Consider the following 114626-nt stretch of genomic DNA (forward strand, 5'->3'; position numbering starts at 1 on the left):
TGGGCGCATCCGTCAGATTCGTTGACATTGCGACGGGCGCGCGGCAGCCCCCAAAGAGCCCGCGCCAACGTCCTTCGAAATCCTCGCGGCATCGGGCCGAACCCCGCTTGACACGGCGCTTTCGGCTTCGTTAAATGAGCGGGCTCCGGAGCCAGACCAGACCGGGGCGCTTTGTCCGAACAAGTTTTCAACCAGTGATGTTCCTTCCCGGCGCATGGCGGCACATTGCGCCACCACGATTGCCCAAACACATTCTCGGGGGCTGGAATGAATAAAACGGAATTGATCGACCACATCGCGCAACAGGCCGACATCTCGAAAGCGGCTGCGGGGCGCGCACTCGATGCCGTGATCGGCGGCGTCAAAGGCACGTTGAAGAAGGGCGGCTCGGTCACGCTGATCGGCTTCGGCACCTTCGCGGTCGGCAAGCGTACCGCGCGTACGGGACGCAATCCGCGCACCGGCGCCGCGATCAAGATCAAGGCGGCAAAGGTTCCTAAATTCAGGCCTGGCAAAGCGCTCAAAGATGCGCTAAACTAATGGGCTCGCTACTTTTTGAGTAGCGTAGTAAAAGCGGCACAAAAACGCAGCCGAAACAGGCTGCGGAGATTGGAAGCTGGGTGCTTAGCTCAGTTGGTAGAGCGGCGCCCTTACAAGGCGTAGGTCGGGAGTTCGAGCCTCTCAGCACCCACCACAGCTTCAGATCCCGCACACGCGAAAGCGATGTAGCGCAGTGCGCGCAGTACACCAGCACGGAGCGGTAGTTCAGTTGGTTAGAATACCGGCCTGTCACGCCGGGGGTCGCGGGTTCGAGCCCCGTCCGCTCCGCCAGATATATCGGCAAGAATCAGCAAGAAGGCGAACTCCGGTTCGCCTTTTTTGTTGGCCGCTGTTGTAATATCGGGCGTTCTATTTTTGGGCGCCTTCCAACGCTTGGTCACGCATGCTCGACTTTTTCCGCAATCACAAACGACTGATGATGATGATGCTGATGCTGGTGATTCTGCCAGGTCTCGGCTTCGTCGGCATTCAAGGCTTCCGCGGCTTCTTTGACGAAAGCGCGAACGTTGCGAGCGTCAACGGTCACAAGATCACTCGCGCCGACTTCGACAATGCCTCGCGTCAGCAGATGGACCAGGCGCGGCAGATCATGGGTGCGCGCTTCGACGCGAGCACCTTCGATACGCCGCAGCATCGCAAGGACATCCTCGACGGGCTCATCCAGCAGCGCGTGCTCGTGGACGAAGTCCAGCGCCTGCATCTGACCGCGTCGGACGAGGCGGTGCGCCGCACGCTGCTGTCCGATCCGATCATCTCGTCGCTGAAGAACCCCGACGGCTCGATCGATCTCGACAAATACAAGCAACTGCTCGCGATGCAGGGCATGACGCCCGAGCAATACGACGAGCGCGTGCGCTATAGCCTCGCCATGCAGCAGTTGCCGGCGGCGCTCGTGAACAGCGCGTTCACGCCGAAGGCGCTCGCGCAGCAGCTCACGGAGCTTTCCGAGCAGCAGCGCGAGGTGCAGGGGCTGGCGTTCCACGCGAGCGACTACGCGCCGAAGATCAACCCCACCGATGCGCAGCTGCAGTCGTACTACGACGCCCACAAGAACGACTTCGCCACGCCGGCCACGGCGCAGATCCAGTATCTGGTGCTTTCGGCCGCAACGGTCGCGGCTTCGGTCAACCCGAGCGACGCCGATCTCAAGAAGTACTACGACGACAACATCGCGCACTACAAGACGCAGGAAGAAGTGCGGGCGAGCCATATTCTGATCACGGTCGCGAAGGACGCGAGCGCGGCCGATCGCGCCGCCGCAAAGCAGAAGGCCGATCAGATTCTCGCCGAGGTCAAGGCGCATCCCGACCAGTTCGCGCAGATCGCCCAGAAGGAATCGCAGGATCCGGGTTCGGCCTCGAAGGGCGGCGATCTCGGCTACTTCGGTCCGGGCATGATCGCGGGCGGCCAGGCTTTCGACGACGCTGTCTTCAAGCTCAAGAAGGACGAGATTAGCGACGTGATCCAGTCGGACTTCGGCTATCACATCGTCAAGGTGACGGACATCAAGCCGTCGGTGACGAAGTCGTTCGACGAAGTCAAAGGCCAGATCACCAACGACGTGAAGACGCAGCAGGCCGCGAAGCTGCTCGCCGACGCCACGGACGGCTTCACGTCGATGGTCTACGAGCAGTCGAAGAGCCTCCAGCCGGCCGCCGACAAGTACAAGCTCACGCTGCAGACGGCCACGGTCACGCCGAAGCCTAATCCCGCGCTGCCGCCGGACAGCCCGCTGAACAACCAGAAGTTCCTCGACGCGGTATTCGCGAGCGACTCGGTCAACCAGCACAACAACACCCAGGCGATCGACGTCGGCAACAGCACGCTGATTTCCGCGCACGTGACGAGCTTCCAGCCCGCCGCCGTGCCCGCGTTCGCCGCTGTCAAGGACGCTGTGCGCCAGAAGGTGGTCTCGCAGCAGGCCGGCGAGGCGGCGCGCAAGGACGGCGAGGCGAAGCTCGCGGCGCTGCAGAAGTCGAAGGCCACCGACGGCTTCTCGTCGGCGCTGAAGGTCACGCGCAACGACGCACAAGGGCTGCCGCCCAACGCGCTTTCGGCGGTGTTCAAGGCCGACCCGCAGAAGCTGCCCGCGTACGTGGGCGTCGATCTCGGCGATCAGGGCTATGCGATCTATCGCGTGAACAGCGTCACCAACGGCCCGCCCGCCGACGGTCCGCGTCTCACCGCCGCGCAGCAGCAACTCGCGGGCGTGAGCGGCCAGTCGGAGACGCAGGCTTATCTCGATGCGCTGCGCGATCGTTCCAAGGTCAAGCTGTACGGCTCGCTGAACGCGTCGAGCCAGTCCGACGGCGGCGACGGGCAGTAAGCGTCGCAGCCGGTTTCAGGCCTGGCGCCTGAGCACAACAAAAGCCCCGCAAATGCGGGGCTTTTGTTTGGGCGCGCGCAGCGCGACAGAGGTGTTGCGCGCGCGTTCTCGATCAGAGGCAGGCGCTGATATCGCTCGTGGCGTTGCTGTCCGCACCACCGCCTGCGCGGAAACCCACCCACGTCTTCGCGTTGGCGTTCCAGGCCGGGCGCACCGTTGCGGCCGCACCGTTCGGCGGCTGCTGGCCGGGCACGTAGACATCCACGGCCTGGTCGTTGGCGAGCACGCTTTGCTGGACGACTTGCTGCTGCGAGCTATCGGCCCACTTCTTGGCGATGCATTGCGCCACGGCTGCGGGCGGTTGCTGGCTCGTGCCGACCGATTGCGTGCCGCTTGGCATCGGCTGATTGGCGCAGGCTGCAAGGGTGACCGTAATGGCAATCAGAGGTAAATATTTCACGTTTTCTCCCTCAGTCAGGGTCAGTCGAGGATCAGACGAAAGCCACTCGTCCGGAGCAAGGATGTGACCAGGCAAGCGACGCGCAACACGCGCGTCGGCGTCGCACGCCTTATCCGACGGCGCAAGGGCCCGCTCTGCAAAGGTGCGGGCGCTGTGCCGTCAGTGCTGGGCGCTGCCGCCGAGCAACGGCTTGAGCGTCGGCCACACGTTGTCGAGGAGCAAAGATTGTGCCTGCTGGGTGGGGTGCAACTGGTCGGACTGAAAGAGATCGGGTTTGTCGGCGAGACCGGCGAGCAGGAACGGCACGAGCGGTACATGGAGCTCCTGCGAGAGATGGCCGTAGAGGCCGTGGAATTTGCGGGTGTAGTCGGGGCCGTAATTGGGCGGCACGTACATGCCCACCAGCACCGGTCGCGCATTGCCCTTGCGGATCTGGGCGATGATCGCGCGCAGATTGCTTTCCGTCGTCGCGAGCGGGACGCCGCGCAGCGCGTCGTTCGCGCCGAGCTCGACGATCACGATCGAAGGCTTCATGCGCTGCATCACGAGCGGCAGGCGGGCGAGTCCGCCGCTCGTCGTGTCGCCGCTGATGCTCGCATTCGCAACGCTATAATCGATCCGCTCGCTCGTGAGCCGCTGGCGCAGCAGGGCGACCCAGCCCGTGTCGCGCGGCAGGCCGTATTCGGCCGAGAGGCTGTCGCCGAGCACGGCAATGACGGGTTTCGCGGTGACCGGTTGACCCGCAGGCGCCGTAGCCGCGAGCGCGTCGTGCGAGCCGCCGGGCAGCGCGGCGGTAGCGGCCAGGCCGAGCGCCGCCGTGGCCGAGAGAGCGGCAACGGCGGCGATGGTGTTGAGGGCCCTGTGGACCGTGTGGGCCGTTGCGGCCGGCGCGCCGCGCCGCGCCCAGGCGGCGAATCTTTGCTTCATCATGTGCGAATGAATAGCGATCCTGTCATCGAAGTGCGTGGACTGTGCAAGCGGGTCACCGACGCAACCGGCGAGTTGACGATACTCGACGGCATCGACCTGACCGTGCACGCGGGCAGCAGCGTGGCGATCGTGGGCGCCTCGGGTTCCGGCAAGTCGACGCTGCTGGGCCTTCTGGCCGGGTTGGACAGCGCGAGCGCGGGCTCGGTTCGCCTGCTTGGCCATGAGCTTACCGGCATGGCCGAGGATCAGCGCGCCGCACTGCGCAATGGTTCGGTGGGCTTCGTGTTCCAGTCGTTCCAGTTGATGCCGCATCTGAATGCGCTGGAGAACGTCGCGCTGCCGCTCGAGCTGCAAGGCGGCCTCACCACGCGCGAGGCTTTTGCGCGCGCGCGCGCGCTGCTGGAGCGCGTCGGGCTCGGGCAACGCACGTCCCATTATCCGAAGCTGCTTTCGGGCGGCGAGCAGCAGCGTGTGGCGCTGGCCCGCGCGTTCGTCACCCAGCCCGCCGTGCTGTTCGCCGACGAGCCCACCGGCAGTCTCGACGCCGCCACGGGCCATGCCGTCATCGACCTGATGTTCGAACTCAATCGTGCCAACGACGGTGCCAACGACGGTACGCACGGCGCGACGCTCGTGCTCGTCACCCATGACGTCGATCTCGCGCGCCGCTGCGATGCCGTGGTGACGATCGAGGCGGGCCGCCGCGTGCCGAATGCGCTTCATGTCGAAAGCCCCGAGGACGTGCGCGATACCCCCGAGCGAGGCCGTATCGAAGCGGGTCGTTAGCCCGGAGCCGCGCGCTCCACAAACAAACAAGGCGTGCACGGCTCGCACCGCGCACGCCTTTTTCATGCCATCACCACATCAACGCTTGAGCGCGGCGCGCGCCCGCGCGATCAGCGCGCTCGTCGACGAATCGTGCGGCTTCACGTCGGCGCTCGCGGCCGTGAGGTCGGCCTCGACCACCTTGCCGAGAATCTTGCCGAGCTCCACGCCCCATTGATCGAACGGGTTGATGTCCCAGACCGAGGCCTGCACCAGCACCTTGTGCTCGTAGAGCGCGATCAGCGCGCCCAGGGACCGCGCCGTGAGCGCATCGACGAGCAGCGTCGTGGTCGGGCGGTTGCCGGGAAACATGATGTGCGGCACGAGCTCGGGCTTGTCCGGACCGGCAATCTTCTTCGCCTCTTCCTCGGTGCGGCCGAGCATCATCGCCTCGCTCTGCGCGAAGCAGTTCGCGAGCAGCTTCGGGTGATGATCGGCGAGCGGATGCTCGGGCGTGAGCACGGCGATGAAGTCGATCGGCACGATCGTCGTGCCCTGGTGCAGCATCTGGAAGAACGCATGCTGGCCGTTCGTGCCCGGCTCGCCCCACGTGATCGCCGAAGTCGCGTAGTCGACGAACTTGCCGTCCAGACGCGCCTGCTTGCCGTTGCTCTCCATCTCCAGTTGCTGGAGGTAGGAGGGCAGGTAGTGCAATGCTTCGGAGTATGGCGCAACCAGGTAGCTCTGCGAGCCAAAGAAGTTGCGATACCAGATGCCGATCATGCCGAGCAGCACCGGCAGGTTCTTTTCGAGCGGCGCCGTGCGGAAGTGCTCGTCCATGTCGTGGGCGCCCGCGAGCAGTTCGTCGAACTGCTGCGGCCCGATGGCGATCATGATCGAGAGGCCCACCGCCGACCACAGCGAATAGCGGCCGCCCACCCAGTCCCACATCTCGAAGACGTTCTCTTTGGCGATGCCGAATTTCACGACTTCGGCGGGGTTCGCCGAGACGCCCACGAAGTGCTTCGCGAGCGCGTTTTCCGGGCAGCCGTGCTTGACGAACCAGTCGCGCATCGAGCGCGCGTTCGTCATCGTTTCGAGCGTCGTGAAGGTCTTCGAGACGATGATCGCGAGCGTTTCCTCGGGGTCGATGTTTTCGATCACGCGCCAGAGGTCGGCGCCGTCGACGTTCGAGACGAAGTGCGAAGTGATCTCGGGCGTTTCGAGGTGCTGGAGGGCGTGCACGACCATCTTCGGCCCGAGGTCCGAGCCGCCGATGCCGATGTTCACCACGTGGCGGATGCGCTTGCCGGTGTAGCCGGTCCAGGCGCCACTGCGCACGGCGTCGGCGAACTTCGCCATCCTGGCTTTTTCGGCGACGATCTGTGCGTGGAACGGCGCGTTCGGCTCGGTCGCGCGCAGTGCCGTATGCAGCGCGGCGCGGCCTTCGGTCGGGTTGACGACTTCGCCCGCGAACATCGCGTCGCGGCGCTTTTCGACGCCGGCTTCGCGCGCGAGCTGCACGAGCAGCTTCAGCGTGGTGTCGTTGATGCGGTTCTTCGAGAAGTCGGCGCCAAGGCCGCCGCCCGTGTACGTGTAGCGTTCGGCGCGGGTCGGCGCGGGATCGTTGGCGGGTGCGAACCAGTCGCGCATCTTTTCGTTGCGGATCTGTTCGTAGTGCGTCTGTAGCGCGGACCAGGCAGGAAGCGGATTCGTCATGTTCGTCTAGCGAGGGAAAACGAATGGAGGGCGGCGAACGGCGCAGGCCGGTGGGCCGACGCGCGCGTCACGCGCTGCGGGGATGCGCGCACCGCCGGTGGGCGACGCGCGAAAGTTCAGTATAGCGGGGCCGCGCGCTGCCGGGCAGCATCGCGCGAATCGCCGGGCAGACTAGCAAGCGGCGTGCCGTGGGCGTACCGTGCAGCCGCCGGCGAAGCTTGCATCAATCTTTCGGTGCGTAGAAGAGCCGGTTCATCAGGCGTCGAACCACGGGCGCGAGCTCGCCCGCCGTGAGGCCCGCGGGGCCGTTGCCTTCGCCGACGAGCGTATCGGCGGCGAGACCGTGCAGGTAGACGCCGGCCAGCGCGGCTTCCCAGGGCGGCAGGCGCTGTGCGAGCAGGGCGCCGATCAAGCCGCCGAGCACGTCGCCGGTGCCGCCGGTGGCGAGGGCCGCGTTGCCGGTCGGGTTGACGGCGACACGGCCGTCGGGCGTGGCGATGATCGTGCCGCTGCCCTTGAGCACGGCAACCGCCGCGTAGCGTGTCGCGAGCGCGCGCGCCGCAGCGAGCCGGTCGCGCTGCACGGCCGCCGTATCGGTGCCGAGCAGCCGCGCGGCTTCGAGCGGATGCGGGGTGAGCACGCACGGCGTGCCGTGGGTGCCGAAGTGCTCGGCCACGCGCGCGGCGAGCACGTCGTCGCGGGCGACGAGGTTGAGCGCGTCCGCGTCGAGCAGCACGGCGACGTCGAGTTGCAGGATGCGGTCGACGAGCTGCCGCGCCGATGCGCTGCCGCCCATGCCGCAACCGGCCGCGACGGCGCTCATCGTGTCGAGCGCGAGCTTGCCCGCGGTATGCAGCATCAACTCGGGGTGCGGGGCGTCGTAGGGTGGCGCGTCGTTGCCGAGGAAGCCCACGTGGACCTTGCCGGCGCCCGCGAGCAGCGCGGCGCGCGCGGCGAGGATCGGCGCGCCGCACATGCCGGTGTCGCCGCCCACCACGGCGAGCGTGCCGAAGCTGCCCTTGTTGGTCGCGAAGTCGCGCGCGGGGAGCGCCGCGGCGAACAGCGCCGGCGCGTTGAGCCGCGCGGGCTGTGCGGATTGCGTGGGGCCGGGCGCTTCGATCAACGCGCTCACGTTCGCATTCAAGGCCGCTTCCATGCCTGCACTCAAGCCAATCGGCGCGACGCTCACGGCGCCCGCGTAATCGCGGCCCGCGCCCGTATAAAGCCCCGGCTTCGCGGCGATGAAGGTGACGGTATGGGTCGCGCGCACGGCGGGCCCATCGCCGACGACGTTGCCGGTGTCGCTGTCGAGGCCGCTGGGCACGTCGAGCGCGAGCACGCGGCCGTGGCTGCGCGCGTGTGCCGTGAGCCGCTGCGCAAGCGCGCCGAATACGCCATCGAGCGCGCGGGCGAGGCCGATGCCGAACAGGCCATCGACGAGCCAGCCGTAGGCGTCGAACGACTCGGGCGGCCTGGTGGCGATCGGCACGCCTGCCGCGCGCGCCTCGGCGAGCGCCCAGCGAGCGTCGTCGGGCTTCACTTCCAGCGGCATGCAGACTTCGACGGCGATGCCCGCGCGCTTGAGCTCGGTGGCGCTCACGAGCGCATCGCCGCCGTTGTTGCCGGGGCCCGCGGCGAACCAGACGGGCTTCGCGCTGGCCGGCGACGGCGCGTGCGCGATCTGCTCGCGCAGGAAGTGGGCCGCGGCGGCACCCGCGCGCGCCATCAGCGCGTGCGCGGGCAGCGCGGCTTGGGCGGACACTTCGGCTTCGCGTAGTTGCGCGACGCTCAAGAGCGGGACGGCTCGGTCGTGCGGATTGACGAGCGTGGGGAGGGTAGGCGTGGCGTCTGTCATGGTAGCGAGGGCGGCCGCAGGGGCTGCGGCGCATGCGGGAGTTCGACAGTGCAACGATACCCGAGCGCCGCGCGCCTGGCGTGGCCGGGCGCGCCATTGCTATGGCTGTCGTTGTCCTTTTCGCTGCCGACGGCGTGACGCCCGCGGCCCCGTAAGTGAAACGGAACTCAGCGGAAGGCGCGGGCGCGCCTCAATCGCGTCCAGGCCAGAGCGCCTCGATGGTCTCGGCGGGCAGATCGGGCGCGCTGCCCGAGATCTGCGCGGCAATGAGGCGCGCCGAGCCCAACGCGAGCGCCCAGCCGGTCGGGCCGTGCCCCGCGCTGACATAAAGGCGCGGGTGCCCGGCATTACCGACCGCGGGCATGCCGTCGGCGGAGAGCAGCTTCATGCCTTCCCACGCGAGCGCCGCCGAAATGCGCGCGGCGCCCGGCGCCCAATCGCGCGACGCCTCGCCGAGCAGAGCGAGCGCTTCTTCGGTGAGCGACTCGGGCAGCGCCTCGTCGAGCTCCTTCGCACGCTGGAGCACCGCGCCGCCCGAGATGCGCAGCCGGTGGTTCGTGCGGGTGATCGCGATGCGCCGCGCGGCGTCGATCAGCGTCGTATGCGGCACGCATTCCTCGTGCGCGACGGGGGCGTTCAGCGTATGCATCCGCACCGGATAGAACGGCAGCTTGATGCCGAGCGGCGCGAGCAGCCTGGGCGTTTGCGCACCGGCCGCGACGACCACGGCATCGGCGGAAATCACCTCGACTTCGCGCTTGCGCGCGGCCTCGTCGGGGCGCGGCGCGAGCTCCACGGCCGCGCGCGTGTTCTCTAGACGGATCGCGTTCACGCTGCGCCCGGTCTGGAACTGCACGCCGCCGAGCGTATCGAGCACCTGCTTGAGCTGCTTGACGAAGAGCGGGCAATTGGCCACGCGTGCATGGTCGAAGCGCACGGCGCCGGCGAACGGCGGATCGGCGGGAATCGTGTGCTCCGCTGCCACGCACTCGTGCGGCGTAAGGACGTGGTGCGGCGTTTCGAACTGACGCAGCAGTTCGAGCGCCGGTTGCGTGAGCGACCATTCGTCGCTGCCGCGCACGAGGTAGAGCAGGCCTTCGCGCTGTTCGTATTCGAGCTGGAAGCGGCCTTCGGCGTCGTCGAGCGCGCTTTGCGCCGACTCGATCAGCGGTCGCAGCAGCGTATAGCGCGCCGCGAACGCTTCGGAGCCGTGCAGCGTCGCGAGACGCTTTACGAAGGCGCGTGCATGGCCGGTGAAGCCGGTCTTGCAGATCACCCCGCCCGACGACTGCCGGCCGTTGCGCAGAAAAGTGGGGCCGAACCAGACGTCGAGCGGCGTGGGCAGCACGACGCCGCTATGGCCGTAGCTCGCGCCTTGCGCAACGGTTGCGTGGCGCTCGACCACGCAGACGCGATGGCCCGCCGCGCGCAACTGGTAGGCGGTGGCGACGCCGGCGATTCCGCCGCCAATGACGATGACATCCATGATGATTCGATCTGCAGGCAGGCGGCGCGCCGAGGAGCGAGGGCGCCCTGCCGAAGAGGGTGAGGCATGCGGCGCGCGCTGTCGCGCCGAGCGGGTGAAACGCGCAATCATAGCAGCCAAACCGGCCCGCTCGCCATGTGCGTTGCCAGCGAAACTGCGCGTCCGCGAGGCGGGTACGAGGCGCCCGGAACCCGTTTCGGCGCGTGCACGCTGCTGGCCAGCGGCTCGCTCGTTCGTCCGTTCTGTGTCGCGAAAATATCCGCGACGCTACGCGGATCGTCGCCGCGCCATGCGCCCGAGTCGCAAAAAGACGCACGGCCGTGCCGCGCGAGGCACGTTGCACGCGCCTCGAAGGGCGGCCGGACGGGGTCTTCCGGGTTATAATCGCGGTCTCCTTTCATCGCCCGACGTCGGCCCGACGTCACCGCCTCTCGTGCGGCGTATCGCCACCTGGCGAGATGCCCGTGCGAGGCGAAGGCGCGACGCAACTTCGACGCAACGCCCCAGTCCATGGCCCACTTCTCGTGTTTCCCCGGTGCTTCGGCCCTTTCCGACTTCCGCCAGACCCGTCTGCTCGAAACGCTTCAGCGTATCGATGCCAATATCGTCGGCGTGCACGGTCAGTTCCTGCACTTCGTCAACTCGGCCACGCCGCTTTCCGCTGACGACAGCGCGAAGATCGATGCGCTGATGCACTACGGCGCGCCGTTCGCGGCCCCGCAGGAGCGCGGTAGTGCGCAGACGTTCCTCGTGGTGCCGCGCTTCGGCACGGTGTCGCCGTGGGCGAGCAAGGCCACCGACATCGCGCATCACTGCGGCCTCGAACAGGTGCGCCGCATCGAGCGTGGCGTCGAGTACACGGTGGTCCTCAAGAGCGGCCTGCTAGGCGGCAAGAAGACGCTGTCGGACGAGGCGCACGCGGCCGTGGCCGCCGCGCTGCACGACCGCATGACCGAGAGCGTGGCGGCTTCGCGCGACCAGGCGCTGCATCTGTTCGACGAATTGCCGGCGCGCCCGATGCAGACCGTCGACGTGCTCGGCCACGGCCGCAAGGCGCTGGAGACGGCCAACGGCGAACTGGGCCTCGCGCTCGCCGACGATGAAATCGACTACCTCGTCGAGAATTTCACGAAGCTCGAACGCAATCCGACCGACGTCGAGCTGATGATGTTCGCGCAGGCCAACAGCGAGCACTGCCGCCACAAGATCTTCAACGCGAGCTGGACGATCGACGGCCGCGACCAGGACCTGTCGCTTTTCGCGATGATCCGCAACACCGAGAAGGTGAGCCCGCAAGGCACCATCGTCGCGTATTCGGACAACTCGTCGATCATGGAAGGCGCGGTGGCGGAGCGCTGGTTCCCGCGCAAGACCAACGAAGACGGCAAGCCCGGCGAGCAGTACGGGCGCCACACCGAACTCACGCACACGCTGATGAAGGTGGAGACGCACAACCACCCGACCGCGATCTCGCCGTTCGCCGGCGCGGCGACGGGCTCGGGCGGCGAAATCCGCGACGAAGGCGCGACGGGCCGCGGCGCGCGTCCGAAGGCCGGTCTCACGGGCTTCACGGTCTCGAACCTCGACTTGCCCGATGCGCGCGAAACGTGGGAAAACGCCCGCGACGCGGTCACGCCGCTCGCGCACCGCAATCCCGCCGATGCGACCGAAGCCTACGGCCGTCCGGACCGCATCGCCTCGCCGCTGCAGATCATGATCGACGGCCCGCTCGGCGGCGCCGCGTTCAACAACGAATTCGGCCGTCCGAACCTCGGCGGCTACTTCCGCACCTACGAGCAGAACGTCGCGGGCACCGTGCGCGGCTATCACAAGCCGATCATGATCGCGGGCGGCATCGGCAACATCAGCGCGACGCTCACGCACAAGCTCGACCTGCCCGCGGGCACGCTGCTGATCCAGATCGGCGGTCCCGGCATGCGCATCGGCATGGGCGGCGGCGCGGCCAGCTCGATGGCCACGGGCACCAACACGGCCGAGCTCGACTTCGACTCGGTGCAGCGCGGCAACCCTGAAATCGAGCGCCGTGCGCAGGAAGTCATCAACGGTTGCTGGCAGTTGGGCGAAGCCAACCCGATCCTCTCGATTCACGACGTGGGCGCAGGCGGCCTCTCGAACGCGTTCCCCGAACTCGTCGATGGCGCCGACAAGGGCGCGCGCTTCGAGTTGCGCCAGGTCCAGCTCGAAGAATCGGGCCTCTCGCCGCGCGAGATCTGGTCGAACGAATCGCAGGAGCGTTACGTCCTCGCGATTCCGCCCGCCGATCTGCCGATGTTCGAAGCGATCTGCAAGCGCGAGCGCTGCCCGTTCGCCGTGGTGGGCGTCGCGACCGAAGAACGCGAGCTGAAGCTCGTCGACACCGACGAAGCGGCGCTCGCCGCGAACGGCGGCCATCAGCCCGTCGACATGCCGATGGACATCCTGCTCGGCAAGCCGCCGCGCATGCACCGCAACGTCGAGCACGCGAGCGTGCCGCTCACGCCGGTCGAAGTCACGGGCATCTCGCTCGACGAAGTCGCGAAGAGCGTGCTGCGCAATCCGACCGTGGGCAGCAAGTCCTTCCTCATCACCATCGGCGATCGCTCGGTGGGCGGCACGAGCGTGCGCGACCAGATGGTCGGCCCGTGGCAGGTGCCCGTCGCCGACTGCGCGATCACGGCGCTCGACTACGCGGGCTACAAGGGCGAAGCGATGACGATGGCCGAGCGCACGCCGCTCGCCGTGATCGACGCGCCCGCCTCGGGCCGCATGGCCGTGGGCGAGGCCATCACCAACATCGCGAGCGCGCCCATCGTGTCGCTCGACAAGCTCAAGCTCTCGGCGAACTGGATGGCCGCGTGCGGCGCGCCGGGCGAGGACGCCGCGCTCTACGACACCGTGAAGGCGATCGGCATGGAGCTGTGCCCGGCGCTCGGCATCGGCATTCCGGTGGGCAAGGATTCGCTCTCGATGCGCACGAAGTGGAACGAAGCGGGCGTCGCGAAGGAAGTGGTCGCGCCGGTCTCGCTGATCATTTCCGCGTTCGCGCCGGTCGAGGACGTGCGCCGCCACCTCACGCCGCAACTGCGCCGCGTGGATGAAGCGGGCGAGTCGGTGCTGATCGCCATTGATCTGGGCCGCGGCAAGAACCGCATGGGCGGCTCGATCTTCGCGCAGGTCACGCAGCAGGTCGGCGACGCGGTGCCCGACGTGGACAGCGCCGAAGACCTCAGGCAGTTCTTTACGGCGATCCAGCAACTGAACGCGAACGAGCAACTGCTCGCGTATCACGACCGCTCGGACGGCGGCCTCTGGGCGACGGTCTGCGAAATGGCGTTCGCGGGCCATACGGGCGTCTCGCTGAACGTCGACATGCTCACGCTCGACAGCGACCACGAGTCCGATTACGGCGACGCGAAGGACTGGGCGAAGCAAACGAGCGGCCGCCGCGAAGACCGCACGCTGCGCGCGCTGTTCTCCGAAGAACTGGGCGCCGTGATCCAGGTGCCCGCGCAGCAGCGCGACGCCGTATTCGCCGTGCTGCGTCAGCATGGTCTCTCGGCGTGCTCGCACGTCGTGGGGTCGCTGAACAACCGCGACTCGATCGAAATCTATCGCGACGCCAAGCGCATCTACGAAGCGCCGCGCGCGGAACTCCATCGCGTGTGGAGCGAAGTGAGCTGGCGCATCGCGCGCCTGCGCGACAACCCCGCCTGCGCCGACGCCGAATACGATGCGCTGCTCGACGCCGCCGATCCGGGCATGCAGCCGCATCTCACGTTCGACCCGGCTGAGGACGTGGCCGCGCCGTTCGTCGCGAAGGGCGCGCGTCCGCGCGTGGCGGTCCTGCGCGAGCAGGGCGTGAACTCGCACCTCGAAACCGCCTATGCGTTCGATCGCGCCGGTTTCGACGCGCACGACGTGCACATGAGCGACCTGCTCGAAGGCCGCGCGACGCTTGCCGACTTCGCGGGCGCGGTGGCCTGCGGCGGCTTCTCGTATGGCGACGTGCTGGGCGCGGGCGAGGGCTGGGCCAAGACGATCCGCTTCAACGCGAAGCTCGCGGACATGTTCGCGGCGTTCTTCGCGCGCAACGACACCTTCGCGCTCGGTATCTGCAACGGTTGCCAGATGCTCTCGAGCCTCGCGTCGATGATCCCGGGCGCCGAAGCCTGGCCGAAGTTCACGCGCAACAAGTCGGAGCAGTTCGAAGCGCGCTTCTCGCTCGTGGAAGTGCAGAGCTCGCCGTCGATCTTCTTCAAGGGCATGGAAGGCTCGCGCATTCCGGTCGCGGTCGCGCACGGCGAAGGCTACGCTGACTTCTCGCAGCAGGGCGACCTCTCGAAGGTCGCCGTGGCGATGCGCTACGTCGACCACCGCGGCCAGGCGACCGAAGGCTATCCGTTCAACCCGAACGGCTCGCCGCAGGGCATCACCTCGGTCACGACGCCGGACGGCCGCTTCACGGTGCTGATGCCGCACACCGAGCGCGTGCAGCGCACCGTGACGATGAGCTGGCACCCGGAAGGCTGGGGCGAGGCGAGCCCGTGGCTGCGTGCGTTCCAGAACGCGCGCAAGTGGGTGGGCTAATAAGCTGCGCTGAGGTTCGGCCCTCAGGTTGACGGCCATATTTGTTGAATCGGAGTCGAGAGACCCCGGCCAGGCCCAGAATCTGGGTGTGGCCGGGGTTTTTCATTTTGGCGGCATCGCTTTGCGGCGAATACACGCCCTAATCGCCGCATTTTGTGCGGTGATTAACTTGCTGCTGCGGCGAATACGGCTCATAATCGCCGCATGAATAGCGGCGATTACACCTACATCTGGCAAGCCGACGACTGGCCACGCTGGCGCTACGACCTCGCAACACTGGCCGAGCCCATGGCCGAGGCCAGTCGCGCCCAAGGTCTGTTGGCGGGCCGCCTCGCCGATGTCGGCATGGCGCTGCGCGATCAGGCCAGCCTCGCGGCCTTGACCGAGGACGTGGTCAAGACGAGCGAGATCGAAGGCGAGCAGCTCAATGTCGCGTCGGTGCGCTCGTCCATCGCCCGTCGTCTCGGCGTGGACATCGGCGCGCTCGCGCCCGTGGATCGTCACGTCGAAGGCGTGGTCGAGATGGTGCTCGACGCGACGTCGAACAGCCAGTTGCCGGTCACCCAGGCGCGACTGTTCGGCTGGCACGCCGCCTTGTTCCCGACCGGCTACGCGGGTCTCTCGCGGATCAACGTCGGTACATGGCGCGACGACGCGAGCGGCCCCATGCAGGTGATATCCGGGCCGATCGGCCGCCAGCGCGTGCATTTCGAAGCGCCGCCGGCGGACCGGCTGGAGGCCGAAACAGGCCGCTTCCTCGACTGGATCAACGGCCCCGCGAAAGAGCCGCCGCTGATCCGGGCAGCGCTCGGCCACCTGTGGTTCGTCACGCTGCACCCGTTCGACGATGGCAATGGCCGCGTGGCCAGAGCGATTGGCGATCTGCTGCTCGCCCGCGCGGATGGCAGCTCGCAGCGGTTCTATAGCTTGTCGGCGCAGATCCAGCGAGAGCGCAAGGCGTACTACGACATTCTGGAGCGCACGCAAAAGCGCTCGATGGATGTCACCGAATGGCTCGCGTGGTTCCTCGATGCACTGCATCGCGCCATCGACCAGGCGCAATTCACGCTCGACGCGGTGCTGGGCAAAGCCAGCTTCTGGCGCCACTGGGCCACGTCGCCGTTCAACGAGCGGCAGGTCAAGTTGCTCAACAGGCTGCTCGATGGATTCGACGGCAAGCTCACCAGCGGCAAATGGGCGGCTATCGCCAAATGCTCCTCCGATACCGCGTTGCGCGACATCAACGATCTGCTGGCGCGTGGCGTGCTGCGCAAATCGGAAGGCGGCGGCCGCAGCACTAGCTACGAGCTGGAGGCGTTGCCGAAGTCGCAGCGAGCCTGAACGGATCGCAAGCTCCTCATGACCCGGCAGGACAACAAAAAACCCCGCGCCTTCGCAGGTCGCGGGGTTTTTTCGATCGCAGCGAACAAGCCGCAATTCGAGCCTTACTGAATCTTCGCCTTGTCGCGCAGTTGCTTCTCGAACGCGAGCAGCTTTTGCTGCTGCAGTTGCTGCACGATCTGCGGGCGCACCTGCTCGAGCGGCGGCGGCGCGACGTCGCGAATGTCGTCCACGCGAATGATATGCCAGCCGAACTGCGTGTGCACCGGTGTATCGGTGATCTGGCCTTTCTGCAGATGCGTCGCGGCATCGGCGAATTCCGGCACGTAGGCCTTCGGGTCCGACCAGTCGAGGTCACCGCCGTTCTTCGCCGAACCCGGGTCCTTCGAGTATTGCTTCGCGAGGTCCTCGAAGCTGGCGCCGGCCTTGATCTTCGCGATCAGGTCCTTCGCCTGCTGCTCGTTGTCCACGAGGATGTGATGGAGGTGATATTCCTTGCCGCCGGCGCCTTGCGTGAGCTTGTCGTACATCGCCTTGACTTCGGCGTCGGTGGGCGGGTTGTTCTTGAGGAAATCCTCGATCCACGCATGGAGGACCACTTGCTGCTGGGCCATCGCCAGTTGCGCCTTCACGTCCGGACGGTTCGGAATCCCGAGGCGCGCCGCTTCCTGCATCAGCACCTGACGGTTGATGAGTTCCTCGCGCACGGCTTTTTCGAGGTCCGGCGTGTCTTGCTGGCCCTGGGCCACGACCTGGGCGACCAGCGCGTCGGCTTGCGACTTCGGAATCGGCGTGCCGTTCACGACGGCGACGTTCTGTGCAAAGGCGGGAGCCGCCGCACACGCAGCCAGCAACACCCAGAGACGGGTTTTCTTCAAGGTCATCGAAAAATCCTAACGGGGCGAACCAAAAAAGTGGGGGTTACGAGGTGTGCCTGGCGAGGCGCGCTCAGCGAGGCAGCGCTGCCGCTTCTTCAGGCGTGAGCGCGGTGATTGCGAGCGCGTGAATGCCGCGCTGCATGGCTTCGGCCAGCGCATCATACACCATGCGATGCCTTGCCACGCGGGCTTTCCCCGCGAATGCGGACGCAACGATCGTGACGTGATAGTGACCGCCCGCCGCGGCGCCGGCATGGCCTGCGTGCTGCGCGCTGTCGTCGCGCACGACGATCGATTCGATGGGGGCGAGCGCGGCCGTGAGGCGCGTTTCGATCAGCGCCATCCGTTCGGCGGGGCTCGCGTTCAGAAACATGTCGCTCATTCTTCTTCCTTCATGTAACGCGAGAGCCACAGGCTCTGGCCGACGATGAACACGACGAGGATGCCCGTCGCGCCAAAGAGCTTGAAGTCGACCCAGGCGTCGGTGGAGAAGTGGTAGGCGACGAACAGATTGAGAATGCCGAGCAGCGCGAAGAAGACCGACCAGACGAAGTTCAGCTGCGTCCAGATGCGCGGCGGCAGGCTGATCTGCTTGCCCATCATCGCTTCGATGAGGTTCTTGCCGAACGCCACCTGCGAAACCAGCAGCACGACCGAGAAGGCCCAGTAGAGGACCGTGGGCTTCCACTTGATGAAGGTCTCGTCGTGCAGCATGAGCGTGGCGCCGCCGAAGATCACGACGATGCCCAGACTCAGCCACAGCATGGGGTCGACCTTGCGGTGGCGAAACGCCACCCACGCGATCTGCACGAGCGTCGCGACGATCGCGACGGCCGTGGCCGTGAAGATGCCCCACACCTTGAAGGCGACAAAGAACAGGATGATCGGGAACAGATCAAACAGAAATTTCATATCGGCCTGAAAGTTTACAAAATGAGCCGCAAAAAGAGGGCGCGACGCTTTCCGTCCTGCGTCGCTCCCCGTGCGGGACGCGAGCTTCGCTCGCCCGCGTTCACTTGGGCTCGAATTGTAGCGCAGCCGAATTGATGCAATACCGAAGGCCGGTCGGGGCCGGACCGTCCTCGAACACGTGGCCCAGATGCGCGCCGCAGTTTTTGCAGCGTACTTCGATGCGCAGCATGCCGTGCGTGCGGTCCGTGCGCTCCTCGATCACTTCGCCATTGATCGGGCGGAAGTAGCTCGGCCAGCCGCAGCCGGCGTCGAATTTCGTGTCGGATTCGAAGAGCGGCGTGCCGCAGCACACGCAGTCGTAGACGCCGCGCTCGGCGTGGTCCCAGTACTTGCCCGTGAAAGGGCGTTCGGTGGCCGCGTGGCGCGTGACCTGGTACTCCATGTCCGAGAGCTGCTCGCGCCATTCGGCGTCGGACTTGTGACCGGGGTAGGCGTCGGAGTTGTGATCGTCCTGGCTCATGTCGGGTTCCTGTCGTGGCAAATACGGGGGCAAGTGCGGGGGCAGATGCGCGTGGAAGTCGTAGATGGGGGCGCGCTCACGAAGAGCAACTGACTTCGAGCGAGCTCGCCCAATCGGGCGGCAACGCGGCGTAGGCCTCGTGCCCGGGCTGCTCGTCGAACGGGCGCTTGAGCACGTTCGCCAGTCGCTCGACTTCGCTGAAGTCCTTTTGCGCGGCGCGCTCGATGGCCGTTTGCGCGAGGTGATTGCGCAGCACGTATTTCGGGTTCACGCGATTCATCGCGGCGGCGCGCGCAGCGTCGTCGCGCGTTTCGTGCGCGAGACGCGCGCGATAGTCGACGGCCCACGCATCGAATGCGGCGCGGTCGAGAAACAGGTCGCGCACCGAGGAGTCGCCTTGAGCGTCGTGCTTCGAGACGCGCGCGAGATGGCGGAACGTCAGCGTGAAGTCGGCGCGGTTCGCGTGCATGATTTCGAACAGACGGTTCGCCAGCGCATCGTCGCCTTCGTGCGTCTGTTCGAGGCCGAGCTTCGCGCGCATGCGGGCTTCGAGCGCGGGCGCGAAGTGCCCCTTGAAGCGTTCGAGCACCGCTTGCGCGTCGGCCACGCAGCGCTCGCCGCGTGCCTTCTCGTCGGCGATCTCGTAGTGCGCGCCGAACAGCGGCAGCAGCGCTTGCGCGAGACAGAACAGGTTCCAGTAACCGATCTGCGGCTGCATGCGATAGGCGTAGCGTCCCTGCGAATCGGAGTGGTTGCAGATGTGATTCGCATCGAAGCCGTCGATGAAACCGAACGGACCGTAGTCGATCGTGAGGCCGAGAATCGACATGTTGTCGGTATTCATCACGCCGTGGCAGAAGCCCACGGCCTGCCATTCGACCATCAGCGCCGCCGTGCTGCGCACCGCTTCGTCGAGCAGCGCGAGATAAGGATCGTCGGCTTCGCGCAGATGCGGATAGAAGCGGCCGATCACGTGATCCGCGAGCGCGCGCAGCGCGTCGATGTTGTCGTGCGAGTAGAAGTGCTCGAAGTGGCCGAAGCGCACGAAGCTCGGCGAGACGCGCGTGACGACCGCGGCGGTTTCCAGTTCTTCGCGGCGCACCGCCTGGTCGGAGCCGATCACGGCGAGCGCGCGCGTGGTGGGAATGCCGAGGTGATGCATCGCCTCGGAGCAGAGGAATTCGCGGATCGACGAGCGCAGCACCGCGCGGCCGTCGCCCATGCGCGAATAGGGCGTGCGTCCCGCGCCCTTGAGCTGCACTTCGTAGCGCTTTTGTGCGTGCTCGATCTCGCCGAGCATGAGCGCGCGGCCGTCGCCGAGCTGGCCCGCCCAGACGCCGAACTGGTGGCCCGAGTAGACGCTCGCATACGACATCGTCGACGGCGTTCGCTCGCGCGTGAAGTTGCCGCAGAAATACTCGGCGAATGCGGGATCGGAGGCCGCTTGAGGATCGAGCCCGAGCAGCGCGGCCGTCTCTTTCGAGAAGCCCACCACGTAGGGCGCGGGCAGCGGCGCGCCGGGCAGCCGCGTGTGGAAGGTCGCGCCAAGCGCCGCGAACGTGTCGTCGCGCGGCGCGCCGAGCGCGCGTTCGAAGTCGGCGAGCGGGCCGCTTGCCGGCGCGCGCGGGGCGGTCGAGCCGCCGTGGGAGTCAGTTTGGCCTGGTGAAAACGACATATTGAGCGCCTTTTGAATAGCCGATATTGTAAGTCCGCGCCCGCCGGCGTGCAGGAGGCGGCCCGGTTGCCTGTCAGCCGGTGCGCATCGAGTCGTACGGAAACCTTCCTCCATGCCGCGCCGAGGCCGGCGAGCACCGCGCCATCCCATACCAAATACTGGCATTCGAGTCGAGGAGACCGCTGACCATGACCGCGACCACCGCGCCGCTGTTGGGACAAATGATGGACGTGCCGCTCCTCGTGTCGTCGCTGATCGCGCACGCGGCGCGCCATCACGGCAGCGCGCAGATCGTGTCGCGGCGCATCGAAGGCGACGTGCATCGCTACACCTACCGCGAGTGCGAAACGCGCTCGAAGCAACTGGCGCAGGCGCTCATCGCGCTGGGCGTCGAGCGCGGCGAGCGCATCGGCACGCTGGCGTGGAACGGCTATCGGCACATGGAGACGTACTTCGGCGTGCCCGGTTTCGGCGCGGTGTGCCATACCATCAATCCGCGCCTGTTCCCCGAGCAGATCGCCTGGATCGTCAATCACGCCGACGACCGCTACGTCCTCTTCGACCTCACCTTCGCCGCGCTCGTCGACGCCATCGCGCCGCAATGCCCGCAAGTGCGCGGCTGGATCGCGCTATGCGACGAGGCCCACCGGCCCGCGATGCAAACGCCGGTGCTCTGCTACGAAACGCTGCTCGCGGCGCAGGACGGCCGATTCGACTGGCCCTTGCTCGACGAGCGCAGCGCCTCGACGCTCTGCTACACCTCGGGCACTACGGGCAATCCCAAGGGCGCGCTCTATACGCACCGCGCGCAGGTGCTGCACGCCTATGGCGCGTCGCTGCCCGACGCGATGAGCCTTTCCGCGCGCGACGCCATATTGCCCGTCGTGCCGATGTTCCATGTCAACGCGTGGGGCATTCCGCACACATCGGCGCTGACCGGCGCGAAGCTCGTGCTACCGGGCAAGGATCTCGACGGCAAGTCGCTCTACGAGCTGATCGAGGCCGAGCGGGTGACCTGCTCGGCCGGGGTGCCCACGGTGTGGCTCGGCCTGCTCAACTACATGCGCGACGCGGGCGTGAAATTCTCCACGCTCGATCGCACGGTGATCGGCGGCTCGGCGTGTCCGCCGGCCATGCTGCGCACCTACGAAGACGACTACGGCGTGCGCGTGATCCACGCGTGGGGCATGACCGAGATGTCGCCGCTCGGCACGCTCGCGAAGCTCAACTGGGAGCAGGCGCAGCGTCCGCCCGAAGCGCAGCGCGCGCTGCTCGAAAAACAGGGGCGCGTGATTTTCGGCGTCGACATGAAGATCGTCGGCGACGACGGGCGCGAGTTGCCTTGGGACGGCGTGGCGTTCGGCGATCTTTATGTGCGCGGACCGTGGATCATCGATCGCTACTTCAAACAGGAAAGCGGCACGCCGCTAGTGGACGGCTGGTTCCCGACCGGCGACGTGGCGACCATCGATCCCGACGGCTTCCTGCAGATCACGGACCGCAGCAAGGACGTGATCAAGTCGGGCGGCGAGTGGATCAGCTCGATCGAGCTCGAGAACATCGCGGTGGCGCATCCGGCGATTGCGGAGGCCGCGTGTATTGCCTGCGCGCATCCGCGCTGGACCGAGCGGCCGTTGATCGTCGCGGTGAAGAAGCCGGGCGCGGAGATCACGCGCGAGGAACTGCTGGCGTTCTTCGAAGGCAAGGTGGTGAAGTGGTGGCTGCCCGACGACGCGGTGTTCGTCGACGAGCTGCCTCATACGGCCACCGGCAAGCTGCAAAAGCTCAAGCTGCGCGAGCAGTTTCGCCATCATGTGCTGCCTGGTGCGCTGGAGGCTAGCGAGCACTGTCCGCTGGAGCCGCTCGATGCGAACAAGGGCCCATCGGGCGGCGGCGCAGGCGGCACGAAATCGGCCGCGATGCGCGACTAGCGCGGCACGCTGTCGAACAGCTTCTCCGGCGCAGCCCTCGGGCTGCGTTTTTTTATGATGCGGCGTTCAACGGCTCGCGCTTATCCACCGACGAATCAGTACAAACCCCGATGACTTGTGTGCAGCAAAAAATTGAACGAACGTTCTTTTTTCGGTATTCTGCGTCTAGACCGGGAATGCCGGACAATGAAGCGGCCGGCGCGTGTGTGCAACTCACGTGAGGCGCCACGCGGCCCGCAAGCACGGAGGCAGGCAAATGGCAGTGGATTACACGACTCGCGACGGCGTCGCCGTCATCACGCTCAACAACCCGCCCGTCAACGGGCTCGGGCATTCGACCCGCACTGGCATCGTCGAGAGTCTCGCGCGCGCCAATGGCGATCCGGCCGTCTCGGCCATCGTGATCACGGGCGCCGGCAAGGCCTTCTCGGGCGGCGCCGACATCACCGAATTCAATACGCCCAAGGCGACCCAGGAGCCCACGCTCGACACCGTCATCAAGGAAGTCGAGAAGAGCGCGAAGCCCGTCGTGGCCGCGATCCATAGCGTGGCGATGGGCGGCGGCCTCGAACTCGCGCTCGGCGCGCACTATCGCGTGGCCGCGCCCGGCGCGCAGATCGCGCTGCCCGAAGTGAAGCTCGGCATTCTGCCGGGCGCAGGTGGCTCGCAGCGTCTGCCGCGCGCCATCGGCCTCGAACCCGCGCTCAACATGATCGTGACCGGTGCGCCCGTTCTTTCCGAAAAGCTCGCGAACTCAGGCTTGTTCGACGCCATGGCGCAAGGCGATCTGCTCGACGAGGCCGTCGCCTTCGCGCGCAAGGCCGCCGACAAGCCAGGCCCGCATCCGCTCGTGCGCCACCGCAAGATCGAGCATCCGAACGCTGAAGGCTTCCTGCAGTTCTCGCGCAATACCGTGGCGGCGATGTCGAAGAACTATCCGGCGCCGGTGAAGTGCGTGGACGCCATCGCCGCGGGCGTGAAGCAGGGCTTCGACAAAGGCCTCGCGTTCGAGCGCGATTGCTTCCTCGAACTCGTGCAGACGCCGGAAAGCCGCGCGCTGCGTCACGCGTTCTTCGGCGAGCGCGCCGCGAGCAAGATTCCTGACGTGCCGTCGAGCACGCCCACGCGCGAGATCCAGAAGGTGGCCGTGATCGGCGCGGGCACGATGGGCGGCGGCATCACCATGAATTTCCTCAACGCGGGCCTGCCGGTTACGCTGCTCGAAACGAAGCAGGAAGCGCTCGACCGCGGCATCGCGACGATCCGCAAGAACTACGAAGCGCAGATCAAGAAGGGCAAGCTCACGGTCGAAAAGCTCGAAGCGCGCATGGCGCTGATCCGCCCGACGCTTTCCTATGGCGATCTCAAGGAAGCCGACCTCATCATCGAGGCCGTATTCGAAGAGCTCGGCGTGAAGGAACAGGTGTTCAAGCGCCTCGACGAAGTCGCGAAGGCCGGCGCCATTCTCGCGTCGAACACCTCGACGCTCGACGTCGACAAGATCGCGGCCTTCACGAAGCGTCCGCAGGATGTGGTGGGTCTGCATTTCTTTAGTCCTGCCAACGTCATGAAGCTGCTCGAAGTCGTGCGCGGCAAGCAAACGGCCAGGGACGTGCTCGCCACGGTCATGCAGGTCGCGAAGAAGATCCGCAAGACGGCCGTGGTCTCGGGCGTGTGCGACGGCTTCATCGGCAATCGCATGATCGAGCAGTACGTGCGCCAGGCGCTCTACATGCTCGAAGAAGGCGCCTTGCCCGCGCAGGTCGATCGCGCGATCGAGAAGTTCGGCTTTGCGATGGGCCCGTTCCGCATGAGCGACCTCGCGGGCAACGACATCGGCTGGGCCATCCGCAAGCGCCGCTATCAGGAGCAGCCGGACCTCAAGTATTCGAAGATCGCCGACCGTCTCTGCGAGTCGGGCCGCTTCGGCCAGAAGACGGGCGCGGGCTGGTACGACTACAAGGCGGGCGAGCGCAGCGCGCTGCCTTCGAAGCTCGTGGACGAGATGATCGTCGCGTACTCGAAGGAAGTGGGCGTCGAGCGCCGCAAGATCGGCGACGAGGAAATCGTCGAGCGTCTCGTGTATTCGCTCGTGAACGAAGCCGCGAAGATCCTCGAGGAAGGTATTGCGTCGAAGGCCTCGGACGTCGACATGGTCTATCTCACGGGCTATGGCTTCCCGCTCTGGCGCGGCGGCCCGATGCTCTACGCGGACACGGTCGGCCTCTACAACGTGGCGCGCGCGATCCGCCGCTATGCGCAGCAGCCGAACGGCGACGCATGGCAAATCGCGCCGTCGCTCGCCGAACTGGCTGAGAAGGGCGGTACGTTCAACTAAGTATTTGAACGTGTTTAAACGGGCGCATCGCCACCGATCGCCAAACCGGACGAACCTCATGAGAAGCGCTGAAGACGTGCTCCTGCTGATCGACCTGCAATACGACTTCATGCCGGGCGGCGCGCTGGCCGTCGCGCACGGCGACGCGGTCGTGCCGGTCGCGAACCGGCTCGCGCAGGACTTCCGGCACGTGGTGCTCACGCAGGACTGGCATCCGGCGGAGCACGTGTCGTTTGCTGGCAATCATGCGGGGCGCGAGCCCTTCGAGACGATCGCGCTGCCTTACGGCGAGCAGGTGCTGTGGCCCGCGCATTGCGTGCAAGGCACCGAGGGCGCCGCGCTGCATCGCGATCTGAACGTGCCGCATGCGCGCGCGATCATCCGCAAGGGACATCACGCCGACGTCGACAGCTATTCGGCGTTTCTCGAAGCCGATCGCACGACGCCCACCGGGCTCGCGGGCTATCTGCACGATACGGGCGTGAAGCGCGTCTATTGCTGCGGACTCGCGACCGACTACTGCGTCGCGTGGTCCGCGCTCGATGCGCGCGCCGCCGGCTTCGAGACCGTGCTGATCGAAGACGCCTCGCGCGCCATCGACCTGAACGGCTCGCTCGCCGCCGCGTGGCAGCAGTTGAGCGCGGCTGGCGTGAAGCGCGCGCAAACGGCCGAGGTGCTGAGCGGTGCCGTCTGATGAGCGTCCGGAGCCGATTCAATTCGCAGGATCAATACATTTGCAAGGGATGGGAGGCGGCGATAAAGCGCCGGGTCCCATCGACTGGAGACATACATGACTGATGCCGTAATCGTTTCGACCGCCCGCACGGGTCTCGCCAAATCGTGGAAAGGCGCGTTCAACATGACCCACGGCGCCACGCTCGGCGGCCACGTCACGCAGGCCGCCGTCGAGCGCGCGAAGATCGACCCCGCCCGCGTCGAAGACGTGATCATGGGCTGCGCGAACCCCGAAGGCGCCACGGGCGGCAACATCGCGCGCCAGATCGCGCTGCGCGCGGGCCTGCCGGTCTCGGTGCCGGGCATGACCGTGAACCGCTTCTGTTCTTCGGGACTCCAGACGATTGCGCTTGCCGCGCAGCGCGTGATCGCGGGTGAGGGCGAGGTGTTCGTCGCCGGTGGCGTGGAGTCCATCTCGTGCGTGCAGAACGAGATGAACCGCCATATGGCGTTCGAAGGCTGGCTCAACCAGCACAAGCCCGAAATCTACTGGAGCATGCTGCAGACGGCCGAGAACGTCGCGAAGCGCTACGAAATCTCGAAGGAGCGCCAGGACGAGTACGGCGCGCAGTCGCAACTGCGCGCGGCGGCCGCGCAAGCCGCGGGCCTCTTCAACGACGAAATCGTGCCGATGACGGTGCTCGCCGGCGTCGCCGACAAGGCTTCGGGTCAGCTCGTCACGAAGCAAGTGACGATTGCCGCCGATGAAGGTATTCGGGCCGATACGACCCTCGAAGGCGTTTCGAAGATCCGTACGGCGCTGCCGGGCGGCGTGATCACGGCCGGCAACGCGAGCCAGTTCTCCGATGGCGCGAGCGCCTGCGTGGTGATGAACGCGAAGGTCGCCGAGCGCGAAGGGCTGCAGCCGCTCGGCATCTTCCGCGGCTTCGCGGTGGCGGGTTGCGAGCCCGACGAAATGGGCATTGGCCCCGTGTTCGCGGTGCCCAGGCTGCTCAAGCAAGCCGGCCTCAAGGTCGAGGACATCGGCCTGTGGGAACTCAATGAAGCGTTCGCCGTGCAGGTGCTCTACTGCCGCGACAAGCTCGGCATTCCCGCCGACCGCCTCAACGTGAACGGCGGCGCGATCGCGGTCGGCCATCCGTACGGCGTCTCGGGCGCGCGCCTCACGGGCCACGCGCTCATCGAAGGCAAGCGCCGCGGCGCGAAGTTCGTCGTGGTGACGATGTGCATCGGCGGCGGCCAGGGCGCGGCGGGGCTGTTCGAAATCGCCTGAGCGCAGCAGGGCCGGGGCGGCGTGCTTTGCCCCGGCCGCGTCCCTCGCGCAAACGGCCAGGCGGGTATCATGACGGCTGATTCGCGCCCATGCGGCGCGGCTTCCGTTCAAGACAGACTGAAAAGGTGCACCCGTGATTCGTCATATCGTGATGTGGAAATTCAAGGAATCGGCGGAGGGCGCCACGCGCGCCGAGAACATCGCGACGTTCAAAACGATGCTCGAAGGCTGCCGTGATCTCGCGCCCGGCACGCTGCATCTCGAAACCGGCATCGCCGAGCCGGGCCTCGCTTCGACGTTCGATCTCGTGCTGGTCTCCGATTTCACCGACAAGGCCGCGCTCGACGCGTATCAGGATCACCCCGATCACCAGGTCGTGAAGGACTTCGCGAAGCGCGTGGTCGAGGCGCGCCAGTGCGTCGATTACGTGGTTTGAGGCATTGAGCGCAACCATGACCGGTACCGTAGATACGACGCAAGACGGCGCGTCCAGCCAGCAGCCGATCATCGAAAGCCCGTTCGTCGATCATCTGGGCGCGCAACTCGTGAGCGCGCGCGACGGCGCGAGCGAAGTGGTCCTGCCGCTCGCCGAGCGCCATATGAACACGTGGGACGTCGCGCACGGCGGCGTGACCATGACGCTCGCCGACATCGCACTCGCGATGGCCGCGCGCAGCGTCGCCGCCGATGGTGTGGGCGTCGTCACCGTCGAAATGAAAGTGAACTTCATGCAGCCCGGCCGCGGCGAGCTGCGCGCGTATGCGCGCGTGCTGCATCGCTCGACCACGATGGCCTATTGCGAAGGCGAGATCCGCGACAGCGAAGGGCATTTCGTGGCGAAGGCGCTCGGCACTTTCAAGTACATGCGCCGGCTCGCGGTGGGCCGCGACGTGACGCGTCAGCGCCTGCGCAGCGACCCCAACGCCAAACCCGGCCCGAGCGACGGTTAAGCGCCGCGCCCGACGCGCAGAAGGCATATAAAGCACGGAAGGCACGCAGGCCGCACGCGTTTTCATTTCGCGTGCGCTTGCGATTCCGCTCCCAACCCAGCGCGGCGCGAGCCGCGACGTCCCATCGAACGCCATGTCCCAGATTAATCGCCAGATTCTGCTTGCCTCACGCCCCGAAGGCGTCGCGAGTGCCGATAATTTCCGTCTCGTTCAAACGCCGCTCGCACCGCTCGCGCAGGGTCAGGTACGCGTGCGCAATCACTGGCTTTCGCTCGATCCGTACATGCGCGGACGCATGAACGACAGCAAATCGTACGCGGCGCCGCAGCCGCTCGATGCCGTGATGATCGGCGGCACGTCGGGCGAGGTGGTCGAATCGCTGAACCCGAAGTTCAAGGCCGGCGACAAGGTGGTCGGCATGGGCGGCTGGCAGGAGTACGCGACCTCGGACGGCAGTGACCTGCATGTGGTCGATACGGCGCATGTGCCGCTCTCCGCGTATCTGGGTCCGGTGGGCATGCCGGGCGTCACCGCGTGGTACGGCCTGAACCGCATCATCGCGCCGCAGGCGGGCCAAACGGTCGTGGTGAGCGCGGCGAGCGGCGCCGTGGGCAGCGTCGTGGGCCAGTTGGCGAAGCGGGCGGGCTGCCGCGCCGTGGGCATCGCGGGCGGTGCAGAAAAATGCCGCTATGTCGTGGAGACGCTCGGCTTCGACGCGTGCGTCGACTACAAAGCGGGCAACCTCTATCAGGACCTCAAGGCCGCGACGCCGCAGGGCGTCGATGGCTACTTCGAGAACGTGGGCGGCGACGTGCTCAACGCCACGCTCGCGCGCATGAACGCCGCCGGGCGCATCGCGCTGTGCGGCATGATCGCGGGCTACGACGGCGAGCCGATCCCGCTCAAGCATCCGCAACTGCTGCTCACGCAGCGTCTGCTCGTGCAGGGCTTCATCGTGAGCGAGCATCTGGACGTCTGGCCGCAAGCGCTTTCCGAACTGGGCGCGCTCGTCGCGAAGCAGCAACTCGTCTATCGCGAGACCGTCGACGAAGGCCTCGAAAACGCGCCCACCGCATTCCTCGGTATGCTCAAGGGGCAGAACTTCGGCAAGCAGCTCGTCAAGCTGATCTGATGACGGCGACGCGAAGGCGCTGAGCGTCTACGTTCGTCGGCCATTTTTCAATGCCTGGGCAGTATTAACGAATAGGTGAGGAGCACGATGTCGGATCCGTTTCAGTTCGAAGGCCGCGCGGCGGTCATCACCGGTGCGGCGAGCGGCTTTGGCCGCGCGTTCGCCCAGCACGCCGCGTCGCTCGGCATGAAGCTCGTGCTCGCGGACGTCGACGCGCTCGCGCTCGACGAAACCGTACAGGCACTGCGCGCGCAGGACGTGCAGGCGATCGGCGTGCGTACCGACGTGCGCGACCCGGCGCAGGTGGATGCGCTCGCGCAGGCCGCGCTCGATGCGTTCGGCAAGGTCCATCTGCTCTTCAACAACGCCGGCGTGGGCAGCGGCGGCTTCGTGTGGGAGAGCAGCGCGCGGGACTGGGAGTGGGTCTTCGGCGTGAACGTGATGGGAGTCGCCAACGGCGTGCGCAGCTTCACGCCGGTCATGCTCGAACAGGGCGAGCGCGCGCATATCGTCAACACGGCCTCGGTGGCGGGACTGCTCGCGCCGCCCGCGATGGCCGTCTACAACGCGTCCAAGCACGCGGTGGTGGCGCTGACCGAGACGCTCTATCACGACCTCAGGAACGTGAGCACGCAGGTGAGCTGCTCGCTGCTGTGCCCCGCGTTCGTACCGACGGGTATCGCCGACGCCGAGCGCAGCCGCCCCGACGAGTTGCGCAACGACGCGCCACGCACGCGTTCGCAGCAGGCCGCCGATCTGCAACTGCAGCGCGCGGTGCGCTCGGGCCGTCTCACGGCCGACGACGTCGCGAAGGCCACCTTCGACGCGGTGCGCGAAGGGCGCTTCTACATCCTCACGCATCCGGGCATACTCCCATCGGTCAAGCTGCGCCACGAAGACATCGAGACGCTGCGCAATCCCACCGATCCGCTCTCGCTCAAGCCCGAAGTCAAGAAGGCGCCGGCGCAATAGCCCAGCCGCGCGCGCCACGCGGCGTTCGAGCGGGACCTCATTCGACAGACTCATGCCGCTCAACGCGAAAATCGCTCTGGTGCTCGACATGGTGGCCCGCGCGGGCCGCAAGCCGTATCACGAAATGACGGCGCGGGACGCGCGCGCCTCCTACGAGAAGAGCGCGTCGGTGCTCGAGATCGCCGCCGCGCCGATGTATTCGGTGGAAGACCTGCACGTGCCCACGCGCGACGGCGCGACGATTCGCGCGCGGCTCTATCTGCCCGTCGAGCCGCAGTGGGCCGAGCCGTTGCCTGCGCTCGTCTATTTCCACGGCGGCGGCTTCACGGTGGGCAGCGTCGACACGCACGACGCCTTGTGCCGCATGTTCGCGCGCGACGCGCGCTGCGCGGTGCTCTCGGTCGATTACCGGCTCGCGCCCGAGCACAAGTTCCCGACCGCCGTGAACGACGCGTTCGACGCCTATGCGTGGCTCCATGCGCACGCGGCCGAATACGCGATCGACGAGACGCGCCTCGCCGTGGGCGGCGACAGCGCGGGCGGCACGCTCGCGACGGTGTGCGCGGTGCTCGCGCGCGACGCGGGCATGGCGCCCGTGTTGCAGTTGCTGATCTATCCGGGCACGGGCGGGCATCAACAAACGGCCTCGCACGCGCGCCTCGCTGAGGGCTATCTGCTCACGGCGCCCACCGTGCAATGGTTCTTCGATCACTACGTGCGCGATGGGTCCGATCGCGACGACTGGCGTTTCGCGCCGCTCGACGGCACGCGCGGCGCGCCCGATTTTCGTGGCGTGGCGCCGGCGTGGATCGCGGTGGCGGAGTTCGATCCGCTCGTCGACGAGGGCGAAGCCTATGCGCAGAAGCTGCGCGCAGCGGGCAACGAGGTCACGCTCGTGCGCTTCGACGGCATGATCCACGAGTTCTTCAAGATGGGCGGTTTCGTGGAGGACGCGCGGCGCGCGCAGGGCGAGGCCGCGCAGGCGTTGCGCGCGGCGTTCGGCTCGGGGGATTGAGCGGGGGCGGCCGGGTCACGGCCTGTCATTCGTTAGCGTGAGGCGGTCTCACGCGCTGAACCGACCGTAAAGCGCTCGTGGCGCTCGAAGGCGCCCGGTCGCGCGATGCGGTGCGAGCCGTCGTCGTCGCTGAGTTCGCAGGCTTCCACGCTCAATCGATCGCCACTCACGCGCACGCGCAGTGCCGTGGTGCCGCGCGTGCCGTATTCGGGCGTCTCGATGAACGCCGCCGACAGGGCGCGCTCGCGCTCGAGCGGAATGCCGGTCGCGGGCAACTCGCTGTCGAGCGCGACGCTCGGGTCGCGCATCAATTCGATCAGGCGTTCGAGCGGGACATCGGGGCCGTCCGCCGCGAGCCGGGCGAGCCCCGCGCGCTTCTTCACGAGCTTCGGCCACGGTGTGTCGAGCACGGCATTGGAGATGCCGTGCGTGCCCTCGGGCAGCGGGGCGGGCACGCGATCGCCGCGATTGCAGTACCAGGCGAGTTCGCGCCGCTTCCAGTCGCCGACGACGAGGTTGAAGCCGTTATACATCTCGCCGTCGCGCGCGACTTCCTCTAGATAGGCGAGCGGCCTGTCGGGCCGCTTTTCGGCGCCTTCGGCATCGCGCCAGCCGGTCAGCCAGCGCGAAACGAGCGTGCCGCGCGTGGGCGCGTCGGGGCGCATCTCGTGCGGCGCGCGGTAGTTGGTGAGCGCCGCGAAGCGGCCGTCGCGCGTCATGCCGAGCCACGTTCCGCCGCCGACTAGATCGCGGCCCGCGAGCACGTCCGGCGAGTCGTTCCACCATTGCATGGGCTCGGCCGTGCGGCGCAGGAATTCGTCGCGGTTCGCGGCGAGCGTGAAGAGCGCGCCATCGTTCGCGTGCGGCCGCCAGTCGAAGACGATCAGGCACATCGCGCGCGGTCTCCGTCGTCGACGGCAGACGCCGTGCGTGAAGCCGAAGCCGTATGTGAAGCGCTCAACGCCTTCGGCGCCGCGAGGCGCGCGAAGGACCACGAAGCGGCAAGCGCCACGCGCGGCGCGGACCGCGTCACCACCGGACCCGGCGCCAAGCGTCAGACCTCGGCGGGCAGTGCGTACGGCAGCGGCAGGATGCGCAGGGCGGGGCCGTCGGCGGCGCCCAGATGCACGCTACCCGATTCGAGCGCCGCGAGCTTGATCTCCGCGAGCAGGTCGACGCCGCCTTCGGGCGCCGCCGCCGCATTGACGATCATGCCGCACGGCTGGCCGGGGTCCTCGGAGTGAAAGAGCTCGGCGCCGGGGCGCGCGGCGTCGAGCCCGGCCGCGACGCTCGCGAGCGCGGTGCGGCGCTTGATCGTGCCGCGATACTGGCTGCGCGCGACGATCTCCTGGCCCGGATAGCAGCCCTTCTTGAAGTTCACGCCGCCGAGCACGTCGTAGTTGACCATCTGCGGGACGAACTGCTCGCTCACGGCCTGGGTGATGCGCGGCTCGCCCGCGCGGATGTCGAGCCAGTCCCACACCGCCGGCGAGACGGGCTTGAGCAGGCCTTCGAGCGAGGCGAGCTTCGCTTCCACGGCGTCCTTCGGGCCGACCCACAGATAGCGCAGGCGCCCGGCCGCATCGGGCATGCGGATCAGCGTGCCCGCGGGGTCGTCCACCTTCACGTGCACGCCGTCGGGCAGCGCGTCGAACACGCGCGCGAGCGCGCCGCGCACGTCGCCCGCGAGGCCGACCACGAGCAGCTTGTCGGTGTCGTCGGTGAGTTTGGCCTTGGCGCGCAGCACGAACATCGACAGGCGTTTTTGCACACCCGCCTGCACGTCCTTCGAGAGCAGCATGCGGATCGTGTCGCCCGTCTTCCACGTGAGGAACGAGGCGAGCAGGCGCCCCTTGGGCGAGCAGTAGCCGGCAAGACGCGCACCCGTGACGTCCAGATGCTGGATGTCGTTCGTGAGCTGGCTGTGCAGGAAGCTGGCCGCGTCGTCGCCATTGGCGTCGATCACGCCGAATTGCGGCAGGATCGCCCAGGCGCCGCCCTTGAGAACGGCGTCGAAATCTTCAGCGGAGGGCGCCGCGGCAGGCGTGGCGATGGCCGGTGCGCTGCTGGACGGAGTGCTTGATGCGAGCGGGGAGTTCATGGATTCGGGGAACAGTCAATCCTGACTTTGGCGGGGGCAAGCAGTTATTATATGAGGTCCGCCTGAGTCTCGTTACGCATGTCCCTCCTCAAGAAATGCCTTGTTGCCGGCGCCGGCCTCGTCGTGCTTGGCGCCGTCGCAGTGGGCGGCGTCTGGCGCTGGGCGAGCACGCCCGTCGCGCTCGCCGTCCCGCAACTCGATGTCACCATCAAGCCGCACAGCTCCGTGCGCAGCGTCACCGCCCAGTTGCGCCGTGGCGGCGTGCCCATCCAGACCGATTTGTTCGTGCTGATGACGCGCGTGCTCGGCCTGCAAAGCCAGCTCAAGTCCGGCAACTACGAGTTCAAGACCGGCGTCACGCCCTATGAGGTGCTGCAGAAGATGGCGCTCGGCGACGTCAACGAGTACGTCGCGACCATCATCGAAGGCTGGACCTTCAAGCGCATGCGCGACGAGCTCGACGCGAATCCGGCGCTGCGCCACGACACGGCGGGCATGAGCGACGCCCAGCTGCTCACCGCGATCGGCGCGCCGCCCGCGCCGCAGGGCAGCGGCGAAGGGCTGTTCTTCCCGGACACCTATCTGTTCGACAAAGGTTCGAGCGATCTGGACGTCTACCGCCGCGCCTACAAGCTGATGCAGACGCGCCTGAACGAGGCCTGGGCCGCGCGCGCGCAGGGCTTGCCGCTGAAGTCGCCCTACGAGGCGCTCACGCTCGCCTCGCTGGTCGAGAAGGAGACCGGCCGTGCCGGCGACCGTCCGCTCGTGGCCGCCGTGTTCGCGAACCGGCTCAAGGCGGGCATGCCGCTGCAGACCGACCCCGCGGTGATCTACGGGCTCGGCGCGAGCTACCTGGGGCGGCTCCATAAAAGCGATCTGCAAACCAACACTCTTTACAATACCTATCTGCATCCCGGGCTGCCGCCGACGCCGATCGCGCTGCCCGGCGCCGCCGCCTTGCAGGCGGCGCTCAATCCCGCCTCGACCGCCGCGCTGTACTTCGTGGCGCGCGGCGACGGCACCAGCGTTTTTTCTGACAATCTCGTCGACCACAACAAGGCCGTCGACAAGTACATCCGGGGTAATTAAATGGCGCGGGGCCGATTCATCACGTTCGAGGGCATCGATGGCGCGGGCAAGACCACGCATCTGGCGTGGTTTCGCGAGCAGCTCGAGCAGAAGCTCTCCGCCACGGGCCGGTCGGTGGTCATGACCCGGGAGCCGGGCGGCACGCCGCTCGGCGAGAAGCTGCGCGAGATCCTGCTGCACGAGCAGATGGACCTCGAAACCGAGGCGCTGCTGATGTTCGCCGGCCGCCGCGAGCACCTGGCGCGCGTGATCGAGCCGGCGCTCGCGCGCGGCGACTGGGTGCTCTCGGACCGTTTCACCGACGCCACCTTCGCCTATCAGGGCGGCGGCCGGGGCCTGCCGCGCGACAAGCTCGAGACGCTCGAGCGCTGGGTCCAGGGCGGCTTCCAGCCCGACCTGACCGTGCTGTTCGACATTGCGCCCGACACCGCGAGCGAGCGCCGCGGCGCCGCGCGCGAGCCGGACCGCTTCGAGAGCGAGACCGACGCGTTCTTCACGCGCACGCGCGCCGAATATCTGCGCCGCGCGGAAGAGGCGCCGTACCGCTTCGCGATCGTCGATTCGTCGCAGAGCATCGACGAGATTCGCAAGCAGCTCGAGCAAATTCTCCGCAATATCGCCTAATAGACTGATTTAAAATATGATCTACCCTTGGCAATCGGGCGACTGGGAGCGCCTTCAGCAACTGCGCAGCCACTGGCCGCATGCGCTGCTGCTGCATGGCCAGGCCGGTATCGGCAAGCTCCAGTTCGCGCAGCATCTGGCGAAGGGCTTGCTGTGCGAGTCGCCGCAGGCCGACGGCCAGCCGTGCGGCGCGTGTCCGGCCTGCACCTGGTTCGCGCAGGGCAATCATCCCGACTATCGCGTCGTGGTGCCCGAGGCGCTGGCCGGTCTCGTGGGCCCCACGGGCGCCGACGACAAGGACGACGCCAAAGCCGACAAGGGTGACGCCGACGAGGGCAAGAAGACCCGCGCCCCCAGCAAGGAGATCCGCATCGAGCAGGTTCGCGCGCTGCTCGATTTCACGGGCGTGGGCTCGCATCGCGGCGGTCTGCGCGTGGTCGTGCTGTATCCGGCCGAGGCGCTCAATGTCGCCGCCGCGAACGCGCTCCTGAAGACGCTCGAAGAACCGCCCGCGGGCGTCGTGTTTCTGCTGGTTTCGGCGCGCATCGACCGGCTGCTGCCGACCATCATCAGCCGCTGCCGCCAATGGCCGATGAGCACGCCCGCGCCGCAGGAGGCGCAGGCCTGGCTCACGAAGCAGGGCGTGGCCGACCCGGCCGGTCTTCTCGCCGAAGCGGGCGGCGCGCCGCTCGCGGCGCTCGCGCTCTCGCAGGACGACAACCGCGCGCTGCGCGACTGGACGCTCGGCCAGCTCGCGGCGGGCGCGGCGTGCGACGCCTTCGCCTGCGGCGAGACGCTGCAGAAGCTGCCGGTGCCGCTCGTGCTCGGCTGGCTGCAGCGCTGGGTCTACGATCTGCTGGCCGAGCGCACGGCGGGCCGTCCGCGCTACTACCCGCAATCGGCGGCAGCGCTCGCGCGCTGCGCGGCGAATCTGGAGGCGCCGGCGCTCGCGCGCTACCTGAAGGCCGTGACGCGCCAGCGCGCCGTCGAAAACCATCCGCTGAATGCGCGCCTCGTGTTCGAGGAGCTTTTTCTCGGCTATCGTGAAATGTTCGCCTGAGTTTTTTGGCGAGCACTATCCCCATCGCAGGACCGCCCATGTTTGTCGATTCACATTGCCATATCAACTTCGAGGGGCTCGCCGACCGGCTGCCCGAGGTGCTCGAGAACATGCGCGCGCAGGCCGTCACGCACGCGCTGTGCGTCTCGGTCGACTTCGAGACGCTGCCCTCGGTGCTCGATATCGCGAGCCGCTACGAGAACGTCTACGCGTCCGTGGGCGTGCACCCCGATCACGAGGACGCCCGTGAGCCCAGCGTCGCGGAGCTCGTCGAGCTCGCGAAGCACCCGAAGGTCGTGGCGATCGGCGAAACGGGGCTCGATTACTACCGCCTCGGCGAGCGCACGATCGAGGACATGGAGTGGCAGCGCGAGCGCTTTCGCGTGCATATCCGCGCGGCGCACGCGACGGACAAGCCGCTCATCGTGCATACGCGCGCGGCCTCGGACGACACGCTGCGCATCATGGAAGAAGAGCGCGCGGGCGAGCCGGGCGGCGTGATGCACTGCTTCACGGAACCGTGGACGATCGCCGAGCGGGCGCTCGCGCAGAACTTCTACATCTCCCTTTCGGGCATCGTGACGTTCAAGAGCGCGACCGACGTCCAGGACGTGGCGCGCCGCGTGCCGCTCGAGCGTTTGCTGATCGAAACGGATTCGCCGTATCTTGCGCCAGTGCCGTATCGCGGCAAACCCAATGAACCTGCGTACGTTAGCCATGTCGGAAGATTCATTGCGCAGCAACGCGGTTTGCCGGACGCCGAACTCGGCGCTGCCACCACGCAGAATTTTTTCCGGCTCTTCAAGATTCCGGCCAACGCCTGAGTCGCACCGCTTGCAGCCAATTACGGTTTATTATCAATTAGATATCGAATAACGTTAAGGCTTGACATGAACTCGAATCCGCTTACGTCCACCGTCCACGCCCCGCAAGCTCCGCGCGCCGCAGGCGTGCGCCGCATCGCCGCCGTGCTCGCCTTCGGCATGAGCGCCGCCTTCCTCGCAAGCGCGCCGGTCCACGCCGAGTCGATCGACTCGCTCGTGAAGAGCGTGAAATTCGACGACGACAAGGGCGTCGCCAAGGACATCGCCAACGGCATGGACCCGAACGCGACCGACAGCCAGGGCATGCCGCTGCTGGTGCTGGCCGCGCGCGAGAAGTCGGACAAGGTGGCGGCGGTGCTGCTCGACAACCCGAAGACCAACATCGGCGCCCAGGACAAGGCAGGCGAGAACGCGCTGATGCTGGCCTCGCTCAACGGCGACATGGATCTCGTGAAACTCCTCATCACCAAGGGCGCCGAGGTCAACAAGCAGGGCTGGACGCCGCTGCACTACGCCGCGGCGAATGGCAACGACGACGTGGCGAAGCTGCTGATCGGCTATTCGGCCGACGTCAATGCGCTCTCGCCCAACGGTACGACTCCGCTCATGATGGCCGCGCGCGGCGATCATATGAGCACGGCGAAGCTGCTGCTCGACCACGGCGCCAATCTCAATGCGAAGAACCAGATCGGCATGAACGCGCTCGATTTCGCCAAGCAGTACAAGGCCCCGGACGCGATCAAGGATCTCTCGGCGCGCATGGGTCAGACGGCGAAGTAAAGCCGCGACAGGGCCGCCGTGGGGTGCAAGCCGGAGCGCAGCGGATTCAAGCCAGGCGCTTCGCACGGCGGTGGGACCGCGTACATCCGGTGCGGCGCCAGCCAGGCCTCGTTGCGCCGAGCCGCTCACCGGCCCTTTCGCAGAGCGCCGCACGGCGCGCCGGCAAAAACAGTGCACAATACCGGGGTTGCCGCCGGCCGCCAGCGGGCGGCTCGCGGCGCGGCAAGCGCCGCCCCCAAACGACGAATCAAGGAGAATCATGCTGCGGGCTCTGATCTGCGCCGGCGCGCTCGCTGTGCCGATTTCGGCTTTCGCCTTTACCGCTTCCGATCTGAACCGGCTGTGCTCGAAGACCGACGTGGCGTCGCGCAGCGCATGTGCCGCCTACATCGAAGGGGCCGCCGACGGCATTTTCAACACCATCGACGCGATCGGCGGCACGACAGGCCCGCGCGTCGGCCAGTATTTCTGCCTGCCGGCGGACGCGCGCTCGGCGCAGCTCACCGACGCCGTGCGCAAGTACATCGCCGACAATCCGAACGTCGCCGGGTACAACGCCAGCACGGCGATCTCGCTCGGGCTCGGCAAGGCGTTTCCGTGCAAAACGAGCAATTGAGCCTCGACCGGGCCGCCTGGCTGGATCTTTTCCCGCGCGTCTGAGTGCCCAACAGGCTGCGCGCCCGATCGCCCGACCCAGGGCATTCGGCGTTGAACCATCGGCGCAGGTGTCAGTCGATTCACTAGCGGGGCGGCTGACGGCCGTCACCGCATCTCGCGCCGCCGCGCGGCTCAGGCCGGCCCGGCGCATTCCATTCTTTAGCGCTTTTTTACGCGCATTCGCGTAGCGTGATGTCTGGCGCGGCGGCCTTCGGCCGCGTGCCTTGCGTCGCCGCGCGCGCCGCGAATGCTGCGCTCGCTGCGCGGGTCCATGGGTCCATGCCCGTGCCGTTTCCATGCGCTGCCCTCACGCTCAGGAGGAACTCGCCGCCGATGCCGACAATCGACGATCTCTCTCTCTTCGCCTCGCGCTTTGCCGACGCGCCGCTACAGAACTGGCTCGGTACGCTTTTCGTCAGTGTCATCGCGCTGGTTTTCACCCTCGCCATTCACTGGCTCGGCGCGCGCGTCGTGCGCCGGCTCGCGCGTCCCTATCCACGCGTGAGCGGGTTCGTGCGCGCGATCCATCAGCCCGTACGCGTCGTGCTCGCGGTGCTCGCACTCGAATTCGTCTGGTGGCAGGCGCCCGACACCCTGCATTTCATCGGCATCCTGCGCGAGCTCTGCGCGTTCGCGCTGATCGGCGCCATCACGTGGCTCTCGGTGCGCTGCGCGGCGGCCATCGGCGAGGCGATCATCGCCGCGCATCCGCTCGACATCGCCGACAACCTCCAGGCGCGCCGCATCCATACCCAGGCCCGCGTGCTCGCGCGCACGGTGATGGTCGTGATCATCATCTTCGGCGTGGGCGCCGCGCTCATGACTTTCCCGAACGTGCGCCAGATCGGCGCGAGCCTGCTGGCCTCGGCGGGCGTCGCCGGGCTCGTGGCCGGTATCGCGGCACGCCCCGTGCTGGGGAACCTGATTGCCGGGCTGCAGATCGCGCTGACACAGCCGATCCGGCTCGACGACGTGGTCGTGATCCAGGGCGAGTGGGGACGTATCGAAGAAATTACCGGCACCTATGTGTCGGTGCGGATCTGGGATCAGCGGCGTCTGATCGTGCCGCTGCAATGGTTCATCGAGAATCCGTTCACGAACTGGACGCGCAGCAGCTCGCAGATCATCGGCTCGGTGTTTCTGTGGCTCGACTACCGCATGCCGCTCGCGCCGCTGCGCGAGGAGCTGGCGCGCATCGTCGAGCCGGCGCCCGAGTGGGACCGGCGCGTTCGGGTGCTGCAGGTCACCGACGCCAACGAGCGCGCGATGCAGTTGCGCGTGCTCGTGAGCTCGCAGGACTCGGGCTTGAACTGGGATTTGCGCTGCCGCGTGCGCGAGGGTTTGCTCGATTTCGTCAACGCGCACTATCCGCAGTATCTGCCGCGCGGGCGGGCCGAGGTTTCGGCGCAACTGGAGAGCGGCGTGACGGGGGCAGCGGGGAAGTCCGGCGCAGGCGGCGAGGCGGAGCCACCCACCGTCTTTGCGCCGAGGCCGAAGCCCTCGTGGGAATCGACGCCGGCGCCCGCGTCGAGCACGGCCGCGCATACCGAGGCCGATCCGCTTATGGGCAGCGGGGAGCGCGCAGCGGCCGCCGGCGCGAGGGCGAACGCGAAGGCGGCCACGCGGCGCGAGGGCGAACGCGAAGACGAAGAGGCGATGGCGACGGCGGACGATCGCGCGACGCGTTGAGCGCCTGGCAAAAAAAGCCGCAAACAAAGCCATGAAATGAAGCAAACAGGAGGAGCATCTCGATGGCCAGATTGATAGTCGTCTCGAACCGCGTGGCGACGCCCACGGAGACCAAAGGCTCCGCAGGGGGGCTCGCCGTCGGGGTGTTCGGCGCGCTCAAGGACGCGGGCGGCGTCTGGTTTGGCTGGAGCGGCGATGTCGTGAGCGAGACCGTCGCGAACGCGGGCCCGACGCTCGCCGACGAGGGGCCCGTCACGTTCGCGACCGTCGGGCTCACGAAGAAGGACTACGACCAGTATTACCGCGGCTTCTCGAACGCCACGCTGTGGCCGGTCTTCCACTACCGCAACGATCTCGCGCGCTACGAGCGCGACGAATACGCCGGCTACCGGCGCGTGAACGCGTGGCTCGCGCACAAGCTCATCAAGCTGATCCAGCCCGACGACATCATCTGGGTCCACGACTACCACCTGATCCCGTTCGCCGAGGCGCTGCGCGGCGAGGGCGTGCGCAACCGCATCGGCTTCTTCCTGCATATTCCGTTTCCTTCGCCGCAAGTCCTGCAGACGATTCCGCCGCACGAAGAGCTCGTGAAGTCGCTGTGCTGCTATGACCTGCTCGGCTTCCAGACGCGCAACGACCAGCAGGCGTTTCACGACTACATCGAGCGCACCGCGCACGGCACGGTATGCGAGCACGGCGAGAACAAGGAGGAGGGCGAGCTCGAGGCCTATGGGCGCAAGCTGCGCACGGGCGTCTATCGCATCGGCGTGTTCCCCGACGAGATCGCCGAGCAGGCCGCGCGCTACGAGAGCCGCCAGCACGTGCTCGACCTCAAGCAGAGTCTCGAAGGGCGCAAGCTCGTGATGAGCGTGGACCGGCTCGATTATTCGAAGGGGCTCGTCGAGCGCTTTCACGCATTCGAGCAGTTGCTCGAGCATTCGCCCGAATGGCGCGGCAAGGTCACGCTCGTGCAGATCGCGCCGCCCACGCGCTCCGACGTCGCGAGCTACAAGGTCATCCGCGAGGAACTCGAGCGCGAGGCAGGCCGCATCAACGGGCGCTACTCGGGCCTCGACTACACGCCGATCCGCTATCTGAGCCAGCAATACGACCGCTGGAAGCTGATGTCGCTGTTTCGCGAGTCGCAGGTGGGCTATGTCACGCCGCTGCACGACGGCATGAATCTGGTCGCGAAGGAATACGTGGCCGCGCAGAATCCCGACGATCCCGGCGTGCTCGTGCTCTCGATCTTCGCGGGCGCCGCCGCCGAGCTCACGGGCGCGCTGCTCGTGAATCCGCACGATGCGGCCGGCATGTCGGAGGCGCTCGGGCGCGCGCTCTCGATGCCGCTCGACGAGCGCAAGGCGCGCTATCTGACCAACATGGAGGCGCTGCGCCGCAACGATCTGGGCGTCTGGCGCGACCGTTTCCTCTCCGATCTCGCGGCCGTGCCGCAGCCGCGTTGAGCGGGCGCGCACTGGCCATCGGCCACCTATGGTCCATGCGCCGATAACACCGGCCGGCGACAACGCGCGCGGCGCCCGATTGCGTATCATCGGGCGCTGGCTCAACCCGCGCGCACGCGCTTGCATCGCCTCATGCTCTCCACTCTCGCCATCGCCAATTACCGCTCGCTGCGCGAGCTCATCGTGCCGCTCGGCCCGCTGAACGTCATCACCGGGCCGAACGGCAGCGGCAAGTCCAATCTTTATCGGGCGCTGCGCCTGCTCGCGTTGACGGCGCGCGGCGGCGTGATTCCGTCGCTTGCGCGCGAGGGCGGACTGCAATCGACGCTCTGGGCCGGCCCCGAGCGTTTCTCGCGCGCGGTCGCCCAAGGCGACTACGCGGTGCAGGGCACGGTGCGCAAGGACGCCGTGAGCCTCAAGCTCGGCTTCTCGGGCGAGACCTTCGGCTATGCGATCGACCTCGGCTTGCCGCCGCCCGCTTCGACGTCGCAGTTCTCACTCGACCCCGTCATCAAGCGCGAATGCATCTGGGGCGGACCACTGCTGCGCCCATCGACTTTGCTCGTGGACCGCCAGGGGCCGATGATCCGCATTCGCGACGAGGAAGCCGGGCGCGGCGAGTGGACCACGCTCGCGCAACCGGTGGCGAGCTTCGACAGCATGATGACGGAGTTCGCCGACCCGCGCAGCGCGCCGGAGATGATCGCGGTGCGCGAGCAGATTCGCTCGTGGCGCTTCTACGACCATTTCCGCACCGACGAGCACGCGCCCGCGCGCCAGGTGCAGATCGGCACCCATTCGCCGGTGCTGGCCGACGACGGCGCGAATCTGGCTGCCGCGCTGCAGACGGTCCGCGAGATCGGCGACGGCGCGGCGCTCGATACGGCGATCGGCGATGCGTTTCCCGGCGCGCGCGTCGAAATCGTCAACCACGAAGGGCGCTTCGAGGTGGCGCTGCGCCAGGAAGGGCTGCTGCGGCCATTGCGCGGCGCCGAGCTCTCCGACGGCACGCTGCGCTATCTGCTGCTCGCCGCCGCGCTGCTGAGCCCGCGCCCGCCCGCGCTGCTCGTGCTCGACGAGCCGGAGACGAGCCTGCACCCGGACCTGCTGCCGTCGCTCGCGCGGCTCATTGCGCGCGCCTCGGTGCACTCGCAGGTGCTCGTGGTTTCGCATGCGGCGCGGCTCGTCGCGGCGCTGGAGCGCGAGGCGGGCAGCCAGTCGATCGTGCTGGAGCGGCGCCTCGGCGCGACGGCGCTCGCCGACGAAGACGCCCTCGACGTTCCAGCGTGGAAGTGGCCCTCGCGCTGACTCGCGCCGGGCGCTGGCGGATGTTTCCACGTGTAAGTCCATATAGCAATTGAAAGACTCGCGGCGCGGGCGCCCTGCATGGCGAATAATAAAAACACGAGCCGCCTGCGGAGCCGCTCGATCGTGCCCTGCAGGGTTCTGTCCCTTCGATGGCCGCGGCGCGGCTGCGGCAGGCGGCTTCCTTTAGAATGGTTCGAACCGCCTGCCGGATATCCCGCGTGCCTCGCGCGCGGAACACGAAGGAGACTCCCGATGAGAATTGCGCAGATCGCCCCGCTGACCGAATCGGTGCCGCCCAAGCTCTACGGCGGGACCGAGCGCGCCGTGTCGTACATCACCGAGGCGCTGGTCGATCTCGGGCACGACGTGACGCTATTCGCCAGCGGCGACTCGCAAACGCGTGCGAAGCTCGAACCTGTGTGGCCGCGCGCGCTGCGACTCGACCCCGGCATTCGCGACCGGGTTGCGCCGCACATGCTGCTCATGGAAATGGTGCGCCGCCAGGCCGACCAGTTCGACGTGCTGCACTTCCATATGGACTACTACTCGTTTTCGGTGTTCAAGCGCCAGGAAACGCCGTTCGTGACCACGCTGCACGGCCGCCTCGACTTGCCGGAGCAGCAGCCGGTGTTCGACACGTTCAACACGGCTCCCGTCGTCTCGATCTCGAACTCGCAGCGCCAGCCGATGCCGCAGGCCAAATGGCTCAGGACCGTCTATCACGGGCTGCCCGAGACGCTCTACACGCCGCAGCCCGTCGAGCAGCGCTATCTCGCGTTTCTCGGCCGCATTTCGCCCGAGAAGCGCGTGGACACGGCGATCCGCATTGCGCAGCGCTGCGGCTTGCCGATCCGCATTGCCGCCAAAGTCGACGAGGCCGACCGCGAATACTTCGAACGCGAGATCAAGCCGCTGTTCGCACTCCCTAATGTCGAGTTCGTCGGCGAGATCAACGACAGCCAGAAGGCCGAGTTTCTCTCGGGCGCGCACGCGCTGCTGTTTCCGATTGACTGGCCCGAGCCGTTCGGGCTGGTGATGATCGAGGCGATGGCTTGCGGCACGCCCGTGATCGCGTTCAATCGCGGCGCGGTGCCGGAAGTGGTCGATGAGGGCGTTTCGGGATTTATCGTCGAGGACGAGATTGGCGCCGTGGCGGCCGTCAACCGGCTCGCCCGCGTGCCGCGTGCCGGTGTGCGGCGCCGCTTCGAGGAGCGATTCACGTCGCACCGCATGGCGCAGCAGTATGTCGAGGCGTATGAGGCGGTGATCCGCGCGAACAAGCGTTCGCGCTTCAAGGTGATCGATACATCCGCGAGCTGATGAGCGGATGAGGGTGCTGGTCGCGGCGCGGGTCTACGGGACTCGGGCCGGATGAAGGTGGACCCGGGCGAACGCGCGGCGCTCGCCCGAGCGAAGCGATTACAGCTTCAGGCGGCTGATCTTGTTGCCGCCGAGCGAAAGATCGCCGATCAGGCCGCTGTTGGTGAGCACGAAGACTTCGACGGGCTTGGTGGCCGTGGTGGTGTCGACCGAGCCGTTTGCGCCGACCTTCACGATCGCGACCGAGGCGTCGCCGCCCGCCGACCAGCCATCCGAGTTGCGGAATTTGTCGAGTGCGTCCTGCGTCATGAACAGATAGACGACGGCCTTCGACTGCATGCCGAGCGTGGCGCCCACCGATGCACCCGTCGTGCTGTAGTAGCCGACGGTGCTGCCGCCAACACGCAGTGCGCCGTCGCCGTGCTCGCCGCCGACCACGACGCCCGCCTGGACCACCGACGGGAACACCAGCACGCCGCGCGCCTTGCCAACGAGTTCGCGCGAGCCCGGCACGGTCTGGAAGAGGCGCGACATCGTGCCGTCGACGCTCGCGTCGATCGACTGGCGGCGCGCATCGTTCGACTGCGCAGTGGGCGGATTGTTGCCCGTGGTCGTACAGCCCGCGAGCGCCACGCCGGCGAGCGCAACGGCAACAGAAGTCTTGAGGATGAAGCGGCGTGCTTGCATGTTGTTCTCCGTTCTGGGTTTCGAAAAAGTATCCGAAAGCCGTACCCGTCGTGGCCAACGACGGAATCAGCTTTCGCCGTTATAGCACAGGCACTGGATTTGCTCGTTCGAGGCGGCGCAGCGGCAAAAGGGGCGTCAGCGTTCCGCAACGGGCTTCGTGGTGGGCGGGCGGCGCAGCGCGCGTTTCACCCCGCCCAGGACGATGCCGATCGCGAGCAGCGTGGCGGCCGGCACGACCCAGTAGCCGACGAACGCATGCCACAGATAGTTCACGAGCGTCGCGCGGCGCATGGCGTATTCGTCGAGCGCGGCTTGATGGGGGGCCGCGTTTTCCGCGAGCACGGCGTCGGGGCAACCCAGTGCGCGCGCCCGCTCGGGGGTTCCCTGGCAGCGCTGCGGGGCGCCGGCCGCGCGTTCGGTGTCGGTGAAGGTCCAGCTCGTGAGGGCGCGCTGAAGATCCGCGCGGTTATAGGCCATTTCGTCCTGCGCCTCGCGCACCGCGACGATCATCACCGGCACGAGCCAGAAGACGATCACCACCAGCCAGCGGCGAAACCAGCGGTTCTTGTATTTCCATGCCATCCGCGCCTCCGTACGATGCGACCAGCATCATCCAGGCTTCAACGTTCGTTCGGCGGCCCGATGGCGTTGGCGTGATGTCATGTCAAGGAAGGGGCGCCGCTGCAGCCATCATAGGAGAAAAATGGCGCTTGAGCGCAAGGCGGCAGGTGCGCCGGCACACGCGCGGCGCGCGAGTGGGCGAAGGCCGCCGCGCCATGAAAAAAAACGACGCGCCGCAGCATAAGCCGGGGCGCGTCGTGGCGGGGGCTACCGTCGCTGCGGATCAGTTCTTGGTCGAGAGGCACTGCTTCATGAATGCCTTGCGATCGTCGCCCTTCTTGTCGCCGGCCTGCGCGTTGCACGCCTTCATCCGTTCCTGCTGCGTCATCGTGCCGGTGGTTGCGCCGCCGGCCGAGAGGCACTGCTTCATGAATGCCTTGCGATCGTCGCCTTTCTTGCTGCCGGCCTGCGCGTTGCACGTCGTCATCTTCGACTGCTGGCTATTCGCGCTTTTCACGCCGGAAGCCGGTGCTGCGGGCGCAGCGGTCTGGGCGAATGCGGGCGCGGCCAGTGCGCCGCCCAGCACGATTGCAGCAATGACGGATTGAATCTTCATCGTTCACTCCCATGCGATATCGATGTTGTCGGTAGTCGTGCGAGCAGGCGCGGTTCATCTTTGCCCATCGCCGCAACCATTATGGCAAAGCCAACCTGAAAACGAGCCGTGGGTGGGATCGGTTGACGCGCACTGGGGCACAATGCGTGGTATGGACGGCTTTTGCTGCATGTTCGGTTCAAGACAGGAGACAGACGATGCATTACCTCTTGATGTACGACCTCGTTGACGATTATCTCGAGCGGCGCGCCGAGCACCGCGACGCGCATCTGGCGCTCGCCTGGGCGGCGGCGGGGCGCGGCGAGCTGCTGCTCGCGGGCGCGATCGCCGAGCCCGTGGACGGGGCGCTGCTGCTGTTCCAGAGCGATAGCCCCGCGGCCGCCGAAGCATTCGCGCGCGCCGATCCCTATGTGAAGGCTGGGCTCGTCAAGGCGTGGCGCGTGCGGCCCTGGCAGACCGTGGTCGGGGAGCAGGCGGCCAATCCGGTGCGTTGAACGCCGACGCCCTTGCGCAGTTGGGTCAGCATCGAGCCCGTTCGATGGCTGCGCACGCAATTTCATGGGGACGGCCCACGACAGCCGCTGGTCTCGCCGCTGGCCTCAATCGTTCGCTGCCGCGCGGTCGAGCAAATCGCGCACGGTGTCGTCGTCGACCTGATCGAAATCGAAATAGAACTGGCCCACGCTCATGAACGACGGGGGCGTTTGCACGCAGACGAAATCGTCGATGGCGCCCGCGAGCCGGGCGCGCGCGCCGGCCGGCGCGACCGGCAGCGCCGCGATGATGCGCGCGGGGCCGAGCGAGGCGAGCGCCCGCGCGGCGGCCTTGAGCGAAGCGCCCGTGGCCATGCCGTCGTCGATCACGAGCGCCACGCGTCCGGCCACGGGCACCGGCGGGCGCGTGCCGCGGTAGCGCGCCTCGCGCCGGCCCAGTTCGATGCGGGCGAGCGAGAGCGCGCTCTGCAATTGCGCTTCGCTCACGCCGGCCTCGCGGATCAGCGTTTCGTCGACATATTGCGCGCCGTTCGAGGAGAGCGCGCCCATCGCGAGCTCGGGCTGCCACGGCGTGCCGAGCTTGCACACGGGAAGCACGTCGAGCGGCGCGCGCAGCGCCTCGGCGACTTCGAATGCAACGGGCACGCCGCCGCGCGGCAGCGCGAGCACGACGATATCGCGACGCCCCGCATAGGGCGCGAGTTGCGCGGCGAGCATCTGGCCCGCCTCGCGGCGATCGGTGAAGGGACGTTCCATGAGCGACTCCTGTCGAGGTGGAACGGTTCGGTCAGTGTGCCACGCACTGCACCCGCGTGCCCGGAATTAACGGACAAAATGGCGGACAAAAAATGGGCTGCGAATGACTGGCATTCAGGCGTCACGCAGGTGCCACCCGAGCGTGGGCGCGGGCGTGTTTGCGGAGCGGGTTGGGAACCGGACTCAAAATCGGGTCCGAAAATCGGATTTAGCGTAAAGCGTGCCCGGCGCAATCGTCTTCGGCCGCGGACTCATTTGCATACGCCGATTTCTCGTTTGGCGCGGCATGCCCGCATGGTTACGATGACCCCGAGCCTTTCACCAACGAGGTCCGCACCATGTCCGAATCCCCCTGTTTCCCGACCCGCACTGCAGCGGCAGCCCCGGCCAATTTTGCGCCGCGAGTCGTCGAGCCCGCCGAGGCCGATGCGCCCGACGGACTCGGGCTCGCGCTGGAGTTGACGCTGGTGCAGCCGGTGGACGGCATCGCTGGGCGGGCGCTGCGCATTCATTTGCGGCGCGGCGCGCGCATGGAGCAGGCCGAGACGCTGCGCGATCTGCTGCACCAGGTAGGGGCGGATATCGTCGTGTCGTGAGGGCGCAGGAGGCGCGTTCAGTCGAGCGGCGTGGCAAAGAGCGCGTCGAGCAGATTCGACGACGAAGGCTCGGCGAGCCGCACGAGCGTCTCCACCATGTGCACCTGGCAATCCACGAGCGGGATCGCGCGAATCCGCCGCGACTCGCCGAACTCCGCGCCCGCGATGACGCCCGCGCCCACGCCCTGGGCGATCGCGGTCTGCAGCGCCTCGCGGCCATCCACGTAGAGCACGGGCTCGACCTGCAGCCCTTTGCGAACCAGCTCCGCTTCAAGTAACTGCTGCGTGACTGAATGCGCCTCGCGGAAGATCATCGGCTCGCGCACCAGTTCCTCGTAGGTCATGCGGCGCTTTTTCGCCGAGGCGCTCTCGACGGGCACCACCGCGACCAGCGCGTCCTCGCGCAGCACGCGCGTCTGCAGGCGGCTATGCACCTGGTGCGCGGCCGTGATTGCGGCGTCCACTTCGCTCGACAGCACGCGCCGCATGCACTCGGTGGCGTTCGCAATGGCGAGCTTCACGACCACGCCCGGATAACGGCGCCGGAACGCGCCGATCAGCTTGACGGCGAGGTCCGGCGCGTCGGCGACCAGCGCCAGTTCGCCCGATTCCAGCGCACCGGCGGCCTCGAGCAGGCGCCTGGCGTCGCGCTCGCAGCCCACCATCTGGCGCGTCACCGCGTAGAGCCGCCGCCCGAGCTCGGTGAGCTCGACGCCGCGCGGCGCGCGCTCGAACAGCTTCACGCCGAAGTCCGCTTCGAGCCGCCGAACGTGGTCGGAGACGGCCGGCTGGGTGAGCGAGAGCGCCTGCGCGGCGCGCGAGAAGCCGCCGTGCTCGGCGACGGTGTGAAAGGCTCGCAACTGGGCGTATTGCATGATCGTGAGTCCCGTCCCGGGAAGCCGCCCAGGCGCGCTCGACCGGTTCGATCGCGTGCCGCGCCATGGGCATAAGTTTTAGCGATACCAACATCGATTATATCGATTTTACCGATGTGCTGCAGTGCAGTAATGTGTGAGCTTTCCTGCTGAACACCGACTGGAGCAGCCGCATGACCACCCCCGCAGACCCGTACCTGCTGACCCCCGGCCCGCTGACCACGGCCGCAACGACTAAAGCCGCGATGCTGCGCGACTGGGGCTCGTGGGACGCCGATTTCCGCGCGATGACGGTGCGCCTGCGCCACGCGCTGCTGGAAATCGCCGGCTGCGACGCCAACGACGCGAATGGCGAGTACGACTGCGTGCCACTGCAGGGCAGCGGCAGCTACTGCGTCGAGGCGATGCTGGGCAGCTTCGTGCCGCGCGACGGCCACGCGCTCGTGCTCGCCAATGGCGCCTACGGCAAGCGCATCGCCACCACGCTGCGCTATCTGGGCCGCCGCCACACGGTGCACGACACGGGCGACTATCTGCCGCCGCGCGCCGCCGACGTCGAGCGCCTGCTCGCCGCTCACGCCGACATCACGCACGTGGTCGTGGTGCACTGCGAAACCAGCTCCGGCATCCTCAATCCGATCGAGGAGATTGCCGCGGTCACGGCGCGCCACGGCCGGCGCCTGCTGGTCGATTCGATGAGCGCCTTCGGCGCCGTGCCGCTCAACATGCATACGCTGCCGTGCGAGGCGTTCGTCTCGTCGGCGAACAAGTGTATCGAAGGCGTGCCGGGCTTCGGCTTCGTCATTGCGAAAAAGGCCGCGCTCGCGGCCGCGAAGGGCAACAGCCATTCGCTCGCGCTGGACCTGCACGATCAGTGGGACGTCATGAACCGCACCGGCCAGTGGCGCTTCACGCCACCGACGCACGCGGTGGCCGCGTTTCTCGAAGCGCTGCGCCTGTATGAAGCCGAAGGCGGCCAGCCCGGACGTCTCGCACGCTACACGCGCAATCGCGACGTGATGGTGGAAGGCATGCGCTCGCTCGGCTTCGAGCCGCTGCTGACCGAAGCGTGGCGCTCGCCGATCATCGTCACGTTCTTTTCGCCGGCGCATCCGTCGTTCAGCTTCACGCGCTTTTACGAGCTGATGAAAGAGCAGGGCTTCATCATCTATCCGGGCAAGCTCACCAGCGTCGAGAGCTTCCGCATCGGCTGCATCGGCGCGCTCGACGAGGCCGTCATGCGCCGCGTGGTTCAGGCCTGCGGTGCGGCCTTGCGCACGCTCGGCGTGCCCGACGGCGCACCGGAGCACGCCGCGCTCGACGCCCGCGAGGCGCTCGCGGCCTGAGGACGATGTTCGCGCTGCGCGTTCGCGGACGCGCAGCCGCCCCCGCCAATCCCGATTCACGAATTTTTTTGCAACGCATTATTCAACGCTTTTTGCAGTGCGTTTTCCCGCACGTTTTCCAGGACTTACGGAAATGAAATACGTCAAGGCAGTGATCTTCGATTGGGCCGGCACGGTGGTCGACTATGGCTCGCGCGCGCCCATGGGCGCGTTCGTCGAGACTTTCGAGGAGTTCGGCGTGCCGATCACGATCGAAGAAGCGCGCGGCCCGATGGGCATGGCCAAGCGCCCGCATATCGCGGCCCTGATGGCGCTGCCGCGTGTCGCCAGGGCATGGGAAGCGCGCCACGGCCACGTGCCCGGCGACGCCGATATCGACGCGGTCTACGACGTCTTCGTGCCGAAGAACGTGGCCGTGGCCGCGCAGTACAGCAACGTGATTCCGGGCGTGGCGGGCGTGACCGCGCAACTGCGCGCCGACGGCGTGCGCATTGGCTCGACCACGGGCTATACGCGCGAGATCATCGACCAGATCGTGCCGGGCGCGGCCGCGCAGGGTTTCTCCGCGGACAGCATCGTCTGCACCGGCGATACGCCCGAAGGCCGTCCTTCGCCGTACATGATCTACCGGACGCTGCCGCAGCTCGGCGTGTGGCGCGCGCGTGAAGCGATCAAGGTGGACGACACCGAAGTGGGTATCGAAGAGGGCATCAACGGCGGCACCTGGACCGTGGGCGTGGCCGTGAGCGGCAACGCGTTCGGCCTCACCGAAGACGAAGTCCGCGCGCTCTCGCCCGAAGATTTCGCGCAGCGCCGCGAAGCCGCCGCGCAACGTCTGCGCGCCGCGGGCGCGCACTACGTGATCGACAGCGTGGCCGATCTGATGCCCGTGGTCACGGAGATCGAAACGCGACTCGCGCGCGGCGAGCGTCCCTGAGCGTCACTGAGCGGCGTCGAAACCCGCCGGGAGCGCGCCGCTCACCACGTCGCGGCAAACGCCTTCTGCACCTGGGCGGGCGAGGTGATGCCGTTGGCGATCAGCAATTGCGTGAGCACGCGCGCCTTTTGCGGATTGAGATCGAGCGAGACGACGAAGCCGCTCGTGTCGTCGTTGACCTCGACGTTGCGGTTCACGAATCCCGATCCCACGCGCGAGGCGCGCACCACCACGATGCCTTGCTTCGCGGCGCGCTGAAGCGCCTCGAGCGCCGACTTCGACGTGTTGCCGTCGCCGACACCCGCGAGCACGATGCCCTTGACCTTGTTGGCGATGGCATTGTCGATCTGCACGCCGTCCATGTTGGCGTGCGAGTAGACGATCTCGACGCGCGGCAGTTGCTCGCCCGAGGGCAGCGCGTACTTGTGGCTGTCCGGCTGGACCGCCGGCGCGAGAAAACGCACGCTCGCGGGATCGACATAGCCGATCGGCCCGCTATTGGGCGACGTGAACGTCTGCACGCTCGTCGTATTGGTCTTCGTGGTCGCGCGCGCCGACTGGATCGTGTCGTTGAGCACCACCATCACGCCGCGCCCGCGCGCGGCAGGGCTGGCCGCCACTTCGACGGCCTCGTAGAGATTGCTCGGGCCGTCTGCGCTCGTGGCCGTCGATGGCCGCATGGAGCCCACCAGCACGACGGGCTTGTCGGTGTGCAGCACGTTGTCGAGGAAGAACGCCGTTTCCTCGAGCGTGTCCGTGCCGTGCGTGATGACGACGGCGTCGGCTTCATTGCGGTCGAAAATCTCCTGGATGCGCCGCGCGAGCGCGAACCAGACCTTGTCGTTCATGTCCTGCGAACCGATCGACGCCACCTGCTCGGTGCTCAGATTCGCGAGCTTCTCGATGCCGGGCACCGCTTGCACGAGCTGCTGCGCGCCCACGGCGCCCGCGTTGTAGGCGTTGGCCGCGCGCGTATCGGCCTGGCCCGCGATGGTGCCGCCGGTGGCGAGCACGGCCACGCGCGGCAGCGCAGCCGACGTGGTGGCGGGCGCGGCGGCTTGATCGGCGGCCAGCGCGACGCCAGCGGGCAGGGCGAGCATGAATGTGGCGGCAAGGCAGCGGGCGTAGACGGCGGTTCTCATGATTGTTTTCCTTGGCGGTTAATAATCGTTTTTAAAACGGGAGTTTCAAAAAACGATTATTCGACAATTTTGAATAAATTCAATCCCTCCTTGTAAATATATTGATTTGTATCGCGTGGAAGATGCTTGCGGCATAGGCGCAGGATGCCTGATCGTATTCGACCGCATACTGCGCCGACACCATTGTTGACGGTATCCCGGCAAATAAATCGCTCAATTCAAAAAATCTGAATGTGAAATTGAAACGCGCGCGTGATTTGTTCAATAGTTTGAAATCCGGAAAATCTCTCTTTCGGTCTGGATAATTATTCGCCGATATTCGGCTGTTTTACGGCTATACGCTGCCTGCGCTACCATGTGCCCCCTCGACGTCACCGCCGCATGTTTGCCATCCATGAAGACGTTTCTGCTTTTCGTCGCCACTGCGCTTGCCGAAATCCTGGGCTGCTATCTGCCGTATCGTTGGCTGCGCGAGGGCGCGAGCGCCTGGTGGCTCGTGCCCGCCGCCATCTCGCTCGCGCTTTTCGCGTGGCTGCTCACGCTGCATCCGAGCGCGGCTGGGCGCACTTACGCGGCCTATGGCGGCGTTTATGTCTGCGTGGCGATGCTGTGGCTGTGGGGCGTGGAAGCGATCCGGCCGAGCCCCTGGGACTGGGCCGGCATGGCGCTCGCATTGGCCGGGATGGCGCTGATCGCGTTTCAGCCGCGTTGAAGACCGAAGACGCGCGAAGCTTCAGGCGACCGAGTTGACGTCAGGGAATTTCGCGCGGAATGCCTCCGGCATCGGCACCACTTTTTTCGCCTCGTAGTCGAAGAAAACGAACCCCGACTTCGCCATCGCGATGAGCGCGCCGTCCGAGGGCCGCGTGATGCGGAAGATGATGTCGCCGCCGTAGCGGTTGAAATCCATGATGCCCACCTCGAAACACAGCTGGTCGCGCGCGTAGGCTTCGGCGCGATAGGTGGTCGCGAGGTCCGTGACGATGATGCTGGTGTGGGCGTCCTTCATCTCCTCGATGCCGGCATCGAACAAAAAGCGCGCCCGCGCCTCGGAAATCATCGAGATCATCGAGTCGTTCGCGAGATGATTCGCCGAATTGATGTCGGTGACGCGCACCGTGAGGTGCGTCGAGTAGTAATACTGGTCTTCGGGAAAATGGAGCTCGATGCGGGCCATGGCGCAATGCGTTGAGTTGGAATGGGAGGCGCGGCGCCGGGCAGCGGGGAATCCGCAACATCAGCGCCGCAACTTCAGCGGCGCAACGTCAGCGCCGGCGGGCGCAAACCGCGATTTTATCGGTTCGCGGCGCCGCATCGTCAAGCTCGTAGCAGGAGGGCGGCCAGGCCCTAGACACGGGGCAGATCGTCCATCGACTTTTCGACGCTGCCGTCGGGGACTTCCATATCGATGCCGTCGGCCCCGTTGGGGTGAGGCACCGCCTTGATCTTGGGCCCGAGGAATTTCCGGCCGCCCAGCGTGAAAACGGAATACACCACGGCGCCCGAGCGGATGTCGTTTGCAACGTCCGCCACCTCGGCGATCTTCGGCGGCGAAAGCCAGTCATGGGTATGAGGGTCAATTGGCGCCCAGCGCACGTGCGTCACACGGTCCGTTGAAGCGCTGATGCGCACTCCGTCGACAGCATAGGTAGCCATAGTCACCTCCTTCGAGCCGAGATTCTTATGCTAGTCCGTTCGACGGTGGCTGGAAAGCGGCGGGAGCGTTACCAGGGCCGGCGGCCGAGGCCCCGGCGCGGACGATGCGCCAGGTCGCGCGACTCGCTGGCGTGGCCGCGGTGGCGCATCAGTGGTACGTCGTCGTCGACGATTGCAGCTTCGTCAGCGTGCCATTCCTGAAGCGGAACCAGCCTTCCGAACTCTGCATCACGACTTCGTCGGGTTGCCAGTACACGCGCTTGACGGTCATGCGCACGTTCGCGCGTTTCACGAGCGGCGGGCGGCTGCGAAAGTCGTACAGCACGGGACCGTAAGCGGTCTGCACGAGCATGCGCGTGATCGTGCCGCCGCCGTGGCCCATTTCATCGAAATGCTCGAGCGTCTTCGCGCCGAAGCGATCGAAAATCTCCTTGTCGAGCAGTGCTACGTAATCGCGGTCGTCGCGCACGAATTGCAGGGTGCCCGTGGCTGTCGCGAGCGAGTCGGACGCGCTGCTTTGCGCATGCGCGCAAGTCACGAGCGAAGCGGCTGCGAGCGCAGCGAGCAAGAATCGTTTCATAGTGCATTCCAGGTTGAGCGGCAACGCCGGCGACGTCCGGCAAACGTTGCCCGACGCATTCTCGCCAATTTTTGCCGATACGTCGAATATTCGAACGGACTCGCGTTCGCGTACCATCCGGAAAAACGCATCAGGAGCGGCAATGGCATCGAGTGTGGGTTCCAGCAGGAGCGACGCAGACGGCGACCCATCCGGGCAACGCGCGAGTTCGCAGATTCCGGCCATTGTGCCGGCGCAAACGGCGCTTTTGGTCATGCATTACCAGACCGATATTCTCGGGCTCTTTCCATCGGTCGCGCCGGATTTGCTCGCCCATACGCGCAAGCTATGCGATGCGGCGCGGGCCAAAGGCGTCGGTATTTATTTCGTCAATCTCCGCTTCAGTCCCGGCTATCCGGAAGTCAGCCCATCGAACAAGAATGGGCAGGGAATCAAGCGGCTGGATCTTTTCGTCGATGACCGGACCGCGCCGGAGCTGGGTCAGCAAGCCGATGAACCGCTCATCGCCGCGCATCGCGCCAGCGTGTTCTTCGGCACCGGCCTGGAAGCACGGCTTCGGGCACAAGGGATCGATTCGCTGATCATGGTGGGCATTGCGTCGACGGGCGTCGTGCTGTCGTCGGTTGCGTACGCAAGCGATGCGGACTTCCGCCTCTATACGGTCAAGGACTGCTGTTACGACCCGGATCAGGTCGTGCATGAACATCTGTTCGCCACCGCATTCGATTCGCGGACGACGGTGCTATCGATCGAGGATGCGTTGCGCTTGCTCGCCTAGACACAGGGTGCTCACTTCCTCGTGAACGCCTCCGCCAACTGCCGCGCGCGCTTGACCTCGTCGCTGTGCAGATAGATCGAGGTCGTCGAGACCGAGGCGTGGCGCAGGTTGTCCCGCACGGTGGTGAGCTCCGCGCCGCGGCCTAGTGCGTGGGTCGCATGCGTGTGACGCATCCAGTGCGGGCTCGCGCGGCGCAGCTTTTCGGCGAGGGGCGCGTGGTCGTTTTCGATCGCATCGGCGGCCAGCGCAAAGAAGCGACGCATCACCATCCACAGGCGCACGCTGCTGATCGTCGCGTCGCTATCGCTTTCCAAACTGCCGATGACGGGCGTGGCCGGGTTCCAGCGCAGGGGCAGGACCGGCAGGTCGCGTTCGGCGAGGTAATGCGCCAGGGCGTCCCACGCGAGCGGCGGCAGCGCGACGCGCGCCAGTTTCTTTCCCTTGCCGGTCACGCGCAGCCAGTGATCGCCGCGCGGATCGGTTTCGACCGCTCCAAGCGTGGCGCCGATGAGCTCACTTGCGCGCAGGCCGGTCGCATAGCCGAAATCCAGCAGGAAGCGCAGACGCTGCGCGGCGGCGGCCGTCCAGCCGTATGACCACTCGAGCCCGTCCGCGATCGTGCGCACGAGCGCCCATTCGCCTTCGCTGAACGCGTGCGAGGCATCGAGCGCCGATGTGGGGGTACCGCCGCGCACCTTCACGCCAGCGAACGGATTCGCGAGCACGTAGCGCTGCTCGATGAGCCAGCGGAACAATGCGCCCAGAATCGACAGCGCATGCGCGACCGAGCGCGCAGAGAGGCTGCCGTTGAACGGACGCCAGTCCGGCGACGTGCGCACCCGCACCGGGCCGACCCAGCGTCCGTGTGGCGCAGGGTGGCGCAGGAAGGCGCGGTAGGCGATGGCATCTTCGGTCGTGAGCGACGAAAGTGCACGGCCACGTTCGACGATGGCCCACAGGATCAATCGTTCGGCTTCCTTACGATAGGTGCGCTGCGTGGCCGGCGACTCCTGCAGCGCGAGCCAGGTCTGCACGGCCTCGTAGTCGTTCGACGCGTCGAGCGTGCAGGTGGCCGGCGGCGCGCGAAAAGTGCCGGCCGAGCCGTCGACTTCGTGCGGCAGCTTGAGGGTTTCCCACGGGACGATGTCGCCGCGCTGCCCCGCGACCACGAGCGCGCGCGCCTTCTCCGTGAGCGCGGGCCACGCGGCGAAGAACGCTTCGATCGCCCGCGCGCTCGCTATGCCGAGTCCCGGCACGGCCTTCCACCACTGGCGGCGGCGCGGGATGCGCACCGTGAGATCGGCGAGCGTCGTGATGCCGTGCGCATGGAGCGCGCGCATGGCGCGCGGCGCGAACCATTGCGCGATGTCGTCGGCGATCTGGGGCTCGGGCGAACGCACGGTGCGCAGGGTCTCGATGGCCTGCGCGACGGCTTTCGCGTGGCGTTCGCGTTCATCGGCGGGATGGTCGAGCAGGACGGCGAGATCGTCGCGATGCGCGGCGCGTGCGATGCCCAGCAGCCTGCGCCGGATCGCGCCGAGCACACCGCGCGCGGACTTGCCCTCGCCAAGCCGTGCAGGCAGGTAGCGGACGACCGCCTGGCGCACGGGCAGACCCGCGTACCACGCGCGCAGCATGGCGAGTTCGTCGGCATCGGGGAAGCCGGCGGGTTCGGCGCTCGGCGGAGCGTGGTTCGTGGTAGGGCGCGTTTTCATGTCTCGTAGTTTAATCGATAAATCGATTCCTTATGATAAGAATAGTTATCTTAATGGTAGCATTCGATCGATCATCTTCGGTGAAAACCTGGCCCTGCTGGATAGCCTCAAGTCCGCTCGATCGGCTCTGGATCATGCGAAAATCAGCGACTCATATCGCCAGGAGCGGCCACACATGAGGTCGGGTATCGCGTGAAGAGGAATTTTCTCCCGACAGGGGAGCAGCAGGCCGTGATCGAGGCGGCGCTTCGCGTCGGGGACCTGAAGGTCAAGGCATTTGCCGGCGCGGGCAAGACATCCACGCTCCAGCTCGTGGCCGAGCATTTGAGCGAGCGGCGCGGCCTGTACCTCGCGTTCAACCGGGACATCGCGTCGAGCGCGGCCCGGCGCTTTCCGCCTCACGTCGGCGCGCGGACGATGCATTCGCTGGCGTGGGCTTCCGTCAGCCCATCGCTCAGAAGCCGGGTGAATCTTCAGGGCGAGCCGCCGCACGAACTGGCCGCGCGCTACGGACTTGGTCCGCTGGAAGTGCGCACGGTGACGGGCAGGGCCGTCGAGATCGCGCCGTTCGAGATCGGGCGGATGATTGCCGATGGGCTGGACCGGTTCTGCCGGTCCGCCGACATCGAGCCGGCCACGCAGCATATCGTCGTCGATGAAAAGATCGATGAGGCGGTGGCCGCGCAACTGCGCATTTTTCTGCTGCCTTACGTCGTGCGTCTGTGGAAGGAGGGCGTGGCAGCACGCGCCATGGGCGCCATTTCGCCAGACGTGCTTCTGAAGCTCTGGGCGCTCACGGAGCCGCGCATCGAAGCCGATTTCATCCTGTTCGACGAGGCGCAGGATAGCGACGGTGTGATGCTGTCGGTTCTCGGTCGGCAGCGCCACGCGCAGATCATCTACGTGGGCGATCCTTACCAGCAGATCTACGAGTGGCGGGGCGCGGTCAATGCGATGGCGCAGATCGACGCGCCCGAATGCGCGCTCACGGAGTCGTTCCGTTTCGGCGCCACGTTCGCGGCGCTCGCCAGCCGCCTGCTCGCGCTGCTTGGTGAGGACACGCCCATCCGGGGACAGGACGCCATCGGCTCGATCATGGTGGAGGACGCCGCGCTGGTGCCGCCGGTCGACGCGATCCTGTGCCGGAAGAACGTCACGGCGATCTGGCAGTTCGCCGCGGGGCTCGAGGCGGGACATCGGCCGGCGATCCGGATGAGTCCGGCCGAAATCCTTGCCTACGCCGACGGCGCGGACCGGCTGCTCGCCGGCCAGCGCGCATTCCGTCCCGCGGCGTTTTCGCTGTTCGAGACCTGGAGCGACGCCCAGACGTTTGCGCGCAGTGCGTTTGGCCAGGACCTGCAGCCGGTCGTGCGCATCGTCGATGAGCTGGGGACGGGCTATCTGCGTGCGCTGGCGCAGCACGCGACGATGGAAGGCGCCCCCGACTACGTGATCTCGACCGTGCACCGTGCCAAAGGGCTCGAATGGAAGCGGGTCAGGGTGGCCAACGATTTCCGCCTGCGGGGCGCCGATGGCAGCCCGATGCCGGACGAAGACGAGCTTCGTCTGCTTTACGTGGCGGTCACGCGCGCGCAGCACGTGCTCGATATCTCGGGGCTGCGCGACGAGCTGCTGCGGATTTTCAGTCTCCGGCGCTAGCGCCTGCGGGTGAAGATAGCCCGGCGATGGTTATGGAGTGCCGTCCGGCAGGTCGGGGCGCAGCTCGGCCTCGATCTGATCGATGGTCGGCAGGCCGGTCTCCAGCGAGGGGGGCACCTCGCGCATCAGTTGGTACTCGGCCACGCCCATGGGCTTGGCCACGCCGCGCAGCGCATACTCCGCGACGAGCCGGTTCTTTTCCTTGCACAGCAGCAGGCCGATGGTCGACTGGTCCTCGGGCGCCTTGATCTGCGCATCGATTGCGGACAGATAGAAGTTCAACTGGCCCGCGTATTCGGGCTTGAACGGTGTCGTTTTCAGCTCGACGACGACATAGCAGCGCAGCTTGAGATGGTAGAAAAGCAGATCGACGAAAAACTCGTCGCCGCCCACCTCAAGCCGGTACTGGCGGCCCACGAACGCGAATCCCGCGCCCAGTTCGAGCAGAAAACGCGTGATGTGCTGGGTAAGCGCGCGCTCGATGTCGCGCTCCTGGGCGTGCTCGGTCAAGCCGAGGAAGTCGAAGATGTACGGATCTTTTAGCGCGTCGCGCGCGAGATCGGATTGCGGTGGCGGCAGGCGCTCCGCAAAGTTGGTGACCGCATTGCCGGCGCGCGCGTGCGCGGCGGTTTCGATCTGCATGATTAGTACGCTGCGCGACCAGCCGTGTTCGAGGGATTTTTGGGCGTACCACAGCCGCCGCGCGTCGTCGTCGAGCTTGTCCAGCAGTGTCACGACGTGTGACCACGGTAATTGTGCAACGGGCTGTTGCACAAATTCCGGCCGCGGAAAGGCTTGTGCCAGCGCGCGCATGTACTTGAGGTTGCGCGGCGAGAATCCGCGCATGTCGGGAAACGCTGCCTTGAGATCGCGCGCGAGACGGTCGACAACGCCAGCTCCCCAGCCTTGTTGCTGTTGCCGGTCGAGAATGTCGCGGCCGATCTGCCAGTACAGGGTGACCAGCTCGCGATTCGCGCTGGCCACAGCGCGCTGACGCGCGCGCTCGACACGCTGCTTGAGCTCGGCGAATCAGTGGCGATAATCGTCAGCCCATGCGGGAGCGCTCAGATCTTTGGTCATGCGTTCAGCCGTTGGGCGCAGATGGTCGCGCCTGGAAGAAAATTATCTTGGGCGAGCCGGGAATCGACAAGCGGAACCCGGCCAGAGAGTCGTTCGATTATAGCATCGCACCCCGGCATAAAGTTTGATAATTTATGTTATGTAAAATTATAAATTAGAGTGGCAACCAGGCTGGGTATCCATTCAACCAACCGTCCGCCGCGGCAAATTCCAGCCGCACCGCGCTCGTCGCCCACTATCTACTCCATCTGCCTGCCCACCCCATGCAACGTCCCGGCGCGCCGCACGGCCGAGTCGAGCGAAGCCTCGCATTGCGCGCAGCGGCCGAAGATCACGAGGCTCGCGCTCGTATAACGAAACTCACGCGCGGCGGCAATAGCCTCGTGCTGCGATTCGAGCACGTTATCGTCGATATCGACGATCGTGCCGCAATCGCTGCAGACCAGATGCGAATGGTGCTTGCCTCGATTGAGTTCGTACACGACGCGCTGCTCGCCAATCCACGCGCTGGTGATGAGCCCGGCGTCCAGCAATTGCGCGAGCGAGCGATAGACGCTCGCCAGGCTGCATTGCTCGGTCTCGGGCGGAATCCGCCGAAAGACCTGGTCGGCCGTCATGTGCTCGCCTGGCAGCGCGTGAAACAGTTGCAGCACGGCGAGGCGGCTCGAGGTCGGGCGCATACGGGCGCGTTTCAGGTCGGCGTAGATCGCTTTCATTCCATCGGCACAATGATTCAGATTTAGCCGACAGTCTCGTCGCCGGTAGCTTAAGACTTGCTTAAGCCCCTTCGTCCGCCAAGCGATTAAACCGATGCCGCTTTCCCGCGTCGTCGAATCTTCAGGCGAAACGAGGCATGGCCTCGCCAGCCCGCCGCGCTCGCGGATGTGCCGACGTCCTGGTCATCGGCAATGACCAGGACCCGATCGCGCGTAACCGTCTCGCCCCCTGGCCGCACGTGATTACGGCGCGGGCACGACGACGTACTGCACTTGCGTGCCGATGTACTGAGGCTGATACCAGGTCGCGCCGCATTGCTCGTATGCCGTGCCGCCGATCACCACGGCGCTGCACGATGGCGGCAGGGTCGCAACCATCGACCCGACCACCGCCGCCGTCACCCCGACGGTGACCGCTGCCGCGACCGGATCAACATACCACCCGCCGCCCCAGTACGGCGGATGCGGTGGTGGCGGCCCCGGCGGATGCGGACCGGGACCGGGAGGCGGCCCGGGCGGATGCGGCCCAGGGCCTGGCGGCGGTCCCGGAGGCGGTCCAGGCGGATGTGGCCCGGGTCCGGGCGGCGGCCCCGGTGGATGCGGACCCGGTCCAGGCGCAGGCCCGGGCCCCGGGTGTGGTCCCGGCTGACCGCCATGAAACTGCTCCCCGCCACCATTGAATCCCGGCCGCGAGAGCTGCCCGCCGCCGAAATTGCCGCCCATCGGATGAATGCTGGTGCGCGCCATGCCGCGGAATGCGAGCGCCGCGGGCGAAGCCAGCACCATCGAGGCGGCGAGGCTCGCGGCAATCGCTCGCCGCGCGCGGTTCGGCTTCATCATTGCGCCTCCTCGTAAGGCGGGCGATCCGCGGGCTTGAGTTCGATCTGCCGCGCGCCGGGCCGCGGACGGAACACGAACGTCGATGCCGCGAAAACCGGGTTCAGTCTCCAGTGATACGTCACTTCGTGACGCGGCCGCGTCGGCTGGGTCGTATCGGTGATGATCATCTTGCACGGCAGCGGCCGGCGCCCGGTTTCGATCCACAGCTCCCAGTCCGCGCCCGCCTGCCGGAGCGCGTAGTGCGTGCAGGTGCGCGTGTCGACCTTCTCCACGCCGAGCACCTGCGCCGAGGTGATCGCCATATCGTCCTGCTTGCCGTTGCCCCAATAGAACAGGTCGACGAGCGGTGTTTCGATATGCCAGTTGGCGGCCAGATCGTGCACGAGACCGTCGAGCGTCGGCGGCGCATCGTGGCGCGCATAGTAGCCCTTCTTCTCGTTGAAGATCGTGAAGCGATGGCCGTCGTAGACGATCCCGCGCACGTTGCCGTTGCCGGAGATATCGGCGCGCAGGCGATCGGGCCGCTTCACCTTGAGCACGGCGTGGCGCTGGAGCGCGGCGTTCTGGCCGTTGTCGAGCACGACGTCGGTAGACGTGTCGGCATCCACTTCGAAGGTCCGCAGCGAGCGCAGATACTGGCCCATTGCATCGAGCGCATCCGTTGCGCGCGCATCGATATCGGGTGTGCCGCCCTCACCGCCTGGTCCGCCCTCGCCCGCTCCCATGCCCAGGTCGTTGAGCGGCGATGGCACGTTCGATTGAGCGGGCACGTGTTCGCCCGACGTTTCCTGATGGGCGCAGCCGCCGAGCATGAAAGCGCCCGCAAGCGCCGCGCAAGCCGAAGTGGCGAGTGTCGACGACCAGGCCCGCGCAATGACTCCAGGGAAGACTGTTTTGTTCACATCGTCTCCTGACTGAAAGGTCCGTCTGTCCTGACCGCCGATCCTCGGCCTGCCTTACGAATGAATGTGCAAGCCGGCAACGGTCAGCGAAGCATGAATCTTGATGTCGCGCATGCTTCGTGTGGTTCAGCTTACCAGCGGCCCGCTCGTCGCGACACGAGCGCGCCGCCATGTGCGTCATGCTCTCCTGTGCAACGTTCTGGAGCAGAAGGCGTGCGCGACGCGCTCGGTGAAACCCCTGGGTCGGTGCACGAGATCGCCCGGGCTATCATGCGTTCGCGCTTTATAGAACATCGTTCTGATGGATAGAACGACCGTCGCCGAGTGGCAGTTTGAGTTTGACGTTTAGAGGCAGGAACCACCGTGACTACGTTGCCTTTGGCCGGTGTGCGCGTTCTCGACTTGTCGAACGTGCTCGCGGGCCCGTTCTGTGCGTATCAACTGGCGCTCCTCGGCGCCGACGTCACCAAGGTCGAGCATCCGCAAGGCGGGGATCTCGCGCGCCGTCTCGGTGCCGACAAGGATGCCGCCGTGCGCAACATGGGCGCCTCGTTCGTGGCGGTGAACGCGGGCAAGCGCTCGATCACGCTGAACCTGAAGGACCCGCGCGGCAAGGCGATCTTCCTCGACCTCGTGAAAGACGCCGACGTGCTGGTCGAGAATTTCCGCCCCGGCGTAATGGATCGCCTGGGCCTGGGATATGATCAGTTATCCAGACTAAATCCGCGGCTCGTCTATTGCGCGATTTCCGGCTTTGGCGATAGCGGCGAGCTCGCGCCCCGCCCGGCCTACGATCAGATCATCCAGGGCATGGCGGGCGTGATGAGCGTGACCGGCGATCCGGAAAGCGCGCCGCTGCGCGTGGGCTATCCGGTCTCGGACACGGTGGGCGGCTTGACGGCGGCATTCGGCATCTGCGCCGCGCTCGTCGATGCGCGCACGACCGGGCATGGCCGGCGCCTCGACGTCTCGATGCTCGAAGCCACGCTCGCGACGATGGGCTGGGTCGTCTCGAACTACCTGAACGCAGGCGTCGAGCCCACGCCCATGGGCAACGAGAACTTCACGGCCGCGCCCTCGGGCACGTTCAGAACCGGCGACGGCCTGCTGAATATTGCCGCGAACGAGACGCGCCAGTTCGAGGGCCTGTGCGAGGCGATCGGGCGCCCCGACCTGCCGCGCGACGAGCGTTTTTCCGCGCGCCATCTGCGCAAGCAGCATCGCGCCGAACTCAAGGCCGAGATCGAATCGGCGCTTGCCGGCGACAGCGCCGCGCACTGGGAGACGCGTCTGCTCGAGCGCGGCGTACCGGTGGGTCGTGTGCTTTCGGTGCCGGAAATTCTTGCGCATCCCCATCTGGCCGAGCGGCGCTTCGTGCGCGAATTCCCTCCCGCGCAGGGCGAGGCGGCGCAGCGCGTGACGCGCGCGGGCCTGCGCCTCTCGGACGGCGATGCCGCGCCAGCGACGCCCGCGCCCACGCTCGGCGCCCATACGCGCGAAACGCTGGCGCGGCTCGGCTACGACGCGGCGCAGATCGATGCGCTGCACGCGCAAGGAGTCATCTGAACATGTCCACGACCAACGATTCATCGGGCAAGCCCGCAGCGCCCGCTCAACCCGCCGCGCAATCCGCTGACTTTGCCGCGCTATGCGCCGACTACTGGCGCACCTCGATCATCGACATTCATCCAGGGTCGATCGCCGTGCGCGGCTACCCGATCCAGGAGCTCATCGGCCGCGTGAGCTTTCCGCAGATGATCTGGCTGATGCTGCGCGGCGAGTTGCCCAGCGACGGCGAAGCGTCGCTGTTCGAAGCGGCGCTCGTCGCTTCCGTCGATCATGGGCCGCAGGCGCCGTCGATTGCGATTTCGCGCATGGCGACGAGTTGCGGGCTGCCGCTGAACGGCGCGATGGCATCGGCGCTCAATGCGCTTGACGACGTGCACGGTGGCGCGGGCCAGCAGGCGGTCGAGCTCTATGAGGCGATTGCGGCACGCATCGACGCGGGCAGTGGGCTTGAGCAAGCCGTCGAAGCGAGCGTGGAGGCGTTCATCGCGGCGCACGGAAAATATCTGCCGGGCTTCGGGCATCGCTTCCACCCCATCGATCCGCGCGCGGGGCGGCTGCTCGCACTCGTCGATGCGCGCGTCGCAGCGGGCATCATCGGCGGACGCTATGCGCAGATCGCGCGCGCCATTGAAGCACTGCTGAAAAAGCGCAAGGACAAGCCCGTGCCGATGAACATCGACGGCGTGACCGCCGTGATCTACGCGGAGCTGGGCTTCGCGCCCGAGCTCGCGCGTGGCGTGTTCTGCCTGTCGCGCGCGGTGGGCATTCTCGCGCATGCGTGGGAGCAACGCGGGCGCGGCGAGCGCAACAAAGGGCCGATGCCGCGGCAGATTCCTTATGCGTATACGGGGCCTGGCGAGCGCCATCTCGAACCCGGCGGCACCTGAAAACAGCAACGCATAGAGAACTCAAGCGTCCTCATTCGCAGCGCGCGCGTTGTGCGGCACGTAGCGCGCGCGAGTCGCCGCCCAGCGCGTCGGTGGCGCGCGCCGCGCAATCGAACAGCGCATCGAGATTCGCCTCGATGAACGCGCGGTCGATGCGCGAGCTCGGCCCCGCGAGCGTGAGCACGCCGCGCAAGGCGCCATGCACGCCGAACACGGGCATCGACACCCCCGCGGTTTCCCGGTCGCGCTCGCCAATCGACACGCAGTAGAAGTCCCGCCGCGTTTTCTCGAACGCCTCGCCGGGCTCGCCGCCGAACGCGAGCAGCGCGCGTCCGCCCGAGCCCGTTTCCAGCGGCAGTACGTCGCCCTCGCGCACGTGATGGCGCACGACGTGCTTCGAATCGACGCGATGCAGGCACACGCGCATCGCGTTCTCGCGCACGTAGAACGACACGCTCTCCCCGCTCGCCTCCATCAGCTCGCGCATGAGCGGCAACACGATGTCGCCCAGATTGAGGCTGCGTTGATAGAGCGCGCCGAGCGCGAAGGTCGCGGGCCCGAGCTGATAGCGGCCATCGGCCAGACGCAGCAGCAGCCGATGCTGAATGAGCGTGCCCGCGAGGCGCAGCAGCGTGCTCTTGTAGAGGCCCGTGCGGGCCGCGAGTTCGGCGAGCGTGAGCGCGCCGTCCTCGGGACGGAACGCGAACAGGATGGCGCACGCGCGATCGATGACGGCGACGCCCTCTTCCTTTTTGACGGGATGATCCGCGGGCATGACGATGAGTGCGCAGAGGGGAACGCAGCCGATTTTACGCGATACCGGACACATGTCCGGCGCAATGAGCCCGCCCGGGCGATAAGGTCGCGCAGCTTGATATGCCGCAATGGCTGGCCGGCCCGGTATCGGTAGCATCAGCACGCTGATCCGGCCGCCGCCCTCGCCTCGCATCTGCCGTATTCCTGCATCCATGCTCCTGGCGTACGCGGGCCGGATATCCGTTCAGGATTCCCAGGTTCCCTACAATCTACGCCCATAATGAAAAAGATCTTCGTCGGCGCCGTCGCGCTTCTCGCGGCCGGCTATCTCGGCCTTAGCGGCATCGCCTGGTATCACGACACCCTCCACGCCGAAAGCTCAGCCGCGCAGCCCGTTGCATCGGCCGAAACAGCACAGATTCGCGACATCCTCAATCGCAACGCGTGCTATTACTGTCACTCGGCCACGGCCGCCTTGCCGCCTTACGCCTCTCTACCCGGCATCCGGCAGCTCTCGCAGTACGACATCGACAAGGGCCAGCGATATTTCCGTCTCGACGCGCTGTTCAACGCGTTGCGTGACGGCTCGCCGCCGGGTCAGGCCGATCTCGCCAAGCTCGAGCGCGTGGTGACAAACGACGCGATGCCGCCCATGCGCTTTCGCCTCGTGCACTGGAGCACCGGCCTGAGTCAGCACGACCAGCAGACGCTGCTCACGTGGATCGCGCACCAACGCAAGCGCTGGTACGTCACGCCCGGCGTGGCGGCGGCCTTCGAGAACGAACCGGTGCAGCCGTTGCCGCAGGCGTTGCCCACCGATCCGCGCAAGGTCGCGCTCGGCATGCAGCTATTCCACGACCCGCGCCTGTCCGTCGACAACTCCCTTTCGTGCGCGAGCTGCCATTCGCTTTCGACGGGTGGCGTCGATAACCGCAAGCGCTCGCTCGGCGTGCGCGGCCAGCTGGGCGGCGTGAACGCGCCCACGGTGTTCAATGCGGCGCTCAACCATATGCAGTTCTGGGACGGACGCGCGGCCACGCTCCAGGGGCAGGCGGGCGGGCCGCCGCTCAATCCGGTCGAAATGGCGTCGGCATCGTGGCAACAGATCGTCGGCGAGCTCAACGCCGACCCGTCGTTCGCCAATGCGTTCGTGAAGGTCTATCCCGATGGCCTGAGCGGTCCGAACATCACCGACGCCATTGCCGAATTCGAAAAGACGCTGCTCACGCCGAGCCGCTTCGATGCCTGGCTGCGCGGCAACACCGAGGCATTGAGCCGCGAAGAGGTCCATGGCTATCAGTTGTTCAAGTCCACGGGCTGCGCGAGCTGTCACGTGGGCGCCAATCTGGGCGGGCAGTCGTTCGAGCGCATGGGCCGCGCCGGAGACTACTTTGCCGCGCGCGGCGAGGCGCTGACCGAAGCCGACAACGGTCGCGCCAACGTCACGCATGATCCGCGCGATCGCCAGTGGTTCAAGGTGCCGGGGCTGCGCAACGTGGCGCTCACGGCGCCGTATTTCCACGACGGCAGCGTGACGGACCTGCGCGAGGCGGTGCGCAAGATGGCGCAGTATCAGCTCGGCACCACGCTTTCGGAAGCGGACGTCGATGCGCTCACCGCCTTCCTCAAGTCGCTCACGGGCACCTACGTGCCACCGTCCGCGCCCATGTCCGCATCCGCGCCGGCGCCCTCGCCTGCGTTTGCTGCACAGCCGTAACCGGAGGCAAACGGTGCACGCGGCGAGCGTGCCGCCGTCTTTCACGCCGTATCGCTTCAGGCAACGCGCACCGGTTTGGCCCGCGTCACCGATGCACGCATCGTCACGCTCACGTCGAAGTTGCGCTCGATGTCCCAGTGCGTGCCATAGCACTGGTTGATGAGCCAGCGCACGGCGTTGCGCGTGAGCTCGGCGGTCGGAATATGGACCGAGGTGAGCGCCGGCGCCATATAGGCCGCCGAATAATCGTCGTCGTAGCCGATCACGGAGACGTCGTGCGGCACTGAGATTCCACCCTGCTGTAGACGCGCGAGCGCCGACATCGCCATCGTGTCGTTCGCGCAAAAGAGTCCCGTGAAGCGCCGCTTCGTATCGAGCAATTCGCCCGCCGCCGCATAGCCGCCCTCGGGCGAGAAGTCCGACATGATGAGCGACACCGCTTCGCGCGCGATGCCATGGCGCGCGAGCTCGGTGAAAAAGCCTTCGAGACGCGCCAGATTGTCCGAGGAGCTGGCCGGGCCGCCGATCGCCGCAATCTCGCGGTGGCCGTGCTCGACGAGCGTGCGCGCGGCCAGCTCGCCGCCATGAAAGTGGTCGGCACAGAACGACGCCTCGGGCAACTGGTCGAACACGCGGTTCAGGAAGGCCATGCGCGGATGCAGCGCATGGAGCATGTCGAGGTCGTCGTCGTGGAGGTCGTGGCTGATGACCACCACGCCGTCGCAATCGCGGCCAATCAGAAAGCGCACCGCCTCGACCGCCTGCTCGCGCGGCGAGGCGTCGCCGCAACCCGTCGCCACCACCACGTGACGCCCCACCGCGCGCAACTCGGTATCGGTCTCCTTGAGGATGGTGCCGTAATACGAGCCGAAAAAAGTCGGCACGAAAATGCCGATGATGCCGAGCGACTGCGTCGCCATGGCCCGGCCGATCGACGAAGGCCGGAAGTTCAGTTGCGCGATGGCGGCCTGCACGCGCGCGGCCGCCTCGGCCGATACCGGCCCCTTGCCGGAGATCGCCCGCGAGGCCGTGGACAGACCCACGCCAGCCAGCGTTGCCACGTCTTTCAGGGTTGCCATTTTTTGTTCGCCCCCTCTGTTTTTCTCGTTGCGTTTTTCCGCGTGCCGCTTTTCGGCGTGCCGCCTTTTCGCGTGCTCTAATCTGGCCGCTCGTTTTCGTCTGATGAATCCGCGCCCGGCTCCACGTTCAGAGCCGCAGGCCGCTCGCTTCGTCGAACAGCGATACGTGCTCGACGTCGATCTCGAACGGCATGATCGCCCCGCTCGCGAGCGGGGTCTTGTCCTGGTCGATCGAAGCGATCTGCGAACCATGATAATCGAGCCAGAGCACCCGGTGGTTGCCCATCGGCTCGATCAGCGTGATCTGGCCTTGCAGCGCCTCGTCTCGTGAGCACGCATGCGCCGTGCCAGCCGTGCGCACATCCTCGGGACGCACGCCGAGCACGCACGGCTTCGCGAGATCCGGCGCGCCCTTGAACGCATGGCGCGAGACGTCCACCGCAAGCCGCGGGCCGCGGAACCACAGCTTGCCCTCGTTGGCTTCGAGCACGCCGCGCAGCAGGTTCATCGGCGGCGCGCCGAGAAACGTCGCCACGAACAGGTTCTCGGGCCGCGCATAGACTTGCGCGGGCGTGCCGAACTGCTGGATCACGCCGCCCTTCATCACCGCCATACGCGTGGCGAGCGTCATGGCCTCGACCTGATCGTGGGTCACATAGATCATCGTCGCGCCCAGTTGCTGATGCAGTTGCTTGAGCTCGCGGCGCAATTCCGTGCGCAGCTTGGCGTCAAGGTTCGAGAGCGGCTCGTCGAACAGGAACACATCGGCCTCGCGCACCAGCGCACGGCCGATCGCCACGCGCTGGCGCTGGCCGCCCGACAACTGCGAGGGTTTGCGCGAGAGCAGCGGACCGAGCTGGAGCATCTCGGCGGCGCGCTGCACGCGGCGCGCGATCTCGGCCCGGGGTGTGCCATTGATACGCAGTGCGAACGAGAGATTGCGCTCGACATTCATCGTCGGATAGAGCGCGTACGACTGGAACACGAGCGCCACGCCGCGATCCTTCGGGTCGGCCCACGTCATGTCCTCGCCGGCGATCTCGATGCTGCCGTCGGCCACGTCGATGAGGCCCGCGATGCTGTGCAGCAAGGTGGACTTGCCGCAGCCCGAAGGACCGAGCAGCACCACGAATTCGCCGGCGCGCACGTCGAGATCGAGATCCTCGATCACGGTGTTCGCGCCCAGCTCGATGCGCAGATTGCGCAGCGCTACGTTCGCCGGATTCGCCATCGTTTGTTTGCTCCTGTCGCGGTCTTCAGCCGCTCACCCTTTCACGGCGCCCGACGCGATGCCGCGCACGAACCAGCGCCCCGACACGAAATAAATCGCGAGCGGCACGAGCGAGGTGAGGATCGTCGCGGCCATGTTGACGTTGTAGAGCCGCTCGCCCGTGGTGGTGTTGATGATGTTGTTGAGCTGCACGGTCATCGGCAGATTCTTCGTGCCCGCGAACACCAGGCCAAGAATATAGTCGTTCCAGATACCCGTGACCTGCATGATCAGGGCGACCACGACAATGGGCGCCGACATCGGCAGCATGAGCTGCACGAAGATGCGCCAGAAGCCGCCGCCGTCGATGCGCGCTGCCTTGAAGAGCTCCTGGGGCAGCGAAGCATAGTAGTTGCGGAACAGCAGCGTCATCACCGGCATGCCGAAGATCGTATGGATCACGACGATGCCCGGCAGCGAGGCGAACAGATGCACGGTGGCCAGCACGCGCACGAGCGGATAGACCATCACCTGCACGGGAATGAACGCGCCCGCGAGCAGCACCGCGAACAGCACGCCCGCGCCGCGCGGCCTCCAGAACGAGAGCGCGTAGCCGTTCACGGCGCCCACCGCGATCGAGAGAATCGTGCTGGGCACGACGATGCGCACCGAATTCCAGAAGCCCACGCGAATGCCGGCGCATTCGAGGCCGGTGCAGGCCGACGACCACGCGTCCTGCCACGGCGCGAGCGTGAGATGGCGCGGCAGCGCGAGCAGATGGCCCAGGCGGATCTCGTCCATCGGCTTGACCGACGTGACGAGCATCACATAGAGCGGCAGGAGGAAAAACAACGCGGAAATAATCAGGAATCCATATATCCCGAGGCGCGCGGGTGTGAAGTGGCGCCGCCGCCTCGGGGCCGGTCTGCGGCGCGCGGTGCCCGTCGATTCGGCAAGCGGCGTGCTCATGTTCGCACTCCCCTGTGCGCCGCCATGGCCGCCACGCGGTTTCTCGCGTAGAGCACCGGCGCGAGTATGGCGAGCACGGTGGCGAGCAGCACGATCGAGGCCGCGGACGCCAGCCCGATGTTCGCGCGATTGAACAGATAGTCCATGATGAACTTCGCCGGCACTTCGCTCGCGGTGCCGGGGCCGCCTTGCGTCATCGCGACCACGGCGTCGTAGAGCTTCACGACCATCACGAAGAGCAGCACGAAGGCCGTGGACATCGACGTCTTCAGCATCGGCACGACGATGCTCGCATAGACGCGCCAGCGCGGAATGCCGTCGAGGCGCGCGGCCATCCAGATCTCTTCGTCGATGCCGCGCAGGCCCGCGAGCATCAACGACATCACGAGACCCGAGGCCTGCCACACCGTCGCGATCACGAGCGTGTAGATCGCGAAGCGCTGCGTGACGATCCAGTCGAAGTGCGCGTGCGCGAAACCGATGTGCCGGAGCACGGCCTGCACGCCCAGTTCGGGGTTGAGGATCCACTGCCACACGAGCCCGGTCGCGACGAACGACATCGCATACGGATAGAGAAAAATCGTGCGCAGCGCGCCTTCGGCCGCGACGCGCTGGTCGATGAAAATCGCGAGCAGCAGCCCGATCGCGAGACAGGCCGCGATGAAGCAGACGCCGTAGATCGCGAGGTTCTGCAGCGAGACGATCCAGCGGTCGTTCTCGAAGAGCCGCACGTATTGCGTCACACCCGCGAACGTATTCGTTGGCAGCGAGCGCGAGTAGCTCATCGAAACGCGCGCGGTCCACAGCATGGTGCCCAGATACGCGAACACGACCGTGGCCGCCATCGGCAGCAGCGCGATCCACGCGGCAAGCGAGAGACGCCGCCGCAAAGGGCGCCCCGCGCGCGCCTGGCGACGGGCCTGCCGTCTCGCGTGATCGAGCTTGAGCGCGTACATGGCCCGCTCAGCTCTTGATCGCCGTGGCAAACCCTTTCTGCGCGTCGTCGACCGACTGGTTCTTGTTCCAGAAGTTCGTGATGACGTCCTGCAGCGCGCCCTGCACGTCAGGCGGAATCAGCATCTCCGGGTTCGGCAACTGACGCGATTTGTCCTTCATGATCGCCATGCCCTCCTTCGCGCAGATATCGAAGCCCGAGATGTCCACGTCCTGGCGAATCGGTATCGAGCCCTTCTTCTCGCTGAACGCGGTCTGCGCCTTGGGCGAGGTCATCACCGTCGCGAGCAGTTGCTGCGCTTTCACCGCTTGCGGGTTGTCCGTCTTCGGGAACACGAACGCGTCGCCGGCCACCATGTACGGCGAATTCGCGAAGCCGGGGAAGCAGCCGAAGTCCTTTCCCGCCACCTGGTGGGCGTTGGAGAACTCGCCCTTGGCCCAGTCGCCCATGATCTGCATGCCCGCCTTGCCCGAAATCACGAGCGCCGTCGCGTCGTTCCAGTTGCGGCCGGGCGACCCCGGATCGACATAGTTGTGCAGACGCTTGAACGTCGTCAGCACGTTCCTGAACGCCGGCGAATTGACGGCATTCGCGTCGCGGTCGCGGTAGACCTTCATGTAGAGATTGCGGTCCATGTCGGCGAAAATCGCGTCGAAGGTGATCTTCTCCTGCCACGCCTGGCCGCCGAGCGCGAGCGGGATCAGGCCCGCGGCCTTGAGCTTGTCGAGGTCGGCGAACAGCTCGTCGAAGCTCTTCGGCTCGCCTGCGATGCCCGCTTTCGCAAACGCCGGCTTCGAATAGAAGAACCAGTCCTGCATGTGGATGTCCACGGGCGCCGCGTAGAAGTGCCCGTTCACCTTGATCTGGTTGAGCACCGACTCGGGCAGGATGGCGTTCCAGTTCTCCTTGGCCGCCACGGCATCGACATTATTCAGGAGTCCCTGGTCGATGAGATCGTGGAATTGCTTCGAGGTATTGAATTGCGCCGCCGTGGGCGGATCGCCGCCCACGATGCGATTGATCGCCGTGGCGCGCGCCTGGTCCGCACCGGCAATCGCGTTGTCCACCCACTGGCCGCCCGCCTGATCGTAGGCCTGCGCGAATTGCTTGATGGCAGCCGATTCGCCGCCCGAGGTCCACCAGTGAATCACGGTGGCCTTCAGCGGCGCGTCCGCGGCGTGGGCCGCGAGCGCGCCGGCCAAGGCCAGCGCCGCGACGATGCCGCGCAAGACGAGTGCGTGGTGCTCCATTCGCTTCATTGCGTCTCCTTGTCGATCAGGGTGGGCGCTTCCGGTGCTTCAGGCGCTTCTAGTGCTTCTTGTGCCTCTTGTACTTCAGGTGCCTCGGTGGCTTCCTGCGCCTCAGGCGCTGCCGCGTGCCCTGCGTTCGGCGATGAAGCGCGCAATCAGTTCCGCGCTGCGCTTGGGCGTGCGCGTCTGCGTGCCATAGTCCACGTGCACGACGCCGAAGCGCCGTTCGTAGCCGAACGCCCACTCGAAGTTGTCGAGCAGCGACCACACGAAATAGCCGCGCACGTCCACGCCGGCCTGGATCGCGGCATCGACGGCGGCCAGATGGCGCTTGAGGAACGAGATGCGCTGCGCATCGTCGACCTGTCCGTCGATCACGCGGTCGTCGGAGGCCATGCCGTTCTCGGTGATGTACACGGGCGGCAGGTTCTCATAGGTTCGATCGAAGCCCACGAGCAGATCGCGCAGCCCGTCCGGATAGACCTCCCAGCCCATCTGCGTGCGCTCGACGCCGGCGAGCGGCACTTCGACGAAGCCATGCGCGCCGTCGCTTTTCACCTGGGTACGGAAATAGTAGTTGATGCCGAGGAAGTCGAGCGGCGCGGCAATCGTCTGCATGTCGCCGTCGAGCACGAGCGGCTCGGTGCCGGGCCACAGCTCGAACAATTCGGCAGGATACTCGCCCTTGAGGAGCGGATCGAGAATCCAGGCGTTGTGCTGCACTTCGAAGCGGCGCGCGGCGGTGAGATCGGCGCGCGACTTCGAATCCGGCGTGCCGCGCCCGACGTTCGCGACGATGCCCCTGGCCGAGTGCGGATCGTTGGCGCGCAGCGCCGCGACGGCAAGCCCGTGGCCCAGCAGCAGATGATGCATGGCCTGGGTCGCATAGCGCGGGTTCGCGAGTCCCGGCGCATGGTGGCCGTTGCCGTAGCCGAGATACGCCGAGCACCACGGCTCGTTGAGCGTCATCCATGCGTCGACGAGGCCCGAGAGTTCGCGGCTCATCAGATTGGCGTAATCGGCGAAACGATACGCGGTGTCGCGATTGAGCCAGCCGCCGCGGTCTTCCAGATGCTGCGGCAGGTCCCAGTGATAGAGCGTCGCGAAGGTGCGGATGCCCTGCTCTTTCAGGCGCTCCAGCAGGCGCCGGTAGAAGCCGATGCCCTTCGCGTTCGGACGACCCGACGCGTCCATCACGCGCGGCCAGGCGATCGAGAAGCGATAGGCCTCGAAATTCAGCGCTTCGAGCAGATCGAGGTCGCTTTGCCAGCGGTGGTAATGATCGCAGGCCACGGCGCCCGTATCGCCGGCGAGCACCTTGCCCGGCGTCGCGCTGAAGGTGTCCCAGATCGACGGCAGCCGGCCGTCTTCGGCCACGGCGCCTTCGATCTGGTACGACGCGGTGGCCGCGCCCAGCAGGAATTCGCGCCGCCAGAGCGCGGAATCGGGGGATGGCGTGAAGGCGTCGTCCTCGAGTGTGTCGGCCGAGGCGGCGTGCGGCGAAGCGGCGATATCGTGTGTCACGACAGCTCCTGCGCGAAGACCGCGGGCGGATGGTGCAGCAACCCGCCGACGGTGGGGAGTGGAAGCGCTTCCACAGCGCTTGAGGCGCACGATATCAGCCGCGAAATCTTGTGAGCAATCCGGGTTTTTCTGGAGGTTCTTAAGGCGTTACCGTGAAATCGGCGAAATCCTCGCGTAGCCGAAGCATCGCCTGTCAGTTACTGTACGACGATTCGCGAAGTTTTAAGTGCGCAGCGGGACGGCGTGCCCCGCTGCGTGCCTGGGAGGCAACGCCGCGTCACGCGTCGGCGTGCACGTCGAGATCGGGATGCACGGCCGCAAGCGCCTCGTGCAACGTCGTATAGAGGTTCTCCGCGCCCACCACGGGCGTGATGCCGTGCCGGTCCATGTCCGCGCGCAGATAACGGTTGACGCGCCCGAATATCACCTTGATGCCGCTATTGCGCAGCGACTCGCATAGTTCGTTGAGCGAACGACCTGCCGAATAATCGATGTCGGTAATGGCGGCGGCATCGATCACGAGCCAGTGCACGGGTGCCGGCGCGCCGTCGATCAGGCCGCGCACCTCGTCGACGAAAAGGTGATCGTTGGCGTAGAAAAGGTCTGCGCCGAAGCGGTAAACGATGAGCCCCGGCTCGGTCACGAGACCCGCCTGCGCCGGCACGGGCATCCAGCGCCCGGCTTCGTTGGGCACCAGCACCATCGTATGCGGCCGGTAGCTGTGGCGCACGTGGCGCAGCAACGAAAGCGCGATGGCAATGACGATACCGTTCTCCACGCCGATCACGACCACGGAGAGCGCCGTGACCACGGCGAGGCGGAACTCGCCCCGGCTCTCGCGGCGGATGTCGATCAACTGGCCGATGTGCACGAGCCCCACGGCGATCGTGAACACGATCGCTGCGAGCACGCAGCGCGGCAGATACTGGAGCCAGCGGCTAAAAAACAGCAGCACGACCACGACGACACCGGCGAACACGAGCTGGGCGAACTGGCTGCGTGCGCCGGCCTGCGCGCCCATGGCCGTCTGCGTGGGGCTGCCGTTCACGACGAACGCGCCGCTCAGCGACGCCGCCGCGTTGGCCGCGGCGAGGCCCAGCAGGTTCTGGTCTTCGTCCACGCGCTCGCCGTAGCGCTCGGCAAAGGCGCGGCTCGTCGCGGCGCTTTGCGCGACGATGATGACGAAGCACGAGGCCGCCACCTGCAGCAGGTCGATCATCTGAAACCAGCCGACGGCCGGAAACGCGATATGCGGCAGGCCCCCTTCCACGGGCCCCGTCACCGCAATGCCATGACCCGCGAAGTCGAACATGGCGCTCGCGGCAATGCCGCCGACCACGGCGAGCAACGGCACCGGCCAGCCCGGCCTCAGGCGCTTGAAGACGAGAATCGCCGCGACCACGAACGCGGCAATCGCGAGCGTCTGCCAGTGTATCGAGGAGAACTGCAGCACGACCTGCTTGATCTGCAACACGGTGCGCCGCGAGGTGAACGGAATGCCGAGCATGTCGCCGAGCATCGCCACGCCCACCTGCACGCCGACGCCGGTGAGAAAGCCCACCAGCACCGTGCGCGAGAGAAAGTCGGCGAGAAAGCCGAGCCTGAATATGCGGGCGATCAGCAGAATGGCTGCCGTGAGCAGCGCGGTCATGCCGGCCAGCGCGACGTATTGCGGGCTCGCAGCCGGCGCCATGGTCGAGAGCTTGCTCGCGAAGATGGTGGCCGTGGCCGAGTCCGCGGCCACCACGAGGTGGCGCGAGGCGCCGAAGATTGCGAACGCAATCAAGGGCAGAAAACCGGTGTAGATGCCGGTGACGGCCGGCATGCCGGCAATGCGCGCATAGCCGAGCAGTTGCGGGATGTTCATCGACGCGAGCAGCACCCCGGCCTTCGCGTCGCGCAACGCCCCTGCGCGGTTGAGCGGCCGCACGCCGCTGAACAGGTCAAACGCCATGACGGCTTCCTTTCGATTCCTGCATCCGCATGGGCTCCTCAATGATCGATACGTTAGACAAGACGGATAGCGCCGTATCTTAGCGCGGCATCGCGCATTCGCTCAGAACGGATTGCGATGCGCCGGTCAAAGCGAAACGCATCCTGCGCGATGACAAGAAAAAAGGCCAGCGCACGGGCTGGCCTTCGGTTGCAATGCGGGCTTGCTGCGGTGCGGGAAGGCTACACCTTCACCGGCGGCGGCACGTAGCGGCACTCATAGCGCTTTCTGACTGTGCCGTTTTCGTCGACGCTCTCCAGATACACGTCGAACTGCCACAGCCGCGCCATGTGCCGCAGCACTTCGTCGGTGTCGCCCGAGAGGTGCCGGTTGTCGCTCATGAAGTGGCGCAGCGTGAGACTGCGGTCGCCGCGCGTGTTCACCGACCACACCTGAATGTTCGGTTCGCGGTGGTGCATGTCGTACTGCCGCGAGAGCGCCTGGCGCACATACTGGTAGCCGCTGTCGTCGTGGATGGCCGAGACTTCGAGCGCGTCGCGCATGTCGTCGTCGAGCACCGAAAACAGCCGCATTTCGCGGATCAGATGCGGTGAAAGATACTGCGCCACGAAGCTCTCATCCTTGAAATTGCGCATCGCGTAGTGCAATGCCTTGAGCCACGGGCTGCCGGCGAGCTCGGGGAACCACTTGCGGTCTTCTTCGGTGGGGTTTTCGCAGACGCGGCGAATGTCGCTCATCATCGAAAAGCCCAGCGCGTACGGATTGATCCCGCTGTAATAGTGCTTCGTGACGGGCGGCTGATAGACCACATTGCTGTGCGAATGCAGGAACTCCATCATGAAACCGTCTTCGAGCTTGCCCTGCGCGTAGAGCGTATTGAGCAGCGTGTAATGCCAGAACGTGGCCCAGCCTTCGTTCATCACCTGGGTCTGCCGCTGCGGATAGAAATACTGGCCAACCTTGCGCACGATGCGGATGACTTCGCGCTCCCACGGTTCGAGCAGCGGCGCGTTTTTTTCGGCGAAGTACAGCAGGTTCTCCTGCGGCTCGGGCGGGAAGCGTTCGTCGTACTCCTCGGCAATGGGCTGCTGCGTCTTCGGCAGCGTGCGCCACAGTTCGTTGACCTGCGATTGCAGATACGCTTCGCGCTCGCGGCGCATCGCGGCCTCTCGTTCGAGCGAGAGCTTCTGCGGCCGCTTGTAGCGGTCCACGCCGTAGTTCATAAGCGCATGGCACGAGTCGAGCAGTTCCTCCACGCGGTCGAGACCGTAACGCTCCTCGCATTCGGCGATGTAATTCTTCGCGTAGACGAGGTAGTCAATGATCGCGTGCGCGTCCGTCCAGAGCTTGAACAGGTAGTTGCCCTTGAAGAACGAATTGTGCCCGTAGGCCGCGTGCGCGATGACGAGCGCCTGCATCGTCATCGTGTTCTCTTCCATCAGATACGCGATGCATGGATTCGAATTGATGACGATCTCATAGGCGAGACCCATCTGGCCCCGGCGATAGCTCTTCTCGGTGGAGAGAAAATGCTTGCCGAACGACCAGTGGCGATAGTTGACCGGCATGCCGACCGACGCATAGGCGTCCATCATCTGCTCGGCGCTGATCAACTCGAGCTGGATCGGATACACGTCCAGTTCGTATTGCTCCGCAACATGCGAGATATGCGTGTCGTATTCTTCGATCAGCTCGAAGGTCCAGTCGGATGGGCACGGCAACGGCCGTCTGTCGGCTACGTTCATATGCAATTCCCTGGTTTCCGGAAGCCGGGGTTCAGGGAGGCCATGTTCGGGGAGCCCGTGCGCGTCCTCTGGGCGCGCCGGCTCGGCCGGGTGTCCCCCCCGTTTTGCGGCAGCCTCGTGATCGCCGTGCTGTCCTTTCCCGTGGCCGCCGGTCTTGCGGCGCTCCGGCTGGTAGCCGCGCGCCTCGTTGTGCAAGTGGCGTGTCGTCATGAATGCTCCACCTGCTTCTCGAAAAGCTCCCGGAATACCGGGTAGATATCCGCCGCGTTGTCGACTTTCTTCATCGCCAGATGCGGCTCGGTGAGCGCCAGTTGCGCATATTCGAGCCAGAGATTCTGCTCCTCCGGCGTCACCTGAATATAGGCAAAATAGCGCACCTGAGGCAGGATGTCATCCGCGAGAAGCTTGCGGCACTTCGGCGAATCGTCAGTCCAATTGTCGCCGTCCGATGCCTGCGCGCCGTAAATGTTCCAGTCGCTCGGCGAATAACGGTCCTCGATCACCTTCTTCATGAGCTCCAGCGCGCTCGACACGACCGTGCCGCCGCTTTCCGTCGAATGGAAGAAGGTGTCCTCGTCCACTTCCTCGGCGCGCGTGTGATGGCGGATGAAGACCACCTCGATCTTTTCGTAATTGCGCTTGAGGAACAGGTACAGCAGGATGAAGAAGCGCTTGGAGAGATCCTTGCGCTGCTCGTCCATGGACCCGGACACATCCATCAGACAAAACATCACGGCCTGGCTCGACGGCTGCGGCTGCTTCACGCGATTCACGTAACGCAGGTCGAACGGGTCGATGAACGGAATGCGCCAGATGCGCCCGCGCAGATGATGGATCTGCTCCTCGAGCTGCTTGATGTCTTCGCGCCGGTCGGACGGATCGGCCATCAGCGCCTCGAGCTGCTCTTCGAGGTCGTGCAGCTCGTTCACGAGCGGCGCGCCCAGCGCGATGCGCCGGCCCAGCGCGCTTCTGAGCGAGCGCACCACGTCGATGTTGTTCGGCGTGCCCTCGGCGGCCCAGCCCGCGCGGATGCTCTTCCACGTGGGCACGGCCATCAGATGGGTCTTGATGAGGCGCGGCAGTTCGAGGTCGTCGAAGAAGTACTGCATGAACTCTTCGCGGGAGAGCTCGAATACGAAGTCGTCCTGACCTTCGCCTTCGTTGCTCGCCTGGCTGCCGCCCCCGCCCCCGCCGCCTTGCGGACGCGGAATCCGGTCGCCGCGAATGTAGTCCTCGTTGCCGGGGTGCACCATTTCGCGCCGGCCGCCGGGGCCGTGCCGGAACGACGGTTCGGCAATGTCCTTGCGCGGAATGGTGATGCTCTGGTTGCTCTGAATGTCTTTGATGCTGCGGTCACGCACCGCTTCCGAGACGGCGTGACGAATATAGTTTTTCACGCGGCGCAAAAAGCGCTCGCGGTTTGCAATGCTCTTGTTCTTGCCGGCCAGCCTGCGGTCGATGATTTGATGAAGCACATCCAGTCTCCCGCTCACGTTTCGAATGGGCGAGGTGCGCAGTCTGGAATGCCACGTTCACGTACTCACGGCTACGTGGCCTGCGCCCCGCCGGATTTCCTTTTTGCGCCGCCACATGAAACGTGCGGCGGCGCAGCAGGAAGGTAATGCGTCCACGCTCATGACGACTTGCGCACACGCAGATACCAGTCGCAGAGCAACCGGACCTGCTTGGGCGTATAGCCTTTCGCCACCATGCGGTTGACGAAGTCTTCATGCTTGCGCTGCTCTTCCGCCGATCCCTTTGCATTGAACGAGATGACCGGCAAAAGTTCTTCCGTGTTAGAGAACATTTTCTTTTCGATCACCACGCGCAACTTCTCGTAGCTGATCCACGCCGGGTTCTTGCCGGCATTGGCCGCACGCGCGCGCAGCACGAAGTTCACGATCTCGTTGCGGAAGTCCTTCGGGTTGCTGATGCCCGCGGGCTTCTCGATCTTCTCGAGCTCCGCGTTCAGCGCCGCGCGGTCGAAGCTCTCGCCCGTGTCGTGATCGCGGAACTCCTGGTCCTGGATCCAGAAGTCGGCGTACGTGACATAGCGATCGAAGATGTTCTGCCCGTATTCGGAATACGATTCGAGGTAAGCGGTCTGGATCTCCTTGCCGATGAACTCGGCATAACGCGAGGCCAGCACGTCCTTCACGAACGACAAATACTTTTGTTCGGTCTCGGGCGGGAACTGCTCGCGTTCGATCTGCTGCTCGAGCACATACATGAGGTGCACGGGATTCGCGGCCACTTCGGTCGAATCGAAGTTGAACACGCGCGAGAGAATCTTGAACGCGAAGCGCGTGGAGACCCCGTTCATGCCTTCGTCGACGCCCGCGAAGTCGCGATACTCCTGATACGACTTGGCCTTCGGATCGGTGTCCTTGAGGTTTTCGCCGTCGTACACCTGCATCTTCGAGAAGAGGCTCGAATTCTCCGGCTCCTGCAGGCGCGTGAGCACGGACATCTGCGCCATCATCTTGAGCGTGCCCGGCGCGCATACGGCGTCGGCCAGCGACGAGTTGCGCAGCAGCTTCTCGTAGATCTTCATCTCTTCCGAATAGCGCAGGCAATAAGGGACCTTCACGACAAAAATACGGTCGAGCAAGGCCTCATTGTTGCGATTATTGCGGAACGCCTTCCACTCCGATTCGTTCGAGTGCGCGAGGATGATGCCGTTGAACGGAATCGCGCCGAATCCTTCGGTGCCCTTGAAGTTGCCTTCCTGGGTGGCCGTGAGCAGCGGGTGCAGCACCTTGATCGGCGCCTTGAACATTTCCACGAATTCGAGCAAGCCCTGATTCGCGAGGCACAGGCCGCCCGAATAGCTGTAGGCGTCCGCATCGTCCTGCGCGTATTGCTCGAGCTTGCGGATGTCGACCTTGCCGACGAGCGAGGAGATGTCCTGATTGTTCTCGTCGCCGGGCTCCGTCTTCGCAATGCCGATCTGCCGCAGGATCGACGGATAGCGGCGCACCACGCGGAACTTACGGATGTCGCCGTTATATTCGTGCAGGCGCTTGACCGCCCAGGGGCTCAGGATGTTCTTCAGATAACGGCGAGGGATGCCGTATTGCTCTTCGAGGATGGGGCCGTCTTCGTCGTAGTCGAACAGACCCAGCGGCGACTCGTTCACGGGCGAGCCCTTGATCGAGTAGAACGGTACGCGTTCCATGAGCTGTTTCAGACGCTCGGCGATGGACGATTTACCGCCGCCCACAGGACCAAGCAAGTAGAGAATCTGCTTCTTTTCTTCGAGTCCTTGCGCCGCATGGCGGAAGTACGCGACGACCTGCTCGATCACGTCCTCCATGCCATAGAACTCGCGGAAAGCGGGATAAACCTTGATCACCTTGTTCGCAAAGATGCGCGACAGGCGCGGATCGTTGCGTGTGTCGATCTGTTCTGGTTCCCCGATTGCCGTCAGCATGCGTTCGCCAGCCGTGGCGTACGCGCTGGGATCTTCTTTGCAGAGCGCGAGATACTCCTCGAGCGAGAACTCTTCTTCTCGCGTTTTTTCGAAGCGGGTCGCGAAGCTGCTGTAGATATCCATGCTACCTCCTCGCCAAGATCTGCGACCGATGTCGTGCGCGGCGCGCTATTCGGAAACGACATCGCTCGAATTCATCCTAAACCTTTTCGAATTTTTTTTCACACAAAAATCGCGCCTGATTGAAGGTTCAAAATCGAACTCTTGGAGCCAGGCAGGGTACACCGTACAATCGTGATTCCCCCGCGCAATTTTCAAGCCGCACGCAATACATCGCGCACAATATTACGCCGCGCATCGACGCTCGAGCAGCAAGCCCGCAGTTAATCCGGCCGCCTCCCCAACTTCGCCGCCGCTTGTTCACTGCTCATCGATGCCTGTTGTCGCTTCTTCATTAGAACGCACGGCCACGCAAGCCGTGCACAGCTCGCAACGCATTCTTGTGACGCGATGTTTGTAACAGCACACGCGCCGCCATCGTGTCTTTGCATCGACGATCTTTTTCTCGTTTTACACGTCATATCTGCGTACGTCGGTGAGTTGGCGCGCATTTGCACACGGGCCGATGCCCGCTCATTATTTCTTCATACTGCCCCTGCCGACAGTAGTGGCTTTTCGCTTTCCTTTCCCGCACTTCGGACGAGCGTTGCATGAATAGTGCAAAAAGCATCGCCACGCCCTCGCATTGTTTCGATGCGCGGTTGCGAACATGGCACGCGTGACAGATTGTGTCGATGGGCCGTTCCTATGCGCCGTCGCAGTCAAAAAGAAAACGGCCGTCACGCGTGATGCGTGACGGCCGCCGATATTCCTGACCATTAAGGGGTACGTGCTCCCGCAGTTCAGACGAACTCGACCTCCACCTCGCCCAGCCCGTCGATATGGCCGTGCAACAGGCCCGCGCCCTCGATGCGGTGCGCCCCTACGTAGGAACCCGTGGTGATGGTCCATTCGGGCTCGATGGTAATCCCCATCGCGGCGCAATGGTTGACGAACCAGACCAGCAGCTCGCGCGGGTCGCCTGCCGGGTTGCCCGCCATCTCGGGCACGAGCGAGACGCCGTCGAAGGCAAGTTCGAGCTCGGGTGCGACAAAGTCGAGCGCGCGCGCGAGCGAGCCGTACGGCTGCGCGTGACCGGTCACGAGCGCGCCGTTGTTCTGCGCGTCGGCAAGCTGAGCGAGCGGCGCGACGTTCGGCCATTCGGCAAAGCGGCTGTCGACGATCTCGATGGTGGGCAGGATCTGGCCCACGAGCGCGAGCACCTCGTCGCGCGCGTAGACGTCGGCGCGCGGCGCGATCGGCTCGGCAAAGCGGAAGGCGATCTCGAGCTCGACGAGCACCCGGAAGAACGACTGGCGCTCGAGGCGCGTCGGCGAGGCATGCACTAGCGGCGCCGGGATCGGGGCGCCGGAGACCGCGCCGCCGGGCGTGCGCGCGCCGATCTTCCAGCCGCCCGTGGCGGTGCCCAGCCCGGCGAGCACGGCCTGCTGGATCGCATAGGCCGTGGCCGCGTCGGGCGGCAGGCATTCGGGCGCCAGCGTCTCGATCATCTGATGGCGGCGGCGCGCCGCCACGAGGCGCTGCGCGAGATCGTCACGTGTCATGTCTGGGTCCTTTCTTTGCGTTCGTGCGCCGGCAGCGCTGGTCTCTCGCGTCGAGCCGGCCTGTTTCTCGTCATGTCGCGCTGCTGCGCTGCGTGTGTGACGCAGCAGCGCCTCACCCAGCCCCTGCTGCCTCGCGAGGACGCCCCGCTGTGCCCGGACCTGCTGCACGCTTGCGGTGCGTGGCGGGACGTGCCGGCGTCAGTACCCCGTCGGCCCCGAAGCGCAGCGCAGTGTACCGTGCGACCCCGTCTGCGCGCGTGACAAGATTCACAATGTACCGTAACCGGCATCGCACCGCGCATGCACTGGCCTTATGGCCGAAAAAAAGCGCCGCTGCAAGGCAGCGGCGCGCGGGCGGCGACGATTACGCGAGAGGCGCGAAGGCCCCGCAAGCTCGCATCAGAAGGTCTCCCAGTCGTCGTCCGATCCGGCGGCCGGGGTCGTCAGCGCGGCGGCTGGCGCTGTTGCCGCGCGTGCGGCGCTGGCGGATGCGCGTGCGGGCGCGCTCGAAGCCGGGCGGGCTGCGGCGGACGCCGTGCGGCGCGGTGCAGGCACGCTGGCGTGCTTGGCGTGCTTGGCGTGCTTGGCGTGCATGGCGGGCTTCGCCGCCGGACGCGCCACGGGCTTGGCACTCGCAGGCGCCACATCGGCCGCGGTAATGGCTTGTGAACCGGTGGCTCTTGCGGTTTGCACGGCACCCGCCGCGTGGGCATCGTCGAGATTGAACACGGCGACGGCGGTGCGCAGACGGCCCGCCTGGTCTTCGAGCGACTGCGCCGCGGCGGCGGCCTCTTCCACGAGCGCCGCGTTTTGCTGCGTCACCTCGTCCATCTGCGTGACGGCGCGCGCCACCTGGTCGATGCCGCCCGACTGCTCCTGCGAGGCCGCCGCGATCTCGCCCATGATGTCGGTCACGCGCTGGACCGCGCCGATGATCTCGGCCATCGTGCGGCCCGCCTCGTCGACGAGCGCCGAGCCTGCCTGCACGCGCTCGACCGAGGTGCCGATCAGCGCCTTGATCTCCTTGGCCGCCGCCGACGAGCGCTGCGCGAGACTGCGCACCTCGCCCGCCACGACCGCGAAGCCGCGCCCCTCCTCGCCCGCGCGCGCCGCTTCCACGGCCGCGTTGAGCGCGAGGATATTCGTTTGAAAAGCGATGCCCTCGATGATCGCGATGATGTCGGCAATCTTCGCCGAGCTCTGGTTGATCTCGCCCATCGTGCCCACCACCTCGCTCACGACCCGGCTGCCCTTGTTGGCGATGTCCGAGGCGCTGGCGGCCAGCGCACTGGCCTGGCGGGCGTTTTCGGCGTTCTGCTTCACGGTGCCGGTGAGCTCCTCCATGCTGGCCGCCGTTTCCTGGAGCGCCGAAGCCTGCTCTTCCGTGCGCGACGAGAGATCGATGTTGCCGGCCGCGATCTGGCGCGTGGCCGTGGCGATCGCTTCGGTGCCTGCGCGCACCGAACGCACGGTGTCGCCGAGACTGCGCTGCATGCGCGCGACGCCGCCGAGCAACTCGCCCATCTCGTCGCGCGTGCGCACCACGATGGGGCGGCGCAGATCGCCCGCGGCGATCGCGGAGAACGCGCCCAGCGCCTCGCGAAGCGGCTGCGCGATCGCGCGGCGCAGCGTGAGGAACGAATAGACCGCCGCGCCAATGCCGATCAGCAGCGCCGCGATGGCCGCGATGCGCAGTTCGTCGAATGCCGATTCGGCGTCGTTAAAGCCGGCTTGCGCTAGCGTGCCTTGCAGCCTGTCGAGTTCGAGATCGGACTGCGAGAGGTCACTGTAGGCGGTCTGCAGCGCGTTCGCGCCCGCCACGACCTGGCTCTGGTCGCCCGCGGCGATGGTGGCGGAAAAGCGGTCGGCGGCCTGCTGGAACGCGGTGCGGCGCGCGGCAACGTCCTGCGCAAGACGCGCTTCCTGCGGCTCGCGCGGCAAGTTCAGATACTTCTTCCAGTAGTCATCGGAGACGCCGCCCAGCATGCGTGCGCGCGCGAGCGTGGCGGTGGCATCGGGCGTGCCGATCTCGAATGCCGCGCGGTCGAGCGCGAGCCGTTGGCGCGCCGCGTAGATTTCGGCCAGATTCACGGCATGGCTGCTCGGCATCTGATCGGTGTAGGTCTCGCGGTATGCGTCGTTCGAGCGCGTCAGGCCGAGCAGCCCCACCGCGCTGATGGCGACGATGAGCGCCGCGAGAAAACCCATCGTGAGGCCGATGCGCGCCTTGATGCTGATGCCCTTGTTCATGTCTCTCCCATGCTTGCCATGAGGCGGATTCCCCACCCACGATGTTGGGCTGCTGCCCTGAGCGGGTTTACGGCAAACGTTTGAGAGGCTTGAAATAGTTATATGTTATGAAGAATAAGGCGAGGCACCTGACGAATAAATTACAAAAAGCCGACGGCTAGCGGCCCATGTCTTCCAGCGTGGGAATGGACGGCTGGGCGCCCGCGCGCGTCACGGAGATCGACGCCGCGCGCAGCGCGAACTGAATCGCCTGAGCCGGATCTTCGCCGGCGGCCAGCCGCGCGGCCAGGGCGCCGATGAAGGTATCGCCGGCCGCCGTGGTGTCGACCGCGGCCACCTGGGGCGCGGGCCAGTGCACGGGCGATGGCGTGCCCGCATCGTCCGCCGCGTTTGCTTCACCGCCGTCGAGCAGCGCGCAGACGCCCTGCGCTCCCAGCGTCACCAGCACGTTGCGCGCCCCCGCGCGATGCAGCGCCTCGGCGGCGCGCGCGGCGTCCTCGGGCGTGGCGAGCGGCAAGCCCGTGAGCGTCGCGGCTTCGAGTTCGTTGGGAACGAGGTAGTCGATGAGCGGCAGCCACTCGGCCGGCAGCGGGCCGGTCGCCGGCGCGGGATTGAGGATGGTGGTCTTGCCGAGCAGGCGCGCCGCGGCGAGCGCCGCATGCACCGCGTCGGGCGGCGTCTCCAGCTGACAGACGACGACGTCGGCGGCCGCGAGCACCGCCTCGTGGCGCGCGAGCATCGCGGGCGTCACTTCGCCGTTGCTGCCCGCCACGATCACGATGGAATTCTGGCTCGCATCGTCGACGATGATCAGCGCCACGCCGGTCGGCGCCTGCGGCGCGGTGTCGAGCGCGCCGCAATCGATGCCTTCGGCCAGCAGCCCGGCGCGCAGCAGCTCGCCGTTGGCGTCGGCGCCCACGCAGCCGATCATCGCCACCCGGGCGCCCAGGCGCGCGGCCGCCACGGCCTGATTGCCGCCCTTGCCGCCCGCGACCTGCGCGAACGCGCTGCCCGCAAGCGTCTCGCCGGGGCGCGGCTGGCGCGGCGCGCGCGCGACGAGATCCATGTTCAGGCTGCCGACCACGGCCACGCCGCCGCGCGGCGGTTTGGCGTCGTGCACGGCTTTGTCCTGCGTACCCGCTTGAGTCGCGGCGCGCCGCGCTTCGTCAATCGTCATTCGTTGCCTCCCGTGCCATGTCCAGTCGGCCGATTATGCACGCGCCGATGCACGCTGAGGCATGTTCAGGCACGTCTAGGCACGGCCCGCGCGCTCAGGCCGCGAGCGCCGCCGCCTCGGAGGCGCCGCACCACGGCGCCGTCGATTCGCGCGGGATGAGTTCGGCCGTCATCACGCGCCGCAGTACCGACGCGCCCGTGCGCTCGCGCCCGGCCGCGCCGATCCGCTCGATCAGCGTGAGCGCCGCCATCTCGCCGAGCGCGCGCGCCGGCTGGCCGACCGTCGAAAGCGCGGGCCAGGTGAAATGGCCGAGCTCGATGTCGTCGAAGCCGATGATCGAGCAGTCGGCGGGCACGCGCAGGCCGCGCTCGGCGGCCGCCCGCAGCGCGCCGATGCCCATCATGTCGTTGCCGGCGAAGATCGCGCTCGGGCGCACGGTGTCGAACAGCTGCGCCGCGGCGCGATAGCCGCCCATGCCCGAGAAGTCGGCCTCGACGATCGCGCCCGGCGCGATCTCGATGCCGCGCTCGGCCATCGCGCGCAAAAAGCCGTGCATGCGCATCGCGGCCACCGCGGCGCTGACCGGCCCCGTGATGCAGCCGATCCGCGAGTGCCCGAGTTCGAGCAGATGGCGCGTCGCGAGCCAGGCGCCGCGCTCGTGGTCGATCTGCACGAGATCGGCGTTCAGGCCTTCGATGTTGCGGTCGACCACGACGATCGGCTCGCGCGTCTCGCCGAGCGTCTGCGCGAGCACGGCGTCGTCGCCGGCCGACGCCACGATCAGCCCGTCGATGCGCTTTTCCTGCAGCACGCGCAGGTAGTTGCGCTGCTTGACCGGATCGTCGTCGGAATTGCAGAAGAACACGCAGTAGCCCTTCTGCGCGCAGCCGTCCTCGACGCCGCGCGCGAGCTCCGCGAAATACGGGTTCGTGCCGTTGGGCACCACGAGCCCGATCGTCGCCGTCGAGCGCGCCTTGAGCGAGCGCGCGACCGCCGACGGCACGTAGTTGAGGTCGCGAATCGCCTGCTCGACCTTGGCCCGCACGTCCGCCGACACCGGCCGCGAATTGTTCACCACATGCGACACCGTCGTGAAAGACACCCCTGCCACGGCGGCCACATCCTTGATCGTCGCCATCTTTGCTGTTGCTCCTGCTTTGTCCTGCCCGTTTGCTACTGCTGCCGCCGCGCGGCCGGCCTCTCGTTGACTAGTTCTGCTATTGGAGACCGTGCTGCGCGGCGATTGCCCTCGGCGAGCACGGCGGCCGGTTGCCCGGCCGCGCCCGCATTATTTTCTTGTGATCCTTTTGTACTTCGCCTGCTATCGCGACTACTGCTGCGACTACTGCTTCATCTGCTGCATGAACCGCCCCGTCACTTGCCACCGCGCTTGCCGCCGCGGCGGCTTCGATACGTGTCGAGCACCACCGCGACCACGATCACCGCGCCCGTGATGATGCGCTTGGTGGGCTCGTTCGCGCCGATCTGCGCGAGCCCCGCCGCGAGCACGGAAATGATCAACACACCGAAGAACGTGCTGATGACCGAGCCGCGGCCGCCCATCAGGCTCGTGCCGCCGATCACCACGGCGGCGATCACCTGTAGCTCGAGACCCACGCCCGCGTTCGGATCGGCGGCTTCGAGACGCGAGATCTGGAACAGCGCGGCCAGGCCCGAGAGCGCGCCCATCAGCGCGAACACGACGATCTTGTACGGGCGCGGATCGACGCCCGCGAGCCGCACCGCCTCCTCGTTGGTCCCGATACCGATCAGGTAGCGGCCGAACACCGTGCGCGTGAGCACCGCCTGCGCGATCACCATGACCGCCACGGCGATCAGGAACGCGGGCGAGATGCCGAACGCGATCGGATTCGAGAGGAAGTCGAACGCATCGCCGATATAGGCCGTGCGCGAATTCGTCATCTGGTACGCGAGGCCGCGCGCGGCCTCCAGCACGCCGAGCGAGACGATGAACGACGGAATGCGCCAGCCCACCGTGACCGCGCCCGTGAGCGTGCCCGTGGCCGCCGCGGCCAGCAGCCCGAGCAGCGCCGAGGAAAACGCACCGAGCCCCCACTTGAGCGCGGCCACACTCACCACCGAAGCCCCGAGCGCCAGCACGGAGCCCACCGAAAGGTCGATGCCCGCGATGATCAGCACGAACGTCATGCCCACCGACATGACGACGAGATCGGGAATCTGGTTGGCGATCGTACTGAACGTATCGTATGTCAGGAAGTGCGAACTCAGCAGCGAGAACAGCACGATCATCGCGACCAGCGCGAGCGCGAGGCCCAGGTAGTTCGACAGGCCAAAGCGCGTGCCGACGGGCTTGGCGCTCGCGGCCGCCGGCGCCGCGGCATGCGGGGCGCTGGCCGGCGGCGTGGATTGTGGCGGCTCTGCTTGCTCTGGTTGTTCGCGCAACGGTCGATTCGTCATGAAGCGCTTCCTCCTCGCCCATCGGGCGGCGGCGATTGAGCGCGATCCTCGGCTCGATTCTCAGGCACGGGCGTTTTCAGCTCGGGCAAGTCCGCGGTATCGGCGAGCAGCGCATCTTCGGCGCGATAGCCCGCGAACGCGGCGCCGAGCAGCGCGTCCTGGGTCCACTCCCCGCGCGCGAAGATCGCCGTCATCTTCCCCGCCGACATCACGCCGATGCGGTCGCAGATCAGCATCAGCTCGCGCAGGTCGCTCGACACCACCACGAGCGCGCAGCCATCGCGCGCGAGTGCGCCCATCAGCGCGTAGATGTCGAACTTCGCGCCCACGTCGATGCCGCGCGTGGGTTCGTCGAAGAGCAGCACGCGCACGCCCTTCGCGGCCCGCTCGCCGGTCATGCGCCGCGCGAGCCAGCGGCCGATCACCACCTTCTGCTGATTGCCGCCCGACAGCTCGCCCACGCTCTGGCCGGGGCCCGCGGTGCGAATGCGCAACGCGTCGATTTGCTCGCCCGCGAGCGCGTTCTCGCGCGCGGCGTCCACCACGCCGTAGCGGGCCACTGCGCCCACGTTGCCGAGCGACACGTTCGCGGCCACCGGTTGCGGCAGCAACAAACCCTCGCCCTTACGGTCCTCGGTGATGAGCGCGATGCCGTGGCGCACCGCGTCGACCGGCGAGTCGATGCGCACCGGCGCGGGCGGCTCGCCGGGCGCGGCCGCGAGCGCCACGGTGCCGCGGTCCTTCGCATCGGCGCCGTAGATGAGCCGCATGAGCTCGGTGCGCCCCGCGCCGATCAGCCCCGACACGCCGAAGATCTCTCCCGCGCGCACCTCGAACGAGACATCGCGCACGACGTTGGCGCGGCCGATGCCGTCCACCTTGAGCAGCGGCGCGCCGATGCGCCGCTCGCCCAGTTCGATGCGCTCGCCAAGCTCGCGCCCCACCATCAGCGCGACGATGCGCTCGGGCGTGAGGTTGGCCATGGCATCCACGCGCACGAGCCGGCCGTCGCGCAGCACCGCCACGCGCTGCGCGATGCGCGCGAGCTCCTCGAGCCGGTGCGAGATGTAGACGAGCGCCACGCCGTGCGCCCTCAGCCGCGCGATCTGCTCGAACAGCAGCTCGACCTCGCGGCCCGTGAGCATCGCGGTGGGCTCGTCGAGGATCATCACGCGCAGCGGCGCGGCGCCTTGCGCCTCGTCGCCGATCAGGTTGCGCGCGATTTCCACGAGTTGCTGGTGGCCGATGCCGAGCTCGCCCACCGGCGTATCGGGGTCGATCGCCTCGAGCCCGACTTGCGCCATCGCCGCGCGGGCGTCCTCGCGCAGACGCGCGCGATCGATCCAGCCCGCCCAGCCGAGCGGCCCGGCGTGGCGCGGCAGGCGGTTCAGAAACAGGTTTTCGGCGACCGACAGCGTGGGCAGCAGGTTGAGCTCCTGCATCACCATGCGCACGCCGAGCGCTTCCGCCTCGCTGCGGCTCGCGGGCGCGTAGGGCTGGCCCATGAGCGTCATGCTGCCGGCGCTGGGTGCGGTGAGCCCGCCCACGATCTTCGAGAGCGTGCTCTTGCCCGCACCGTTCTCGCCCGTGAGCGCAAGCACCTCGCCCGCGTGCAGCGCGAGGCTGACGTCGGCGAGCACCGGCTGCTCGTAGGTCTTGCCGGCGCCCGTCACCGTCAGCACCGCGCCTTGGGCGGATGCGGGTGGCGGGGCGTCGGGGGCAGTTGCTTCCATCACGATCCTGTTATCGCGAGCCGCGCCGCCCGGATCCCGCAGGGGTACGCAGGTTCCGGAGCGACCGGCCGCCGCTCAGGTGGCGACAAGCGGCACACCACGGCGGCTCGCTCGCTTGTGCGGCCATCACGTACGAATAACGGCGGCGCGAAGGTTTTCTTGAGCGCTTATTACACGAAAAGGCGACACGAAAAGGCGACACGAAAACGCGACACGAAAACGCGACATGAAAACGCGGCATGAAAAACCAGCTCGACTGCGCGACGCCAATTAGTGCCCCGAAACGCCGCCAAGCGGTCCTGCCGCCGATCCAACCTCAACCGGCCGCCGGAGCACATCGCGCAAACCCTCGCGCGATAAACGCACGCCATCGCACGAAATCACACGCCATCGATTCGGCGTGCATATTTTTGCAGCCTTACTTCGCGGAGTCCTTGGTCACGAGCACGACCGGCGTTTCCACCACGCCCGAGAGCTCCGACTGCTTCTTGTGCCCCTTGAGCGCTTTGAGCGCCGTGTCGATGCCGAACACGGCCTGCTTCGCGGCGTACTGGTCGGCGGTCGCGAGCACGCGGCCGTCCTTGAGCATCGGCTTGATGGCGTCGATGTTGTCGTAGCCCACCACGTAGACCTTGCCCTGCTTGCCAGCCGCGCGCACCGCCGACACGGCGCCGATCGCCATGTTGTCGTTGCCGCACAGGAGCGCCTTCAGGTCCGGATATTCATTGAGCATGGCCGAGGCGACCGCATTGCCCTTGTCGATTTCCCACTCGCCCGACTGCACCGAGACGATCTTCGCGCCCACGGCCTGCATCGCGTCCTTGAAGCCCGCCGTGCGCTGCTGCGCGTTGGTGGTGGTCGAGACGCCTTCCACGATGCCCACCTGGTCACCCGCCTTGAGCTTCTTCGCGAGGTAGTCGCCGACGAGGCGCGCGCCCTTCTGGTTGTCTGGGCCGACGAACGGCACGTTCAGGTCCTTGGACTTGAGCACGTCGGGATCGAGCCGGTTGTCGATGTTCACAACGATGATGCCCGCGTCCACGGCCTTCTTCACCACGGGCACGAGCGCCTTGGAGTCGGCGGGCGCGAGCACGATGGCGTCCACCTTCGAGACGATCATCTGCTCGACGATCTGGATTTGCGCGGCGGTGTCGGTTTCGTTCTTGATGCCGTTGGTCACGAGGTCGAACTCGGACGCGTTGTGCTTCTGGTAGTCCTTCGCGCCGTTCTCCATGGTGAGGAAGAACTCGTTGGCGAGCGACTTCATGACGAGCGCGACCTTGGGCTTGTGGCCGGCCGCCGTCTGCGCGTGGGCGGCAAGCGGCATGGCGGCCGCGAAAGTGACGGTGGCGAGTGCGGCTGCGGCGCCAAGAACGCGCCGGCGAATGCGGGAGTTCATCGTTTGTGTCTCCGGTTGTCGGGCCCGGTCGGGCCGTATTTCTGGTTATGCGCAAACGTTTTCAGGCGCCCCATTCTCGGGGCGCTCGATCGGCCATGTCAAATCGGCCCTGTCGATGACGCCGGCGCCCCCGCTTCACGCTGCAGCGCAGCAGCCGGCATGGGCGTCGGCCTCAGAGCCAGCCGCCGCGGCGGAACAGGACGAACAGCACGATGTCGATGATCGCCATCACGGCCAGGCAGACCTGGTAACCATACTTGAAATGCAGTTCGGGGATGTCCGCGAAGTTCATCCCGTAGATCCCGGCAATCATGGTCGGCACGGCGAACAGCGCCGCGAACGAGCCGAGCCGCTTGGTCACCTCGTTTTCGGCGAGCGAGATCATGCCGAGATTCACCTGGATCGCCGTGACGATCATTTCGCGGCGCGCGTCGACCATGTTGGAGATGCGCACGAGGTGATCGTAGACATCGCGATAGTACGCCTGCATGCCGAGGCAGATCTGCGGAATGCGCCCGCCCACGAGCTTGCCCACGGCGTCGACGAGCGGCGTCACGTGGTGCTCCAGGATCACGAGGCGCCGCTTGAGCGAATAGAGATCCTCGATGATGGCGCGCGACTGCGCGAGCGTGTGCTTCTCGAAGATGCGGTCCTCGAGATCCTCGATCTCGCCGGCGAGCTTTTCGAGCACCGGCGAGTAACGGTCGACCACGCTGTCCATGAGCGCGTAGAGCACGAAGCCGGCGCCCTCCTTGAGCAGTTCCGGCTCACGCTCGCAGCGCGCGCGCACGTCGGTGAAGCCCTGCTGCGAGCGATGGCGCACCGAAAGCACGAAGTTCGGGCCCGCGAACACGTTCACCTGGCCGGTGACGATTTCGCCCTCCTCATCGATCTCGATCGTGTGGAACACCGCGAAGAGCGTGTCGCCGTATTCCTCGATCTTGGGCCGCTGGTTGCCGTTCATGACGTCTTCGATGGCGAGCGCGTGCAGGCCGAATTCCTCCTTCATCGCGGCCATCTCGCCCGCGTCGGGGTCCTTGAGCGCGACCCAGACGAAGCATTCGGGTTTCTGGAGATAGTCGCTGATGGCCTCGATGCCGATGTCGGCCAGTTTCTTGCCGCTCTGGTACGCGGCGCAATTGATGAGCATGTGTCGTGTTCGTCCCGGCGGCGCGGGTGCGGAAAACGCGCGCGCCGCCTGTCCTCAGGTTGATCGATCCGCCAAGTTTAGCGTTGCATCGACCTGCGAGGCGGCGCGCGGGTTCCGCAACCGGATCCGGGACCTGTGCTGCGCCGGCCCGCGTGCGCCTGGAGGCGCTTGCGGGCGCATGCAGGCGGCCCGGGCGGCAGTCTGCTTACTGCGGGCTTACTGCGCGACCCGGCGGATACCGATGCGATGATCCTTGTCGAAAGTTACACTCGCGCGATTGGTGTAGCGCGGATCGACGAGAAAACGCAGCTCGATGACGGGATCGAACTGCGTCGTCACGGCGATGCGGTGAACGCCGGGCTTCAGGTAGAACGTGACGTGCTCGCCGTCCATGAGGTCGGTGACCTGCTCGCCGTCGATGTAGACCGGGGCGTCGCGGAACTTGGCGATGACATTGCGGGTGCGCTCGCGCCTTACGTCCACGGCGACGAGGCCCTCGCCCGGCTGTGTATAGCCCGGCTTGACGATGCGCTCGGCCGGCACCGGCTTGAAAGGCATCGGCGGCGCCCGCTCCTCGGCGCAGCCGCCCAGCGTCAGGGTCACGGCGGCGGCGGCCACGAGTGCGGCCGCGCGCGCGGCCGAACCGATGCTCACTTTGAACACGCGCGATGGCATGGGCGCGATCCCCTCGTCGGTTTTTCGATGCTTTCGTGGCGCGCGCCGCGCAGCGACCCTCGCCGGCGGCGGCCTGCCCGTTCCGTGTGCGCCCATGATATACGCACGCGGCGCGCGGCCCGCGCGGGGCGCCGCACATTGCGCGCCGCAAGGCTGCATGGCGCATCGACGGTGGATCGCTGGTATATGCTTTGGAATCGGGCTCGATCCCGCTCAGTCATCGCGTCAAGCGAGGAGAATGCAGGCGATGTGGTACTTCACGTGGATACTCGGCATTGGCGTGGCGCTCGGCTTTGGCATCATCAACGTGCTGTGGCTCGACGCCAACGGCAAGTTCTTCGATGCTCAGGGCGTTGAACCGCCGCCCCTGAACGATCGGGCGAACTCCACCGCTCAAGCTGGCGGCGCGCAGCCGGACCCGACTGGGGACCGCCGTTCGTGACACGATTGATTTTCTTCTGCGGCCACGCCGGCACCGGCAAGACCTCGCTCGCCAAACGCCTGATCGGCCCGCTCGCGCACGCCACAGGCGAGCCGTTCTGCCTGCTCGACAAGGACACGCTCTACGGGCGCACGAGCGCGGCGACGCTCGCCGCGCTCGGTCAGGATCCGCACGACCGCGACAGTCCACTGTTTCTCCATCATCTGCGGGACCCCGAATATCAGGGCTTGCTCGATACCGCGCGCGAGAATCTCGCGCTCGGCGTGAGCGTGATTGCGGTCGGACCGCTTTCAGGGGAAGTGCGCGAGCGGCGCCTGCTCGATCGCGCGTGGCTCGGTGTGACGGCGGACGTGGGGCTCGCCGCCGTCTGGGTGCGCACCGACGAAGAAACGGCGCGCGAGCGCATCGTGGCGCGCGCGCATCCCGACGACGCCTACAAGCTCGCGCACTGGCAGACGTATCGCCAGCGACGCTTCGAGCCCGAGGGCGCGCAACTCGACGACCTCATCGTGTTCGACGCGAGCGTGCCCGAGCCTGCCGACTACGATGCGCTGCTGCAGCACATCGTGAAGGCGTCCGCGGCCTGATCGCATTCCGGTCGCAGCCGCGGCGCCTGTTCTGCTTTATCGGCGCTTTCGCGCCCGACGCCGCCCGAACGCTTCAGGCAACGGGTACCGATGCCAGCGCTTCGAGCGTCGCGCCTTCATACACCTGGCCGAAGCGGTTCGCGAGGAACTGCTCCAGCGACACCTGCTCCTGGCGCACGAAGCCCTTTTGCGGCAGCTTCTTCTCGCGGAACAGATCGAGCACCGCGCACATGGCGCCTGCCGTGGTGATCTCGATCGCGCTCATCGGCACGCCGCAGACCGTCTTCGCAAAGATCTTGCGCGTGAAGACTTCCTGCACGAGCTGGCCGTTACGCATGCCGGTCACGGTGATGAAGATCAGCACGACGTCCTGCTCCGTCGACGGAATCGCGCGGCGCATGATCGACTTGAGCGTGTCGCGGTCGCCCGAAAGACGCAGGTCTTCGAGCAGGAACTGCATGAGCGCGCGGTGGCCCGGATAGCGCACCGACTTGTAGTCGAGCGATTCGACGCGCCCGGAGAGCGTCTCGCACAGCGTGCCCAGACCGCCCGAGGTGTTGAACGCTTCGTACTCCACGCCGTCGAGCGAAAAGTGCTCGTGGCCTTCGAGCGGCTGCACCATCTGCGTGCGGCCTTCGTGGATCGCCTCGCAAGGCTGGCAGTATTCGTTGATGAGGCCGTCCACGCTCCACGTGAGGTTGTACTTGAGCGCGTTGGTGGGGAACTGCGGCAGCGCGCCCACGCGCATCTTCACTTCGCGGATCTCGGTGAAGCGGCTCGCGAGCGCATGCGCGGCAAGGCCGATGAAGCCCGGCGCGAGCCCGCATTGCGGCATGAACGCGTGATCGGCGTCTTCGGCGAGCGCGCGGATCGCGTGCGTCGCGCGCACGTCCTCGGTCAGGTCGAAGTAATGAACGCCCGCGCCCTTCGCCGCCGATGCGACGTTCACCGCGAGGTAGTAAGGCAGCGCATTGATGAGCACATCGAAGCCTTCGAGCGCGCCGCGCAGCGCGGCGGCGTCGCCGGAATCGACGCGCAGGGTGGGAATGCCCTGCGCCGCGAGCTTTTCGAGCGCGTGGGTATCGCGGTCGAGCGCAGTGACTTCGTAGTCTCCGGTCTCGCGCAGCATGTGTGCAATGGTGTGGCCAATCAGGCCGGCGCCTGCAATCGCGACTTTCATTTGTCTCTCCTTGGAGTTGTTTGTGGTCTGGGCCATGCTGTGCCCGGTGCACACAGTCTAAGGAGGTGCCAAATCAGATCCTAGACGCAAAATGATGCGCTTCGTCGGGGAATTTCGTCATTTTGACGATGGTTTTCGTCATAACGACGAAAAACTGTAAAAACGGTGTTAACGATGAGGTTGAAGATGGCTGTTGAAGTTGGCCGTCGAAGCCCCGCGCGCATCGTCCCTCAGCCCTTCAGCCCATCACCGTGCCGCGGTCAATCTTGCGCGCGAGCACGATCGACGTGGTCGTGCGCTCGACGCCCTGCATGCCGCCGATCTGGTCGAGCAGATCGTTGAGGCGATCGGGGGAATCCGCGCGCAGCCAGGCCACGTAGTCGTACTCGCCGCTCACCGCGCAGAGCAGTTGCACTTCAGGCATCTTGCTCAAGCGCCGCTGCACGTCGGGGCCGTTGCGCGGCGCGATGATGAGCCCGACCCACGCCTGCAGGCTCGCGTCGAGCACGTCCTGGCCGAGGCGCACGCCGTAGCCCGCGATGACCTGGGAGCGTTCGAGCCGCGCGATGCGTGCGAGCACGGTGGTGCGCGCCACGCCTAGCTGGCGCGCGAGATTGGCCACGCTCTCGCGGGCGTTTTCCTGCAGCAGCGCAACGAGGCTGCGGTCGAGGTCGTCGAGTTGGTCGAGGCGCGGCGGTCTCATCGTGGGGCGGGCTCCCGGGATGTCGAAGTATCGAAGCGGTGAAGGCCAATGGCTCAATATCGCGCCATTATCGCGCGCGGCGGCCCGCCGACGAACCCGCGAACGTTCGTGCCCGCGCCATGCGTGTTGCGTGTTGCCGCTTATTTCCGTGCGTTTCGTTTGTAAGCAGTTGTCGCACGGCAGCCGCACTTGCGCGATAACGTGGTACTAATAACGCCTGCAACCGATGTGGATGCTGCGTCTACTCGCTACGTAACCGCTACGAATTGAAGATTCAAGGAGCAATAATGAAGAAAGCTTTCGTCATCCTTGCCGCAACGCTCTCGATGAGCGGCGCTTTCGCACAGACCGCCGCGTCGTCGGCCGCGCCTGCGGCTGCGGCATCGAACGTCGAAGCGCGCGCCGCGCAGCATCAGCAGCGCGTGGAAGAACGGATCACCTACCTGCACTCGGCGCTGAAGATCACGGCCGACCAGGAATCGCAATGGAAGACGTTCGCCGACGTCATGCGCAGCAACGGCGCGACCATGGCCGACCTCTACAAGCAGCGCATGGAAGGCGAAGCGCAACGCAACGCGCTCGACGACATGAAGCAGTACGCGCAGATCGCGCAGACGCACGCCGAGGATATGCAGAAGCTCGTCACGGCGTTCGAGCCGCTCTACAACAGCTTCTCGCCGGAGCAGAAGAAGCTGGCTGACACGACCTTCCGCCACGGCCAGCACGAAGTCCACAAGGGCGCGGCGGGCCATGCGAAGCGCAAGGGCAAGCCCCACGCGAAGGCGCCGGCCGCCGAAGCGGCAAGCGGTGCGGATGCGGCCAGCACGCCGGCTGCGCAGTAAGCCCGCGCATCAGGCAGCACGCGCATAGCGAATACCGCGCAAACAGCATCAAGCAGCACTCAAGCAGCGCGCGAGCGGGCCGGACTATCGGCCAGTTCGCGCGCTGTGCTGTTTGGGGACCCGTTGTGGCTTGCCCTGGCGCCCGTTGCCGGGCCCGATTCGTGTTACGCTCGCGGACCTCACGACGGCCGGGCAGGCTTGCCCGGCCGTCGCGCTTTATCCGGCCACGCATTCCGGCCATCACCCGTATCGCTGCCGCATGACTCGGGCGCAGCCCGCGCTTCATCGGCGACATTCCTTCGTAACAGGTCCGCTGCCGCCATCATGATCGAACTGACCCAACTCGACCTCGCCGCCGATCCCGCCGCGCAACGCGTGGTCAAGGACGAAACCGTCACCGTCGAATTCGCCGCGGCGCCCGGCGAGCTGATGAGCCTCGAAGGCCCGAACCGTTACGCGCCGGGCGATGCGATCATCACCGGTGCGACGGGCGAGCGCTGGGTCGTCTCGCGCGAGCGCTTCGATCCGAAGTACCGGCCCGCCGACGCCGCGCTCGCACACGGCGCGCCCGGCGCCTATCGCAACCTGCCGACGGTGGTACTGGCCAGGCGCGTGGACGAGCCGTTCACGATCGTGCGCTCGGCGGGCGGCGATCGCCTCACCGGCGTGGCCGGCGACTGGGTCATGCAATATGCGCCCGGCGACTACGGCGTGGTGAAGGCCGAGCGCTTTGCGAAGGTGTACCGGCTCGCCGATTGAGTCTCGATTGAGCCGATCAAGTCGTGCGCTTCAGGCGAATTCCTCGTCGAGATCGAGCGTGACGTCGCGCGGCGTTTCCTCGCCTTTCGCGTGCTGTTCTTCGAGCGAGCCGATCGTAGCTTCCACATACGCGCGCAGCACCGCAAAGCTGCGCCCGCGCAGGCGCGGCGGCAGCGCCCGATAGCGCGCCAGCGCCGCCGGCGCGATGGCGACCGCGAGCGTCATGCGGCGCGCGGCGGCGCCCATGCGCATCGCCACCCAATGCACGACGAGGCGCGGCGCGCCGTTTTCGGCGGGCTGCTCGCTAAAGCGCGTCTGCTCGGGGAACAGATCGGCGATCACGCGCGCGAGCTCGTTGAAATCGGGGCTCGCGCATTCAAACAGATAATCTTCCATCGCTGGCAAAGTGGAATTGAGAAAACGTTGCGTCCGCAACGTAGCGGCATAAAGGGATGAGCGCCGCGCGGTGGCTCAGACCGTGCGCGCCTCGCGCCTGCCCGGCACGCAGGTTCTGAAAAGCACGACGGCCACCGCGATCGCCACGACTGCGTAGAGCGCATCCACGGCGACGAGCGGCACGAGACGCGCCTGGAACATCGCGGCGGGCACGTCGATCATCGCGTGCAGCACGATCGCGATCGGCAGGATCGACTTGCGCCCTGCCCGCACGCCGCGCCACATCAGCACCGAAAGTCCGATCTGGAACACGAACGCGGCCGTGCGCTCGAGCGCGAACACGCCCGCCACCGTCGGCGAGAGCGCGGCCAGGATCAGATGCACGCGCAGCACGGCGTCCATCGTGAGATTGCTCAGATGCTCGTCGAGCTCGCCACGGTTCGCGAGCACCGCGAAGACGATCCACTGCAACTGCACGAGCACGCCGACGAACCACGCTTGCGCGCCGCCGTGGCCAATGCCGTAGGCGAGCCCCGTGCTGTCGGCCGGTGCGTTGGCGACACCGGCCGAGCGCGCCGCGCGCCGCGCGATCATGCGCATCGCGATGTAGCGCCCCACTTCCTCGCAGACGCCCGCCGCGAGCGCGCCGTACAGCACGAATGCGAGCGGATTCGCGAGCAGTTGCGCCGTGACGGGATTCTCGTGGAGCACGTAGCCGTTGAGCGCGCGCTCGATCACCGTCGCGAACAGCGCGAAGATGGCCACGCCCGCGACGGTGTCGCGCCAGTCGAACGCGAACGGGCCGCGCAGCCGGCGGTAAAGCGAGATGGGCAAGACGGCAACGAAGAGCGTCGCGAGCGAGAGGCAAACTAGCGTGACCGGGTCGACGTGCATGGGGTTCCTTGTGACGGCCGACGCGCGAGACGCGCGCCGCAGCCCGAATCATCGCAGATATCGGGGCGCCCGCGCAGCCCCGGCGGCGCGAGCGCGGGCCGCTCCGGCCGGGGACGCGCGCTGCGGGCAAGTCTGCCGATTGGGGAAACAGCGAGGGAATAACGCGCGAAGAGCGCACGAGGTGGTGTTAGCCGAGCGTCGAGGCCCGCACGACCAGCTCGCCCGGAAACGCCGCGGCGCGCGCGGCCAGCGCCGCGCCCTCGATGCGCTCGTGCAGGAACTCCACCGCCCGGTAGCCAATCTCGCGCGTGGGCTGGCGGATCGTGGTGATGCCGGCGAGCTCGGCCCATTCGGGATCGTCGATGGCGATCAGCGCGACCTGCTGCTGCCATTGCGCGCCGAACTGCGCCTTCAGATGCAGGGCGAGCCGCAAGGCGACCGGCGCGTTCGCCGCGAACAGCGCGCAGCGTGCGCCGCGTCGCGCGGCAGCGGCGATATGCGCATCGAGCGCGGCAAGCGATGCGTCGACGCTCGCGTCTTCGCGCAGGTCGAGCACGTGCGTGGTCGCGTGTACTTTCCGCGCGCTTTGCGTGCCCGCCCCGGCTATCGGGGCCGCCCCCCCCTCAATCGACGCCCGAAACGCCGCTTCGCGCTCGCGCCGCGAGCTCACGTGCTCGAACGGCTGCACGACGAACACGAGGTCGTCGTAGCCGCGTTCCTGCAGATGCTGAACGCCGAGGCGCACGGCGGCCGCGTTGTCGAGCCCGACCATGTCGGCGTCGAGGCCGTCCACGGTCCGGTCGACCAGCACGGCGGGAATGCCGCCGCTGCCCATCGGCTTGAGCATCGACTCGGGCACGCCGAGCGCGTTGACGATCACGCCTTCCACGCGATACGTCGTGAGCAGTTGCAGATAGCGCCGCTCCATGTCGATTTCGTTGGCCGCGTGGCAAATGAGCGGCATGTAGCCGAGCGCGTGGCACGCGGCCTCCACGCCTTGCAGCACTTCGACCGAGTACGGATTCGCGAGGTCCGCGAGCAGCAGGCCGAGCAGCCGGTTGCGTCCGCGCTTGAGCCCGCGCGCCATCTGGTTGGGCCGGTAGTCGAGCCGTTCGATGGCCGCTTCGATGCGCGCGCGCAAGTCCGGCGAGAGCACCGAAAGCTCGCCGTTCAGATAGCGCGAAATGCTGGTCTTGCCGGTGCCGGCTTCGCGCGCGACGTCGCTGATGGTCGCGCGGCGTTGCGGCGCGCGCATGGCGACGCCCTCGCCTTCGCCGCCCGCGTCATCACCGTTAGCCGCCGCGTTCGCGGCCTTTGGGGCGCCGCCCGTGCTCATCGCGCGAGCACCTCGCGATTGACGATGTTGTTCTCGAGCGTGCCCGCGAGCGCCGCGACGAGGTTCTCGGCCGCACAGCGCGCCATCGCATGACGCGTCTCGTGCGTGGCCGAGCCGATGTGCGGCAGCGCCACGACGTTCGGCATGCGCAGCAGCGGCGAAGCCGGATCGAGCGGCTCCTTTTCGAACACGTCGAGGCCCGCGCCGTGGATCGTGCCCGCTTCGAGCGCGGCGATCAGCGCCGGCTCGTCGACGGTCGCGCCGCGCGAGGCGTTGATGAGAATCGCGCTCTTCTTCATCTTCTTCAGTTGCTCCGCGCCGATCATGTGACGCGTGGCGTCGGTGAGCGGCACCTGCAGGCAGACGAAATCGGCGCGGGAGAGCAGTGCGTCGAGCTCGACGCGGCGCGCGCCGTACTCGCGCTCGGCCGCCTCGTTCGCGCTGCGGTTCGTATAGAGCACCTTCATGTTGAAGCCGAGCGCCGCGCGCCGCGCGACCGCGCCGCCGATGCGCCCGAGCCCGACGATGCCGAGCGTCTTGCCCTGCACGTCCACGCCGAACTGCGCGGGGCCGATGCTCGCCTTCCAGTGGCCGGCCTTGACCCAGTCGGCCAGCTCGACCACGCGGCGCGCGCTCGCGAGGATCAGCGAAAAGACCGTGTCGGCCGTGGATTCGGTCAGCACGTCGGGCGTGTGCGCGAGTACGATGCCGCGCTTCGTGAGATCGGGCACGTCGAACTGGTCGTAACCCACCGAGATGGTCGAGAGCGCCTTGATGCGCGAGCCGTCGAGCAGCGTCGGCGCGATCTTGACGCTGGCGCCGATCGCGCCGTCGGCGTCCTTGAGCGCGGCGGCGAACGCTGCGGTATCGCTCGCGTCGACGAACGTCACGTCGAGATGCTCGCGCAGATACGCGGTCACGTCGTCGGGCAAGGTCTTGTAGGCAACGATTTTCTGCTTCATGAGTGCGCCATATCCGTCTGTTTCAGTCAGTTGCTCAGTCTGTTGCGTTCGTGATTTTCCGCGCCGCGTCACTTGCCGTGAGCCGGCGCGACGTAGGCGTGGGCGTCGTCGCGGCGCGGCTTGACCGCGAGCGTGAGGATCACCGAGATCACCAGCGCCGCGCTCATGAACGCGTACGATGCCGAGGGCGAGCCGGTCGCGCCGTTCAGGTAGCCGACCACGTACGAGCCCACGAACGAGCCGAGCGCGCCCATGCTGTTGATGAGCGCCATCGCGCCGCCCGCGACGTTCTTCGGCAGCAGTTCCGGCACGATCGCGAAGAACGGGCCGTACGGCGCGTACATCGCGGCGCCCGCCACGACCAGCAGCACGTACGAGCTCCAGAAGTGCGTCGAGCCGAGCGCATAGGAACCGGCGAACGCGAGCGCGCCGATCAGCAGGAAAGGCCACACGAACGCGCGGCGGTTGTCGAGCTTGTCCGAGGCCCACGAGGCGGCGAGCATCGCAATGGTAGCAGCGAGATACGGCAGTGCCGAGAGCCAGCCCGTTTCGACCATGCCGAGCGCCGAGCCGTTCTTCACGATCGACGGCAGCCACAGCACGAAGCCGTACACGCCGATGCTCCAGCAGAAGTACTGCGCCGAGAGCAGCATCACGGCCGGCGTGCGGAACGCTTCGGCGTAGTTCTTCACCGGCTTGATGGCGGCCTGCTCGGCGCGCATCGCGGCGTCGAGCGCGCGCTTTTCGTCGTCGGGGAGCCAGCTCACCTGGGCCGGCTTGTCGCGCACGAGCAGCCACCAGCACACGGCCCAGACCACGGCGGGCACGCCCTCGGCGATGAACATATGACGCCAGCCGAACACGTGCACGAGGTAGCCCGAGACCACCGACATCCACAGCACCGTGACCGGATTGCCGAGGATCAGGAAGGTGTTGGCGCGCGAGCGCTCGTGCTTCGTGAACCAGTTGCTGATGTAGATGAGCATCGCGGGCATCACGGCGGCTTCGACGACGCCGAGCACGAAGCGGATCGCCATCAGCGAGGGGATGTTCGTGACGATGCCCGTGAGCGCCGCGCATCCGCCCCAGAGCACGAGGCTCACGAACACGAGCTTGCGCACGCTGCGGCGTTCGGCATAGACCGCGCCCGGGAGCTGGAAGAAGAAATAGCCGAGGAAGAACAGCGCGCCGATCAGCGACGAAAGCCCGGGGCTGATGCCCAGATCGCGATTGATGCCGGCCGCCGACGCGAAGCCGTAGTTGGCGCGATCGAGGTAGGCGAGGCTGTACGTGATGAACACGATCGGCATGATTGCCCACCAGCGGCGCGGTGCGAGCGAGGTTGAGGTCATCGGTGTCTCCGGTCCCATGCAAAGCTGGTCTCATGGCGCTTTGCCCCGGTCGAGGCAAAGCCTGTTGGAATGCGGGCCGCTGCGGGCAGCGCCCCGCCCTGCGCTTATGCGGCGGCGGGCGCTTCGGTTGCGTCCGTTTTTGCTTTCGTTGTTGCGTCTTGTGCGGCGTCCTGCGCTTCGAGCGCTTCGAGCTGCGCGCGCGTGGGCAGCCCTTCCGAATCGCCGATCACCTGCACCGCGAGCGCGCCGATGCGGTTGCCGCGCGCCACGGCGTCGTGCAGCGTGCGCCCTTCGAGCAGCGCGCTCACGACGCCCACCGCGAAGCCGTCGCCGGCGCCGACCGTATCGACGACGTTCGCCACCGGCTGCGCCTTCACCTGGCCGCACTCGCCTTCCTGCGTCGCGAAGTACGCGCCTTGCGCACCGAGCTTGACGATCACGCCACGCGCGCCGCGTTCGAGATAGAAGCGCGCGATCGCCGCGGGATCGTCGGAGCCCGTGAGAATGCGGCCTTCGTTCACGCCGGGCAGCACCCAGTCGGCGAAGCCCGCGAGCGCGTTGAGCGTCTGCACCATCTCGGCTTCGGAGCCCCACAGCGTCGGGCGCAGGTTCGGATCGAAGGTGATCGTGCGTCCCGCCGCGCGCATCTGGCTGGCGAGCATGAACGCGAGTTCGCGCGAGGTGGCCGAAATCGCGGGCGCCACGCCGCTCAGATGCAGGTGGCGCGCGCCGAGCACGTAGTCGCGCCTGAAGTCGTCGACCGACAGATGGCTCGCCGCCGAGCCGCGACGGAAGTATTCGACGGTGGGATCGCTGCCGTCGTCGTTCTTCGACTTGAGCTGGAAGCCCGTGGGATGGCGCGGATCGGTTTGCACGCACTGCGCGTCGATGCCTTCCTGCGCGAGCACCCCGCGCACGAACTGGCCGAACGAATCCGCGCCCACGCGGCTCATCCAGCCTACCTTGAAGCCGAGCCGCGCGAGACCCGTCGCCACGTTGAGCTCGGCGCCCGCGGCGCGCTTCGAGAAGTGCGCGACGTCGGAGAGCGGGCCGGTGTCGCCGGCCACGAACATCGCCATGGCTTCGCCGTAGGTGATGACATCGAGTGAGTGCGTCATGGAGTGCATTCCTGAAAATCGTATTCGTCGGGTGTCGCGCTCGCGCTCGCCAGGCTGGCCCGGCGCTGGTGCGGTTAGCGCCCTGTCACGGCGGGCGCGGCCGTCACGCATGCGGCAACCAGGTCACGCGGCGCCGAGCCAGGCCACGTAGCGCGCGGCGTCTTCGGTCACGCGCGCCTCGTCGAACGGAAACTCGATGCCGCGCGGCGCGTGCGCCGGCAAGCGCGCGAGCGCGGCGCGGCACAGCGCATCGTCGGCGGCGGGTGCGCAGGCGAAGCGCCGCGCGCCCACGCCCTCCACGGCCTTGCAGTGGATGTATTCGACGTACGGCGCGAGCGCGACGGCGGCCATCAGCGGCGCTTCGCCGGTCCAGTGCCAGTTGCCGATATCGAAGGTCATGCCGATCAGCTTGTCCTGCCCGGCGGCACGCAGCGCGCGAAAGAGGCCGATGAACTGGGCGAGCGTGCCGCCCTGCGCGAGCTGGCCGTTTTCGACGACCACGCGCGGCGTGTGCGGCGCCTCATCGGCTGTCGCGCCCTCTGCGCCCGCCACGTTCAACGCTTCGAGCACCGCCGCGAGCCTTGCGACCTGCACGTCGTCGCCGAAGCCGCCCAGTTGCAGCTTGACGAAGCGCGCGCCGAGCGCGCGGCCGCAGCCGATGGCGTCGCGCAGCGCGGCTTCGTCGAGCACGCCGTCTGCACCGTAGAGCGTGTCGGGCGTCGACCACACGGACCACAGACCCTCGCGTGCAAGCGCCGTGCCGAGCGCGCCCAGGGCTTCGGGCCGCGCATCGGCGTCGTCCATCAGCTCGCGTCGCACCTCGAAGGCGCAGGCGCCCGCCCGCTTCGCCGCGCCGGACCATGCCGCATGTCCGTCACGCCGGATCGCTCCGGCGCCGAACGCGCTCGCCACTATCGCTACTTCCGCCATCGTTTTCTTCCTGTTGCCTGGTCGTGTTCCTGCGCCGCCGAAACTCGGGTTCGGCGCATTTGGAACCGGTTCCAAACCGGTGCCGAAAAAAAGCGCCTGCGCGCTCCGGTTGATGGGCGGATAGTGCGCCGAGGCGGCGCACGACGCCATTATGGAAATCCCCTAAGCAGTCGCGGGAACCTCGGGGCGGGATGTCAGGCTGAAGGTCGCGTGCCGCCCGCGTCGCCATTGAGGCCACCGTTGCCGCCTGGGTCGGGCGCGTCGAGCAGGCACAGCTCGAGAAAGCGCTGCGCGACCCGCGAAGCCGCGCCCGCATGCGGCACGATGATCGACAAACGTCGCGCCAGCGGCTCCGGGCGAATGCGGATCTGCTGAAGCGCGCTGTCCTCGTGGCGCATAGACAGCGCCGAAACGAAGCCGATGCCCATGCCGGCCCGCACCGCTTCCTTTACGCCCTCGACGCCGGCGATTTCCAGCGCGACGCGCATCGGCACGCCGGCGCGCGCGAATGCGCGCTCCACCACCTGGCGCACGCCCGAGCCGTCCTCGCGCAGCACGAGCGGCAGCCCCGCAAAGGCGCCCAGTTCGCGGCGCAGCGGCGCGGCAGCGCCTCGTTGATGTGCGTCCTCATCGTCGCCCGTGGCCTCCGTGGTCAGCGCGTGGCCGCGCGGCGCGATCGCCACGATCTCGTCCTCGTGCCACGGGTGCACCGCGCAATCGGCGGGCAGTTGCTCGCCCACGGGCCCTTCGATCAGCGCGATATCGAGCTCGCCGAGCATGGCGACCACGTCGGTCGTGTTGCCGCTCGCCGTTTCGAGCTTCACCTCCGGATAGCGCCGATGAAACGCCGCCACCAGATACGGCAGCCGGTAGCTCGCGGGCGTCGTGCTCGCGCCGATACGCAGCGTGCCGCGCTCGAGCCCGCGCAGCGCGTCGCGAAACGTCAGCGCGTCGCGCCAGGTGTCGCGCAGGCGCGCCGCGTAGGCCGCGAGCTGCTCGCCGGTGGGTGTGAGGCGCACGCCGCGCCCGTCGCGCTGATAAAGCGGCTCGCCGAACTCCTCCTGCAAGAGCCGCAACTGCCCCGACACCGCGGGCTGCGACAAATGCAGCGCGAGCGCGGCCCGGCTGATGTTCAGGTGCTCTGCAACGGCGGCGAAAGTTATCAGTTGCTCCGGGGTCATGGCGTCCAACTATCGTGTTGACCTATATTTTACGTCGCAAATGACGATTTTTCATATCCTTATATCTAATTTAGGATTGGAACATTCGTCAGTCAGACCCATTCGCTGCCAAAAACCATGTCCACACCGTCGACTTCTCTTACTTCCTCGTCGTCCGCTGCCCGGGGGCAGCTCAACGGCGTGCTGTTTGTCGCGCTGTTCGCCGCCGCCGTCACGCGCATCGCCGCCCTGCCCGCCATCGCCGGGCTCGGCCTGAGCCCGCTGATCGTCGGCATCGTCGCCGGGGCGTTCTATGGCAATGCGCTGCGCGACGGCATGCCCGAAAGCTGGGCCGCCGGCGTCAACTTCTCGGCGCGCAAGCTGCTGCGCATCGCCGTGGCGTTCTTCGGGCTGCGCGTGAGCCTCCAGGAAATCGCCCAGGTGGGCCTGCCGGGTCTCGTCGAGTCCGTGGTGATCGTCGTGAGCACGATCGCGATCGGCACCTGGGCCGGCATGAAGCTCATGAAGCTCGACCGCGACACGGCCATCCTCACCGCGGCCGGCAGCGCGATCTGCGGCGCCGCCGCCGTGCTCGCCTTCGAGTCGACGCTGCAATCGAAGCCGCACAAGAGCGCCATGGCCGTGGGCAGCGTGGTGCTGTTCGGCACGCTTTCGATGTTCCTCTACCCGCTGCTCTATCGCGCCGGCTGGCTGCATCTCGATACGATGGGCGCCGGGCTCTTCTTCGGCGGCACGATCCACGAAGTCGCGCAGGTCGTGGGCGCGGCGAGCAACGTGAGCCCCGAGGCCACGCATATCGCCACCATCGTGAAGATGACCCGCGTGATGCTGCTCGTGCCGGTGCTGCTCGCGCTCGGCGTCTGGCTCAATCGTTCGGCGCGCGGCGCCGCCCAGGGCCAGCAAGGCGCACGCAAGCTCGCCGTGCCCTGGTTCGCGCTCGGCTTTCTCGCGCTCGTCGTCGTGAACTCGCTGCATGTGCTGCCCGATTCGGCCACCCAGACGCTCAACATGCTCGACACCTTCGCGCTCACCATGGCGATGACGGCGCTCGGCATCGAGACGCGCGTTTCGCAGATCCGCCAGGCCGGCCCGCGCGCCCTCACCACGGGCTTGATCGTCTACGTGTGGCTGATCGGCGGCGGCCTTGCGATCACCTGGACCGTGGAGCGGCTGTTCGGATGACCTGGCGCAGTACGGCTTCGCCTCCGTTGAGAGACCGCGTACCGGCCCCGCCGGTCGCTTGCCCCGCCCCTGGCGGGGCTTTTTGCGTTTTTCGCGCCGGTAACGGCGGAGCGCAAGTGCATGAAGCGGCGCACGCGCAGCCACCGCGCCGCAGCGTCCATTTGCGCGTGATACTGTCGTCCCATACCGCTCGCTTCGCGCGCGGCAGTCGTTGCAATCCCGATGGTTGCAATCTCGATGGAGGGACGACCGATGGCATACGAACTGCATTACTGGGACGGCCTGCAAGGCCGCGGCGAATTCGTGCGGCTCGCGCTGGAGGAAGCGCGCGCGCCCTATGTGGACGTGGCGCGCGGCTCGAAAGAAGACGGCCAGGGCATGAGCGCGATGATGGCCGAGCTCGAAAGCGACGGCCCGTATCCGCCCTTTGCGCCGCCGTTTCTCAAGGACGGCGACCTGATCGTGCCGCACGTCGCGAACATCCTGTTCTATCTGGGTCCGAAGCTGAAGCTCGCGCCGCACGACGAGGGGCTGCGCATCGTCGCGAACGGCCTGCAGCTCACGATCGCCGATCTCGTGACCGAGGTGCACGACACCCATCACCCGATCGCGAGCGGCCTCTACTACGAGGACCAGAAGAACGAGGCGAAGGCGCGCACGAAGGATTTCATCGCGCATCGCATCCCGAAATTCATGGGCTACTTCGAACGCGTGCTCGCGCAGAACCCGGACGGGCCGCAGCACATGGTCGGCAAGGCGCTCAGCTATGTGGACCTGTCGATGTTCCAGATCGTCGAGGGGCTGCGCTATGCGTTCCCGAAGGCGACGAAGCATCTGGCCGACCACTATCCGCACGTGATCGCGCTGCACGACGCCGTGGCCGCACGCCCGCACATTGCCGCGTATGTCGCCTCGGAGCGGCGGCTGCCCTTCAACGAGACCGGCATTTTCCGCCACTATCCGGAACTCGACCGCGCCGTGCGCTGAACGCGCGGCATTCCCCAACCATAAAAACTGCCCACTCGCCGTGCTGTCATTCCTGCTGAAACTGCGCACCCGCGCCCGCGACCTTTTCCGCCTCTCCGACGCCCACACGATGCTGATCTGGTCGGTCATCGTGGGGATAGCCGGCGCGTTCGCGACCGTGCTCTTTCGCGAGGGTATCGCGCATCTGCAGATCCTGTTCGTGGGGCGCGAGGGCAGCTTCGTCGCGATGGCGCGCAGCCTTCCCTGGCACACGCGCATCTGGCTGCCGGCCGCGGGCGGCTTCGTGGCGGGCTGCTGCCTGCTGATCGCCAGGCGCAGCGGCACGCCCGGCAACGGCGGCAAGCCGATGCACACCGACTACGTGGAAGCCGTGGCGATCGGCGACGGCGTGATGCCCGTCGGCAAGAGCATCTGGCGCAGCGTCTCTTCGCTCTTCACGATTGCGAGCGGCGGCTCGATCGGCCGCGAAGGCTCGATGGTGCAGCTCGCCGCACTCGCCGCCTCGCTGATCGGCCGCTGGGTCCACTTCGATCCGCAGCGCCTGCGCCTGCTCGTGGCGTGCGGCGCGGCGGCCGGTATCACCTCGGCCTATAACGCGCCCATCGCGGGCGCCTTTTTCGTGACCGAGATCGTGCTCGGCGCCATCGTGATGGAGAGCTTCGGGCCCATCGTCGTGGCTTCGGTGGTGGCCAACATCACGATGCGCGAATTCGCGGGCTACAAGCCGCCGTACGAAATGCCGGTGTTTCCGCCCGTCACCGGTGTCGAGGTGCTGCTCTTCGTGGCGCTCGGCCTCCTGTGCGGCGCGCTCGCGCCGCGCTTTCTCTCGCTGCTCGACGTGACGAAGGCCGGCTTCGGGCGCCTGAAGCTGCCGCTGCCCGTGAAGCTCGCGCTGGGCGGCTTCGTCTGCGGCGTGATCTCGATCTGGGTGCCCGAGGTCTGGGGCAACGGCTATAGCGTCGTGAACTCGCTGCTGCATTCGCCGTGGACCTGGACCGCGCTCGCCATCGTGCTCGTGCTCAAGGTCGTGGCGACCGCCGCGACGGTGGGCTCGGGCGCCGTGGGCGGTGTCTTCACGCCGACGCTCTTCATGGGCGCCGTGGTCGGCTGCCTGTTCGGCCAGGGCATGCACGCGCTCTGGCCGCACGGCACCTCCGCGCCGTTCGCGTATGCGATGGTCGGCATGGGCGCGTTCCTTGCAGGCGCGACCCAGGCGCCGCTCATGGCGATCCTGATGATCTTCGAGATGACGCTCAGCTACCAGGTGGTGCTGCCGCTGATGCTCTCGTGCGTGGTCGCCTATTTCGTCGCGCGCGCGACGGGCAAGAAGTCGATGTACGAGATCACGCTGCACCGCAACCGCGAGGAAGCCGAGCGGCTGCGCCTGCGCGCCACGCAGATGCGCGAGCTGATCCGCCCCGCCGACACCGTGGTGCACTCCGACGCCACCGTGCAGGAGATGACGCGCGTGTTCCTCGAATATCCGGTCAAGTATCTCTACGTGACCGACGACAAGGAAAGCTTCCTGGGCGCGGTCGCGCTCGCCGACATCACGAACGACTTGCTGCAAAAACGCGATACCTCGACCAAGCACGCGTGCGACTACATCAAGCCTTCGTTCGACGTGCTCACGCCCGACATGCCGCTGGCGGTGGCCTTGCAGCACTTCATGTCGTTCCAGGGCGAGCGCTTGCCCGTGATCGAGAGCGCGAAGCATCCGACGCTCGCGGGCGTGGTCTACAAGACGTCGCTGCTCGACGCGTATCAGCGCATGACGCCGGAGCGTTGACGCGCCAGGCCTGGCGCGAAAGGCGCGCGCCATAGGCGCTGAAACTGGTTGAAGGTGGTTATACGCGCGACCGGCCGCCATGGCCTTGCACGCGCGTCGAGGCGCCGCGCTAGCGGGCCGGAAGTCCCTTCCCGCGCCGCTTGCAGTAAAAAGCACGTCCGTTCGAGACGCGCTTGCACATTTGCTGCCATTATGGAACCACTGCTACGCGCGTTCGCGCCGGTGGGCGGCGTCCGCCGCCTCTCGTCCGTCGCACGCGCCGTGGTTTGCCACGTTGCTCCGGGGTCCGCCATGAGGCCCGCTCCGAACCGTGGCCGCCGCGCCCCGCCGGTCAGCCTGATCGTCGCGGCACGGCACTTGCTGCGACCTTTGGGCCGCATGAGGAAAGGAGGTCGAGCGATGAAAACCTCGACACTGATGACCACCGTGCTGTTGTCTGCCTCGTGCTTCGCCGCACCTGTGCGCACCCAGGACGCCCAGGTCGACCGCGCGAGCGCCACCGTCCCCGCACCGTCGGTGCGCTCGCCGATGGATGACGCACCCGTGGCGCCGCCGGCGCCCGACGTCCCCGTCGCCGCAACGGGCAGCCAGCATTGGGAATATCTAAGCCTGCCGAAGTCGCACCGCCTGGACCAGACGCTGGTTCCCGTACTGCATCAGCAAACCTAGACGCCGCCGCGCGAGCCGCGCTGTCCCGCCGCGTTACCCGACAGGCGGCCCGTGCGTGCGTCGTGGCGTGGTCCACGTGATCTGTATGGCGCGTCGTCGTGCACGCCCGTCGCGACGTTGCTGGCTACGCCGCCCGCGCGTCCCGCAACAAGTCATTGCGGACCGATGCGGCCGGGCTCCCCGCACATCCAGCGGCGGCACGCAGCAAGGATTGTGTATGCTTGATCCGCGACGCCATCTATCAGTGGCTGCCGTCAGGCGCCATCGGGCAGCATGAAGCACCAACTGGCCGCCCAGGCTGCCCCCCCACCATTCCGACGTTGCCGCTTTGCGGCGCCCGCCGCGCAAAGGATCCGACGCATGTCCGCCACGCCCATCCCCGAAGAGCCGATCGATCTCCAGTTCGCCGACGTGCTGCGCGAAGTGCGCTGGCCTGCCAACAAGGACGAGCTCGTGGAGGCCGCCCGCGACGCGGGCGCGAGCAACGAGGTACTGGCGGTCCTCGACGGCCTGCCCGAGCAGGACTATCGCGACGTGGCCTCGGTCACGCGTCTGATCGGCAGCAACTACGGCCCTGGCCTCGGCATCTGAGGCCCGCCGCGCGCATGAGGCGTCAGGCGTCGCGCCCGAACACCACGCGCGCAAAGAAGCGGCCAAGCACTTCTTCGATCACGGGCGGCGTGACGTGCTGCGGATCGGCTGCGGCGAGAAACTGCACGCCGTCGCACAAGCCCATCAGCCCGATTACCAGAAGCTCGGGCGCGAGCGTGAGCGGCGTGCCTACGCGCGCCGAAAATTCCTCGATATAGGCGGCCAGTTGATCGCGCTTTTCCTTCATGAATGCGTTAAAGCGCGTGCGAAAGCGCGCATCGCGCGCCGCAAGCAGCTTGGCCTCGACCCACAGCAAGAACGCCTTGTTGTCCTGCGGCATCCGGCTGTAGTACGCGAGCACGCGCGCTTCCATGTCTTCGCGCGAGGTGTTCGTGGCAAAGATCGCGCGCAGGTCGGCCTGCACGGCCTCGTGATCGCGCCGCAGCAATTCCACCAGCAGCTCCGACTTGCTGCCGAAATTCGAATAGAACGCGCCGCGCGTGTAGCCGGCCGCCTGGGCAATATCTTCCACGCTCGCGCCGACAAACCCCTTGCCCATGAACATGGCCTGTGCGGCGTCGAGCAGGCGCTCGCGCGTCTGGTCGCGGCTTTGCTCGCGGGTGAGTCGGGTGCGCTTCGCGGGTTGGCGCGTCATGGCGTAAGAAACCGGGCAGGCGTTGGGATAGCGCGAGTCTAGCACTGAATGTTTCTTCGGATTCGACAATGTATTCAGATACAAGGTTGTATTAGAATTCGAAGAATCATCTGAGACCGGCCCTCGTGCGAGGCCCGCAACATCGAGGCGCACAAGGCGCACACTCCGCGCGGACGGGCTCAGCAAACGGCGCGTAACAGGTAACAGGTCAGCCCCGAGGTCAACCTCAAGGTCAACCCCGAGGTCACCCGGTCAACCCGGCCAGCATCGGACGGCACGGTGCACGGGGCCTGCGCGCATGCGTTCCAGGCATGTCGAGGTCCATGTGAATCGTTGCGGTCGTGGCGCATCGCGCAGGATGCGCAGTCAGTCCAGTGGGTTCGTCGAATCCGTCCAGCCCGTTGAATCCATCGAGTCGATTCGGCCAGCGCCGCGTCGCGCGCTGGCGCGTCTCGCGAGGTCGGTTGCGCCGATTGCACCGGTGATCGCGCTCTGTGCGCTCACCGGCCTCGCCGCCTGCGGGAAGAAGCCGGAAGCGTCGCTCTCGCCCCGGCCCGTCGTCTCGATGATCGTCCATCCCGATGGACACGGTCCGTCGGCCACTTACCCCGGCACCGTGCAGGCGCGCTATGCCACCCCGCTTTCGTTTCGCGTGAACGGCAAGATCGTCGAGCGCAGCGCGCGTCTTGGCGACACCGTCAAGCCCGGCCAGGTGCTCGCGCGCCTCGATCCGGCCGACTACGACAAGAACGCCGCGAGCGCGCAGGCGCAATACGATGCCGCCCAGCACCGCTTTGCATTCGCGAAGCAGCAGCTCGACCGCGATACCGCGCAGGCCCAGGCCAACCTCATCGCCCGCGCCCAGCTCGAACAAACGCAGGATGCCTACGCGTCGGCCGTGGCGCAGCGCGACCAGGCGAAACAGCAGCTCGCGCTCGCCCAGGATCAGCGCCGCTACACCCAGCTCGTGGCCGATCACGCGGGCATCATCACCGCCGAGAACGCCGACACCGGCCAGAACGTGCAGGCCGGCCAGCCCGTCTATCAGCTCGCGTGGACGGGCGACGTGGACGTGGTGAGCGATCTGCCCGAGAACGCCATCGGCGGCCTGCACACCGGCGACGCCGCGCAGGTCACCCTGCCCGCGCTGCCGGGCCGCCGCTACACCGCCACGGTGCGCGAGCTGGCCGCGGCCGCCGACCCGCAAAGCCGCACCTGGCGCGTGAAGCTCACGCTCGAACAGCCGGGCGCCGACGTGCGCCTCGGCATGACCGCGAACGTCGCCCTCGCGAACAGTGCCGCCAACACCGCCAATGCCGCGCAGGCGGAAAGCGGCGCCTTCACGATCCCCGCGACCGCGCTCTTTCACGACGGCAACGCACCGGCGCTCTGGATCGTCCAGGGCGCGGACAACGTGCTACAACTGCGCCGCGTGAGCGTCTCGCGCTACGACGCGCGCACGATCACCGTCACCGAGGGCCTGAAGGACGGCGAGCGCGTCGTGCTGCAAGGCGTGCACACGGTCACCTCGGGCGAGAAGGTGCGCCCGGTCGCGCCGCTGCACCCCGAGGATTTCGCGTCATGAGCCAGCTCGGCGGCCATGAGCCGGGCTCCGACCACGACGAGGGGCGCTTCAATCTTTCGGCATGGGCGCTGCGCCATCGGGCGCTGGTGACGTTCGTGATCGCGCTCGCCACGATCTTCGGCGCGCTTTCGTATACGCGTCTTTCGCAGTCCGAAGATCCGCCCTTCACGTTCCGCGTGATGGTGATCCAGACCTTCTGGCCCGGCGCCACCGCGCGCCAGGTCGAGGACGAGGTCACCACGCGCATCGGCCGCAAGCTCCAGGAGACGCCGTATATCGACTTCCTGCGCAGCTACTCGCGCCCCGGCGAATCGCTCGTGTTCTTCACGATGAAGGATTCCGCGCCCGTGAGCGAGGTGCGCGAGACCTGGTACCAGGTGCGCAAGAAAGTGGGCGACATCGCGCCGACACTGCCACCCGGCGTGCAAGGCCCGTTCTTCAACGACGAATTCGGCGACGTCTACACCAATATCTACACGCTCGAAGGCGACGGCTTTTCGCCCGCGCAGCTCCACGACTACGCCGACAACCTGCGCGAAGAGCTGTTGCGCGTGAAGGACGTGGGCAAGGTCGATTATTTCGGCGATCCGAACCAGCGCATCTACGTGGAGATTCCCAACGCGCAACTCACGCGCCTCGGCATTTCGCCCACGCAGATCGGCCAGCTGATCGGCGCGCAGAACAGCGTCGCCGCGGCCGGCACGCTCACCACCGCCGACGACCGCGTCTTCGTGCGCCCGAGCGGCCAGTACACCGACCTCAAGGCGCTCGCGGACACGCTCATCAACGTGAACGGGCGCAGCTTCCGGCTCGGCGATATCGCCACGATCCGGCGCGGCTACGACGATCCGCCCGCCACGCAGATGCGCTTCCAGGGCAAGGCCGTGCTCGGCATCGGCATCACGATGCAGCCCGGCGGCGACGTGATCCGGCTCGGCAAGGCGCTCGACCAGCGCGTCGACGCACTGCGCCGCGAACTGCCCGCGGGCCTGAAGCTCGTGGAGGTGTCGAGCATGCCCGACGCGGTGTCCCGTTCGGTCGACGACTTCGTCGAAGCGGTGGCCGAGGCCGTGGGCATCGTGCTCGTCGTGAGCCTCGTTTCGCTCGGCGTGCGCACCGGCATGGTGGTCGTGATCACGATTCCGATCGTGCTCGCCGTCACCGCGCTCGTGATGTATCTGTTCGACATCGGCCTGCACAAGGTCTCGCTCGGCACGCTCGTGCTCGCGTTGGGCCTGCTCGTGGACGACGCCATCATCTCCGTGGAAATGATGGCCGTGAAGCTCGCGCAGGGCTGGAACCGCACGCGCGCCGCCGCGTTCGCCTACACGAGCACGGCGTTCCCGATGCTCACCGGCACGCTCGTCACGGTCTCGGGCTTCCTGCCCATCGTGCTCGCGAAATCGAGCACCGGCGAATATACGCGCTCGATCTTCCAGGTCTCGGCGATCGCGTTGATCGCCTCGTGGTTCGCGGCGGTCGTATTGATTCCGCTGCTCGGCTACCGGCTGCTGCCCGAGCGCAAGCCCGACGCGAACCCACCCGAAGCCGCCGCGCACGGCGAGCATCACGAAGAGGACATCTACGACACGCGCTTCTATCACCGCCTGCGCCGCTGGGTCGGCTGGTGCATCGAGCGCCATATCGTTGTGCTCGCACTCACCCTCGTGCTGTTCGTGATCGCGCTCGCGGGCTTCACGCTGATTCCGCAGCAATTCTTCCCGAGCTCGGACCGGCCCGAGCTGCTCGTGGACGTGCGGCTGCCCGAGGGC

The 114626-nt window shown here is 66.7% G+C and carries 101 protein-coding genes, 2 tRNA genes and 1 pseudogene (1 of these 104 running past the window's edge); 47 read left to right on the forward strand and 57 right to left on the reverse strand.

The window, feature by feature from the left end; translation table 11 throughout:
* Positions 1-225 precede the first annotated feature (225 nt).
* From U5775_RS19245 to U5775_RS19260, 4 genes are all read left to right on the forward strand, one after another.
* Complete coding sequence (locus U5775_RS19245; RefSeq protein WP_322059685.1) at positions 226-540, forward strand: HU family DNA-binding protein; 315 nt, start codon at positions 226-228, stop codon at positions 538-540.
* A gap of 78 nt (positions 541-618) precedes the next feature.
* Positions 619-694 (forward strand) — tRNA-Val (locus tag U5775_RS19250).
* 60 nt (positions 695-754) lie between these two features.
* A tRNA-Asp gene (locus U5775_RS19255) sits at positions 755-831 on the forward strand.
* A 112-nt stretch (positions 832-943) separates the two neighbouring features.
* Positions 944-2887 carry a SurA N-terminal domain-containing protein gene (locus U5775_RS19260; protein WP_322059686.1) on the forward strand — a complete coding sequence of 648 codons (1944 nt, stop codon included), beginning with the start codon at positions 944-946 and terminating at the stop codon, positions 2885-2887.
* A gap of 112 nt (positions 2888-2999) precedes the next feature.
* Here the strand turns inward: U5775_RS19260 and U5775_RS19265 are convergent, their stop codons facing one another.
* Together U5775_RS19265 and U5775_RS19270 are read right to left on the reverse strand one after the other, a co-directional pair.
* Entirely contained in the window at positions 3000-3347 is a 348-nt protein-coding gene (locus U5775_RS19265) for a hypothetical protein (RefSeq protein ID WP_322059687.1), read from the reverse strand.
* Between the two features lie 159 nt (positions 3348-3506).
* Complete coding sequence (locus U5775_RS19270; protein WP_322059688.1) at positions 3507-4277, reverse strand: arylesterase; 771 nt, start codon at positions 4275-4277, stop codon at positions 3507-3509.
* A 6-nt stretch (positions 4278-4283) separates the two neighbouring features.
* On the opposite strand from U5775_RS19270, the gene U5775_RS19275 reads away from it, so the two are divergent.
* On the forward strand, positions 4284-5063 hold the full coding sequence (locus U5775_RS19275; protein WP_415913606.1) for an ABC transporter ATP-binding protein: 780 nt from the start codon (positions 4284-4286) through the stop codon (positions 5061-5063).
* Between the two features lie 78 nt (positions 5064-5141).
* On the opposite strand, the gene pgi is transcribed toward U5775_RS19275, so the two are convergent.
* The 3 genes from pgi to U5775_RS19290 all read right to left on the reverse strand — a co-directional run bounded on the left by pgi (position 5142) and on the right by U5775_RS19290 (position 10102).
* The gene (pgi, locus tag U5775_RS19280; RefSeq protein WP_322059690.1) at positions 5142-6761 is read right to left on the reverse strand and encodes a glucose-6-phosphate isomerase; all 1620 of its coding nucleotides are present in this window, start codon (positions 6759-6761) and stop codon (positions 5142-5144) included.
* A gap of 223 nt (positions 6762-6984) precedes the next feature.
* Positions 6985-8616, reverse strand: coding sequence for an NAD(P)H-hydrate dehydratase (locus U5775_RS19285; protein WP_322059691.1), 1632 nt, complete (start codon positions 8614-8616; stop codon positions 6985-6987).
* Between the two features lie 190 nt (positions 8617-8806).
* Positions 8807-10102: an FAD-dependent oxidoreductase gene (locus tag U5775_RS19290; RefSeq protein ID WP_322059692.1), complete on the reverse strand. Its 1296-nt coding sequence runs from the start codon at positions 10100-10102 to the stop codon at positions 8807-8809.
* 510 nt (positions 10103-10612) lie between these two features.
* Between U5775_RS19290 and purL the strand changes: the two genes are divergently transcribed.
* Complete coding sequence (gene purL / locus U5775_RS19295) at positions 10613-14689, forward strand: phosphoribosylformylglycinamidine synthase (RefSeq protein WP_322059693.1); 4077 nt, start codon at positions 10613-10615, stop codon at positions 14687-14689.
* Positions 14690-14893: 204 nt separating this feature from the next.
* Positions 14894-16030, forward strand: coding sequence for a Fic family protein (locus U5775_RS19300; RefSeq protein ID WP_322059694.1), 1137 nt, complete (start codon positions 14894-14896; stop codon positions 16028-16030).
* Between the two features lie 104 nt (positions 16031-16134).
* On the opposite strand, the gene U5775_RS19305 is transcribed toward U5775_RS19300, so the two are convergent.
* The 5 genes from U5775_RS19305 to U5775_RS19325 all read right to left on the reverse strand — a co-directional run bounded on the left by U5775_RS19305 (position 16135) and on the right by U5775_RS19325 (position 20015).
* A complete protein-coding gene (locus tag U5775_RS19305; RefSeq protein WP_322059695.1) occupies positions 16135-16914 on the reverse strand; it encodes a peptidylprolyl isomerase in 780 nt (259 codons plus the stop codon).
* 64 nt (positions 16915-16978) lie between these two features.
* Complete coding sequence (locus tag U5775_RS19310) at positions 16979-17290, reverse strand: BolA family protein (RefSeq protein WP_322059696.1); 312 nt, start codon at positions 17288-17290, stop codon at positions 16979-16981.
* On the reverse strand, positions 17287-17820 hold the full coding sequence (locus U5775_RS19315; RefSeq protein WP_322059697.1) for a septation protein A: 534 nt from the start codon (positions 17818-17820) through the stop codon (positions 17287-17289). The genes U5775_RS19310 and U5775_RS19315 overlap by 4 nt, the downstream gene beginning before the upstream one ends.
* Positions 17821-17920: 100 nt before the next feature.
* The gene (msrB, locus tag U5775_RS19320; protein WP_322059698.1) at positions 17921-18340 is read right to left on the reverse strand and encodes a peptide-methionine (R)-S-oxide reductase MsrB; all 420 of its coding nucleotides are present in this window, start codon (positions 18338-18340) and stop codon (positions 17921-17923) included.
* A gap of 76 nt (positions 18341-18416) precedes the next feature.
* Positions 18417-20015, reverse strand: coding sequence for a protein adenylyltransferase SelO (locus tag U5775_RS19325; RefSeq protein ID WP_322059699.1), 1599 nt, complete (start codon positions 20013-20015; stop codon positions 18417-18419).
* 188 nt (positions 20016-20203) lie between these two features.
* Between U5775_RS19325 and U5775_RS19330 the strand changes: the two genes are divergently transcribed.
* The 9 genes from U5775_RS19330 to U5775_RS19370 all read left to right on the forward strand — a co-directional run bounded on the left by U5775_RS19330 (position 20204) and on the right by U5775_RS19370 (position 30322).
* Entirely contained in the window at positions 20204-21946 is a 1743-nt protein-coding gene (locus U5775_RS19330; protein WP_322059700.1) for a 3-(methylthio)propionyl-CoA ligase, read from the forward strand.
* 256 nt (positions 21947-22202) lie between these two features.
* A complete protein-coding gene (locus tag U5775_RS19335) occupies positions 22203-24284 on the forward strand; it encodes a 3-hydroxyacyl-CoA dehydrogenase NAD-binding domain-containing protein (protein ID WP_322059701.1) in 2082 nt (693 codons plus the stop codon).
* A 58-nt stretch (positions 24285-24342) separates the two neighbouring features.
* Positions 24343-24978 carry a bifunctional nicotinamidase/pyrazinamidase gene (gene pncA, locus U5775_RS19340; RefSeq protein ID WP_322059702.1) on the forward strand — a complete coding sequence of 212 codons (636 nt, stop codon included), beginning with the start codon at positions 24343-24345 and terminating at the stop codon, positions 24976-24978.
* A 96-nt stretch (positions 24979-25074) separates the two neighbouring features.
* Positions 25075-26253, forward strand: coding sequence for an acetyl-CoA C-acyltransferase (locus U5775_RS19345; RefSeq protein ID WP_322059703.1), 1179 nt, complete (start codon positions 25075-25077; stop codon positions 26251-26253).
* A 133-nt stretch (positions 26254-26386) separates the two neighbouring features.
* Positions 26387-26689 (forward strand): Dabb family protein, encoded by a 303-nt coding sequence (locus U5775_RS19350; RefSeq protein WP_322059704.1) that lies wholly within the window; start codon positions 26387-26389, stop codon positions 26687-26689.
* 16 nt (positions 26690-26705) lie between these two features.
* The gene (locus tag U5775_RS19355) at positions 26706-27203 is read left to right on the forward strand and encodes a PaaI family thioesterase (protein ID WP_322059705.1); all 498 of its coding nucleotides are present in this window, start codon (positions 26706-26708) and stop codon (positions 27201-27203) included.
* 133 nt (positions 27204-27336) lie between these two features.
* The gene (locus tag U5775_RS19360; RefSeq protein ID WP_322059706.1) at positions 27337-28335 is read left to right on the forward strand and encodes an NADP-dependent oxidoreductase; all 999 of its coding nucleotides are present in this window, start codon (positions 27337-27339) and stop codon (positions 28333-28335) included.
* Between the two features lie 87 nt (positions 28336-28422).
* Positions 28423-29307, forward strand: a complete 885-nt coding sequence (locus U5775_RS19365; RefSeq protein WP_322059707.1) for an SDR family oxidoreductase — start codon at positions 28423-28425, stop codon at positions 29305-29307.
* Between the two features lie 52 nt (positions 29308-29359).
* A complete protein-coding gene (locus tag U5775_RS19370) occupies positions 29360-30322 on the forward strand; it encodes an alpha/beta hydrolase (RefSeq protein ID WP_322059708.1) in 963 nt (320 codons plus the stop codon).
* Positions 30323-30354: 32 nt separating this feature from the next.
* On the opposite strand, the gene U5775_RS19375 is transcribed toward U5775_RS19370, so the two are convergent.
* Positions 30355-31215 (reverse strand): NRDE family protein, encoded by an 861-nt coding sequence (locus U5775_RS19375; RefSeq protein WP_322059709.1) that lies wholly within the window; start codon positions 31213-31215, stop codon positions 30355-30357.
* 161 nt (positions 31216-31376) lie between these two features.
* Positions 31377-32423: a folate-binding protein gene (locus U5775_RS19380; RefSeq protein ID WP_322059710.1), complete on the reverse strand. Its 1047-nt coding sequence runs from the start codon at positions 32421-32423 to the stop codon at positions 31377-31379.
* A gap of 78 nt (positions 32424-32501) precedes the next feature.
* On the opposite strand from U5775_RS19380, the gene mltG reads away from it, so the two are divergent.
* From mltG to U5775_RS19430, 10 genes are all read left to right on the forward strand, one after another.
* Positions 32502-33512, forward strand: coding sequence for an endolytic transglycosylase MltG (mltG, locus tag U5775_RS19385; protein ID WP_322059711.1), 1011 nt, complete (start codon positions 32502-32504; stop codon positions 33510-33512).
* On the forward strand, positions 33513-34136 hold the full coding sequence (tmk, locus tag U5775_RS19390; protein WP_322059712.1) for a dTMP kinase: 624 nt from the start codon (positions 33513-33515) through the stop codon (positions 34134-34136).
* 16 nt (positions 34137-34152) lie between these two features.
* Positions 34153-35196, forward strand: a complete 1044-nt coding sequence (locus tag U5775_RS19395) for a DNA polymerase III subunit delta' (protein ID WP_322059713.1) — start codon at positions 34153-34155, stop codon at positions 35194-35196.
* Between the two features lie 38 nt (positions 35197-35234).
* Positions 35235-36020 (forward strand): TatD family hydrolase, encoded by a 786-nt coding sequence (locus tag U5775_RS19400; protein ID WP_322059714.1) that lies wholly within the window; start codon positions 35235-35237, stop codon positions 36018-36020.
* A gap of 66 nt (positions 36021-36086) precedes the next feature.
* Positions 36087-36800 (forward strand): ankyrin repeat domain-containing protein, encoded by a 714-nt coding sequence (locus U5775_RS19405; RefSeq protein WP_415913607.1) that lies wholly within the window; start codon positions 36087-36089, stop codon positions 36798-36800.
* A gap of 259 nt (positions 36801-37059) precedes the next feature.
* Entirely contained in the window at positions 37060-37416 is a 357-nt protein-coding gene (locus U5775_RS19410; protein ID WP_028216386.1) for a Rap1a/Tai family immunity protein, read from the forward strand.
* Positions 37417-37790: 374 nt separating this feature from the next.
* The gene (locus tag U5775_RS19415; RefSeq protein WP_322059715.1) at positions 37791-39146 is read left to right on the forward strand and encodes a mechanosensitive ion channel family protein; all 1356 of its coding nucleotides are present in this window, start codon (positions 37791-37793) and stop codon (positions 39144-39146) included.
* A 62-nt stretch (positions 39147-39208) separates the two neighbouring features.
* A complete protein-coding gene (gene otsA, locus U5775_RS19420; protein ID WP_322059716.1) occupies positions 39209-40615 on the forward strand; it encodes an alpha,alpha-trehalose-phosphate synthase (UDP-forming) in 1407 nt (468 codons plus the stop codon).
* Between the two features lie 132 nt (positions 40616-40747).
* Entirely contained in the window at positions 40748-41923 is a 1176-nt protein-coding gene (locus U5775_RS19425) for an AAA family ATPase (RefSeq protein ID WP_322059717.1), read from the forward strand.
* A gap of 252 nt (positions 41924-42175) precedes the next feature.
* The gene (locus U5775_RS19430; protein ID WP_322059718.1) at positions 42176-43243 is read left to right on the forward strand and encodes a glycosyltransferase family 4 protein; all 1068 of its coding nucleotides are present in this window, start codon (positions 42176-42178) and stop codon (positions 43241-43243) included.
* A gap of 99 nt (positions 43244-43342) precedes the next feature.
* Here the strand turns inward: U5775_RS19430 and U5775_RS19435 are convergent, their stop codons facing one another.
* From U5775_RS19435 to U5775_RS19445, 3 genes are all read right to left on the reverse strand, one after another.
* On the reverse strand, positions 43343-43930 hold the full coding sequence (locus U5775_RS19435; protein WP_322059719.1) for a YSC84-related protein: 588 nt from the start codon (positions 43928-43930) through the stop codon (positions 43343-43345).
* A gap of 135 nt (positions 43931-44065) precedes the next feature.
* Positions 44066-44512, reverse strand: coding sequence for a hypothetical protein (locus U5775_RS19440; RefSeq protein WP_322059720.1), 447 nt, complete (start codon positions 44510-44512; stop codon positions 44066-44068).
* A 262-nt stretch (positions 44513-44774) separates the two neighbouring features.
* Positions 44775-45107: a PsiF family protein gene (locus U5775_RS19445; protein WP_322059721.1), complete on the reverse strand. Its 333-nt coding sequence runs from the start codon at positions 45105-45107 to the stop codon at positions 44775-44777.
* A 197-nt stretch (positions 45108-45304) separates the two neighbouring features.
* Here U5775_RS19445 and U5775_RS19450 point away from each other — a divergent pair, with 197 nt between their 5' ends.
* The gene (locus tag U5775_RS19450) at positions 45305-45601 is read left to right on the forward strand and encodes a YciI-like protein (protein WP_322059722.1); all 297 of its coding nucleotides are present in this window, start codon (positions 45305-45307) and stop codon (positions 45599-45601) included.
* Positions 45602-45706: 105 nt separating this feature from the next.
* On the opposite strand, the gene U5775_RS19455 is transcribed toward U5775_RS19450, so the two are convergent.
* On the reverse strand, positions 45707-46357 hold the full coding sequence (locus tag U5775_RS19455; RefSeq protein WP_322059723.1) for a phosphoribosyltransferase: 651 nt from the start codon (positions 46355-46357) through the stop codon (positions 45707-45709).
* 338 nt (positions 46358-46695) lie between these two features.
* On the opposite strand from U5775_RS19455, the gene U5775_RS19460 reads away from it, so the two are divergent.
* The gene (locus U5775_RS19460) at positions 46696-46953 is read left to right on the forward strand and encodes a hypothetical protein (RefSeq protein WP_322059724.1); all 258 of its coding nucleotides are present in this window, start codon (positions 46696-46698) and stop codon (positions 46951-46953) included.
* Positions 46954-46970: 17 nt separating this feature from the next.
* Here the strand turns inward: U5775_RS19460 and U5775_RS19465 are convergent, their stop codons facing one another.
* The gene (locus U5775_RS19465) at positions 46971-47828 is read right to left on the reverse strand and encodes a LysR substrate-binding domain-containing protein (protein WP_322059725.1); all 858 of its coding nucleotides are present in this window, start codon (positions 47826-47828) and stop codon (positions 46971-46973) included.
* Between the two features lie 173 nt (positions 47829-48001).
* Between U5775_RS19465 and U5775_RS19470 the strand changes: the two genes are divergently transcribed.
* Together U5775_RS19470 and phnX are read left to right on the forward strand one after the other, a co-directional pair.
* Positions 48002-49174, forward strand: a complete 1173-nt coding sequence (locus U5775_RS19470; RefSeq protein ID WP_322059726.1) for a 2-aminoethylphosphonate--pyruvate transaminase — start codon at positions 48002-48004, stop codon at positions 49172-49174.
* Between the two features lie 133 nt (positions 49175-49307).
* Positions 49308-50111, forward strand: a complete 804-nt coding sequence (gene phnX, locus U5775_RS19475) for a phosphonoacetaldehyde hydrolase (RefSeq protein ID WP_322059727.1) — start codon at positions 49308-49310, stop codon at positions 50109-50111.
* A 41-nt stretch (positions 50112-50152) separates the two neighbouring features.
* Here the strand turns inward: phnX and U5775_RS19480 are convergent, their stop codons facing one another.
* On the reverse strand, positions 50153-51253 hold the full coding sequence (locus tag U5775_RS19480; RefSeq protein ID WP_415913608.1) for an asparaginase: 1101 nt from the start codon (positions 51251-51253) through the stop codon (positions 50153-50155).
* Positions 51254-51647: 394 nt separating this feature from the next.
* Here U5775_RS19480 and U5775_RS19485 point away from each other — a divergent pair, with 394 nt between their 5' ends.
* Positions 51648-51965, forward strand: a complete 318-nt coding sequence (locus U5775_RS19485) for a YnfA family protein (RefSeq protein ID WP_322059728.1) — start codon at positions 51648-51650, stop codon at positions 51963-51965.
* A gap of 21 nt (positions 51966-51986) precedes the next feature.
* Here U5775_RS19485 and U5775_RS19490 read toward each other — a convergent pair whose 3' ends face one another.
* The 3 genes from U5775_RS19490 to U5775_RS19500 form a co-directional block, all read right to left on the reverse strand.
* Entirely contained in the window at positions 51987-52430 is a 444-nt protein-coding gene (locus U5775_RS19490; RefSeq protein ID WP_322059729.1) for a thioesterase family protein, read from the reverse strand.
* A 170-nt stretch (positions 52431-52600) separates the two neighbouring features.
* A complete protein-coding gene (locus tag U5775_RS19495; RefSeq protein ID WP_322059730.1) occupies positions 52601-52909 on the reverse strand; it encodes a hypothetical protein in 309 nt (102 codons plus the stop codon).
* Between the two features lie 148 nt (positions 52910-53057).
* Positions 53058-53489 carry a hypothetical protein gene (locus U5775_RS19500; protein ID WP_322059731.1) on the reverse strand — a complete coding sequence of 144 codons (432 nt, stop codon included), beginning with the start codon at positions 53487-53489 and terminating at the stop codon, positions 53058-53060.
* A gap of 142 nt (positions 53490-53631) precedes the next feature.
* Here U5775_RS19500 and U5775_RS19505 point away from each other — a divergent pair, with 142 nt between their 5' ends.
* Positions 53632-54267 (forward strand): isochorismatase family cysteine hydrolase, encoded by a 636-nt coding sequence (locus U5775_RS19505; protein ID WP_322059732.1) that lies wholly within the window; start codon positions 53632-53634, stop codon positions 54265-54267.
* A gap of 11 nt (positions 54268-54278) precedes the next feature.
* Here U5775_RS19505 and U5775_RS19510 read toward each other — a convergent pair whose 3' ends face one another.
* Complete coding sequence (locus U5775_RS19510; RefSeq protein WP_322059733.1) at positions 54279-55982, reverse strand: site-specific integrase; 1704 nt, start codon at positions 55980-55982, stop codon at positions 54279-54281.
* Between the two features lie 192 nt (positions 55983-56174).
* Between U5775_RS19510 and U5775_RS19515 the strand changes: the two genes are divergently transcribed.
* Complete coding sequence (locus U5775_RS19515) at positions 56175-57641, forward strand: UvrD-helicase domain-containing protein (protein WP_322059734.1); 1467 nt, start codon at positions 56175-56177, stop codon at positions 57639-57641.
* Between the two features lie 30 nt (positions 57642-57671).
* Here U5775_RS19515 and U5775_RS19520 read toward each other — a convergent pair.
* The 4 genes and pseudogenes from U5775_RS19520 to U5775_RS19535 form a co-directional block, all read right to left on the reverse strand.
* Positions 57672-58721 (reverse strand): annotated as a pseudogene (locus U5775_RS19520) (PDDEXK nuclease domain-containing protein).
* 239 nt (positions 58722-58960) lie between these two features.
* Positions 58961-59437, reverse strand: coding sequence for a Fur family transcriptional regulator (locus tag U5775_RS19525; protein WP_322059735.1), 477 nt, complete (start codon positions 59435-59437; stop codon positions 58961-58963).
* A gap of 243 nt (positions 59438-59680) precedes the next feature.
* Positions 59681-59815 (reverse strand): hypothetical protein, encoded by a 135-nt coding sequence (locus tag U5775_RS19530; protein WP_322059736.1) that lies wholly within the window; start codon positions 59813-59815, stop codon positions 59681-59683.
* A gap of 458 nt (positions 59816-60273) precedes the next feature.
* The gene (locus U5775_RS19535) at positions 60274-61179 is read right to left on the reverse strand and encodes a DUF2092 domain-containing protein (protein ID WP_322059737.1); all 906 of its coding nucleotides are present in this window, start codon (positions 61177-61179) and stop codon (positions 60274-60276) included.
* A gap of 363 nt (positions 61180-61542) precedes the next feature.
* Between U5775_RS19535 and U5775_RS19540 the strand changes: the two genes are divergently transcribed.
* The gene (locus U5775_RS19540) at positions 61543-62745 is read left to right on the forward strand and encodes a CoA transferase (protein ID WP_322059738.1); all 1203 of its coding nucleotides are present in this window, start codon (positions 61543-61545) and stop codon (positions 62743-62745) included.
* 2 nt (positions 62746-62747) lie between these two features.
* Positions 62748-63635: a citryl-CoA lyase gene (locus U5775_RS19545; protein WP_322059739.1), complete on the forward strand. Its 888-nt coding sequence runs from the start codon at positions 62748-62750 to the stop codon at positions 63633-63635.
* A 31-nt stretch (positions 63636-63666) separates the two neighbouring features.
* Here the strand turns inward: U5775_RS19545 and U5775_RS19550 are convergent, their stop codons facing one another.
* Positions 63667-64410, reverse strand: a complete 744-nt coding sequence (locus U5775_RS19550) for an IclR family transcriptional regulator (RefSeq protein WP_322059740.1) — start codon at positions 64408-64410, stop codon at positions 63667-63669.
* 261 nt (positions 64411-64671) lie between these two features.
* On the opposite strand from U5775_RS19550, the gene U5775_RS19555 reads away from it, so the two are divergent.
* Positions 64672-66108, forward strand: coding sequence for a cytochrome c peroxidase (locus U5775_RS19555; protein WP_322059741.1), 1437 nt, complete (start codon positions 64672-64674; stop codon positions 66106-66108).
* 56 nt (positions 66109-66164) lie between these two features.
* On the opposite strand, the gene U5775_RS19560 is transcribed toward U5775_RS19555, so the two are convergent.
* The 19 genes from U5775_RS19560 to U5775_RS19650 form a co-directional block, all read right to left on the reverse strand.
* Complete coding sequence (locus tag U5775_RS19560) at positions 66165-67187, reverse strand: substrate-binding domain-containing protein (RefSeq protein ID WP_322059742.1); 1023 nt, start codon at positions 67185-67187, stop codon at positions 66165-66167.
* A 127-nt stretch (positions 67188-67314) separates the two neighbouring features.
* Positions 67315-68418, reverse strand: a complete 1104-nt coding sequence (locus U5775_RS19565; RefSeq protein WP_322059743.1) for an ABC transporter ATP-binding protein — start codon at positions 68416-68418, stop codon at positions 67315-67317.
* A 33-nt stretch (positions 68419-68451) separates the two neighbouring features.
* Positions 68452-69366 (reverse strand): carbohydrate ABC transporter permease, encoded by a 915-nt coding sequence (locus U5775_RS19570; protein ID WP_322059744.1) that lies wholly within the window; start codon positions 69364-69366, stop codon positions 68452-68454.
* Positions 69363-70322, reverse strand: a complete 960-nt coding sequence (locus tag U5775_RS19575) for a sugar ABC transporter permease (RefSeq protein ID WP_322059745.1) — start codon at positions 70320-70322, stop codon at positions 69363-69365. Before U5775_RS19575 ends, U5775_RS19570 begins: the two co-directional genes overlap by 4 nt.
* Positions 70323-70329: 7 nt before the next feature.
* The gene (locus tag U5775_RS19580; RefSeq protein WP_322059810.1) at positions 70330-71571 is read right to left on the reverse strand and encodes an ABC transporter substrate-binding protein; all 1242 of its coding nucleotides are present in this window, start codon (positions 71569-71571) and stop codon (positions 70330-70332) included.
* 111 nt (positions 71572-71682) lie between these two features.
* Positions 71683-73095 (reverse strand): GH1 family beta-glucosidase, encoded by a 1413-nt coding sequence (locus U5775_RS19585; protein ID WP_415913609.1) that lies wholly within the window; start codon positions 73093-73095, stop codon positions 71683-71685.
* A 277-nt stretch (positions 73096-73372) separates the two neighbouring features.
* Positions 73373-75049: a SulP family inorganic anion transporter gene (locus U5775_RS19590; RefSeq protein ID WP_322059746.1), complete on the reverse strand. Its 1677-nt coding sequence runs from the start codon at positions 75047-75049 to the stop codon at positions 73373-73375.
* A gap of 221 nt (positions 75050-75270) precedes the next feature.
* Positions 75271-77004 carry a SpoVR family protein gene (locus U5775_RS19595; RefSeq protein WP_322059747.1) on the reverse strand — a complete coding sequence of 578 codons (1734 nt, stop codon included), beginning with the start codon at positions 77002-77004 and terminating at the stop codon, positions 75271-75273.
* Positions 77001-78269: a YeaH/YhbH family protein gene (locus U5775_RS19600; protein WP_322059748.1), complete on the reverse strand. Its 1269-nt coding sequence runs from the start codon at positions 78267-78269 to the stop codon at positions 77001-77003. Before U5775_RS19600 ends, U5775_RS19595 begins: the two co-directional genes overlap by 4 nt.
* 158 nt (positions 78270-78427) lie before the next feature.
* Positions 78428-80350, reverse strand: a complete 1923-nt coding sequence (locus U5775_RS19605; RefSeq protein WP_322059749.1) for a PrkA family serine protein kinase — start codon at positions 80348-80350, stop codon at positions 78428-78430.
* A gap of 779 nt (positions 80351-81129) precedes the next feature.
* The gene (locus U5775_RS19610; RefSeq protein ID WP_322059750.1) at positions 81130-81891 is read right to left on the reverse strand and encodes a hydratase; all 762 of its coding nucleotides are present in this window, start codon (positions 81889-81891) and stop codon (positions 81130-81132) included.
* Between the two features lie 399 nt (positions 81892-82290).
* Entirely contained in the window at positions 82291-84141 is a 1851-nt protein-coding gene (locus U5775_RS19615) for a methyl-accepting chemotaxis protein (RefSeq protein WP_322059751.1), read from the reverse strand.
* Between the two features lie 157 nt (positions 84142-84298).
* Complete coding sequence (gene rbsK / locus U5775_RS19620; protein WP_415913611.1) at positions 84299-85231, reverse strand: ribokinase; 933 nt, start codon at positions 85229-85231, stop codon at positions 84299-84301.
* A 181-nt stretch (positions 85232-85412) separates the two neighbouring features.
* Positions 85413-86456 carry a LacI family DNA-binding transcriptional regulator gene (locus U5775_RS19625; protein WP_322059753.1) on the reverse strand — a complete coding sequence of 348 codons (1044 nt, stop codon included), beginning with the start codon at positions 86454-86456 and terminating at the stop codon, positions 85413-85415.
* 236 nt (positions 86457-86692) lie between these two features.
* Positions 86693-87757 (reverse strand): ABC transporter permease, encoded by a 1065-nt coding sequence (locus U5775_RS19630; RefSeq protein WP_322059754.1) that lies wholly within the window; start codon positions 87755-87757, stop codon positions 86693-86695.
* Positions 87754-89490 carry a sugar ABC transporter ATP-binding protein gene (locus U5775_RS19635; protein ID WP_322059755.1) on the reverse strand — a complete coding sequence of 579 codons (1737 nt, stop codon included), beginning with the start codon at positions 89488-89490 and terminating at the stop codon, positions 87754-87756. The genes U5775_RS19630 and U5775_RS19635 overlap by 4 nt, the downstream gene beginning before the upstream one ends.
* 418 nt (positions 89491-89908) lie before the next feature.
* Positions 89909-90889, reverse strand: coding sequence for a sugar ABC transporter substrate-binding protein (locus tag U5775_RS19640; protein WP_322059756.1), 981 nt, complete (start codon positions 90887-90889; stop codon positions 89909-89911).
* Between the two features lie 172 nt (positions 90890-91061).
* Entirely contained in the window at positions 91062-92039 is a 978-nt protein-coding gene (gene corA / locus U5775_RS19645; RefSeq protein ID WP_322059757.1) for a magnesium/cobalt transporter CorA, read from the reverse strand.
* A 216-nt stretch (positions 92040-92255) separates the two neighbouring features.
* Complete coding sequence (locus U5775_RS19650) at positions 92256-92714, reverse strand: hypothetical protein (RefSeq protein WP_322059758.1); 459 nt, start codon at positions 92712-92714, stop codon at positions 92256-92258.
* A 247-nt stretch (positions 92715-92961) separates the two neighbouring features.
* Between U5775_RS19650 and cydX the strand changes: the two genes are divergently transcribed.
* Positions 92962-93156, forward strand: coding sequence for a cytochrome bd-I oxidase subunit CydX (gene cydX, locus U5775_RS19655; RefSeq protein ID WP_322059812.1), 195 nt, complete (start codon positions 92962-92964; stop codon positions 93154-93156).
* Positions 93153-93743: an ATP-binding protein gene (locus U5775_RS19660; protein WP_322059759.1), complete on the forward strand. Its 591-nt coding sequence runs from the start codon at positions 93153-93155 to the stop codon at positions 93741-93743. Before cydX ends, U5775_RS19660 begins: the two co-directional genes overlap by 4 nt.
* Positions 93744-93816: 73 nt before the next feature.
* Here U5775_RS19660 and U5775_RS19665 read toward each other — a convergent pair whose 3' ends face one another.
* Entirely contained in the window at positions 93817-94923 is a 1107-nt protein-coding gene (locus U5775_RS19665) for a saccharopine dehydrogenase family protein (RefSeq protein ID WP_322059760.1), read from the reverse strand.
* A 238-nt stretch (positions 94924-95161) separates the two neighbouring features.
* Positions 95162-95626: an Lrp/AsnC family transcriptional regulator gene (locus U5775_RS19670; RefSeq protein ID WP_035532630.1), complete on the reverse strand. Its 465-nt coding sequence runs from the start codon at positions 95624-95626 to the stop codon at positions 95162-95164.
* A 287-nt stretch (positions 95627-95913) separates the two neighbouring features.
* Here U5775_RS19670 and U5775_RS19675 point away from each other — a divergent pair, with 287 nt between their 5' ends.
* Entirely contained in the window at positions 95914-96468 is a 555-nt protein-coding gene (locus U5775_RS19675; RefSeq protein ID WP_322059761.1) for a Spy/CpxP family protein refolding chaperone, read from the forward strand.
* 324 nt (positions 96469-96792) lie between these two features.
* Positions 96793-97227, forward strand: coding sequence for a PGDYG domain-containing protein (locus U5775_RS19680; RefSeq protein ID WP_322059762.1), 435 nt, complete (start codon positions 96793-96795; stop codon positions 97225-97227).
* A gap of 30 nt (positions 97228-97257) precedes the next feature.
* Here U5775_RS19680 and U5775_RS19685 read toward each other — a convergent pair whose 3' ends face one another.
* The 8 genes from U5775_RS19685 to U5775_RS19720 form a co-directional block, all read right to left on the reverse strand.
* Complete coding sequence (locus U5775_RS19685; protein ID WP_322059763.1) at positions 97258-97623, reverse strand: DUF3022 domain-containing protein; 366 nt, start codon at positions 97621-97623, stop codon at positions 97258-97260.
* A 75-nt stretch (positions 97624-97698) separates the two neighbouring features.
* Positions 97699-98517, reverse strand: a complete 819-nt coding sequence (locus U5775_RS19690) for a YhfC family intramembrane metalloprotease (protein WP_322059764.1) — start codon at positions 98515-98517, stop codon at positions 97699-97701.
* A gap of 187 nt (positions 98518-98704) precedes the next feature.
* Positions 98705-99772 carry a substrate-binding domain-containing protein gene (locus tag U5775_RS19695; protein WP_322059813.1) on the reverse strand — a complete coding sequence of 356 codons (1068 nt, stop codon included), beginning with the start codon at positions 99770-99772 and terminating at the stop codon, positions 98705-98707.
* Positions 99773-99849: 77 nt separating this feature from the next.
* Positions 99850-100815 (reverse strand): NAD(P)-dependent oxidoreductase, encoded by a 966-nt coding sequence (locus tag U5775_RS19700; RefSeq protein WP_322059765.1) that lies wholly within the window; start codon positions 100813-100815, stop codon positions 99850-99852.
* A 68-nt stretch (positions 100816-100883) separates the two neighbouring features.
* Positions 100884-102167 (reverse strand): MFS transporter, encoded by a 1284-nt coding sequence (locus tag U5775_RS19705; protein ID WP_322059766.1) that lies wholly within the window; start codon positions 102165-102167, stop codon positions 100884-100886.
* Positions 102168-102271: 104 nt separating this feature from the next.
* The gene (locus U5775_RS19710; RefSeq protein ID WP_322059767.1) at positions 102272-103285 is read right to left on the reverse strand and encodes a sugar kinase; all 1014 of its coding nucleotides are present in this window, start codon (positions 103283-103285) and stop codon (positions 102272-102274) included.
* Positions 103286-103408: 123 nt separating this feature from the next.
* Entirely contained in the window at positions 103409-104215 is an 807-nt protein-coding gene (locus U5775_RS19715; RefSeq protein WP_322059768.1) for a sugar phosphate isomerase/epimerase family protein, read from the reverse strand.
* A gap of 194 nt (positions 104216-104409) precedes the next feature.
* Positions 104410-105396 (reverse strand): LysR family transcriptional regulator, encoded by a 987-nt coding sequence (locus U5775_RS19720; RefSeq protein ID WP_322059769.1) that lies wholly within the window; start codon positions 105394-105396, stop codon positions 104410-104412.
* A 117-nt stretch (positions 105397-105513) separates the two neighbouring features.
* Between U5775_RS19720 and U5775_RS19725 the strand changes: the two genes are divergently transcribed.
* The 5 genes from U5775_RS19725 (at position 105514) to U5775_RS19745 (ending at position 110614) form a co-directional block, all read left to right on the forward strand.
* Positions 105514-106578, forward strand: a complete 1065-nt coding sequence (locus tag U5775_RS19725) for a YeiH family protein (RefSeq protein WP_322059770.1) — start codon at positions 105514-105516, stop codon at positions 106576-106578.
* A gap of 252 nt (positions 106579-106830) precedes the next feature.
* Positions 106831-107565 carry a glutathione S-transferase gene (locus U5775_RS19730; protein ID WP_322059771.1) on the forward strand — a complete coding sequence of 245 codons (735 nt, stop codon included), beginning with the start codon at positions 106831-106833 and terminating at the stop codon, positions 107563-107565.
* Positions 107566-107605: 40 nt separating this feature from the next.
* On the forward strand, positions 107606-109354 hold the full coding sequence (locus U5775_RS19735) for a ClcB-like voltage-gated chloride channel protein (RefSeq protein WP_322059772.1): 1749 nt from the start codon (positions 107606-107608) through the stop codon (positions 109352-109354).
* A 399-nt stretch (positions 109355-109753) separates the two neighbouring features.
* On the forward strand, positions 109754-110023 hold the full coding sequence (locus U5775_RS19740) for a hypothetical protein (RefSeq protein WP_322059773.1): 270 nt from the start codon (positions 109754-109756) through the stop codon (positions 110021-110023).
* A 360-nt stretch (positions 110024-110383) separates the two neighbouring features.
* The gene (locus U5775_RS19745; protein WP_322059774.1) at positions 110384-110614 is read left to right on the forward strand and encodes a DUF2795 domain-containing protein; all 231 of its coding nucleotides are present in this window, start codon (positions 110384-110386) and stop codon (positions 110612-110614) included.
* A 22-nt stretch (positions 110615-110636) separates the two neighbouring features.
* Here the strand turns inward: U5775_RS19745 and U5775_RS19750 are convergent, their stop codons facing one another.
* Positions 110637-111269 carry a TetR/AcrR family transcriptional regulator gene (locus U5775_RS19750; RefSeq protein ID WP_322059775.1) on the reverse strand — a complete coding sequence of 211 codons (633 nt, stop codon included), beginning with the start codon at positions 111267-111269 and terminating at the stop codon, positions 110637-110639.
* A gap of 481 nt (positions 111270-111750) precedes the next feature.
* Between U5775_RS19750 and U5775_RS19755 the strand changes: the two genes are divergently transcribed.
* Both U5775_RS19755 and U5775_RS19760 read left to right on the forward strand, forming a co-directional pair.
* The gene (locus U5775_RS19755; RefSeq protein ID WP_322059776.1) at positions 111751-112854 is read left to right on the forward strand and encodes an efflux RND transporter periplasmic adaptor subunit; all 1104 of its coding nucleotides are present in this window, start codon (positions 111751-111753) and stop codon (positions 112852-112854) included.
* On the forward strand, positions 112851-114626 hold the 5' portion of the coding sequence (locus U5775_RS19760) for an efflux RND transporter permease subunit (protein ID WP_322059777.1). The gene runs 1383 nt beyond the window's last position; the window shows 1776 of its 3159 coding nt (coding positions 1-1776); the start codon lies at positions 112851-112853; its stop codon lies beyond the right edge, outside the window. The genes U5775_RS19755 and U5775_RS19760 overlap by 4 nt, the downstream gene beginning before the upstream one ends.

Origin of the sequence: Paraburkholderia sp. J63 (genome assembly GCF_905220245.1) — a bacterium.
Taxonomy (GTDB): Bacteria; Pseudomonadota; Gammaproteobacteria; order Burkholderiales; family Burkholderiaceae; genus Paraburkholderia.

What these genes read in the sequence shown, in the direction of transcription:
- U5775_RS19260 (WP_322059686.1), top strand. Translation starts at nt 944, where the DNA reads ATGCTCGACTTTTTCCGCAATCACAAACGACTGATGATGATGATGCTG.
- U5775_RS19270 (WP_322059688.1), bottom strand. Translation starts at nt 4,277, where the DNA reads ATGATGAAGCAAAGATTCGCCGCCTGGGCGCGGCGCGGCGCGCCGGCC.
- U5775_RS19275 (WP_415913606.1), top strand. Translation starts at nt 4,284, where the DNA reads ATGAATAGCGATCCTGTCATCGAAGTGCGTGGACTGTGCAAGCGGGTC.
- pgi (WP_322059690.1), bottom strand. Translation starts at nt 6,761, where the DNA reads ATGACGAATCCGCTTCCTGCCTGGTCCGCGCTACAGACGCACTACGAA.
- U5775_RS19285 (WP_322059691.1), bottom strand. Translation starts at nt 8,616, where the DNA reads ATGACAGACGCCACGCCTACCCTCCCCACGCTCGTCAATCCGCACGAC.
- U5775_RS19290 (WP_322059692.1), bottom strand. Translation starts at nt 10,102, where the DNA reads ATGGATGTCATCGTCATTGGCGGCGGAATCGCCGGCGTCGCCACCGCC.
- purL (WP_322059693.1), top strand. Translation starts at nt 10,613, where the DNA reads ATGGCCCACTTCTCGTGTTTCCCCGGTGCTTCGGCCCTTTCCGACTTC.
- U5775_RS19300 (WP_322059694.1), top strand. Translation starts at nt 14,894, where the DNA reads ATGAATAGCGGCGATTACACCTACATCTGGCAAGCCGACGACTGGCCA.
- U5775_RS19305 (WP_322059695.1), bottom strand. Translation starts at nt 16,914, where the DNA reads ATGACCTTGAAGAAAACCCGTCTCTGGGTGTTGCTGGCTGCGTGTGCG.
- U5775_RS19310 (WP_322059696.1), bottom strand. Translation starts at nt 17,290, where the DNA reads ATGAGCGACATGTTTCTGAACGCGAGCCCCGCCGAACGGATGGCGCTG.
- U5775_RS19315 (WP_322059697.1), bottom strand. Translation starts at nt 17,820, where the DNA reads ATGAAATTTCTGTTTGATCTGTTCCCGATCATCCTGTTCTTTGTCGCC.
- msrB (WP_322059698.1), bottom strand. Translation starts at nt 18,340, where the DNA reads ATGAGCCAGGACGATCACAACTCCGACGCCTACCCCGGTCACAAGTCC.
- U5775_RS19325 (WP_322059699.1), bottom strand. Translation starts at nt 20,015, where the DNA reads ATGTCGTTTTCACCAGGCCAAACTGACTCCCACGGCGGCTCGACCGCC.
- U5775_RS19330 (WP_322059700.1), top strand. Translation starts at nt 20,204, where the DNA reads ATGACCGCGACCACCGCGCCGCTGTTGGGACAAATGATGGACGTGCCG.
- U5775_RS19335 (WP_322059701.1), top strand. Translation starts at nt 22,203, where the DNA reads ATGGCAGTGGATTACACGACTCGCGACGGCGTCGCCGTCATCACGCTC.
- pncA (WP_322059702.1), top strand. Translation starts at nt 24,343, where the DNA reads ATGAGAAGCGCTGAAGACGTGCTCCTGCTGATCGACCTGCAATACGAC.
- U5775_RS19345 (WP_322059703.1), top strand. Translation starts at nt 25,075, where the DNA reads ATGACTGATGCCGTAATCGTTTCGACCGCCCGCACGGGTCTCGCCAAA.
- U5775_RS19355 (WP_322059705.1), top strand. Translation starts at nt 26,706, where the DNA reads ATGACCGGTACCGTAGATACGACGCAAGACGGCGCGTCCAGCCAGCAG.
- U5775_RS19360 (WP_322059706.1), top strand. Translation starts at nt 27,337, where the DNA reads ATGTCCCAGATTAATCGCCAGATTCTGCTTGCCTCACGCCCCGAAGGC.
- U5775_RS19365 (WP_322059707.1), top strand. Translation starts at nt 28,423, where the DNA reads ATGTCGGATCCGTTTCAGTTCGAAGGCCGCGCGGCGGTCATCACCGGT.
- U5775_RS19370 (WP_322059708.1), top strand. Translation starts at nt 29,360, where the DNA reads ATGCCGCTCAACGCGAAAATCGCTCTGGTGCTCGACATGGTGGCCCGC.
- U5775_RS19375 (WP_322059709.1), bottom strand. Translation starts at nt 31,215, where the DNA reads ATGTGCCTGATCGTCTTCGACTGGCGGCCGCACGCGAACGATGGCGCG.
- U5775_RS19380 (WP_322059710.1), bottom strand. Translation starts at nt 32,423, where the DNA reads ATGAACTCCCCGCTCGCATCAAGCACTCCGTCCAGCAGCGCACCGGCC.
- mltG (WP_322059711.1), top strand. Translation starts at nt 32,502, where the DNA reads ATGTCCCTCCTCAAGAAATGCCTTGTTGCCGGCGCCGGCCTCGTCGTG.
- tmk (WP_322059712.1), top strand. Translation starts at nt 33,513, where the DNA reads ATGGCGCGGGGCCGATTCATCACGTTCGAGGGCATCGATGGCGCGGGC.
- U5775_RS19395 (WP_322059713.1), top strand. Translation starts at nt 34,153, where the DNA reads ATGATCTACCCTTGGCAATCGGGCGACTGGGAGCGCCTTCAGCAACTG.
- U5775_RS19400 (WP_322059714.1), top strand. Translation starts at nt 35,235, where the DNA reads ATGTTTGTCGATTCACATTGCCATATCAACTTCGAGGGGCTCGCCGAC.
- U5775_RS19405 (WP_415913607.1), top strand. Translation starts at nt 36,087, where the DNA reads ATGAACTCGAATCCGCTTACGTCCACCGTCCACGCCCCGCAAGCTCCG.
- U5775_RS19410 (WP_028216386.1), top strand. Translation starts at nt 37,060, where the DNA reads ATGCTGCGGGCTCTGATCTGCGCCGGCGCGCTCGCTGTGCCGATTTCG.
- U5775_RS19415 (WP_322059715.1), top strand. Translation starts at nt 37,791, where the DNA reads ATGCCGACAATCGACGATCTCTCTCTCTTCGCCTCGCGCTTTGCCGAC.
- otsA (WP_322059716.1), top strand. Translation starts at nt 39,209, where the DNA reads ATGGCCAGATTGATAGTCGTCTCGAACCGCGTGGCGACGCCCACGGAG.
- U5775_RS19425 (WP_322059717.1), top strand. Translation starts at nt 40,748, where the DNA reads ATGCTCTCCACTCTCGCCATCGCCAATTACCGCTCGCTGCGCGAGCTC.
- U5775_RS19430 (WP_322059718.1), top strand. Translation starts at nt 42,176, where the DNA reads ATGAGAATTGCGCAGATCGCCCCGCTGACCGAATCGGTGCCGCCCAAG.
- U5775_RS19435 (WP_322059719.1), bottom strand. Translation starts at nt 43,930, where the DNA reads ATGCAAGCACGCCGCTTCATCCTCAAGACTTCTGTTGCCGTTGCGCTC.
- U5775_RS19440 (WP_322059720.1), bottom strand. Translation starts at nt 44,512, where the DNA reads ATGGCATGGAAATACAAGAACCGCTGGTTTCGCCGCTGGCTGGTGGTG.
- U5775_RS19445 (WP_322059721.1), bottom strand. Translation starts at nt 45,107, where the DNA reads ATGAAGATTCAATCCGTCATTGCTGCAATCGTGCTGGGCGGCGCACTG.
- U5775_RS19450 (WP_322059722.1), top strand. Translation starts at nt 45,305, where the DNA reads ATGCATTACCTCTTGATGTACGACCTCGTTGACGATTATCTCGAGCGG.
- U5775_RS19455 (WP_322059723.1), bottom strand. Translation starts at nt 46,357, where the DNA reads ATGGAACGTCCCTTCACCGATCGCCGCGAGGCGGGCCAGATGCTCGCC.
- U5775_RS19460 (WP_322059724.1), top strand. Translation starts at nt 46,696, where the DNA reads ATGTCCGAATCCCCCTGTTTCCCGACCCGCACTGCAGCGGCAGCCCCG.
- U5775_RS19465 (WP_322059725.1), bottom strand. Translation starts at nt 47,828, where the DNA reads ATGCAATACGCCCAGTTGCGAGCCTTTCACACCGTCGCCGAGCACGGC.
- U5775_RS19470 (WP_322059726.1), top strand. Translation starts at nt 48,002, where the DNA reads ATGACCACCCCCGCAGACCCGTACCTGCTGACCCCCGGCCCGCTGACC.
- phnX (WP_322059727.1), top strand. Translation starts at nt 49,308, where the DNA reads ATGAAATACGTCAAGGCAGTGATCTTCGATTGGGCCGGCACGGTGGTC.
- U5775_RS19480 (WP_415913608.1), bottom strand. Translation starts at nt 51,253, where the DNA reads ATGAGAACCGCCGTCTACGCCCGCTGCCTTGCCGCCACATTCATGCTC.
- U5775_RS19485 (WP_322059728.1), top strand. Translation starts at nt 51,648, where the DNA reads ATGAAGACGTTTCTGCTTTTCGTCGCCACTGCGCTTGCCGAAATCCTG.
- U5775_RS19490 (WP_322059729.1), bottom strand. Translation starts at nt 52,430, where the DNA reads ATGGCCCGCATCGAGCTCCATTTTCCCGAAGACCAGTATTACTACTCG.
- U5775_RS19495 (WP_322059730.1), bottom strand. Translation starts at nt 52,909, where the DNA reads ATGGCTACCTATGCTGTCGACGGAGTGCGCATCAGCGCTTCAACGGAC.
- U5775_RS19500 (WP_322059731.1), bottom strand. Translation starts at nt 53,489, where the DNA reads ATGAAACGATTCTTGCTCGCTGCGCTCGCAGCCGCTTCGCTCGTGACT.
- U5775_RS19505 (WP_322059732.1), top strand. Translation starts at nt 53,632, where the DNA reads ATGGCATCGAGTGTGGGTTCCAGCAGGAGCGACGCAGACGGCGACCCA.
- U5775_RS19510 (WP_322059733.1), bottom strand. Translation starts at nt 55,982, where the DNA reads ATGAAAACGCGCCCTACCACGAACCACGCTCCGCCGAGCGCCGAACCC.
- U5775_RS19525 (WP_322059735.1), bottom strand. Translation starts at nt 59,437, where the DNA reads ATGAAAGCGATCTACGCCGACCTGAAACGCGCCCGTATGCGCCCGACC.
- U5775_RS19530 (WP_322059736.1), bottom strand. Translation starts at nt 59,815, where the DNA reads ATGGTTGCGACCCTGCCGCCATCGTGCAGCGCCGTGGTGATCGGCGGC.
- U5775_RS19545 (WP_322059739.1), top strand. Translation starts at nt 62,748, where the DNA reads ATGTCCACGACCAACGATTCATCGGGCAAGCCCGCAGCGCCCGCTCAA.
- U5775_RS19550 (WP_322059740.1), bottom strand. Translation starts at nt 64,410, where the DNA reads ATGCCCGCGGATCATCCCGTCAAAAAGGAAGAGGGCGTCGCCGTCATC.
- U5775_RS19555 (WP_322059741.1), top strand. Translation starts at nt 64,672, where the DNA reads ATGAAAAAGATCTTCGTCGGCGCCGTCGCGCTTCTCGCGGCCGGCTAT.
- U5775_RS19560 (WP_322059742.1), bottom strand. Translation starts at nt 67,187, where the DNA reads ATGGCAACCCTGAAAGACGTGGCAACGCTGGCTGGCGTGGGTCTGTCC.
- U5775_RS19565 (WP_322059743.1), bottom strand. Translation starts at nt 68,418, where the DNA reads ATGGCGAATCCGGCGAACGTAGCGCTGCGCAATCTGCGCATCGAGCTG.
- U5775_RS19570 (WP_322059744.1), bottom strand. Translation starts at nt 69,366, where the DNA reads ATGAGCACGCCGCTTGCCGAATCGACGGGCACCGCGCGCCGCAGACCG.
- U5775_RS19575 (WP_322059745.1), bottom strand. Translation starts at nt 70,322, where the DNA reads ATGTACGCGCTCAAGCTCGATCACGCGAGACGGCAGGCCCGTCGCCAG.
- U5775_RS19580 (WP_322059810.1), bottom strand. Translation starts at nt 71,571, where the DNA reads ATGGAGCACCACGCACTCGTCTTGCGCGGCATCGTCGCGGCGCTGGCC.
- U5775_RS19590 (WP_322059746.1), bottom strand. Translation starts at nt 75,049, where the DNA reads ATGGCGTTTGACCTGTTCAGCGGCGTGCGGCCGCTCAACCGCGCAGGG.
- U5775_RS19595 (WP_322059747.1), bottom strand. Translation starts at nt 77,004, where the DNA reads ATGACGACACGCCACTTGCACAACGAGGCGCGCGGCTACCAGCCGGAG.
- U5775_RS19605 (WP_322059749.1), bottom strand. Translation starts at nt 80,350, where the DNA reads ATGGATATCTACAGCAGCTTCGCGACCCGCTTCGAAAAAACGCGAGAA.
- U5775_RS19610 (WP_322059750.1), bottom strand. Translation starts at nt 81,891, where the DNA reads ATGACACGTGACGATCTCGCGCAGCGCCTCGTGGCGGCGCGCCGCCGC.
- U5775_RS19615 (WP_322059751.1), bottom strand. Translation starts at nt 84,141, where the DNA reads ATGAACAAGGGCATCAGCATCAAGGCGCGCATCGGCCTCACGATGGGT.
- U5775_RS19625 (WP_322059753.1), bottom strand. Translation starts at nt 86,456, where the DNA reads ATGGCGACGATCAAGGATGTGGCCGCCGTGGCAGGGGTGTCTTTCACG.
- U5775_RS19630 (WP_322059754.1), bottom strand. Translation starts at nt 87,757, where the DNA reads ATGACGAATCGACCGTTGCGCGAACAACCAGAGCAAGCAGAGCCGCCA.
- U5775_RS19635 (WP_322059755.1), bottom strand. Translation starts at nt 89,490, where the DNA reads ATGGAAGCAACTGCCCCCGACGCCCCGCCACCCGCATCCGCCCAAGGC.
- U5775_RS19640 (WP_322059756.1), bottom strand. Translation starts at nt 90,889, where the DNA reads ATGAACTCCCGCATTCGCCGGCGCGTTCTTGGCGCCGCAGCCGCACTC.
- corA (WP_322059757.1), bottom strand. Translation starts at nt 92,039, where the DNA reads ATGCTCATCAATTGCGCCGCGTACCAGAGCGGCAAGAAACTGGCCGAC.
- U5775_RS19650 (WP_322059758.1), bottom strand. Translation starts at nt 92,714, where the DNA reads ATGCCATCGCGCGTGTTCAAAGTGAGCATCGGTTCGGCCGCGCGCGCG.
- cydX (WP_322059812.1), top strand. Translation starts at nt 92,962, where the DNA reads ATGTGGTACTTCACGTGGATACTCGGCATTGGCGTGGCGCTCGGCTTT.
- U5775_RS19665 (WP_322059760.1), bottom strand. Translation starts at nt 94,923, where the DNA reads ATGAAAGTCGCGATTGCAGGCGCCGGCCTGATTGGCCACACCATTGCA.
- U5775_RS19670 (WP_035532630.1), bottom strand. Translation starts at nt 95,626, where the DNA reads ATGAGACCGCCGCGCCTCGACCAACTCGACGACCTCGACCGCAGCCTC.
- U5775_RS19675 (WP_322059761.1), top strand. Translation starts at nt 95,914, where the DNA reads ATGAAGAAAGCTTTCGTCATCCTTGCCGCAACGCTCTCGATGAGCGGC.
- U5775_RS19680 (WP_322059762.1), top strand. Translation starts at nt 96,793, where the DNA reads ATGATCGAACTGACCCAACTCGACCTCGCCGCCGATCCCGCCGCGCAA.
- U5775_RS19685 (WP_322059763.1), bottom strand. Translation starts at nt 97,623, where the DNA reads ATGGAAGATTATCTGTTTGAATGCGCGAGCCCCGATTTCAACGAGCTC.
- U5775_RS19690 (WP_322059764.1), bottom strand. Translation starts at nt 98,517, where the DNA reads ATGCACGTCGACCCGGTCACGCTAGTTTGCCTCTCGCTCGCGACGCTC.
- U5775_RS19695 (WP_322059813.1), bottom strand. Translation starts at nt 99,772, where the DNA reads ATGCGCGCGCCGCAACGCCGCGCGACCATCAGCGACGTCGCGCGCGAA.
- U5775_RS19700 (WP_322059765.1), bottom strand. Translation starts at nt 100,815, where the DNA reads ATGAAGCAGAAAATCGTTGCCTACAAGACCTTGCCCGACGACGTGACC.
- U5775_RS19705 (WP_322059766.1), bottom strand. Translation starts at nt 102,167, where the DNA reads ATGACCTCAACCTCGCTCGCACCGCGCCGCTGGTGGGCAATCATGCCG.
- U5775_RS19710 (WP_322059767.1), bottom strand. Translation starts at nt 103,285, where the DNA reads ATGACGCACTCACTCGATGTCATCACCTACGGCGAAGCCATGGCGATG.
- U5775_RS19715 (WP_322059768.1), bottom strand. Translation starts at nt 104,215, where the DNA reads ATGGCGGAAGTAGCGATAGTGGCGAGCGCGTTCGGCGCCGGAGCGATC.
- U5775_RS19720 (WP_322059769.1), bottom strand. Translation starts at nt 105,396, where the DNA reads ATGACCCCGGAGCAACTGATAACTTTCGCCGCCGTTGCAGAGCACCTG.
- U5775_RS19725 (WP_322059770.1), top strand. Translation starts at nt 105,514, where the DNA reads ATGTCCACACCGTCGACTTCTCTTACTTCCTCGTCGTCCGCTGCCCGG.
- U5775_RS19730 (WP_322059771.1), top strand. Translation starts at nt 106,831, where the DNA reads ATGGCATACGAACTGCATTACTGGGACGGCCTGCAAGGCCGCGGCGAA.
- U5775_RS19740 (WP_322059773.1), top strand. Translation starts at nt 109,754, where the DNA reads ATGAAAACCTCGACACTGATGACCACCGTGCTGTTGTCTGCCTCGTGC.
- U5775_RS19745 (WP_322059774.1), top strand. Translation starts at nt 110,384, where the DNA reads ATGTCCGCCACGCCCATCCCCGAAGAGCCGATCGATCTCCAGTTCGCC.
- U5775_RS19750 (WP_322059775.1), bottom strand. Translation starts at nt 111,269, where the DNA reads ATGACGCGCCAACCCGCGAAGCGCACCCGACTCACCCGCGAGCAAAGC.